The sequence below is a fragment of the Streptomyces sp. YIM 130001 genome, assembly GCF_003574445.1.
In the GTDB taxonomy this organism is placed as follows: domain Bacteria; phylum Actinomycetota; class Actinomycetes; order Streptomycetales; family Streptomycetaceae; genus Streptomyces.
This window is the reverse complement of record NZ_KZ984555.1, coordinates 112,922-209,994: the sequence shown is the minus strand read 5'-3', so window position 1 is coordinate 209,994 and position 97,073 is coordinate 112,922. Positions and strand designations below refer to the sequence as shown.

The window sequence follows — 97,073 nt, the reverse complement described above, 5'->3', positions numbered from 1 at the left end:
TCGCCACTCCGGCGCAGGGCACCCACGTACCGCCGAACACCGCGCAAGGTACCCAGGTGCCGCCTGGTTCCGCGCAGGCGCTCGCGCAGCAGCCCATCGCCACTCCGGCGCAGGGCACCCACGTGCCGCCGAACACTGCGCAGGCGTCGGTACAGCGGGAACCCGGCGAGCAGGACGGGGTCGGCCACGCGCAGCGGCAGGCCGAAGGCCCGCAGGTCTCCGCCGTGGGGCAGCCCCCGTCACGGTCGAACGAGCACGCCCAGGAACCGCGCCCGCAGCCGGCGCCTGCCCGCCTCCCGCACCAGCAGCCCCCGCCAGCCCAGACCCCGCCCCCGCATCCCGGCCCGGCGAGCGCCCCCCAGCAGTCCGGAACCCCCGCCCAGGGCACGCACCTCCCCTCCGCAGGCGCCGCCCCCCAGCCCGGCACGGCCGCGCCCCCGAGTGCCCCCCAGCCCGCCCCCGAACATCACCCCAATCACCCGGACCAGCCCGGTCACCCCCACAACCCCGGCCCACCGGCTGCCCCCTGGCAGCACTACGACCCGTGGCGCGTCCCGGCCGGAGCACCTCTGCTGCACCCGGTCGGCCCCGGCGGCGGTCTCAAGGAGCGGCGCGGCCGGCGCCGCGGACTGCTCGTACTCGGGGCCGTCGCCCTCGCGCTCGTCGCGGGCGGTATCGGCGGCGGTATGGGTGCGTACTGGGAGCGCAACGGCGGAGTCGGCGCGGTCGAACTCCCGCAGACCGACAAGGAGTCCAGGGACCGCGCCCCCGACAGCGTCGCCGGTATCGCCGCCAGCGCACTCCCCGGAGTCGTCACGCTGCATGTGAACGGCGGCGGCGCGCAGGGCACGGGCACCGGATTCGTGCTCGACAAACGCGGTCACATCCTGACCAACAACCACGTCGTCGAGCCGGCGGGTTCAGGAGGCGCGGTCACGGTGACGTTCAGCGGCGGCGAGACCGCCAAGGGCCGCGTGGTGGGCCGCGACTCCGGCTACGACCTGGCCGTAGTCAAGGTCACTGCGGTCTCCGGCCTCAAGCCACTGCCGCTCGGCAACTCGGAGAACGTCCAGGTGGGCGATCCCGTGGTGGCCATCGGCGCACCGTTCGACCTCTCCAACACGGTCACCTCCGGCATCATCAGCGCCAAGGAGCGCCCCATCACCGCGGGCGGCGAGGACGACGGCAGCGACATCAGCTACGTCAACGCGCTGCAGACCGACGCCCCGATCAACCCGGGCAACTCCGGCGGCCCGCTGGTCGACTCCGAGGCGCGCGTGATCGGCATCAACAGCGCCATCCGTTCCGCCGGGAGCGGCGCGGACCAGGAGGGCGGCGGGCAGTCGGGCTCGATAGGGCTCGGCTTCGCCATCCCGGTCAACCAGGCGAAGCGGGTCGCCGAGGAGCTCATCAACGACGGCCGGGCCACCCATCCGGTCATCGAGGTCACCCTCGACACCCGCTACAACGGCGACGGCGCCCGAGTGGCCGAGAAGGGCGCCAACGGCTCCCGCGCCGTCACCCGGAACGGCCCCGGAGACAAGGCGGGCATCGAACCGGGCGACGTGATCACCGAGGTCGACGGGCAGCGCGTGCACTCCGGCGAGGAGCTGATCGTCAAGATCCGGGCCCACGAGCCCGGCGACAAACTGAAACTCACCCTGGAACGATCCGGGAACGAACGCTCACTGGCCCTGGTCCTCGGTGCCTCCCACGGCGACTGAGGAGCCCGGGGGCCGGCCGGCTCGACGTACCGGCAGAACGCGCAAACCGCCCACGTCCGACCACCACCCACCCGCCGAACACCGTCCCGTGCCTCGAACCGCCCCAGGACAGTACCGGCCGTACAGCATCGGCGGGTACCGTGGACCCTGCCCGCGCCCGGCCCGCCCCGACGGACCAAGGAACCGACGGAACCGAAGGACCGGTCTGGCACGGGATCTCCTGCCCGGGCCGCGGACTTCGCTAGGAGCTGCAAGGTGTTCAATGACATAGGCGCACTTGAGCTGGTCACGCTCGTGGTCCTCGCCGTGCTCATCTTCGGTCCGGACAAGCTGCCCAAGGTCATTCAGGACATCACCGGCTTCATCCGTAAGATCCGTGAATTCTCGGACAGCGCCAAGCGGGACATCCGCGAGGAGCTCGGCCCCGAGTTCAAGGACTTCGAGTTCGAGGACCTGAATCCGAAGACGTTCGTCCGCAAGCACCTGGACTCCGACGAGCTCGGTCTCAAGGAGATCCGTAACGGCTTCGACCTCAAGAAGGAAATGAACGAGGTCGCGGACGCGGTGAACGGCACCGAGAGCGAATCCGCCGCAGCGCCGTCGCTCACCAAGGACACCCCCTCGGCCAAGGACACGAGCTCCGCGCCGTCCCTGTCGAAGGACTCCGCGCCCTCGCTCACCAAGGACAGCGGTACGGGCGCATCGAAGCAGCCCGCCGAGGACCGCCCGCCCTTCGACGCGGACGCCACCTGAGCCCACGCCCGCAGGTCCCGCGGCGCGCCTCTCACTCGTCCGAGCACCGTCTGACACGCCGACGCGTACCGCCCGTAGGGTGACGGCTGCCTCAGTGCAAAAACTGTCGAAGGCACCCCAATCGGCCGCGTAATCCGGGCAAATGCCGATCGGGTGCCGCCATGAGAGCCGTCTCGCCCGACCAGGGTGGCTATTCTCCTGAGTTGTTGTCCGGACTCAGGACGCCCGAGGGGGGCGGGCCACTCCGGACCGACTGCGAACGAGGAGGCGGCCGGACAGATGCAGACGAAGAGTCAGACAGGCGCGCGCACGGTCGACGGTTATCTCCTGGCGCCGTTCCCGTGGTACGGCCTCGACGAGGCGTTCACGGGTCCGCGCTGGCTGATGCAGGTCGGCGCGGGCGCGGACGGCACGGTCGAGCACGGTTCGGTCGGGCACGGCGACGAGCCGTCCGTACGCTCCGAGGCCACCCTGGACCGTGAGCGCTTCGCGGTCGTCGTGACCGTGGCCTCCAGCCCGCTCAGGGACAGCGCGGACGGTACGGGCATGCTCGAGGCCACTTCGGTGTCGTCGGCCGCCTGGCTGGCCGGCGTGGGGCTGCTCACCTTCACCTGGCCCGGCCAGCTGGACCACACGTTGCGCGACGACTGGCTGGACCAGCAGACCGAGGCGGCCTGGGTGCTCGCGGACGACCTGGACGGCGCGGACTGGACGAGCCTGTCGCTGCCGGTGAACGGAGTCCCGGTGCCGTTCCACTACCGCGAGTCGGAGTTCGGCTGGGTCCTGGCGGGCTCCACGCAGGAGGGCGTGCACCTGGGCGCGTACGGCCGGGGCCTGAGCGCCTACGGGCTCGGTTTCGCCGAGATCAAGGACATCGCCTCGTACGCCTGAGAACCGCTCGGCCCACGGCCGGGACGGCGCCCGGCCGCCCGACCACGGCCGTGCTGCCGCGTGAACGCCGATGGGGCGCTCTCCCGCAGGAGAGCGCCCCATCAGTGCGTGCGGGCCGGAACGGCGGCCCGGAGAGCTCAGAACTTGTTGCGCGGGGTGATCCCCAGAGCCATGCCCGACAGGCCGCGCTGCCGCCCGCCGAGCTTGCCGGCGATGGAACGCAGCGCCGCACCGGCCGGCGACTCGGGATCGGTCAGGACGACCGGCTTGCCCTCGTCGCTGCCTTCTCGCAGCCGCACGTCGATCGGGATCGCGCCGAGGACCGGCACCTGGGCGCCGGTCGTCTTGGTGAGCCCCTCGGCGACCCTCTCGCCGCCGCCGGTGCCGAACACGTCGACCATCTCGTCGCAGTGGGGGCAGGGGAGCCCCGACATGTTCTCGACCACGCCGACGATCTTCTGGTGGGTCTGCACCGCGATCGAGCCGGCCCGCTCGGCGACCTCCGCCGCGGCCTGCTGCGGGGTGGTGACGACCAGGATCTCCGCGTTCGGCACCAGCTGGGCGACCGAGATGGCGATGTCGCCGGTGCCGGGCGGCAGGTCGAGCAGGAGTACGTCCAGATCGCCCCAGTAGACGTCGGCGAGGAACTGCTGGAGTGCGCGGTGCAGCATCGGCCCGCGCCAGACCACCGGGGCGTTGCCCGGGGTGAACATGCCGATCGAGATGACCTTCACGCCGTTGGCCGAAGGCGGCATGATCATGTTCTCGACCTGGGTGGGGCGGCCCTCGGCGCCCAGCATCCGGGGCACCGAGTGGCCGTAGATGTCGGCGTCCACGACGCCGACCTTGAGGCCGTCGGCGGCCATCGCCGCCGCGAGGTTGACGGTCACCGAGGACTTGCCGACGCCGCCCTTGCCGGAGGCCACCGCGTAGACCCGGGTCAGCGAGCCGGGCTGGGCGAACGGCACCTCGCGCTCCGCGGTGCCGCCGCGCAGCGAGGTGGCGAGCTCGCGCCGCTGCTCGTCGCTCATCACGTCCAGGGTCACGTCGACGTGGGTGACGCCCTCGACCGCGGCGACGGCGTCGGTGACGTTCTGCGTGATCGTCTCGCGCATGGGGCAGCCGGAGACCGTCAGATAGACGGTGACGGCGACCGCTCCGTCCGTGCCGATCTCGACCGATTTGACCATGCCGAGCTCGGTGATCGGCCGGTGGATCTCGGGGTCGTTGACCGTCGCGAGCGCATCACGCACCGCGTCTTCGGTCGGCAGGGAAGTCTCGGTAGCCATACGGGAAATAGTACGGCCGAGTAGCACCGGCCGACCGGTCGCCTACGTCACGTACGACGGTCGCCTTCGTCACGTGCCACGACCGGCCCGAGACGGCCGCCCGGTGAGCGCGGAGGCGTCAGCCCCGCGGCCGGTCCCCGTCCTCCGTGGACGGGCCTGCGACCGGAAGGCGCGACTGATCCAACTCCCGTACGAGGTCCTGCAGTTCGGAGCGGATCCAGTCACGGGTCGCCACCTCGCCGAGACCCATCCGCAGGGCGGCGATCTCGCGGGTCAGGTACTCGGTGTCGGCCATCGACCGCTCGTTCTGGGTGCGGTCCTGCTCGAGGTTGACGCGGTCCCGGTCGTCCTGCCGGTTCTGCGCGAGCAGGATCAGCGGAGCCGCGTACGAGGCCTGCAGGGACAGGGCGAGGGTCAGGAAGATGAACGGGTACTCGTCGAAGCGCAGCGGCTTCGGCATCGCGATGTTCCACACCACCCACAGGATGATGAGGATCGTCATCCAGACGATGAAGCGCCCGGTGCCGAGGAAGCGGGCGATCTTCTCCGACATCCGGCCGAAGGCTTCCGGGTCGTACTCCGGCAGCAGCCTGCGGCGCGGTGCGCGCGGCTGGTCGAGCCGGATCCGGGAGCGGGGTTCGACGGCCGTCCTGGCGTCCCGCTCGCGCTCAGCCGCCACTGGTCACCTCCGGCGGGGAATGGAACTCCGTCTCGCGCCAGTCCTCGGGCAGCAGATGGTCGAGGACGTCGTCCACCGTCACCGCGCCGAGCAGCGACCCGCTGTCGTCCACGACGGGCGCCGCCACCATGTCGTACGTGGCGAAGAAGCTGGTCAGAGCGGTCAGCGGGGTGTTCGGGGCGAGGGTCTGCAGATCGCGGTCGAGCATCGCGCCCACCAGCGTGAACGGAGGATCGCGCAGCAGCCGCTGGAAGTGCACCGTGCCGAGGTACTTGCCGGTCGGCGTCTGGTCGGGCGGGCGGCACACGTAGACCTGCGCGGCGAGTGCGGGGGAGAGGTCGGGGTTGCGCACCCGGGCGAGCGCGTCCGCGACCGTGGCGTCCGGCTGGAGCACGATCGGCTCCGTGGTCATCAGACCGCCCGCGGTCCGCTCCTCGTACGCCATGAGCCGCCGTACGTCCGCAGCGTCGCTCGGCTGCATCAGGGTGAGCAGCCGTTCGACATCCTCCTCGGGCAGCTCGCCGAGCAGGTCCGCAGCGTCGTCCGGGTCCATCGCCTCCAGGACGTCGGCCGCCCGCTCCTCCTTGAGCTTGCCGAGGATCTCGATCTGATCGTCCTCGGGCAGCTCCTCGAGTACGTCCGCGAGCCGGTCGTCGTCGAGCGCCGCGGCGACCTCGGCGCGGCGCTTGGCGGAGAGGTGGTGCAGCACGTTGGCCAGGTCGGCGGGCCGCAGCTGCTCGAAGGTGGCGAGCAGATTCTCCGCCCCCTGTCCCTGCTCCTCGAGCGAGAACCCGGTCACCGCCGACCACTCGACGGTGAACGCCTCCGCCTTGCGCCGCAGCGCCCCGCCCTTGCCCTTGCGGACGAAGACCTTGTCGATCTCCCAGTCCCGGCGGGCCGGCAGCTGCTGCACGGCGATGTCCAGGACGGTCACGTCCTCGCCGGTCTCCACGAGTGTCACGCGGCGGTCGAGGAGTTCGCCGAGCACCAGGCGTTCGGTGGGGCGCTGCTCGAATCTGCGTACGTTCACCACGCCCGTGGAGATCACCTGGCCGGAGTCGATGCCGGTGACCCGGGTCATCGGCAGGAAGATCCGGCGGCGGGTGGACAGCTCGACGACCAGGCCGAGCAGCCGGGGCGGGCGGTTGCCGATCCGCAGGATGACGACCAGGTCGCGGACACGGCCGACCTGGTCGCCGTTGGGGTCGAAGACCGCGGTGCCCGCGAGGTGCGAGACGAAGATCCGGGAGACGCCTGCCGCCATGCCTCCTGCCTCCTTCCCGTCCGTGTGCCGGTTTGCCACGCTTTGTAGTCGAAGTCGAGGTTCAGGCTAGTACGGGGCATTGCGGCGCGCCCTGCCTCGGCCTCGGACGGGCTCTCTGCAAAGGACCGCAGATGATCCCGGTACGCTGCCGTACTGCCGTGGAGGTCCCTGATGAGAGGCGGCGCCGCAACGTGACTGCAATCGCTCCTGGCCGCACCCGTCGTACCGCGGGAGTCGCCGTGCTGTGTGCGAGTCTCGCGGTCGTGGGGCTCGCCGGCTGCAGCGACGGCGAGGAGGACCCCGACGCCGGGACCAACGGCGTCGGCAAGCTCTCCGCCGCCAGGATCCAGAGCAAGTCACGCAAGGCCGCCACGGCCGCCGACTCGGTCCGGCTGTCCGGTTCGGTGGTCAGCAAGGGCGCGACGTACAAGCTCGACATGCAGCTGACCGGTGACGGCGGCAGCGGCGAGGTGCGTTCCGCGAGCCGCACCTTCCAGCTGCTGAGGGTCGGCGAACAGCTCTATCTGAAGGCGGACGCGGACTTCTGGACCTCCGGCAAGGAGTCGGGCGGCAAGTCCGACGACGCAGCGGCCGGCAAGCTCGACGGCAAGTTCGTGAAGGTTCCCAAGGGCGATCAGTCGTACCGCCAACTGAGCGGCTTCACCGACAAGAAGCTGCTGCTCGACGGTCTCCTGACGCTGCACGGCAAGCTCGACAAGGGCGAGCGCGGCAAGACCGCCGGACGGCGCACCATCGAGCTCACCGGTGACAAGGGCGCGGGCGGCACCCTCGACGTCTCTCTCGACGGGCCTCCGTACCCGGTGATGCTCGAACGGGCAGGCGGCGCGGGCGTGCTCAAACTCGCCGACTGGGGCAAGGAATTCAAGGTCGAGCCGCCCTCCAAGGGCGAGACCGTCGACTACGGGCAGCAGTTGCCGTCCTCGTGACCGGGGGCGGCCGGCCCGTCCCCTGCCCTAGCGCTTCTTGGACTTCCCACGCCGGAACAGCAGCCGGGGAAGCGCCCCCGGTACCGGCTCACGGGTCGTCGCGGATGTCGGCAGCGGTGCGGCCGCGAGTGAACCGTCCGGCAGTCCGGTCAGCGCCTCGAGCGGCTCGAGACGCAGAACGCGGCACTCGCGGGCCCAGCGCTCGGTGAGCTGCTCACTGTCCGGGGCGTTGAGCCGCTTGCCCTTGAGTTCGGCGGCCGCGGTCTCCCACTCCTCGGTGCCGGGCGGCAGTTCCACCACGCGGGCGGTCCAGGCCAGCAGGCGGCCGCCCTTGTCCTTGCTGCGGACGGTGACCTCGGCGGTGGCGTCCGCCACGAGCCCCGGCAGCGGCTGCTCGCCCGGACCGTCGCCGACGAGCAGGGCGGCGCCTTCGTGCCATACGTGCCACAGCGCGCGGTCGGGACCGGTGCCACGGACCCAGACGAGACCCGACTTCTTCGTGGCCTCCTCGATCAGGGCCCGGTCGAGGAGCGGCTCAGCAGTCATGCGGGCAGCCTATGCGAGGGGGCTGACAGCGCGCCGGGGTGTGCTCCCTGGCACAGGCCGCCCTCTTCACAGCCAGCCGTTCCGCTTCAGCGTGCGGTGGATGGTCAGGCAGATGCCCGCGATCCCGACGAGGACCATCGGGTACCCGAACTCCCAGTGCAGCTCGGGCATGTGGTCGAAGTTCATGCCGTAGACCCCGCAGATCATCGTGGGGACGGCGATGATCGCGGCCCACGACGTGATCTTGCGCATGTCCTCGTTCTGCGCGACGGTCGCCTGGGCGAGGTTGGCCTGCAGGATCGAGTTGAGCAGCTCGTCGAAGCCGACGACCTGCTCCTGCACGCGCGCGACATGGTCGGCGACGTCACGGAAGTACTTCTGGATGTCCGGGTCGATCAGGCGCATCGGACGCTCGCTGAGCAGCTGCATCGGCCGCAGCAGCGGCGCGACCGCACGCTTGAACTCCAGTACCTCGCGCTTGAGTTGGTAGATCCGCCCGGCGTCGGTGCCGCGCGCGCTGCCCTTTCCGCGCGAACTGCCCTTGCCCGTACCGGAGAAGACCTCGATCTCGACCTCGTCGATGTCGTCCTGCACCGCGTCGGCGACCGCGATGTACCCGTCGACGACGTGGTCGGCGATGGAGTGCAGTACCGCGGACGGGCCCTTGGCCAGCAGCTCGGGATCGTCCTGCAGCCGGTGCCGCAGCGCCCGCAGGGACCCCTGCCCGCCGTGCCGCACGGTGATGAAGAAGTCCCGTCCGGTGAAGCACATGACCTCGCCGGTCTCGACGATCTCGCTGGTGGCCGTCAACTCGTCGTGGTCCACGTAGTGGATGGTCTTGAAGACGGTGAACAGCGTGTTGTCGTAGCGCTCCAGCTTCGGCCGCTGGTGGGCGTGCACCGCGTCCTCGACCGCCAGCGGGTGGAGTCCGAACTCCGAGGCCACGCCGGAGAATTCGGCTTCGGTCGGCTCGTGCAGACCGATCCAGGCGAAGCCGCCCTCGCGACGCACCCGCAGCATCGCCTCGTGCGGCGTCAGCGGCTGGTCGGTCCGGACGCGCCGGCCGTCCCGGTAGACGGCGCAGTCGACGACGGCGGTGACGGCCTCGGGGGGCCGTGTGGCGTCGTAGGGGGTGCCGCCCTTGCGCAGCGAAGGGCTGACGGCGGCACGCAGGTCGCGAATCATGGACATGGCAGGCTCCTTCTGCGGCGCGGCTGCCTGCGCGCGGGTGGCACAGCCCGGAATGAGGACGTACGGCGTGCTGTCACGTCCGCAAAGCGGGCGGCACCGCACCGGCGCGGTGGCGGCCTTCGCTACTGACACGGATCGAACTTCGGTTCGCTGCTCTTCCGTCGGTGCGGCATGCCTGGGGCCGGAGGCGTTTACCCGGCGGTGGGCCGGGTACGGAGTCATTCGGCCCGAGGGAGCGGTTACCTGGTGGCGGAAGAACAGGTAGTACTGCACGGTCGACTTCGGTCCATGTCAGCCCCACCTCCTCCGGCCGGTCCCCCGTGGGGGAGTGTCCGCGTCAGGGACGGACGGCTCGATGAGCCCTTGCCCGGGACGCTGCTGCGTCCTGCCCTGACCAGCGGCCAAGGGTAGCAGTCCGTCGCGGTGTCAAGGCCCCGCTTTGCGCGCTCCCGACGAGTTCTATGCTCGCCGCATGGCAGATGTTCTTGCGCTGGTCGAGGCCAGGTTGCGTACGGCACTCGGTGAACCGGACGCGCGGGCCGCGGTCACCTTCCTCGGCACCGACCGCATCGAGGTGCTCCGCTTCGCCGCCCCGGCCGCCGGCGGCCTCGTCCGCTACGCGACGCTCGGCATGGCCGCGCAGCCGATGGCCGACCCCACGGCCGTGCTCGCCGATCCGCTGCGCGGGCCGCGCGCCGAGCTGGTCCTTACGGTCCGTGCCGGTCTCGCCGACACCGACAAGGCACTGCGTCCGCTCGCCGTACTGGCCGCCTCGCCGCAGGTGGAGGGCGTCGTGATCGCCCCCGGTGCCTCCCTCGATGTGGGTGAACCGCTGTGGCCCGGCGCCCCGTTCACCTCGGTCCTCGTCGCCGAACCCGGCGGGCTCGTGGACGACCTGGAGCTCGACGAACCGATGGACCCGGTGCACTTCCTGCCCCTGCTGCCCATGACACCGAACGAGGCGGCCCACAAGCGGGTGCACGGCGCCGCCGAACTGCAGGAGCGCTGGCTCAGCCACGGCACGGACGTACGCGACCCCCTCCGCGCGAGCGTGCGGCTCGACTGAGTGCGGAGAGGGCCCGAAGTGCGAGGTGCGCGGGGTCAGTTGGCGAAGACCGTGATCCCGTCCTCGGTGCGGTGCATGGGCTCGTGCTCCTCGGCCTCCATGGTGAGTGCCGAACGCCGGGCCCATACGATGCCCGCACCGATCACGGCTGCGACCGCGGCGACCACGAACGGCATCTCGATGCTCGTCCACTCCTCGATCTTCGGCGCCAGGAACGGTGCGGCCGCCGCGGCGAACCAGCGCACGAAGTTGTAACCGGCACTGGCCACGGGCCGGGGCGCGTCCGAGACACCGAGGGCGAGTTCGGTGAACACGGTGTTGTTCACGCCGATGCAGGCGCCGGACACGATGGTCCCGACCACAGCCGCGGTGTGGTTTCCGTAGCCGAGTACGAGCAGGTCGGCCGCCAGCAGGACGAGCGAGCCGCCCAGCACCCGCAGGGACCCGAACCTGGCCTGCAGTCGCGGCGCCACCAGCACCGAGAAGACGGCGAGCAGCACACCCCAGGCGAAGAACACGGCCCCCGACTTGTACGGCGTCATGTTCAGCACGAACGGGGTGAAGGCCAGGATCGTGAAGAAGGCGTAGTTGTAGAAGAACGCCGAGGCCGCCGCGGAGGCGAGGCCGCCGTGCCCGAGCGCCTTGATCGGGTCGGCCAGCGACGTCTTGCGGGCCGGCTTGGGCTGTTCCTTCAGGAAGGCCGTGATCGCGACGAATCCGATCGCCATCAGTGCCGCGGTGCCGAAGAACGGGTAGCGCCAGCTGGCGTCACCGAGCAGCGCGCCGAGCAGCGGTCCGCAGGCCATGCCGAGGCCCAGCGCCGATTCGTAGAGCAGGATCGCGGCGGCGCTGCCGCCGACCGCGGAGCCGACGATGACGGCCAGTGAGGTCGATACGAAGAGGGCGTTGCCGAGTCCCCAGCCGGCCCGGAAGCCCACCAGTTCACCGACGGATCCGGAGGTTCCGGAGAGTGCGGCGAAGACCACGACGAGCGCGAGCCCGGCGAGCAGGGTCTTGCGTCCGCCGATCCGGCTGGAGACGAAGCCCGTCACCAGCATGGCCAGGGCCGTGATCAGGAAGTACGACGTGAAGAGCAGCGAGACCTGGCTGGCCGAGGCGTCGAGACCTTTCGCGATGGACGGCAGGATCGGGTCGACGAGGCCGATCCCCATGAAGGCCACCACCGAGGCGCCGGCCGTCGCCCAGACCGCCTTCGGCTGGCGCAGGACGCTGCTCGCGCCCTCGTCGAACGGATCTTCCCCGGCAGGGCTTTCCTTGCTGCTGCGCATGCCTGTTCCTTCCTGCTCCTTCGGTCGCTGCTGTGTACACACAATAAGTTAGCTTGGCTAATTAATGCAAACTACATCTAATTGCGCCCGGTGAGGCACGGTCATGCCCGGAAGCCCTTGTCCCGTACGGACGGTCGACGCCACGGCCGGGGCACCGGACGGGTGATCGTCCTTGACGGAGTGACCGGCGGGGAGGACCGTGGGGCGCTATGAGGGGCGAACCCAGTTGCCCGAAGTGTGGTGGCCGGGTCAGGGCTCCCGGCCTCTTTGCCGACACCTGGCAGTGCGACCTGCACGGGGCGGTGCATCCGCTGCAGCCCGTGGTTCCGCCGAGCGTCGAGGCGCTCGGCGTCGTCGTACACCGCTCTCATGTCCCTGTCTGGATGCCCTGGCCGCTCCCGGTCGGCTGGCTCTTCACCGGAGTGGCCTGCGCCGGCGACGACCGCAGCGGCGGACGCGCCACCGCGGTGGCCTGCTCGGGCCCGGGACCGCTCGGTGGTCCGGGTGAACTGATCCTGGTGGCCGAAGAGTTGGGCGTCGGCCTCGGTGCGCGATACGCGGGCATGGACGGCCCGGACCCCGGCCCGTACCTCGACATGAACAAGCCGCCGGGGGCCAAGCTCCTCGCGGCCGGCCGGCCCACTCCGCTCTGGCACGTCGCCGCGGCGCCCGAGGACCGGGCGGTCTTCGTCGGCGAGGCGCGAGGCCTGTGGCTGTGGGCGGTCCTCTGGCCGGAGCAGACCAGCCTGCTCATGTACGACGAGCTGGTCCTCACCGATCTGCGCGACGCCGGTGCCGAGGTGGATCTGCTGCCCTGCGGTGCGCTGTCCCCGCGGATCCTGCAGGTCTGAAGCGGGCGCCTGCCCGGTTCGGCGCGGCGCGGGGCCGTCCGCGCGGCCGTTACCCTTGAGCGTCCCCAGCCGGTGGCGCGCCCGTGCGCCCGGCTCCGTCCGCACCGATTCAGAACCTGGAGTCAGCGCCGTGCGCATCGACCTGCACACCCACTCCACGGCCTCCGACGGTACGGACACCCCCGCCGAGCTGGTCCGCAACGCCGCCGCCGCGGGACTCGACGTCGTCGCGCTGACCGACCACGACACCACCCGCGGTCACGCGGAGGCCGCCGCGGCCGCTCCCGAGGGCCTCACCCTCGTCACCGGCGCCGAACTCTCCTGCCGCCTGGGTGACACCGGCCTGCACATGCTGGCGTACCTCTTCGACCCCGAAGAGCCCGAACTCGCCCGTGAACGCGAACTGGTCCGCGACGACCGGGTGCCGCGCGCCCGCGCGATGACCGCCAAACTGCAGGAGCTCGGCGTACCCGTCACCTGGGACCAGGTCGCACGCATCGCGGGCGACGGATCGGTGGGCCGCCCGCACATCGCGGAGGCGCTCGTCGAGCTCGGCGTGGTCGGCTCGGTCTCCGACGCCTTCACCGCCGAGTGGCTCGCGGACGGCGGCCGGGCGTACGTGGACAAGCACGAGCTGGACCCGTTCGAGGCGATCCGCCTGGTCAAGGCCGCCGGGGGAGTCACGGTCTTTGCCCACCCGCTCGCCGTGAAGCGCGGTGACGTGGTGCCCGAGGACGCCATCGCCGAACTGGCCGCGGCCGGTCTCGACGGCATCGAGGCCGACCACATGGACCACACCCCCGAGACGCGCACCCGGCTGCACGGCCTCGCCGCCGACCTCGGCCTCCTCGCCACCGGCTCCAGCGACTACCACGGCAGCCGCAAGAGCTGCGTACTCGGCGAGTTCACCACCGACCCCGAGATCTACGGCGAGATCACCCGGCGGGCCACCGGCGCGTTCCCGGTGCCCGGAGCCGGGGGACCGGCACGCTGACCCTGCACTTCCCGTAGCAGGGCCCTCTTCCTCGTCCGTGCTCCCGGCCGCCTCCGGCCGCCGGTCGCCCTGCCGAGCGCCCGCGGGTCCGTCCGTCGCCGCCGGATCACGCGTGCGCCGTTCCGTTTCGTTCCACCACTCACTGCAAGGCCACAGCTGTGTTCGACTTCGCCGTCTTCGGATCCCTCTTCCTCACCCTTTTCGTGATCATGGACCCTCCCGGGATCACCCCGATCTTCCTCGGGCTGACCTCCGGGCGGCCCGCTAAGGTGCAGCGCAAGATGGCCTTCCAGGCGGTCTGCGTGGCGTTCGGCGTGATCGCCGTCTTCGGTGTCCTCGGCCACCAGATCCTCGACTATCTGCACGTCTCCGTACCGGCACTGATGATCGCGGGCGGACTCCTCCTGCTGCTCATCGCGCTCGATCTGCTCACCGGCAAGATGGAGGAGCCGAAGCAGACCAAGGACGTCAACGTCGCCCTCGTACCGCTCGGCATGCCGCTGCTCGCGGGGCCCGGCGCGATCGTCTCGGTGATCCTCGCGGTGCAGAACGCGGACAGCGCGGGCGACCAGATCTCCGTCTGGTGCGCGATCGTCGCGATGCACGTGGTCCTGTGGCTGGTGATGCGCTACTCGCTGCTGATCATCCGCGTGATCAAGGACGGTGGCGTGGTCCTGGTGACCCGGCTCGCGGGCATGATGCTCTCGGCGATCGCCGTACAGCAGATCATCAACGGCGTCACGCAGGTGATCCAGGGTGCCTGAAGCGCCGCCTCGCCGATCCGGGAACGCACAGCGCCCCCGTGCCTCTGTGCACGGGGGCGCTCCTCCTGCTGGTTACGACGTCCTGCGCTCCGAGAGCGCGGCCGTGAACCGGTGGTGCGGCGTTATGAAGCCGCGCATTCGGCCGGGCGGATGTAGATGCGCTGACCGGTAGCGGCGGCCTGCTGCACGATCCGATTGACGGAGGCGGCGTCCACGACGGTGCTGTCAACGGCGCTGCCGTTCACATCGTCAAGGCGCATGATCTCGAAGCGCATACGGCTTCTCCCTTCGTCCGGTGATCCTCCTGAGGAGAACTGGCTACTGCAGGGTGCAACGAGGTGCACTGAGCAAACATTCCCTACGCTAACGAAAACTTTCGCGCATCTAATTACTGATGCGTAAGGAGATGAGTACACGTGTGACCTGGGCCACCCCGAACCATGTTCGCCCAAAAGTGGCGTGACCGCAGAACTTCGGTGAATTCCGGCTGCCGCGGGCCACTCGGCCCGTCGCTCAGCCCGTCCGCTCCACGCCGTCCCAGAACTCGACGAGCGCCGCCGCGGTCGTTCCGGGACGGTCCGTGTTCGGCGAATGCTCGGCACCCGCGATCACGGTCCGGTGCGCCCGGAGGCGTACGGCCATCTCGTCGATGAGCGGAACCGGCCAGGTCTCGTCGCGCTCACCGGACAGGACGTGCTTGGGCAGCGGGACGCGCGCGAGGTCGTCGACCCGGTCCGGCTCGCCGGCCAGCTGGGCACCGGTCGCGATCAGCTGGGCCGGGCTGTTGCGCAGCCAGCGGGCCTGCAGATCGGGGGTGTCATGGTCGGTGTCGGTTTCATCGAGCGGCGGCTTCTCCAGCGCCTGGATCGCGTCCCACACCTCCCGCATGCTCATGGTCTGCAGCGCACCGCTCAGGAGGTCGACGCGCGACCGCTGCGACGGCGAGATCCGGGCCGGCCCCGACGACATCAGGGTCAGGGAGCGGAACGGCCGTGCGTCGAGCAGCACCGCCGCCCGCGCGATCTGGCCCCCGAGCGAGTGCCCGAGCAGGTGCACGGGCCCACCCACGGCCTCGGCCTGAGCGAGCACGTCACGAGCCAGCTCCTGCTGCGCGTACGCCGCCGGGTCGTCGGGGCCAGGCGTCTCGTACTGGCCCCGACCGTCGACCGCGATGCAGCGGTAGCCGGCCTCGGTGGCCGGCTCGAGCAGGGCCATGAAGTCCTCTTTGCTGCCGGTGTATCCGGGCAGCAGCAGAGCGGTTCCCCGCGTCTGCTCACCCTCCGGCCGCGCATCGAGTACGGCGAAGCTGCCCCGAGTCGTGTCCAACAGGGCACCACGGGCACAGGCTGGGGGCACGAACGAAGGCGGCCGACTCATGCCCCCGACCCTACCGACCGCCCGATCAAGCCAGTCCGGTCAGCCCGGCGACGGAGGCCGGCACAGAGGGCCGACAACGACCGGTGGCCCGTCCCCCGAGGGGAACGGGCCACCGTGGCACTGCACGACCGGTGAGCGGGCTCAGCCCTCGGACGCGGCCGTCGGCGCGGCCTGCGCCGGCTTCCGCGTACGCCTGCGGGCGGGCTTCGCCTCGGCGTCTCCCGCGGCCTCCGCCGCCGGGGCAGCGTCCGCGGCGGGCTTCGCGGACCGCGTCCGACGACGGCGCGGCTTGGCAGGCGCCTCTTCCGACGCGTCCGCGGCCGGGGCGGCCGTCTCGGCGATCGCGGCTGCGGGAGCAGCGTCCGCCGAGGCCCGAGTCCGGCGACGCCTGCGCGGAGCACGCTCCTCGCCGGCCGCGGACTCGTCCGAGGCCACCGGGGTCACCGGTGCGCCCTCGGCGACGGCTGCGGTGGACGCGGCGGCCTCGTCGACCGTCGTGCCTGCGCGCGTCCGACGCCGCTGACGCGGGGTACGGGTCCGCTTCGGGCGCTCCTCGGCGGGGGCCTCCGCGCCGCGGCGACCACCACGGCCGCCGGACTTGGAGCCACGGCCGCCGGTCTCGCCGAGGTCCTCGACCTGCTCGGCACGGAGCCCGGCACGGGTGCGCTCGGTGCGCGGCAGCACACCCTTCGTACCCTCCGGAATGCTCAGGTCCGTGTACAGGTGCGGGGACGTCGAGTAGGTCTCCGGCGGGTCGCTGAGGCCCAGGTCGAGCGCCTTGTTGATCAGCTGCCAGCGCGGGATGTCGTCCCAGTCGACCAGTGTGATCGCGATGCCCTTGGCGCCCGCGCGGCCGGTGCGGCCGATGCGGTGCAGATAGGTTTTCTCATCCTCGGGCGACTGGTAGTTGATCACGTGCGTGACGCCCTCGACATCGATGCCGCGCGCCGCGACGTCGGTGCACACGAGGACATCCACCTTGCCGTTGCGGAACGCGCGCAGGGCCTGCTCGCGCGCACCCTGGCCCAGGTCGCCGTGGACGGCGCCGGACGCGAAGCCGCGGCGCTCCAGCTGCTCGGCGATGTCGGCCGCCGTGCGCTTCGTACGGCAGAAGATCATCGCGAGCCCGCGGCCGTCGGCCTGCAGGATGCGGGCGACCATCTCCGGCTTGTCCATGTTGTGCGCGCGGTAGACGTGCTGCGCGGTGTTGGCCACTGTCGCGCCCTGGTCGTCCGGCGCGCTGGCACGGATGTGCGTGGGCTGCGACATGTAGCGGCGAGCGAGGCCGATCACCGCGCCCGGCATGGTCGCCGAGAACAGCATCGTCTGGCGCTTCACCGGAAGCATGTTGATGATCTTCTCGACGTCGGGCAGGAAGCCCAGGTCGAGCATCTCGTCGGCCTCGTCGAGCACGAGCCCGCGGATCTTGGAGAGGTCGAGCTTGCGCTGGCCGGCCAGGTCGAGCAGCCGTCCGGGGGTGCCGACGACGACGTCGACGCCCTTCTTCAGCGCCTCGACCTGCGGCTCGTAGGCACGGCCGCCATATATGGCCAGTACGCGCACATTGCGGACCTTGCCCGCGGTCTGCAGGTCGTTGGTCACCTGGGTGCACAGCTCGCGCGTGGGGACCACCACGAGGGCCTGCGGCGCCTCGGTGAGCTTCTCGGGCTGCGCCCGGCCCGCCTCGACGTCGGCGGGAACGGTGACGCGCTCGAGCAGCGGAAGCCCGAAGCCGAGCGTCTTGCCGGTGCCGGTCTTGGCCTGCCCGATGACGTCGGAGCCGGACAGGGCTACGGGGAGCGTCTGCTCCTGGATGGGAAAGGGGGACGTGATGCCGACGGCCTCGAGGGCTTCGGCAGTCTCGGGAAGAATCCCGAGCTCTCGGAACGTAGTCAGGGTGCTGCCTCTTCTGTGAGACGCGGAGCGAGGCGAACGCCGGGGGTCTTCACCATGCCTGTAAGCATCCGGCCGCTGGGGGCGATGCCGGGTGGCACGGGACCACTGCCGCCACTCGAGCACTCGTGCCGCTGAGGGCCCCTCCTGCGCACACACCATGGCGTACGGCCCGGAGGGCTGTCGGGTCGGAGCCGATCGGGCCACCGACCGGGCATCCTCATTCGGATGGCCCGTCACATACTTGGCGGGCGCAATATCACTGTACCCCGGAAACGCGCAGGCGTGTCTGCCGAATTCGTCACGTTGTCGTCGTCACAGTCCATGACCAGGGGCTTACGCGCCCACGGGGGCGGGCTATTGTGCGGTTCATGGAGACGTCTGACAACGCCCGAGCCAGCGAAGCCGACCGCCAGGCCGACGGGAGCAGCCCCGAGGCGCCCACCGGGATCGCCGCGCAGGACTGGGCGCAAGCCTCCGGCGACCCCCAGTACCGGGCCGCCGTGGTGGACCTGCTCGGCGCGCTCGCGTACGGCGAGCTCGCGGCCTTCGAGCGGCTCGCGGAGGACGCGAAGCTTGCTCCGACGCTCTCCGACAAGGCGGAGCTCGCGAAGATGGCGTCCGCCGAGTTCGCCCACTTCCAGCAGCTGAGCAACCGGCTCTCCTCGATCGGCGTGGAGCCGACCGACGCGATGGAGCCGTTCGTCAGCGCGCTCGACGGCTTCCACCGGCAGACCGCGCCGTCCGACTGGCTCGAAGGTCTGGTCAAGGCGTACGTCGGCGACTCGATCGCCAGCGACTTCTACCGTGAGGTAGCGGCCCGCCTCGACTCGGACACCAGGACGCTGGTGCTGACCGTCCTCGACGACACGGGTCACGCCGAGTTCGCCGTGGAGAAGGTGCGGGCCGCGATCGAGGCCGAGCCGCGCGTCGGCGGACGGCTCGCACTGTGGGCCCGCCGGCTGATGGGGGAGGCCCTCTCCCAGTCGCAGCGGGTGGTCGCCGACCGTGATGCCCTGTCGACGATGCTGGTGGGCGGTGTGGCCGACGGCTTCGACCTGGCCGAGGTCGGCCGGATGTTCTCCCGGATCACCGAGGCGCACACCAAGCGGATGGCAGCCTTGGGGCTCGCGGCCTGATCGTCGCCCTGCCGTACTCGGTGCCGCGTCGGCGACGGCCCGTCAGACCGTCGCCGAGCGATGCACCCGGCCCACCGGGCGGATGAGCAGGGACAGCAGGGCGAGGCTGAGAACCACGGCCCCGGCGAGCGTCGGGAACAGATGGCCGTCGCCGAGCGCGGAGTGCGTGATGAACGCTCCGAACAGGGCTCCCACGACACCGGTGCCGAGCACCAGGCGACGGGACGGCAGCCGGTGGGCCAGCCGCAGGGTCACGCCCCAGGCGAGGCCGAGACCGAGCAGAGCCGAGACCAGCGTTTCCAAGATCATCATGCCCTCCCGTGCGGTCACTGCCTTCGGTCCAAGCCGTCCTACCCTCGGCGAACCGGACGCAACCCTCACGGGCGACCCCGCACCGGCACGTGCGTGAGCCGCCGCGCGGGTGCCGGTACGACTGTGGCCCGGCGGTCGACGACCACCGGGCCACACCCGTACTTCACGCTTCTCGCGGATCCGGCGCAGAGCCGGGGACCGCACGCCTCACAGGGCGCTGAAGCCCACCTTGCGCGCGCTCTGCTCGCCGATCTCCACGTACGCGAGGCGGTCGGAAGGCACCAGGACCTTGCGGCCGTGGTCGTCCACGAGGGAGAGCAGCTGGGACTTCCCGCTGAGCGCCTCGGCCACCGCCTTCTCGACTTCCTCGGCGGTCTGCACGCTCTCCAGAACGATCTCGCGCGGCGCGTGCTGCACGCCGATCTTGACCTCCACGGCTTTGTCCCTCCGACGGTCAGTTTGTGCGCGGCCGTCCGCGCGGTACTCGGCACACATTAGCCCGGTGAGGGGACGGGGCACTTCGCGGCGCCGCACGCTCGCAGCGAACACGATCCGGGAACAAGGACGCCTCGCCCGTCCTGCCCGGCGTACGTCAGGACTCGTCGCCCGGCTGGTCCGTGCCGTGCAGCGGGAAGCCGGCGATGCCGCGCCACGCCAGTGAGCTCAGCAGCGCCACCGCCGTGTCGCGGTTCACCTTGCTCTCGCTGTGCAGCCAGTAGCGGGCCACGACCTGGGAGACGCCGCCGAGGCCGACGGCCAGGAGCATGGCCTCCTGCTGCGGAAGGCCGGTGTCCTCCGCGATCACGCCGGCGATCGCCTCGGCGCACTGCAGAGTGACCTTGTCGACGCGCTCGCGCACCGCGGGTTCGTTCGTCAGGTCCGATTCGAAGACGAGCCGGAACGCTCCGCCCTCGTCCTCGACGTAGGCGAAGTAGGCGTTCATCGTCGCCGCCACCCGCTGCTTGTTGTCCGTCGTCGACTCCAGGGCCGTACGGACGGCCTGGAGCAGCGACTCGCAGTGCTGGTCGAGCAGCGCCAAGTAGAGGTCGAGCTTGCCGGGGAAGTGCTGGTAGAGGACGGGCTTGCTGACGCCGGCCCGCTCCGCGATGTCGTCCATGGCCGCCGCGTGGTAGCCCTGCGCGACGAACACCTCCTGGGCAGCGCCGAGGAGCTGGTTGCGGCGCGCCCGGCGCGGCAGGCGCGTACCCCGGGGGCGCGCTGCCTCTGTCTGCTCGATGGCTGTCACGCCGCCTCCCACATCTGGCACAACTAGCTGGTTCGGAACAATCACGGCCTTCGAGCGGCCGTGCCGTGTCGCGGTGTGCGGCCGCCCGGCCATCGTACTTTTCGGTAACCGTCGTGTGCGCGTCGCGGACGGAGAATTTCACGCACCTGACGCCTCGCACGCACGCTGCAATGACGCGATACGAGGGCAAAGGGGACGCCGGGTCGCCGCAGGTCAGCGATAGTCGTCCTCGTCGAGCTCCACCACACGTGCCTGCTCGGCGGCGTCCGCGGGGTCCGCGGAGTCGGGGTCGTAACGGGGTACGTCTTCGTCCCGGTGCTGCTGCAGGTCGATGCGCTGCTCGGCGGCATCGGCCTCCGGGGTCTGCTCGTCGAAGTCGTCCCCGGTGTTCTCGTCGGCGAAGGTCTCCGGGTCGCTCGGGTCGACAGTCATGGGGGACCCCTTTCCGGGGGAGCGCTCTCGCTAACGAGCGTAGGCCCACTGTTTGCCGTCCCGCCTGCCGGAGGGTGCTTTTGCGCAGGTATCCGCCCTCCCACGCGTGGGAGGGCGGATACCTGTCGGGCGGCGCGATCGGCGGACGAGCGCAGCCCGTTGTGGTTGTGACGGCGAACACGTGATCCGTCGCGTGATGGTCTCGTAACATTGCCGCATGTCTTCGACCGAGCCGCCGGGTCCGATCGCCGCTGCGGCGACGCCCAAAACGCTTCCGGTCAGGGTCGCCGAGGGGGAGCGCATCCGCTCGGTCACGCTGCCGGGCCTCACTCTCTCGGTGCGCTCCCGGCCGCCGGCCCGAGCGGGCTTCGCCCCCGCCCTCTACGTGCACGGCCTCGGTGGTTCGTCGCAGAACTGGTCGGCCCTGATGCCGCTGCTGGCCGACGTCCTGGACGGCGAGGCGGTCGATCTGCCGGGCTTCGGGGACTCCCCGCCGCCGGACGACGGTGACTACTCGGTGACCGGCCACGCGCGCGCGGTGATCCGCTGTCTCGACGCGGGAGCCCGTGGCCCGGTGCATCTCTTCGGCAATTCCATGGGCGGCGCCGTCGTGACCCGGGTCGCCGCCATGCGGCCCGATCTGGTCCGCACCCTGACCCTCGTCTCGCCCGCGCTCCCCGAGATCCGGGTGCAGCGCACCGCGCTGCCCACGGCCCTGCTCGCCGTGCCCGGGGTGACCCAGCTCTTCGCCCGCATCACCCGCGACTGGACTCCCGAGCAGCGCACCCGCGGTGTCCTCGGCCTCTGCTACGGAGACCCGGGCAGGGTCACCGAGGAGGGCCTTGCGAACGCCGTGCACGAGATGGAGCGGCGGCTGCAACTGCCCTACTTCTGGGACGCGATGACCCGCTCCGCGCGCGGGATCGTGGACGCCTACACCCTGGGTGGCCAGCACGGTCTGTGGCGACAGGCCGAGCGTGTGCTCGCCCCCACCCTGCTGGTCTACGGAGGCCGCGACCAGCTCATCTCGTACCGTATGGCGCAGAAGGCGGCGCGGTCGTTCCGTGACTCCCGGCTTCTCACGCTGCCCGACGCCGGGCACGTGGCGATGATGGAGTATCCCGATACGGTGGCCACGGCATTCCGTGAACTTCTGGTGGACCAGGGGGAGTTGACCCCCGAAGGACACCAGGTGGCCGATCCGGGCACGGACACCGGCACAGAGAGCTGAGGCGGGCGGGGCGTGGGACGTCATGCGAGGCGCGGGGATCCGCGACCGGACGACACCGGTACCGGGCGTATCCCCGTCGTACCCCCGGCCGGCCGGGACGGCGCCCAGACGGGTCGCAGCAGGGGCACAGAGGCTCTGCGCGGCGCCGTGCATGTCCCGGGCCAGCGGCCGCTGCCGCGGGCTGCCCACCAGGCGCCTCCGGCCCCTCCGTCCGCCGACGGTGTCCGCGGCGGTCATCCCGAGCAGCGTGAACCGGGCGGCGGGTGGGGCTCCCTCGGCGGGCGCCCGGGACCGTACGCCGGACATCAGGCTCCGGGGGGCGGCGTCCCGCGCCCCGGCGGCCCCCGTCCTCCCGGTCATGGCGCGCCGGGCGGCCCTCCCTCCGGGCCCCGCCGTGATTACGTGGCCGCCTTCGACGATCTCTACGACGACCCGTACGGCGACGACGACGTCTTCGCCGCCGGTGCTCCACGCGCGCGTGATCCCTACGGCGCCGTCACCGAGTGGGACCCGGACCTCGACGATCGGACGGCACTGGCCGAGGAGCCGCCGCAGGCTCCCGAACCGCCGGCTCGAAGCAGCAGGGGCCGCACCTTCACCGGTATCGCCGCTGCCGCGGTGACCACCGTGCTCGCCGTCGTCGTGGCCGGCCAGGTGGCCGCCGACCGGCAGGACGAGTCCAAGCCGCAGGCCGCCGACAAGGACGACCTGCGCGAGGACCGGGACTCCGCGTCCCGTTCCGAGGAGCGCCCGCCGCCGGTCGAGCCCGACCGGCCCACGTACGACGACCTGATGGGCAAGAAGTACGCGCTGGCCGCCGATCTCAAGGGGTCGGGGAAGTTCGCCGCCGCGGGCGCGTTCGTCAAGGCGCCCGGCAAGGGCCAGAAATTCCGCTACCGCGTCGATGTCGAGAAGGGGATGGGGCTGGACGCCGGCCTGTTCGCCGACGCCGTCCAGAAGACCCTCAACGACAAGCGCAGTTGGGCGCACAACGGCGAGCGCACCTTCGAGCGCATCACGAGCGGCAAGCCCGACTTCGTGATCACACTGGCGAGTCCCGGCACCACCGCCACCTGGTGTGCCAAGTCCGGTCTCGACACCACCGAGGACAACGTGTCCTGCGACTCGGCCGCCACCGACCGCGTGATGATCAACGCCTACCGCTGGGCGCAGGGCGCGAAGACGTACGGCGACGAGATACACCCGTACCGGCAGATGCTGATCAACCACGAGGTGGGGCACCGGCTCGGCTTCAATCACGTGAACTGCAGCCAGGACGGCGCACTCGCTCCCGTGATGCAGCAGCAGACGAAGTTCCTCTCCAAGGGCGACATCAAGTGCAAGCGCAACGCCTGGGCGTATCCGCACAGTTGAGGCTCGGGCCCCGGCCGTGTTCGTCGGCGGGGGCGTGCGCCGGTGCATGCCCGGCGAGTTGCCCGGTTCCGGCGGCCGAAGGCGTGGCCGTCGCCTTACCCCGGGTAGTCGTATGAACGCTTAGTGCGAAGAAACGCTGTCCGTGCGGGAAAGTTACGGGCGTTCACCCCTTTTGGTGGCGCGATGGACAACCGTCCGTCGCGCCACCGGCATATCCGCATACGTTCGTCCCGCTGCGGGCCGCCCGACGGGTGGTGGCCCTTCAAGAGGAGATCGGGGACGTACTCGTGCGCATCGGACTACTCACGGAGAGTGGTTATCCGTATGTGACCGGTGAGGCCAGGCTCTGGTGCGACCGGCTCGTGCGCGGGCTTGAGGTGTACGGATTCGACATCTTCGCCCTCAGTCGCAGTGCCCATCAGGAGGACCAGGGCTGGGTCGAACTGCCCCCGCAGGTCCACCGCGTGCGCACCGCATCGCTGTGGACCGCGGAGGACGACCCGATCGATCTGAGCCGGCGCGGACGCAAGCGCTTCCGGTCCCACTTCGCGGACCTCGCGGCCTCGGTGTGCGGCGACGGTGAGGACCAGGCGGACCGTTTCAGCAGTGCGCTGCGGGGCCTTGCCGAACTCGCCCGCGACGAGGGGTCGCTGGCCGGCGCCCTGCGTTCCGAGTCCGCCGTACGCGATCTGGAGCGCGCCTGTCGTGCGCCCGGCGCCCGGCGGGCCGCCCACCACGCGCGCGTGCCCGACCTGTTGGCGGTCGCGGACCTGATGGAGCGTGCGCTGCGGCCGCTCTCCCTCGACTGGTACGAGGAGGTCGAGGGCGGACTCGGTGCGGTCGATCTCTGCCACGCGACCTCGGGCGGTTCCGCGGCCCTGCCCGGCCTGGTCGCCAAGCAGTTCCACGGCGTACCGCTCCTGGTGACCGAGTACGGCGTACAGCTGCGGGCGCACTACCTCGGCGCGTCCACCGAGGCGCTGAGTGCCCCGGCGCGCTCCCTCCTCGCGGCATTCCAGGGCCGGCTCGCGGCCGAGGTGTACCGGGAAGCGGAAGTGATCACCCCCGGCAACACCCATGTCCGGCGCTGGCAGGAGAAGTGCGGCGCCGACCGCGACAAGCTGCGCACGGTCTACCCGGGCATGGCGGACGGACGCTTCGCCGTGGTCGGGGAATTCGCCTCGGCAGGCGAAGAGCCGACCGCCGCATCGGGGACGCTCGTGTGGGTCGGGCGGATCGAGCCCGCCAAGGACCTCGTGGGGCTGCTGCACGCCTTCGCCGAGGTCCGCAAGGAGGAGCCCGGCACCCGGCTGCGTCTGGTCGGAACGCCGGCGGAGGGCGAAGAGGCCGCCGCGTATCTCGCGCAGTGCCGGGCGCTTGCGGCGCAGCTCTTCCCCGACGAGGCCCAGGGGGCACACGCCGTGGGGGACAACCCCGTCTCGTTCGAGGAGATCGGCAGCCCGGAGATCCCCGAGCTCGCCGACGCCTACGCCGCCGGTGACGTGGTCGTGCTCTCCAGCGTCGTGGAGGGCTTTCCGGTGGGACTCGTCGAGGCCATGCTCTGCGGAAGGGCCACTGTGTCCACCGATGTCGGGGCCGTCGTGGAGGCGATCGGCGGTACCGGGCTCGTCGTCCCGCCGCGCAATCCACGGGCGCTCGCCGATGCCTGCCTGTCCCTGCTGCGGGACCCCACGCGGCGGTGGCGCCTCGGTGCGGCCGCACGCGCGCGTGCTCTCGAACTCTTCACCGTCGAGCAGAACATCGCGGCGTTTCACAGCATTTACCTCGAGATCGTTTCGCGCTGTCCGGTGCATCGCGAGGTGTTCGACGAGGACGGCGAGCCGCTCCTGTTCGCCCATCCCGTCGAGACGCACGTGCCCGGGCGGCCGACGGCTGCGGGGGCGCGGCTGGGGCGTTGGCTCGCCGGTGGGGGCGCGGGGGTCGGCGGTGGACGGGGTGACGGGCCCAGTTGGGCGGACGTGGAGACGCCTCCTGGCGAACGGGCGGACCCGGACCTGGTTCGTACGGCGTCGGTCGCGCACGGGGCGTCGGCCGACGTTCCGGAGGCCGTCGCCGTGGGCTCCGGTGCGGCCGTCGGGGAGGCGGAGCGATGAGCGGGAGCGACAGCGGGCGTACGGACCCGAGCGGGCGCGCAGAGGCCGCGCCGGCCGTCGGTGCGGCGGATCCGGTGAATGCGACGGGCAGTGGGGGAACGGGAGTTGCTGTGGTGGGGGAAGACCGGCGGGACGGAGGCTTCGACGGTTCGGACGGCGGTGCGCTCGGGGACGGGCGTATCGGCGCGAGTACCGGGGTGAGCGGCTGGGAGGGGCGGGCCGAGGACGTCGTCGAGGCGCTCGCCGAAGTGGCGCACGCGGTGGGGCCGTCGGCGAGCCGGGAGGTGCGGGGCGGAGCTGCCGAGGTCGCGGCTGGGGAGCGGGCCGAGGTCGTGGGCCCCGCGCTCGGGCGGCGCGAGGGCAGCGGGGCGCACGCCGGCCCGAGCCCGAGTGACGGCGGTGAGACCGGAGCCGGTGGGGACGAAGCCGGTGGGGACGAAGCCGGAAGGGCCGGACCCGCCAAGGCCGAGGTTGACAAGGCCGATTCAGGAAGGGCCGTCCCCGCGCGGCGCGGCGGCGTGGACCCCGTGAAGTCCCTGATGCACCGGCACAGCGCACTGTGCGAGCGGGCCGTGGACCCTCTGGAGATCGCTGCCGGGCTCGAGGCACAGGGCATGACGGACCGAACGGCGGCGCGTTACCGCCACCGTGACGTGTTCTCCCTCGCCGAGGAGATGTACGCCCGCGTGCCGCGCGGTTCCGAGACGGAACAGGCGCGCACCGCCGCACCCGGCCCGATCCCGTCGGCGCCCACCGGCTGGCCTGCCCTGGCCCTGCTGCCCGGAGCGGTCTGCGCCCTGGGTGTCGTCGCGGTGGACGTCACCGACGGGCAGGCCCGGATCGCCGCCGTACTCACGGCCGCGCTGGCCGTTGCCGCCGCACTCCGCGCGGTACTCCGGTACGGCCCACTGCACGCCCCCGGCCGTACCGCACCCGCCACGCGCGCGTGGACCTGCTGGCTGCTCGGCTACGCCCTGCTCGGCGACGGACTGCTCGCCGGTGCGACAGCCGGTGGCCCGCACGGGCCCTGGCCGCTGCACACGGCGACCGTGCTCGGCCTCGCACTGGCCGTCGTGCCGGCCGCCGGATGTGCCCGCTTCTTCGCGGCGAGGGCCGCCCGCAGGCTCGCACTCAGCCGAGGCCTCGACGAGTTCGCGGCGGCGGTCAGACCCCTGCTCGCCGTCGGATTCGGTCTCTTCCTGTGCGTCCTTGCCGGTCTGCTGCTCGTCAGCGGCAGGTTGCTCGACCAGAGCGAAGGCCTGGTCCAGGGGGCGGCACTCGGCAGCGCTCTGCTCCTGGCGCGGCTGCTCACGGTGCACGGCTTCCCCGACAGCGCGAGCCGGGTGCTCGGCGCCGCCTGCGCGGCCGAAGCGATCGCCCTGGCCGCGGTGTTCGCCGGGCGCCTGCCGGGCTGCGGCGTACTCGCCCGCCCGGTAGACCTCCTGACCGAGTCCTGGGGCGCCGGTGCCGTACCCGTGCTCGCCTGCGGAACCGCGACAGTGGTCCTCTTCGCGCACGCACTGCGCAGACTCGGCCGTGCCTCCGCGCACGCAGGTGCGGAGGCCGGCCGATGACGCGCCCCACTGCCGCATCGGATGCCGAGCCCGGCCCGCAACGCCCGGACAGCGCACCGCCGTGCAGCACGGGTTCGCCGTGCAGCACCGGTCCCCGGAGAACGCCTCCGCGCGGCACACGCCCTCGTAGGGCCCTCACGTGCCGCACAAGCCCGCAGGGCGCGCCTGCGCGCGGCACACGCCCCAAGGGGACGCCTACGCGCGGGACGACGTCCCCGAGGCCTCCCACCCCCAAGGCCGGTCCCCGGACCGGCCCCTCTCCCGCGGGGCCGACACCGCGGGCATCGAACGACCCACGGAACAGCCCGAACAGCCCGAAACGGAGAAAGCCCATGACCGCCTCCACCTCCGCGCACTCCTCGTGCGCGACCGATCGTGGAGCCGCCCGATGAGGGTGCTGCTGCTCGGAGCCAACGGATACCTCGGCCGGTTCGTCGCGGACCGGCTCCTCGCCGACCCGGCCGTCCAGCTCACCGCGCTCGGCCGGGGCGACGACGCCGACGTACGGTTCGACCTCGCGGGCGGCAGCCCAGGGGCTCTGACCCGCTTCCTCGACGCCGTCCACCCAGGCGTCGTCATCAACTGCGCCGGAACCACCCGCGGCGGTGCGCGCGAACTGACCCGGCACAACACCGTCGCGGTCGCCACCGTCTGCGAGGCACTGCGGCGCAGCGGCTGCGGAGCGCGCCTGGTCCAGCTCGGCTGCAGCGCCGAGTACGGGCCGAGCCAGCCGGGCTCGTCCACGGCCGAGGACGCCGTGCCGCGGCCCGGGGGACCGTACGGCGTCAGCAAGTTGGCCGCGACCGAACTGGTCCTCGGCTCCGGCCTCGACGCGGTCGTCCTGCGGGTCTTCTCGCCCGCGGGACCCGGCACGCCCGCCGGCTCCCCGCTCGGCCGCCTCGCCGAGGCCATGCGCCGCGCCATGCAGTCGGGCGACGGCGAACTCAAGCTCAGCGGCCTCGGCGTGCAGCGCGACTTCATCGATGTACGCGATGTCGCCCGTGCCGTACACGCGGCTTCCCTGTCCGCGGCCCAGGGCGTCGTCAACATCGGCTCGGGACGCGCCGTCCGGCTGCGCGACGCGGCCGCAGTCCTCGCGCGCGTGGCCGGCTACGGAGGCGCTCTGCACGAGCTGGACGGCGGACCCGTACGCCCGTCGATCGGGCACCCGCGAACGGACGCGGATATCGCGGGTCCCGCGGTCCACCCCTATCCGGACGGCTGCGGGGGCTGGCAGCAGGCCGACGTCCGCACCGCGCGCGACCGGCTCGGCTGGCGCCCCCGGATCAACCTCGAAGAGTCACTCGCCGACATCTGGATGGAGGCGGCATGCCGCATCTGATCTCCACCGACACGCAGCACCTCGCGGCTGCCGCCGACCGGCTCGGTTTCGGCATCCCGGGCTTCGCGCACCCGCTGGTGGCCCCGGCCGAGTGGGCCGAACTGACCCGCCCGCAGACCCCGTTGCACTGGACCGTCCTCAACGTGGCGAACGGCCCGGGCAGCCGTCCCGACCCGCACTGCCTGGCCGCCGCGGGCCGCCTGCGCAACGGTGGCGTGCGGGTGCTCGGCAGCATCGACATGGCCTATGGGGCGCGCTCCTTCGGCGAGTTGGTCTCCGACGCGCATCGTTACCTGGACTGGTACAAGGCCGACGGCTTCTATCTGGACCGCTGTCCCACGGAGCGGACGGCACTGCCCGAGGTGCGGCGGGTCACCACGACCCTGCGGGCCCTGCTCGACGAGGCGCACGTGGTGCTCGGGCACGGCACGCATCCCTACCAGGGGTATGTCGAGGCGGCGGACCAGCTGGTGACGTTCACCGGACCCTGGAGCGACTATCGCTGGTCGCAGGCGGCCGAGTGGACCGGTGACCATCCGGCCGAGCGTTTCTGCCACTTCGTGCACAGCGTGCCCCGCGGACACCTCGACGAGGCCCTGCGTATCGCCCGCTGGCAAGGCGCTTCGACGATCTACTTCACCGACCGCACGGACCGCGACGGGCAGGCCGACCCCTGGGCGGCCATGCCCGGCTACTGGGACGAAATCGTCTCGCGTATCGGACCGGGTGTCTCGGAATGAAGGAGGGTGTGGCAGCGTTACGGATAGACGCCCCCGCCGTGGGGCTGTCCCCGTTCCACTACCGACCAACGGAGTCCCCGTGTCGCTGCCACCCCTGGTCGAGCCGGCCTCTGAGCTCACCGTAGACGAGGTCCGCAGGTACTCCCGCCACCTGATCATCCCCGATGTGGGCATGGACGGGCAGAAGCGGCTGAAGAACGCCCGAGTGCTCTGTGTGGGCGCCGGCGGACTCGGCTCGCCGGCCCTCATGTACATGGCCGCGGCTGGCGTAGGAACCCTCGGCATCGTGGAGTTCGACGAGGTCGACGAGTCGAACCTGCAGCGCCAGATCATCCACAGCCAGTCGGACATCGGCCGCTCCAAGGCGGAGTCCGCCAAGGACACCGTCAAGGGCATCAACCCGTACGTGGACGTCGTCCTGCACGAAGAGCGGCTCGAGGCCGACAACGTGATGGACATCTTCAGCCAGTACGACCTGATCGTCGACGGCACGGACAACTTCGCCACCCGGTACCTGGTCAACGACGCCTGTGTGCTGCTCAACAAGCCGTACGTATGGGGCTCGATCTATCGCTTCGACGGACAGGCGTCCGTCTTCTGGAGCGAGCACGGCCCCTGCTACCGCTGCCTGTACCCGGAGCCCCCGCCGCCGGGCATGGTGCCCTCCTGCGCCGAGGGCGGCGTCCTCGGTGTGCTGTGCGCCTCCGTCGGCTCCATCCAGGTCAACGAGGCCATCAAGCTGCTCGCGGGCATCGGCGACCCGCTGGTCGGCCGACTCATGATCTACGACGCCCTGGAGATGCAGTACCGCCAGGTCAAGGTCCGCAAGGACCCCGACTGCGCGGTCTGCGGCGAGAACCCGACCGTCACCGAACTGATCGACTACGAGGCCTTCTGCGGCGTCGTGTCCGACGAGGCCCAGGAGGCCGCGGCCGGCTCGACGATCACGCCGAAGCAGCTCAAGGAGTGGATCGACGACGGCGAGTCCATCGACATCATCGATGTCCGCGAGGTCAACGAGTACGAGATCGTCTCCATCCCGGGCGCCCGGCTGATCCCGAAGAACGAGTTCCTGATGGGCACCGCACTGCAGGACCTTCCGCAGGACAAGAAGATCGTCCTGCACTGCAAGACGGGTGTCCGCAGTGCGGAAGTACTCGCGGTCCTGAAGTCCGCGGGCTTCGCCGACGCCGTGCACGTCGGCGGCGGTGTCATCGGCTGGGTCAACCAGATCGAGCCCGACAAGCCGGTCTACTGATCCGGATCCTCCGACTCTTACGGATGTGAACGAAGGGGGCCGGTCCGCCTGGTGCGGACCGGCCCCCTTCGGCGTGCTCCGCCCACCGCTCGGGCGGGGCTGTACGGCTGCGGGGCCGGGTGGAGGGGCTACGAGCAGACCTTGCCGCTGTCGGGGACCTCGCCGGCCAGCAGATAGCCGTTCACGGCCGAGTCCACACAGGTGCTGCCGCTCGCGTACGCGCCGTGGCCCTCGCCCTTGTACGTGAGATGCACGCCGACGTCCTTGCCCAGCTTCTCGGCCATCCGCTCGGAACCCTCGAACGGTGTCGCCGGGTCCCCCGTCGTCCCCACCACCAGGATCGGATCGGCTCCGTCCGCCTGGACCGCCGGTGTCCTGCGCTCGCCGTCCACCGGCCACTGGTGGCACCAGCCCGCGGTGTCCCAGCCGAGGAACGTGCCGAAGACGGGGGAGATCTTCTCGAACTCCGGGAGCAGCTTGCGGGCCTGGGCGGGCGTCGGGCGCTGCTCCGCGTCCGCGCAGGAGATCGCGCGCTGGGAGTGGCTCTGGGTGCCGTAACGCCCGGCCGCGTCACGGTCGTTGTACTGGTCGGCCAGAGCGAGCAGCTCGCCGCCGTCGCCCTCGTCGGCGGACTTGAGAGCGGCCCGCAGGGCCGGCCAACTCTGCTTGCTGTACAGCGCCTGGACGATGCCGGTCTCGGCCAGTGACTCGTTCAGCTCGCGGTCGCCTGTCGCGGGCAGGGGCTTGCGGTCGATCCGCTTGAGGAGTGCCGCTATGTCGGCGCTGCCCTCGTCCGGCTTCTGTCCGCCCGCCTTCAGGAAGTTCTCCAGGGCGCGCTGGAAGCCCCGCGTCTGGTTCTTGGAGTGCCCGATGGCGTCGCCGGTGGGGTCGACGACGGCGTCGAGGACCATCCGGCCGACGTGCTTCGGGAACAAGTGTGCGTAGGTGCCGCCGAGTTCGGTGCCGTAGGAGAAGCCCAGGTAATGCAGTTTGTCGTCCCCGAGCACATGGCGCATCAGGTCCATGTCGCGGGCCGCGGCGCTGGTCGAGATGTGCGGCAGCACCTTGCCCGACCGTTGTTCGCAGCCCTTGCCGAAGCCGGCCGCGTCCGCGAAGTACGCCTTCTCCTCGGCCGCGTCGTCCGGGGTGAGGTCCACCGTGCTGTTCGCCTTCTCCAGCTCGGCGTCGTCGCGGCAGCGCACGCCCTTGCTTGCGGCCACCCCGCGCGGGTCGAAGCTCACCAGGTCGTAGGCCTCGCCCAGGGTGGCGAACGCGGCGGCCGACGGCGGCAGCGCGGAGACGCCGGAGCCGCCGGGGCCACCGAAGTTGAACAGCAGCGAACCCACGCGGTCGCCGGAGTCGCCGGTGGACTTCTTACGGACGAGGGCGATGCCGAGCGTCTCGCCGGACGGCTTGTCGTAGTCGAGGGGTGCCTTCATGGTGGCGCATTGCCAGTCCTCGCCGGGGGCGGCGGTGCCGTCGTCGGGGGGCTTGCACGCGGACCAGTCCAGCTGCTGTCCGGTGAGCGACGCCGGGAGCCTGGAACCGTCGGGCGCGGTCGGCTTCGTCGACCCCTTCGACGTTCCCTTCGCGTCGCCGGAGCCTGCATCGCCGCTGTCGCATCCGACGGCCAGCGAGCCGACCAGGGCCAGGGTCGCGACGAGCGCCACCGGGCGGCGGGCGGCGCGTACTGCCGCGCCGAGGCGGCGGAACGGAGCAGGACCTGGACGTGCCATCGATGACTTCCCCCCTTCGGAGGGAGGCCGCGGCTGTCGGGAAGCCGTACGACTCCCTCGCGCCCGAACGTCGTCCGGACATCCTAGGGCGGGTGTTCGTACGCCGGTCGGGCCGGTCACCGTGGCGGTTCTCGCGGTCGGCGTCAAGGGCGGTCCCCTAAAAGAGGGGCGCCTTTTTGGCGGCGGTATTCGGGGCCCCACGCGCGGGACCCCCATTGTTCAACGTTCAAGTCCGGGCGGAGGGTGCTCCGTTCGCCTCCGCCGAGCTGCCGCTCACGAGCAGACCTTGCCCGCCTGCGGCACCTTGCCGTCGAGCAGATAGCCGTCGACCGCGCCGCGCACACACTTGTCGCCACTGTCGTACGCGCCGTGGCCCTGGCCCTTGTAGGTCAGTTCCACGCCTACGCCCTTGCCGAGCGACTGGGCCATCTTCCGGGCGCCCTCGTACGGAGTCGCGGGGTCACCGGTGTTGCCGATGACCAGGATCGGGTCGGCGCCCGGGGCACTGACGTCCGGGTGGGCCCCGGCGCCGTCGACGGCCCAGCCGGTGCAGCTCACCATGCCCCACGCCAGATAGTCGCCGAACAAGGGCGACGCCTTGCGGAACTCCGGCAGTTTGGCCTTCACGTCGGCCACCGAGTAACGCGGCTTGTCGTCCGCACAGTTGATGGACACGTTGGCGGCCTGGATGTTGCTGTACGTGCCGTCCGGGTTGCGGCCGTTCATCGAATCGGACAGCGCCATCAGGATCCTGCCGTCACCCTCGTACGCGGCCTGCAGGCCCTCGGTCAGGTACTGCCAGAAGTCCTTCGAGTACAGCGACTGCGCGATGCCTCCGGTCGCCGCGTTCTGCGTCAGCTCACGCGCTCCGATGCCCGGCAGCGGCTTGGAGTCCAACTTCTCGAGCAGCGCGGCGATGCGCTCGCGGACCTCGTCCGGACTGTCGCCCACGGGACAGTCATCGGTCTTGGACGTGCAGTCCTCGGCGAAGTTGTCGAGCGCGCGCTGGAAGCCCTTCGCCTGTCCCAGGGAGCCCTGTTCGGCGTCCTGCGTCGGGTCGACGACCGCGTCGAACACCGCCCGCCCCACCTTCTTGGGGAACAGGTGGGCGTACACACCGCCCAGCTCCGTGCCGTACGAGACACCGAAGTAGTGCAGCTTGTCGTCGCCGAGGACCTGGCGCATCAGCTCCATGTCGCGCGCCGCGTCCGTCGTGCGTACATGCGGGAGCATCTTGCCGGACTTGTCCTCGCAGCCGCTGTTGAACGACTCGACGCCCTCCAGCATCGTCTTCTCCTCCGCCGCGTCGTCGGGCGTGGAGTCCTCCTGGTAGTACGCGTCGAGCTGGTGGTCGCTCTTGCAGGTGACCGGGGCACTGCGGCCCACTCCGCGCGGGTCGAAGCTGACCAGGTCGTACCGGGTGCGCAGCTTCTCGTACTCCTCGCCGAAGGCCGGCAGCGTGGTCACGCCGGAGCCGCCAGGACCGCCGAAGTTGAAGACCAGCGAGCCGATCCGCTTGTCCTTGTCGGCCGCCTCGGCGCGGATCAACTGCAGGTCGATGGTCTCGCCCTCGGACTTCTTCCAGTCGAGCGGCGCCTTCATGGTGGCGCACTGCCACTTGGTGCCGCCGGGCAGGGGAGAGGGCGACTCACCGCTGCCCTGCGCTGCGGAAGGCGCCGGACAGGCCTTCCATGCCAGCTTCTGCGACGGCAGATCCTCCGTGCTGCTGTCGTCGCCTCCACCCCCGCATCCGGCGAGCACGGACGCAGACAGGGCGGTCAGCGCGACGGCGGCACATCGGACACGGGCGCGAATCGAACGAGGCATCGACGGCATGCCCCCATCCTCCGCCGCCTCCCAGCGGCCCGCGCGGGCCGGGGTCCGTACAGGTGACCGCAACGGCCTCCACGCGCGCGTGGAGGCGCGGTTACAGCCAGCCCTTGCGCGTCAGATGGTTGAAGAACAGCCACCCCGGCAGCACCGGCAGCCACAGCGTGAGGAGCCGGAACAGCAGCACCGCGGGAGCCGCCACCTCCTTGGGCAGCCCCACGGCGACCAGACCGAACGTCAGCGTCGCCTCGACCGCGCCCACACCACCGGGCGTTGGAGCGGCCGAGCCCAGTGCGTTGCCCGCCAGGAACACCACGGCCACGCCCACCAGGGAGACCGACACGTCGTCGGCGGCGAACGCCCGGATCGACGCGTACAGACACATCACGAAAACGCTCGTCAGCAGCAGCATGCCGCCGATACCGGTGAGCAGTTTCTGCGGCCGCTGCAGCACGTCCAGCATGCGCGGCACCACACCCGCGAACAGCGACCGCACGCGCGTGACGAGGAACTTCCGCAGGAACGGGATCGCGGTCACCACGAGCACCAGCACGGCCACCGTCAACAGACCGGCGATGACCGTACGGGACGGCGTCAGGGACGGGGTCTTCTCGGTCCCCGTCAGATAACCGAACGTCAGCAGCAGGATGATGTGCGACCCGAGGCCGAACAGCTGCGAGGCACCCACACTGGCCACTGCGAGCCCGGAGCGGACTCCGGAGCGCTGCAGGAACCGGGTGTTCAGGGCCACACCACCGACCGCCGCGGGCGCCACGATCTTCACGAACGAGCCGGCCACCTGCGCCGCGACCGTCCGCAGGAACGGCACCCGCTCCGGTACGAACCCGAGCAGGCTCATCGACGCCGCGAAGTAGCTCAGCGCCGAGAACAGCACGGCCGCGGCCACCCAGCCCCACTGCGCCTCCGAGAACAGATTCCCGAAGTCGATGTTCGTGAGCTGGGTGAGCAGGAAGTACGCACCGAAGGCTCCGGCGATGAAACTGATCAGCGTGCGCGGCTTGATGCGCTCCAACTGGGTGGGCTCCACCGGCGCCTGCGGCCTGATCCGCAGCACCTCGTGCCGGATCTGGGTCAGCAGATCCTCCTCGCGGGCCCCGTCGAGCGCCTCGTCCACCGCGCGCTTCTCCGCCTGCTTCTGCGCCCGTGCGGCCTTGCGGTCGACCTCCTGGCCGTCCTCCTCGCTGTGGGCCGCCTTGTCCCGGCGGGAGGCCTCCAGGACCGCCTCGCGCTCGCGCTGTGCCCGTTCGCGGCCGAGGCGGCGCAGCGTCGCGCGCGTGGACCGGGACAGCGCGATCGGCTGCAGCAGCGGCAGACAGTCGGCGATCGCGTCCGGACCGAGCACCTCCACAGCCGCCGACACCGCGCGCTCCGCACCGGCCCGCAGGCCGAAGGTCGTCAGCAGCTGTGCGATGTCCATCCGAAGGATCAGGTCGCCGGCCGCGATCTCGCCGCCTCGCAGATCCGTGATGAAGACCTTGCCGGAACGATCCACCAGAATCGCGTCACCGGCCAGGCGCCGGTGCGCGAGACGCCGCGACTGCAGCGCCTCCACCTGCAGCCAGGTGTCCCGCATCAGGTCGTCGGTGATCGTCGCGTCCGGCAGCGAATCGAGGGAACGGCCGCCGATGTGCTCGTAGACCAGCATCACGGCGTCCGGGCCGAGCTCGGACGTCGCGATCAGCTTGGGGGCGTTGGCGCCCGCGGCGATGGCCGCGTAGCTGAGCAACGCCTCCTGCTCGAGCGCCTGGCGCAGCGACTGCAGACTGCGGCGGGTGGTGATGCTGCGCAGCGTCAGGCGGCGCCACACCCGGTAGAAGAACCCCTGTGCCTGCTGTTCGCGGTCGACGACGGTGACGTCGAGGGGCGGTCCGTCCTCCAGGGTGACGTGGTAGCGCCGGCCCCGGTCGGCCGCCTCGGCGGAGTCCGGCAGCTCCTCCGCGCGCTGCGCGCCCACCGGCCGGAAGCCGACGTGGCGCAGGCCGGCGAGCAGGGTCTGCCCGGTGGGGCGCACATTCGGCGAACCGACCGTGTACAGCGTTCCGTACGCCACGGACCAGCCGATGAGGACCGTGAGGATGATCGAGAACGGCGTCGTGTAGCCGGCCACCAGCATGGACAGCGCGTCGAGCAGCAGAACCGCCCACAGCACGACCCGCCAGCGTGGCCTGCGGGACATGCCGACAGCCGTCATATAGGCGATGACGGGCGCCAGATACCCGTGCACCGGGTCGGTGAGGGACCCGAAGTCGGTCGGTGACGGCTGGGTCAGCGCGTCCCGGATGGCCTCCGGTGCCGCCTTGGCGACCCAGAGGTCGGTGGCCAGCGTGACCCCGTGCGCCAGTACGGCGGCCAGCACGCCGTCCGCGATCCGGAGGCCGTCCCGTTTGATCAGTCGCTCGATGGCGAAGGCCACCGGCACGAGCAGCACCGCGATGCTCGACGCCAGACCCGCGAACTTGATCAGCAGATCCGGTGCTTGCCCGGTGCCCTTGTTGATGTCCTGCTCGAGCCCCGATGTCGTGCCGTGCGCGAACCCGGCGATGGCGAGCAGCAGCCCGATCGCGAGGATGCCGACGAGTAGCCGCATCAGGTCGGGCGGGCGGTGCACGCGCGCGGGGAGCAGTGGTTCGTTGCCCTCCACCGGATCGGCGGAGGCGGCCTCGTGTCCGTGCTGCGCGTCGTCCGGGGCAGGGTCGTCGTGGAGGCGGCCGGCGGCGTGCGGTCCGGCGTCACCGGATTCACCGGTTACGGCGGACTCGGCGGTGGCTCCGGATGCGCCGGTCTCCCCGGCGTCGGCCGACGGCTCCGATGCGTGCGGGCGCGACGGGGCGTCAGGGGTGCGCTCGTCCTTCGGGGGCTGCACTCCCTCTTCCTTCTCCGTCTCTTCTTGATCTCGTATCACCTGTCACCGCCCGCACGATGGTGGCACGAGCAACCCACAAGAGGGGGCATCAGGGTGCAATCAGCTGATGTGACGCGTCTCGCGACCGCACCCCTACGCGCGCGTGCCCCCATGGTCGCCGGCCACCTGTGATGTCGGTGGGGTGCGGCAGGATGGGCCGGATGAGCGAGCACAGTACGCCGGATCCGGCCGGCCTTCCCGAGTACGTCGAGCGTGTGCTCGAGGTCGCCGAGCTGATCCCGCCGGGCCGGGTCATGACCTACGGCGACGTCGCCGAGTGGCTCGCCTCCGAGGGTGGCCCGCAGGAGGGGCGCGGCATCGGTGGGCCACGTCAGGTCGGCCGTGCGATGGCCCTCTACGGAGGTGGGGTGCCCTGGTGGCGGGTGGTGCGCTCGGACGGCGTGCTGCTGCCGGGACACGAGCGCCGTGCACTGGAGCGCTACCGCACGGAGGGCACCGCCCTGCGGACCACGGGCGCCGGTGAGCACCGCCTCGACATGAGGCGGGCGCGATGGGACGGGACACCCGGAGGGCGCGCGGAGGCTCACACATGACAGCTTCCGGCATCGGACGCCCTCATGGGGGACCGGTGGCCCATACAGGCGACCCGGCCCTGTCGATGCTGTCGCAGGACGGCGGCCGGGAGCGGATGTCCGCGCCGTGCCGGCAGCGCGCGTGGACGGGGCTCCGTGCCGACTGCACGGAGCGCGAGTGATCCTGGACGGGCTGTCAAGGCCACGCGTGCTCCTGCCCACAGATGCCCCGGCTTCCCGCCCGCCGCACCTGCCGACGGGCGTACCGTCGCCTGCGGCGGTCACCACTGAGCCACCGCGGCCCGCGTGCGCGCGAGGCCACTGATCACCCAGCACACCCACCAGGACCGGCGAACCACGTGAGCTCCTCTTCTTCCACCAGGCGGCCGGCGCGCACCCCTGCGCGCCAGGGGGCCCCGGGCGGGTACCGGCTCGTGCACACGATGCCGGGCCGCGTGGCCCCTCCTCGTCTGGACGCAGGGCAGCGCGCGGTGGTTGACCACCCGGGAGGGCCCTTGCTGGTCCTTGCCGGCCCCGGCACCGGCAAGACCACCACCCTGGTGGAGGCGGTGGCCGCACGCGTCGCCAAGGGCACCGCCCCCGACCGCATCCTGGTCCTCACCTTCAGCCGCAAGGCAGCCGTCGAACTGCGGGACCGGATGGCGCTGCGGATCCCCGGCGGCTCGGCCCCCCAGGCCTCCACGTTCCACTCGTTCTGCTACGCCCTGGTCCGCGCGCACCAGGACGCCGAACTGTTCGTCGAACCACTGCGCCTGCTGTCCGGCCCCGAGCAGGACGTCGTCGTACGTGACCTCCTCGCCGGCGAACTCGACCTCGAACGCGACGGCCACGCGCGCGTGCGCTGGCCCGACGAACTCCGCGCCTGCCTGACCACCCGCGGCTTCGCCGACGAGGTGCGCGCGGTCCTCGCCCGTAGCCGTGAGCTCGGGCTCGGGCCGGGGGCGCTCGCCGAGTTCGCCCGCCGCACCGGCCGCCCGGACTGGAACGCCGCCGCCGGCTTTCTCGCCGAATACCTCGACGTACTCGACGCACAGGGCGTACTCGACTACGCGGAACTGGTGCACCGCGCCGTGCTCCTGGCGCGGCGCACGGAGGTGGCCGACCAGCTGGCCGCCCGCTACGACGCGGTCTTCGTCGACGAGTACCAGGACACCGACGCGGCCCAGGTGCGGCTGCTGCGGGCGCTGGCCGGGGGCGGCCGCACGCTCGTCGCGCTCGGCGACCCCGACCAGTCCATCTACGCCTTCCGTGGCGCCGACGTGAACGGCATCCTCGACTTCCCGGACGCCTTCCCGCGCGCGGACGGCACCCCGGCGCCGGTGACGGTGCTCACCACGTCACGACGGTCGGGGGCGGCGCTCCTGGAGACGACCCGCCGGCTGACCCGCCGGATGCCGTTGAACAGGCTTCCGTCGGAGAAGGTGCGCCGGCACCGCGAGCTCGGACCGGTACGCGACGGGGGCCGCGCCGAGGTGCTCACCCATCCGACGCCGGGCACGGAGCTGGACAGCATCGCGGACATCCTGCGCCGCGCACATCTCGAGGACGGTGTGCCGTGGTCGGAGATGGCCGTGCTGGTGCGTGCCGGCGGCCGGAGTATCCCTTCCGTGCGCCGGGCGCTGACCACGGCGGGCGTGCCCGTGGACGTCGACGGCAACGACCTGCCACTACGCCAGGAGCCCGCCGTGGCGCCGCTCCTGACCGCCCTGAGAGCCGCCGCCGAGGCTGCTGCCGTGCCGGAGGCCGACGGGTCGGAGACGGATGCCGTCGACACGGCCGGACCCGAGGACGGACCGGACGGCGTGCAGGCTCCGGACGCCGGGCCCGCCGTCACGCCCTGGCTGTCCACGGAGACCGCGATCAGCCTGCTGGGCTCGCCGCTCGCCGGCCTGGACGCCGCCGACCTGCGACGCCTGGGCCGCGCCCTGCGCGAGGAGCAGCGCGCCGCCGGCCACCGGGTCCCGGCGCCGTCCGACGAACTCCTGGCCGCGGCGCTCGCCGAGCCCGAACGCCTGGTCGCACACGACCCCGCGTACGCCCGAGGCGCCCAGCGGCTCGGCATCCTGCTGCGCACCGCACGCGAGACCCTGACTGCCGGCGGCACCGCAGAGGACGCGCTCTGGGAGCTGTGGAACGGCACCTCCTGGCCCACCCGTCTGGAACGCGCCGCCCATCGGGGCGGAGCCGCGGGGCGCAACGCCGACCGTGATCTCGACGCGGTCTGCGCGCTGTTCGCCACCGCCGCCCGCGCCGAGGAACGCACCGGTGGGCGGGGCACCCTGAACTTCATCGAGGAGGTCGAGGCCCAGGACATCGCCGCGGACACCCTCACCCGCCGTACCGTCCGCCCCGACGCGGTGCGGCTGATGACCGCACACCGTTCCAAGGGCCTCGAATGGCGCCTCGTCGTCGTTGCCGGCGTCCAGGAAGGCCTCTGGCCCGACCTGCGCCGCCGAGGCTCCCTCCTGGAGGCCGACCGCATCGGCCGCGACGGACTCGCCCCGCCGCTGACCCCCGGCGCCCTGCTCACGGAAGAACGGCGTCTCTTCTACGTGGCCGCCACGCGCGCGCGTGAACGGCTGATCGTGACCGCGGTCAAGGCAGCGGCCGAGGACGGCGACCAGCCGTCCCGGTTCCTCGCCGAACTCGGCGTGGAACCACGCGATGTCACCGCTCGCCCACGCCGGCCGCTGTCCGTCGCCGCGCTGGTCGCCGAACTGCGTGCCACGACCGTCGACCCACGGGTCTCCGAGCGACTGCGCGAGGCGGCCGCGGAGCGACTGGCACGGCTCGCTGCGCTCACCGACGAGGACGGCCGGCCCTTGGTGCCGTCCGCCCACCCGTACCGCTGGTGGGGCATGTACGAGCCGACGCACAGCGCCGTTCCGCTCAGGGACAGGGACCGGCCCGTCGCGCTCTCCGGCAGTGCACTCGACCAACTCGCCAACACCTGCGCCCTGCAGTGGTTCCTGGGCCGCGAGGTCAAGGCGGACGCCCCGGCGACTGCCGCGCAGGGCTTCGGCAACGTGGTGCACGTACTCGCCGACGAGGTCGCCTCCGGACACACACCTGCCGATCTCGACGTCCTGATGGCCCGCCTCGACTCGGTCTGGGACGCCCTCTCCTTCGACGCCCCCTGGAAGTCGGTTCAGGAGAAGGAACACGCGCGTGCGGCCCTCGAACGCTTCCTCCACTGGCACGTCATGGACCGTGCGGGCCGCACACCGGTCGGCAGCGAGCAGGACTTCGACGTCACTCTCGGGGCGGGGGAGTACGAGGTACGCATCCGTGGCTCCATGGACCGTGTCGAGACCGATGCCGAAGGGCGCGCCTACGTCGTCGACTTCAAGACCGGCAAGCAGAGCCCGAGTTCGGCCGAGGTCGCCCGGCATCCGCAGCTTGCGGTGTATCAACTCGCCGTCCGCGCGGGTGCGGTGGACGAGGAGTTCGGCGGCATGCGGCCGGTGCCGGGCGGTGCCGAACTCGTCCAACTGCGGCAGGGAGCCGCCGCGCGGGACGGCGGGGAAGGGCTGCCCAAGGTCCAGGCGCAGGGGCCGCTGAACGGGGCGGGCTCGGAGTCCGAGTCTTCGGCCTCGGATGACGGCGACGGCAACGGCACCGCCGGGAACGGGGAACCTCCGGCCGACTGGGTGGGGGAGCTGCTGGCCAACGCCGCGGGCAAGGTGCTCGACGAGCGGTTCGCTCCCACCGCGGGCCAGCACTGCACGCACTGCTCGTTCCGTTCCGCGTGCAGTGCACGGGCCGAGGGGCGGCATGTGGTCGAGTAGGGGCACGCGGGGACGATCTGCCGTCGGCACGTAAAGTCCTCGAGTCCTGATAAAGCTGGATCATCGGCCGAGTGCTTCGGTCGGCCTCCGGAACAGGAGCCGGATGCGGATGCGGATACGTCCGATCAAGATCCGGTACGCACGTTCACTTTCACGTTCACAGATTTGACGTTCACACGAGGAGAGACTCACATGGCAGCCAAGCGCAAGTTCGTGGTCGCGACGGTGGCCTGTGTGGCCGTTGTCGCCGGCCTCTCGGGCTGCTCGAGTGAGGACGACGCCTTCGACGGAATGAGCGCGGACGACATCGCGAAGAAGTCGTTCAAGACGTCGAAGGCCGCGGACAGCTTCAAGGTGACCGGCGAGGGCAAGCAGCAGGGCTCCACGGTCCGACTGTCGTTCGCCATCAACAAGGAGGGCGCCTGCGAGGGCAACATGAGCGCCGGCAAGCAGGGCAAGGCCGAACTGCTCGTCATCGACAAGGCGACCTACCTCAAGGGCGACGACGCCTACTGGAAGAGCACCATGAGCGCCAGCGGCGCCGCGGTCAACAAGAAGCTCGACGGCCGCTGGGTGAAGTCCCCGAGCGGCGGCAGCGGTTCCGGCGGCAGCGTGTGCGACCGTGACGACCTCTTCAAGGCGGCCGACGCGAAGGACATGGAGCGCGGTGACGACGCCGATGTCGACGGCCAGAAGGCGGCCACGCTCGTGAAGAAGGAGTCCGGCGGCAAGACCTCGACCTTCTACGTCGCCACCGAGGGCAAGCCGTACCTCCTGCAGGTGGAGACCAAGGGCAAGGAGCAGGGCACCACGACGTTCTCCGACTACAACAAGCCGGTCAAGGTCAAGGCGCCCGCCGCCGACCAGGTTGCCGACGTCAAGGAGATCGTCCCGGGCTCGTGACGTGAATGCCCACGCGCGCGTGGACCGTGATCCGCGCCACGGCCGGCATCGGACACGCGCGCGTGGGACACGTTCCGGGGACACCGCCGTCAACCGCGCGCACCCCGGGCGTCACCCGGGAGAGCGGACCGCGCGCAGGCGACACCGACGGCACACCCGCCTCGAACGCGACGACGGTCACCGGCGACCGGGATGTCCCGGTTGTCAGTGACCGCCGCTAGCCTCTCCAGGGTGTCCGCGCGCATCACCGACCCCGAGCAGCTCAAGGAGCTCCTCGGGATCCCGTTCACCCCGGAGCAGACGGCCTGCATCACGGCACCGCCCGCCCCGCAGGTCGTGGTGGCCGGAGCAGGTTCCGGCAAGACGACGGTGATGGCCGCCCGAGTGGTCTGGCTCGTCGGCACCGGCCAGGTCGCTCCCGAGCAGGTACTCGGCCTGACCTTCACCAACAAGGCCGCGGGTGAACTGGCCGAGCGCGTACGCACCGCGCTGATCAAGGCCGGCGTCACCGACCCCGAGATCATCGACCCGGACGACCCGCCCGGCGAGCCGGTGATCTCCACGTACCACGCCTTCGCCGGACGGCTCCTCGCCGATCACGGGCTGCGCCTCGGACTCGAGCCCACCGCGCGCCTGCTCGCCGACGCCACCCGCTTCCAGCTCGCCGCCCGCGTGCTGCGCGAAGCCCCCGGCCCCTACCCGGCCCTCACCCGGTCCTTCCCCGACCTCGTCAGCGACCTGCTGACCCTCGACGGCGAACTCGCCGAGCACCTGGCCGGGCCGAACCACCTGCGCGCCCACGACCAGCGGCTCCTGCACACCCTCGAAGGCACCCGGCTGACCAACCAGGACCTGCGAAAGGTGCCCGAGGCCGCCGCCGCCCGCCTCGAACTCACCGGCCTCGTCGCCCGCTATCGGAACGCCAAGCGTGCCGGCGATCTCCTCGACTTCGGTGACCAGATCGCCCTCTCCGCGGCCCTGGCGCGCGACCACGCCGAAGTCGGCGCGATCCTGCGCGACGAGTTCCGCGTCGTCCTGCTCGACGAGTACCAGGACACTTCCGTCGCCCAGCGCATCCTCCTCGCCGGACTCTTCGGCCGGGGCACCGGACATGCGGTGACCGCCGTCGGCGACCCCTGCCAGGCCATCTACGGCTGGCGAGGCGCCTCCGTCGCCAACCTGGACGACTTCCCGGACCATTTCGCGGGCGCCGACGGCCGCCCGGCCGCCCGCCACTCGCTCAGCGAGAACCGCCGCAGCGGCGGCCGCCTCCTCGACCTGGCCAACACCCTGGCCGAGCCCCTGCGCGCCATGCACGCGGGCGTCCAGGCCCTGCGCCCCGCCCCCGGCGCCGGACGGGACGGCACGGTCCGCTGCGCCCTGCTCCCCACCCACGCCGACGAAATGGCCTGGCTGGCCGACTCGATCGCTCACCTCGTACGCACCGGAAAGGCGCCAGGCGAGATCGCCGTCCTGTGCCGCACCGCCGGCGACTTCGCGCAGATCCAGGCAGCGCTCGTGGCACGCGACATCCCCGTCGAGGTCGTCGGGCTCTCCGGTCTGCTGCACCTGCCCGAGGTCGCCGACCTCGTCGCCGTCTGCGAGGTCCTGCAGGACCCGGGCGCCAACGCGTCGCTGGTGCGCCTGCTCACCGGCCCCCGCTGGCGCGTCGGCCCCCGCGACCTCGCCCTCCTGGGCCGTCGCGCCCGGCTGATCGTGCACCACGCGCGCGACGCGGACGACGACCCCGACCGCCGCCTCGCCGAAGCCGTCGAAGGAGTCGACCCCGCCGAGGTGATATCGCTCGCCGACGCCCTCGACACCTTCCTCGAGACGGACGGCCCGGACGACGGCCTGCCGTTCTCCACCGAGGCGCGCGTACGCTTCGCCCGCCTCGCCACCGAACTGCGCGATCTGCGCCGCTCCTTGGCCGATCCGCTGATGGACGTACTGCACCGCGTCCTGGCCACCACCGGACTCGACGTCGAACTCTCGGCATCCCCGCACGCCCTCGCGGCCCGCAGACGCGAAACTCTCTCCAACTTCCTCGACATAGCGGCCTCCTTCGCCGCCAACGACCCCGCCGCCTCCCTGCTCGCCTTCCTCGGCTACCTGCGCACCGCCGCCCAGTACGAGAAAGGCCTGGACAACGCGCTGCCCGGCGGCGAGAACACCGTCAAGGTCCTCACCGCCCACAAGTCCAAGGGCCTCGAATGGGACGTCGTGGCCGTGCCCGGCCTCGTCACCGGCACCTTCCCGAGCACCCAGGGACGCGAGAAATGGACCGCACAGGGCAAGGTCCTGCCGCACGCCCTGCGCGGTGACGCGGCCACCCTCCCCGACGTCGGCTCCTGGACCAGCAAAGGGCTCAAGGCCTTCCACGAGGACATGAAGGACCACCAGCGGACCGAGGAACTCCGCCTGGGCTACGTCACGTTCACCCGGCCCCGCTCGATGCTGCTCGGCTCCGGTCACTGGTGGGGCCCGACCCAGAAGAAGCCGCGCGGTCCGTCCGACTTCCTGCAGGCGCTGCACGACCACTGCGCGGCCGGCCACGGCGAGATCGAGGTCTGGGCCGACGCCCCCGCGGAGGACGCGGAGAACCCGGCCCTGCAGCAGTCGGCCGCCGACCTCGCCTGGCCGCTGCCCCTCGACGACACCGCCCTCGCCCGACGCCGTCGCGCCGCCGCCCTGGTCGAGGCGCACCTGGACGGTCTCACCGGGACCGAGAGCGGCCCCGGGACCTCCCGGGCCGTCGACCCGGCCGCGCCCACCGACCGCACGGCCCCGTCCGTCGCCGACCCGGCCTACCCCCCGGACTGGCCGCTGCCTGACGAGGATCCGTACGACGTCGATCCGTACGACGTCGATCCGTACGACGTCGACCCGTACGACAGGGATGCGTACCACCCGGGACCGTACGGCGAGGATCCCCATGACGAGGACCCGTACGACGACGAGTACGCCGCCCCCGCCACCCAGTACCGCGAGACGGTCGCCGGCCCGGCCGCGGCCGATCCTGCCGTTCCCCACGCGCGCGTGGCGCCCCCTGACCCGTACGACGCAACCGCCACGCGAAGCACCGCCCACGCGCGCGAGGCCGATGCCACGAATGCCCCCCGCCCGCGCGCGTGCGCCCTCGGCGCGGACCACACCGAACTCCCCGCCGCCGCACCGCTCACCCCCGAGGAGCGCCGCACCATCACCTCCTGGGACCGTGACCTGGAGGCGCTCGCCGCCGAACTGCACCGCGCCCGTGAGACCGTTCGCGACGTCCCCGTACCGTCCACGCTCACCGCCTCACAGGTCCTGCGCATGGCCGCCGACCCCGACGGCTTCGCCGCGGAACTGGCCCGCCCCATGCCCAAGCCCCCGCAGGCGGCCGCCCGCCGCGGCACCCGCTTCCACGCCTGGGTCGAATCCCGTTACGAGGCCCTCGAACTGCCCATGCTCGCCCCCGACGAACTGCCCGGCGCCGACGCCGACATCGCCGACGAGAACGACCTCGCCGAACTCAAGGAAGCCTTCGACCGCACCGAGTACGCCCGCCGCACTCCGCACCGCGTCGAAGCACCGTTCCAGCTCACCATCGCCGGTCGCGTCGTCCGCGGCCGTATCGACGCCGTCTACCGAAACGGCGACGGAGAGAACGCCACCTACGAGATCGTCGACTGGAAGACCAGCAGGGCCGCCCCGCCCTCCGCACGGCAACCGGACGGCGGTGATGTTCCGCACAATCGCAGCGTCCCGTTCGCCGATCCGCTGCAGCTCGCGATCTACCGGCTCGCCTGGGCCGAGCAGCACGGCCTGCCACCCGAAGCCGTCTCCGCCGCCTTCGTCCACATCCGCAGCGGCGAGACCGTACACCCCCCGAATCTCCCCGACCGCGCCGCACTGGAGCGCATCCTGCGCGGCGAAACCGGAGAACACCCACCTCCGGCAGCCGGTCCGCGCCCCACCACCATCACCCCGGACAACCCCTGACCGAACCGGCGCACACCGACCACGGACGGTGCCCGGGCCGTCACCGGCGGCCACCCACCGCGCCCCGCCGCTCCGCGACGTCCCGATAGGCTCGCTGACATGAGCGAGACCCCGGACAGCGCCGTCCGCACGTACATCGACACCCACCGCGCAGCATTCCTCGAAGACCTCAGCGAATGGCTGCGCATCCCCTCCGTGTCCGCCGACCCCGGCCACGCCCCCGATGTACGACGCAGCGCCGAATGGCTCGCCGGCAAGCTCAAGGAAACCGGCTTCCCCACCACCGAGATCTGGGAAACCGACGGAGCCCCCGCCGTATACGCCCACTGGCCCTCCGACGACGCAGCCGCACCGACCGTCCTCGTCTACGGCCATCACGACGTACAGCCCGCAGCAGTCGCCGACGGCTGGCACACCGACCCCTTCGCACCGGAGGTCCACGAAAACCGCCTCTACGCGCGCGGGGCAGCCGACGACAAGGGCCAGGTCTTCTTCCACACCCTGGGCCTGCGCGCCCACCTGGAAGCCACCGGCCGCACCAGCCCCGCCGTCCACCTCAAGCTCCTCATCGAGGGCGAGGAAGAGTCCGGCTCGCCCCACTTCCGCACCCTCGTAGAGAACCACGCACAGCGCCTGGCCGCCGATGCCGTCATCGTGTCCGACACCGGCATGTGGTCGGAGACGACCCCCACCGTCTGTACCGGAATGCGCGGACTCGTCGAGTGCGAGATCGAACTCCACGGGCCCGACCAGGACATCCACTCAGGCTCCTTCGGCGGCGCCGTACCCAACCCCGCCACCGCCGCAGCCCGCCTCGTCGCCGCCCTCCACGACGACCACGCGCGCGTGAGCGTCCCCGGCTTCTACGACGGAATCGTCCCGCTCACAGACGCCGAACGCGCCCTCCTCGCGGAACTGCCCTTCGACGAAGCCGAGTGGCTCCGTACCGCCAAGTCCCACGCCACCCACGGCGAGGACGGCTACAGCACACTCGAACGCATCTGGGCCCGCCCCACCGCCGAGGTCAACGGCATCGCGGGCGGCTACCAGGGAGCCGGTGGCAAGACCGTCGTCCCGTCCTCCGCCCTCGTCAAACTCTCCTTCCGCCTCGTGGCGGGCCAGGATCCATCGCACATCGAGCAGGCCATCCGCGACTGGATCCCCGGCCGCCTGCCCGACGGCATCCGCCACACGCTCACCTTCGGCGGCGCCACCCGGCCCTGCCTCACCCCGCTCGACCACCCCGCCCTCCAAGCCGTCACCCGGTCCATGAGCCGCGCCTTCGGCCAACCGGTCGGCCACACCCGCGAAGGCGGCTCAGGGCCCGCTGCCGACCTCCAGGACGTCCTCGACGCCCCCGTCCTGTTCCTCGGCATCTCCGTCCCCTCCGACGGCTGGCACGCACCCAACGAGAAGGTCGAGATCGACCTCCTCCTCAAGGGCGTGGAAACCACCGCCCTCCTCTGGGAAGACCTCGCCGCGAACTGGAGCATCGCCCACGCACCGAGCACACCGTCCTGACCACGCCGCGCCGCCGGCGGGCCGCTCACCTGCCGAGCGTCCCGCCCACCGGACCGCGAACCCGACGCGGGACCCACGCCGAGCACACTGTCGGAAGTAACCGTTTTAACCGGGGGAGTTGGAAGTTCCTGTGACCACCTGGACCGGACGCACCACTGACCTGACCGTCTCACTCACCGAACACAGCGGCATCGACCGCGCCGCACACCACCGTCTCGACGAGGCCTGGCTCGCCGCCGCGTGGAGCCACCCCACCACCCGCGTCTTCGTCGTATCCGGTGGTCAGGCACTGATCGACGACACCCCCGAAGGCACCACCGAACTCGTGACGACACCGGCCTTCGAAGCCCCCGTCACCGAGACCCACCGCTACTTCCTCGGCACCGACGACGACGGAGTGCGCTACTTCGCCCTCCAGAAGGACAGCCTGCCCGGCCGCATGGACCAGTCCGCGCGCCCCGCAGGCCTGCGCGAAGCCGGCCTCCTCCTGTCGCCGCGTGACGCCGGCCTGATGGTCCACGCCGTAGCCCTCGAGAACTGGCAGCGCCTGCACCGCTTCTGTTCCCGCTGCGGCGAACGCACCGTCATCGCGGCGGCCGGTCACATCCGCCGCTGCCCGGCCTGCGGCGCCGAGCACTACCCCCGAACCGACCCCGCAGTGATCATGCTCGTCACCGACGAACACGACCGTGCCCTCCTCGGCCGCCAGGTCCACTGGCCCGAAGGGCGCTTCTCGACCCTCGCGGGCTTCGTCGAACCGGGCGAAGCCATCGAGCAGTCCGTACGCCGCGAAGTCTTCGAAGAGGCCGGCGTCACCGTCGGGGAGGTCGAGTACATCGCCAGTCAGCCCTGGCCCTTCCCCTCCAGCCTGATGCTCGGCTTCATGGCCCGTGCCACCTCGCCGGATATCACCGTGGACGGCGAGGAGATCGAAGAAGCCCGCTGGTTCTCCCGGGACGAGCTCGCCGCCGCCTTCGAATCCGGCGAAGTCCTGCCCCCCTTCGGCATCTCCATCGCCGCTCGACTCATCGAACTCTGGTACGGCAAGCCCCTGCCGAGGAACGTAGCCTGAGCCCTCCCGGCCACCCGCCGGACACACACCGGTACAACCGGTTACACCAGGGGCATCGAGAGAGGGCACACCCCCATGGCCGACTACGCCGTCGAAACCGTCCGAACCGGTTACCGGCAATGGACCGCGCGCAACGACCGCGGCGCCGAAGTACACATCGCCGCAGCCGACGACGACAGCGCCCAACCCTCCTTCACCCCCGTCGAGCTGCTCCTCGCCGCCCTCGGCGGCTGCGGCGGACTCGTCACCGACCGCACCGCCCGAGCGGTGGAACACGACGACCTGCGCATCGTCGTCACCTCACAGTCCACCCCCGAGGACGACGGCCGCGTCGGCAAAGTCACCGTCACCTATGAACTCGACATCCCCGCCGACGCCAACGGCGGCCACGCCGCGGACGTCTTCGCCCGAGGCGTACGCCTCACCCACGAGAAGTACTGCACCGTCAGCCGCACCGTCGAGCACGGCGCGCGCGTGGAGGCCGTTCTGCCCGACGGCACCACCGGCTTCGCCGCCGGCTGACCCACCACCCACGGCCGCGCGCCTGCTGAGTGCCGCGCCGCCGCCCGGACACGCAAAACGCCCCCGCCGCAGCGGGGGCGTTCAACACCGGGAAGCACCGGGGCGTCAGACCCCGATCTTCTGCTTCACCTGGGCCAGTGAAGGGTTCGTCAGCGTGGAGCCGTCCTCGAACAGCACCGTCGGAACCGTCTGATTTCCGCCGTTCGCCTTCTCCACGAACGCCGCGGAATCCGGGTCGTGCTCGATGTTGATCTCCTTGTACGCGATGCCCTCGCGCTCCATCTGGCCCTTCAGCCGACGGCAGTAGCCGCACCACGTGGTGCTGTACATCGTCACAGTCCCCGGCATGTCTCTCGTGCTCCTTCGCAGCTCGGCAGCTCTCGCACCGATACGAACGCCCGGCACCGCCCGCCCATTCCCGAACGGACAACGACCCGTCCGGCATTAATACGACGGACACCGTATCCCTGTGGACAACGCGCTCGGCCGCCCCGCGAGACCTGGCAGCATGGCGGGGTGACAGCAGCAACGCACCCCACTGACTTCCCACAGGTCCCGGAGTCACCCGACGACGTCTTGACCGGGCTCGACCCGGAGCAGCGCGAAGTGGCCACCGCCCTGCACGGGCCGGTGTGCGTCCTGGCCGGAGCCGGCACAGGAAAGACCCGGGCCATCACCCACCGGATCGCCTACGGCGTACGCGCCGGCATCCTCCAGCCCACCACTGTGCTTGCCGTCACCTTCACCAACCGCGCCGCCGGCGAGATGCGCGGCCGCCTCCGCCAGCTCGGCGCCACCGGGGTGCAGGCCCGGACCTTCCACTCCGCGGCCCTGCGCCAGCTCCAGTACTTCTGGCCGAAGGCCGTCGGCGGCGAACTCCCACGCCTCGTCGAACGCAAGGTACAACTCGTCGCCGAGGCCGCAGCCCGCTGCCGCATCCGACTCGACCGAGGGGAACTCCGCGACGTCACCGGCGAGATCGAATGGTCCAAGGTCACCCAGACCGTCCCGGCCGACTATCTCGCCGCCGCTGCCAAATCCGGCCGCGACATCCCCCGCGACCCCGCCGAGACCTCTCAGATCTACGCCGTCTACGAACAACTCAAGCAGGACCGCTCGGTGATCGACTTCGAGGACGTCCTCCTCCTGACGGTCGGCGTCCTCCAGGACCGCTACGACATCGCAGAACAGGTCCGCTCCCAGTACCAGCACTTCGTCGTCGACGAGTACCAGGACGTCAGCCCCCTGCAGCAACGACTCCTCGAACTCTGGCTCGGCGATCGCGACAGCATCTGCGTCGTCGGTGACGCCAGCCAGACCATCTACTCCTTCACCGGCGCCACCCCCGACCACCTCCTCGACTTCCGCACCCGCCACCCCGGTGCCACCGTCGTCAAACTGGTCCGCGACTACCGCTCCACCCCCCAGATCGTCCACCTGGCCAACGGCCTCCTCGCCAAAGCCTCCGGCCGCGCCGCAGACCACCGCCTGGAACTGAACTCCCAACGCGAACCAGGCCCCGAACCTGCCTACGCCGAATACCCCGACGAACCCTCCGAAGCGGAAGGCACCGCCCGCCAGATCCGCAAGCTCATCGACGGCGGCACCCCCGCGAGCGAGATCGCCGTCCTGTTCCGGACCAACGGCCAGTCCGAGCTGTACGAACAAGCCCTCGCCGACACCGCGGTGCCCTACCAGCTCCGTGGCGCAGAGCGGTTCTTCGAGCGCACCGAGGTACGCGAAGCCGGCGCCGCACTCCGCGGCGCGGCCCGCTTCGGGAACAACGACGCCCTCCTCGACGACGCCGTGGACGTCCCCTCCCAGGTGCGCGCCGTCCTCTCCACCAAGGGCTGGACCAGCAATCCGCCCGCCGGCTCCGGCGCGGTGCGCGACCGCTGGGAATCACTCACCGCCCTCGTCCGCCTTGCAGAGGACTTCAGCCGCGCCAAGCCGGCCGCCACGCTCTCCGACCTCGTCGCCGAACTCGACGAACGCGCGGCCGCCCAGCACGCCCCCACCGTCCAGGGCGTCACTCTCGCCTCGCTGCACGCGGCCAAAGGCCTCGAGTGGGACGCCGTGTTCCTCGTCGGCCTCACCGAAGGCATGCTCCCCATCACCTACGCCAAGACCGACGAGCAGATCGAAGAGGAACGCCGCCTTCTCTACGTCGGAGTCACCCGCGCCAGGGAACACCTCGGTCTGTCCTGGGCCGTCGCGCGCTCCCCGGGAGGCCGCGCCTCACGCCGTCCCAGCCGGTTCCTCAGCGGCCTGCGTCCCGGCTCGGCCGCTGTCGGCGCACGTTCGACGGGCGGCACGGGCGGCATCGAGCGAAGCCCTGCGGCACCTCGCCGGCACCGCGGTCCCGTGTACTGCAGGGTCTGCGGTCGAGCTCTGACCGGCGCCGGCGAGGTGAAACTGATGCGCTGCGAGGACTGCCCCTCAGACATGGACGAAGCGCTCTACGAGCGGCTTCACGACTGGCGAGGTGTCCAGGCCAAGAGCCTCGGACAGCCCGCCTACTGCGTCTTCACCGACAAGACCCTCATCGCCATCGCCGAAGCCTCACCCGCCGATCCCGGCGACCTGGCCAGGATCCCCGGCGTCGGAGTGCGCAAGCTCAATCGCTTCGGAACCGACGTTCTTGCCATCTGCGCAGGTCAAGATCCTGATGGAGAAGGTGAGGATGACGTTCCGAGCGACTGATACAAACTCGTCGAAAAAATAGTTTGCGCACGCGCAAGGAAGACCCATAGGTTCTTAACCACGGAAACAGCGGCTTCTCCGAAGCCCTGGTTCCGTGCTGTACTTGAAGACCCAGGACTGGTTCATCCCAGTTCCCCGAGACGCCGAGAGGAGGCGAGTCCAGTGATCAGCATCACGAAGAGCACCATCAAAATGACCGACGTTGATCGCTCGGTCGTCGCCACGTGCATCCTCGGCAACTCGTACCAGGGAACCGGTCTGTCCGGCATTCGTGCCGTGCTTCCGGCGTCCCCGTCCTTCGCGGCCCTTGAGGTCCGTGAGGGCAATGAGCGACCGACGAAGGCACCGGAAGCAGTAGCAGCGGCACAGGCGCAGGCCTATGCCTTTGCGGCAGCCGGTGCCGGATTCCGGACGAAGCACCACATGTGGGCCTACCGCGGGCTCGAACCCTGGAGTGATCCAGCCTGATTCTCGATCAGGCCGGCGCCTTCAGGGCCGCGGAACCCCACCCGGGATCCGCGGCCCTTTTGTTTTCCCCGAACGACCGGGAGAGCGAAGTGAAGGGGCCTCGGGACAGCGACTGGTACCAAGCCGCCACCCGGCCGAACGGCCGGAACGACCAGACGAGGAAGACACAGATCGTGCAGACCGAAACGCACGCCCCGCCAGTACCGCCTTCAGAGACTCACTCCCCGCCCGGCCCACAGGAGAACACCTTGACTCCCCTCACCGCGCTCACTGCGCTCGACGACGCCATCGAGAACCTCGACGTACCCGTCCCCTGCCGCAGCTACGACCCGGAGGTCTTCTTCGCCGAGTCGCCGGCGGACGTCGAGTACGCCAAGTCCCTCTGCCGTACCTGCCCGCTGATCGAGGCCTGCCTCGCCGGCGCCAAGGAGCGGCGTGAGCCTTGGGGCGTCTGGGGCGGAGAGCTCTTCGTTCAGGGCGTTGTTGTGGCCCGCAAGCGTCCGCGTGGCCGTCCGCGGAAGAACCCGGTCGCAGCATGAACGCCTCAGGAACGATCAGCCGCCCCCTCACGCACGACCCGATGAAGCAGGCCCCGATGAAGCCGACCAGCAGTGAGCCGGTGGGCTCTGCGACCCCGGACACCACGAACTCCGGCGCCTACGCGCCGCGTCAGAACAGGACCCGTGAGATGCAACTTCAACCAGAAGCCTTGGCTCGTGCGCATATGCACGAGCGGCTGCGTGAGGCGGACAGCGAGCGACAGACCATGCGTCTGATCGCCGCCCGCCGCATGCAGCGGCGTGCCGAGCGTGCCTCGCGGCGTGCTCGCCGCGCGCTCGCCATGGCTGTCATGCAGTAGGGCACGACCCTTGAACAGGAGGCGCCTTGCGGTCGGTGACATGGAACTACATGTCACCGACCGGTCCGTCGGACGGAAGCCGACGGGGCTGCTCCCGGACGATTGCTGCGGGGACCGCTCCGAACGGAGCGGTCCCCGCGGTGCGTTGCCGCCACCTTGGCGTCAATCCGGTTATATCGTCACTAAATGGACAAGAAGTCTCCGCGCTCCGGAACGGCGCCGGACGCCGACACGGTCGTCTGCTCACGCTGCGGTATCTCGTCCGAGGAGCAACGGCCCACCTGGACCTGCTCCGTCGAGAACGGCACCCGGCACTACTTCTGCGACGCGTGCGCTCGGGCGAATATCCGGGCGATCGAGGGAAGACTCGACTCGAGCTGGTGGTAAGCCCTGCCGGACGCCCTGCAGCAGGGTTGGGCGGAAGTGCCGCGTGTTCGCCTCCGTAGGCGGATGGTTGGCGGGGTGTTGAGCGACGGCTCGCGGGTCTTCGGCGAGGCGCTCGCGGTGTTCCGCATATGAAATCGATCTGCTCGCATGCTGGACGGCTCCGGTGGTCGCGCCCTGGGTGACCTCGTGCATGTCCCGCCACGTGTGCGGGTGGGAGCGCAGAACGACCTGCCGGGGGCGAGTGGTCCTGGCGGATGCGAGGTGGTACCTGCACGGGCCGATCCGGTCGTGCAGCGTACGAAGAGGGCAGCTGCCGGGCGCGGTGCTCGTGGACCTCGATCGCTGCTGACGGGGTCGCCGGGGTCCGACGGGCCGGCGGATCGCCGGAACTCCGGCCGTTTCCGGGGTCTTCGCCGAGACATGCAGGCGCTGGAGTTCCACGACAGGGACATCGGCGTCGCCCACGACGATCAAGGCGGAGTCCTCGCAGCTAGGTTGGTAAGGGTGCTGCGCAGTAACGGCCCTTCGCGCAGCGATCCTCGACGGCGGAGTGGCCCGCCCTTGTCCAGGCGTACCCCGGCTCCCTGGCGGTGGTCGAACCGGCCCTCGCTGACGCTGACTTCTCCGGTGTGGCGGTGACGGCGCATGTCCTGGGCGACGCCCGTGAAGTGGTGGGAAACGGGGCGTTGACGGTGGACGCTCGCAACCGTGACCGGCTCGTGAGCGAGCAGGGCCACTCCACCCACGTCCAGGCCCACGGTGCGGTGAACGTTTCCTGCCCAGGCCGTTTCCTGCCCCGGCTCGGGGGTGACGGCCTGTCATAACCTCCTGGCTCTGGGGCGCGAGTCTCCGGGCCTGGCCGACTCTTCGTCGGGGGCTGGTCCGCCTACAGCCGCGATGAGTTCCGCGCTGTGGCGGCCGGGTTCGCTCGCTGAAGTCCCCCTCGGGTCGCAGATTCGACCGCGTGAAGGCTGAGCAGGCTTGGTGATTTCAACGCGTGCCATCGTCACCCCCGCGCCTCGCCTTACGTGCGGGAGTGACTACGCAGAAGCGTCGGCCTGGGTAGGGCAGTCGAATCCCGGCAGCCACTCCTCGAGTTCGTCCCGCATCCGTACCGTGGCACCCAACTGGCACAGGACGCCGATCGTGCTGAGCGTCACGCGGTGTATCAGCAGGTACGACGGCGGCAGATTCAATTGCTTGCCCAACTGGTGGGCGGGTGAGCGGGGATCGCCGATCCGCGCGGCCTGGCTGCGCATCCAGCCCCGGCTGAACGTGAACTCTTCCGCCTGCGCCGGCTCGATGATCGGCAGCAGGTACTCGAGTACCTCTCCCGGGTCGAGGTCGATGTCCTTCTTCACGAACCCCTCCTCGCAGAGAGCCTCGTACACCGCTTCCGCGTAGCCATCGATCGTCAGGCGCAACGAAGTACCGACGGTGTCCGGCAGTCCGCCCGGGAGCCGGTCGACGGTGCCGAAGTCGAGCACGCCCAACTGCCAGGTCTCCACGCCTTCCTCGTCCGTCGGGAGCAGCCGGAAATTGCCCGGGTGCGGGTCCGCATGCAGAAGCCCGGTTCTGGCGGGTCCGGAGAACAGGAAACGCGTCAGCAACTGACCAGCCCTGTCCCGCTGTTCGTCCGTTCCGTCGGAGATCACTTCGGCGAGTGGGATCCCGTCGATCCACTCGGTGACCAGGACTTGGTCGCACTGATGCACCACGGCGGGCACCACGACGTCCGGGTCTCCGGCGAACTCCTCGGCATGGGTCCGCTGGGCCTCGGCCTCGAGGTCGTAGTCCAGCTCCTCCGATACGCGGTCGCGCAGCTCGGTGATGAGGGGCTTCACATCCATGCCGGGGACGAGCGGCCCGAGCAGCCGGGCGAACCGGCTCAGCTGTGCCAGGTCCGACAGCAGTGCCTCGCCGGCGCCCGGATACTGGACCTTGACCGCGACCTCCCGCCCGTCGTGCCATACGGCCCGGTGGACCTGGCCGATCGACGCGGCCGCGGCCGGCTTGTCCTCGAACTCGTCGAACAACTCGCGCCAGTCCTCGCCGAGCTGCGCCGCCAGTACGCCGTGAACGGTGCTGCTGGGCATCGGGGGAGCTGCTTCCTGCAGCTTGGTGAGTGCGGCTCGGTAGGGTCCGGCGACGTCCTCGGGCAGTGCCGATTCGAAGACGGACAGTGCCTGCCCGAACTTCATCGCTCCGCCCTTCAGTTCGCCCAGGACCTTGAACAGCTGCTCCGCCGTGCGTTGTTGCAGCTCACGGCCGACGATTTCGGCCGGCTTGCCCCCGATCCGCTTGCCCAGGCCCCATGTGGCGCGGCCGGCGAAGCCGAGCGGCAGCGCGGCCAGCTTGGCGGTACGGGTGACCGCCTTCCGGGGAAGATCAGACATGCGCCCCTCCAAAACCCAGACTGCCACGCCCTGCCAGGCGCCTACTCGGCCATTGTCTCGTGCGGTGGTCCTGACGCCGAAGTGTCCTCCCTCTCGTTCGTCCGTGCGGCACCGCAGGTGCAGTCCGAATGCGGCGGGACGTGCCGCGGCCGCCAGTCGATGCCCGGCAGTGGAGCTTCCCAGCGCACCCCCGTGGAGCTGGGACACCCGCCGTCGAGCGTTGCCAGTACGTGGGCCGCCGCCGTGCCCGCGACGGCCGTGGCGAGACCGAGGTCGCAGGCCTGGACGGGAGTGCGTCGGCCCGAGCGCCACTGTGCCAGCATCCGCGGCCAGCCGCGGTCCTGGTCGGCGCGCCCCAGATCGAGGCAGCCCGCGCAGGCTGTCCCTCCTGGCAGGACGAGCGGACCGACCATGCCGGTTGCCTCGAGGACGCCCGCGTAGAGGTGAGGCGTCCCCGCGGCCATGAGCTCCGCGGCGGCTGCCGGATCCGGTGCGTAGGCCGTCAGCCCTTCCCTCGGGGCGAGGACGACAAGGGCGAAACCCGGCTGCGGCACGGGCGGTCCGTGCCGGGACGTGGGCCATTCACCGGGAGCGGGACCTGCTCGCGGACCGCCGGGCGCGCAGCGACGTACGAGGCGTCGGGCGGCGACATCGCGGCGCTCTCCGATGGACTCGGGCGGGAGCCCGCCGGGTGAGACGTCCGATGGTTCGACCTGGCCGCCGTCCATGACGTCGACGCTGCCGACCCCTGCGGCCGAGAGCGTGGCGGCGATCAGGGCTCCTACCCGGCCGGCGCCGCGCACCTGCACGCTCATCGTGCGGCGCGCTGCGGCGCGCCGCAGGCCACCGCCCGGGGAACGGTCGGCGAGCGACAGGGATGTCAGGTCGGGGCGCAGGCGCTGGAGTACGGCGGGCTGCTTGCGCAGGGCGTCCGCCGCGGGGCCGCCGCCGGTCGCGTCGTCCAGCAGGCCGGCTGCGGAAAGGCGGGTGAGGAGGCGGTCCAGGTGCTCTTCGGGGAGTCCGAGCCGCCTGCTCTCCTCTTGGAGCAGGGGGACTCCGCGGGTGCCGTCGAAGAGGTTCATCAGTGTCGCCGTGGCGGGGTCGACCGGGCCGATGGTGACGGCGTGCGCGGGGGTGATTCCGCACTGCACGGTCGTCAGGTCCCGCCAGGCACGGCGCAGCGTCGGATTGAGCAGCGGGTGCGCGACGCGGGCGGTCGGCGGGAGGCCGCCGGGGGCTGAGGAAGCGGAAGGGGCACGCTGCTGCTCTGCCCGTGTTCGCCGTACTCCTCGTGCTCGTGGGACTCCTCGTCCACCGGTTCCTCTCGCCTGGACCTCCCGTTCAGCGGGTTCATTGCGTTTTGGGTGATTTGCGCGAGGTGAAGTCTCGGTCGTAGTCGCGTATCCGTGCACAACTTCTCCCGTGCGTGTCGTGGGTGAGGACGGGGCGGCCCGGGTCCGGCCATGTGGTCGGGCGGGCTGAACTCAGCTTGCCCGGGGAGGCGTTGGGCCGTGCGAAGTTGTCCACAGGCGGTGGGTGATAGTCGTACGAGCGGAGGCGGGGTGCGTCGATCGGCAGAGAACCGTGCCGGGGTCGGGACTTCCCGGACCGCCAACAGGTAACGTCGGGGCGTGCCCGCCGACCCTCTGCACCGAGCTGCGAGCCCGCAGCGCCGCACGTCCAGCCAGCCGTCAAGCGGCTCGGCGACGAGTGCGGTCGAGGTGCGAAGAAGCGCACGGCGGCGGCGGACCGTGTCCGCCTACCGCGAGGGCGATCGCACGATCGTGCTGATCCCGGCCCGGATGTCCGAGGCCGAGGAACGCCGCTGGGTGAACGTGATGCTGGACAAGCTCGAGGCCCAGGAGAGCAAGCGACTGCTGGGGGACACCGAGCTCGCCGAGCGCGCCGAGCGCCTCTCGGGGCAGTACTTCGACGGGCGGGCGCAACCGACCTCGGTGCGCTGGGTGACCAACCAGAACACCCGATGGGGATCCTGCACCCCGTCCGAGGGAAGTATCAGGCTCTCGCACCGACTGCAGGGCATGCCGGAGTACGTCGTCGACTACGTGCTGCTGCACGAACTGGCACATCTGCTGGTGCCCGGGCACGGTCCGCGCTTCTGGAGTCTCCTCGAGGCCTATCCGCGTACGGAACGCGCGCGTGGCTATCTGGAAGGCGTGGTCGCCGCCGACCGCCTGCCCCACCAGCCGGCTGCTCGTGACGAGTGACCCGGCCGGCTCTGTGACGCCACCCTTGCCGGACCTGTAACGCCCAAGTCGCGGGGAACGGGGCGGCAAAGAGGGTCGAATCCGGGCAGCTCGGCCGTGGAAGCGGCGATTGTGTACCGGCTCCGTCCCGGCTTGGCTCGTTGTCGGCGTCAGCGGTTAGCCTGACGCGACGCAATCACTTTCCGGATGGGGGACGGTCGTTACGCATGGCCAGGGAATTCCAACGCGGCCACAAGGCCAAGATCAGTGACCTCACCGCGGGCACGGATCTGTACGTAGGCGTGCAGATCTCCGCCCCGGGGCTGACCTTCGACATCAGCTGCTTCGGTCTGGACGCTGCCGAGCGCCTGTCGGACGACCGTTATTTCGTGTTCTTCAACCAGCCGAAATCCCCTGAGGAGTCGATTCAGCTGCTGGGAGCGCAGGCGGGGGACACCGAGTCCTTCCGCATCACGCTCGACCGGATTCCGCAGCAGATCCAGAAGCTGTCGTTCACCGCGACCATCGACGGCGACGGCCAGATGTCGCAGATCGCCCCCGGCTACGTGCGCATCGTTGCCGGCGGCGAGGAGGTGGCCCGATACGCGTTCAACGGCTCGGAGTTCTCCACCGAACGCGCCGTGATGCTGGGCGACTTCTATCTGAAGGACGTCTGGCGGTTCGCCGCGGTCGGGCAAGGATTCGACGGCGGCCTCGACGCGCTGCTCAAGAACTTCGGGGGAGAGGTCGCGGAGGAGGAGCCCGCCGCGCAGCAACCGCAGGGTGCCGCCCCCGGATTCGCGCCGCCTCCTGGTGGCGCCGCCCCGGCGCCTGCGCCGGCCCCGGCCCCGGCTCCCGCTTTCGGCGCTCCCGGACCGGCCGCCCCGGCGCCCGCTCCCCAGCAGCCCGCACCGTCGCAGCCCGCACCTCAGCAGCCGCAGCCCGCGCAGAACTTCGCGCCACCGCAGGGCGGTAACCCGCCCGCTCCGGCGCCTGCCGCGCCGAACGTGCATGCGGCGCCCACCATCGCCGCCCCTCTGACTCCGCCGGGCGGCGCCGTGCCGCCTCCGCCCCCCGCGCCGCACGGACAGCCGCCGCAGCAGCAGTTCGGCCAGGTGCCCGGGCAGGCCCCGCCGCCTCCGGGGTACGGCCAGCAGCCCCAGCCCGGATACGGCCAGCCGCCCCCGCCGCCCGGATACGGGCAGCAGCCGGGCGGCCAGTTCCCCGGCCAGCCCGGTGCACCGGCGCCGTACGGCACACCGGGGGGTGCCGCGGGGACCGGCCCCGGTATCGCGGCCGCACTCGAGAAGTACCGTGAGGCGCCCACCGGCCAGCGCTGGACCCAGCAGAACAAGCAGCTGGTCCGCGTCGACCTCGGCGCCGACGGTCAGCCGGTGCTCGCCCGCCAGGGCAGCATGGTGCTCTACCAGGGCAAGGTCGACTTCAGCTACAAGGGCGCCGGTTTCGCGGGCCGCATCGTCGGCAACGCCACCGGCCAGGAGATGCAGCTGATGCGCTGCACCGGCCGCGGCCAGGTCTTCCTCGCCGACAACGAGTCGTATGTGCACCCCATCGAGCTTCAGGGCGACGCGGTCTGCGTCTCCGCGGAGAACGTCCTGGCGTTCGACGAGTCCCTGCAGCACGAGGTCCGCCGTATCGAAGGACACGGCATCCCGGGTGGCGCCCTGTTCACCATGCAGTTCCAGGGCACCGGCACCGTTGTGGTGAAGACCAAGGGCACGCCCGTGGTGCTCCCGGTGACGCCGACCACCTTCGCGGACGCCAATGCGGTGGTGGCCTGGTCGGCCGCCTCCCAGGTGATCATCTCCAGCCAGGTGAGGCTGCGCAGGCAGGCCTTCCCCGGCCACAGCGGCGAGACCGTGAACCTCCAGTTCCGCGGCGCGCCCGGCAACTTCATCGTCGTCCAGCCCTACGAGATCTAAGGGGAGCGAAGTCATGAATCAGCAGCTCGCGGGCTTCGCCCCGGCCCCCGTCACGGCCCGCATGGAGAACCACGGCCCCAGCATGGTCAAGATCGCCATGCAGAGCGGACAGGACCTCTACGCCCGCACCGGTTCGATGGCCGCGTACGAGGGATTCGTCCAGTACGAGCCGAATCCGCCGGCCGTCCGTCAGATCGCCGGCGCCTGGATCACCGGCGAGGGCACCCCGCTCATGAAGGCCAGCGGCGACGGTCTGCTCTACCTCGCCGACTACGGCGCGGACGTCGTGGTGATCAACCTCAACGGAGACGCACTGTCGGTCAACGGCACGAATCTGCTCGCCTTCGACGCATCCCTGCAGTGGGGCGTCGAGCGCGTCAAGGGGCTGGCCAAGTTCGCCGGCCAGGGCCTGTGGAACGTGCAGGTGGCCGGCCAGGGCTGGGTCGCGCTCACCTCGCGCGGCACCCCGATCGTCGTCGATTGCGGACGCGGCGACGACGAGACGTACGTCGACCCGGACGCCCTCGTCGCCTGGTCGCCGGGACTGAAGGTCAAGGGCAAGCGCAGCTTCAAGGCCACCTCGATGATCGGCCGCGGCAGTGGCGAGGCCTACCAGATGGCGTTCTCCGGGCAGGGCATCGTCGTCGTCCAGCCGAGCGAGGACAGCACAGACCGCCTCCGGGTACGGGGCTAGGGGGAGCGAAGACACATGCAGAGCCCGCTTTTTTCCTACACCGAGCAGCAGACCCAGGAGCGCTACGCGCCGCAGAATCCACAGCTGCTCCGCGTGGCCCTCGAGGGCCACGACGACGTCCTCGCCCGCAAGGGTTCGATGGTCGCCTACCAGGGACTCATCGAGTTCGACGGCGAGTACCGGACCCCCGGCCAACAGCGTGCCCGCGCCAACACCGGTGAGGGCCTCGACCTGATGCGCTGCTCCGGCCAGGGCACGGTCTATCTGGCGAACCTCGCGCAGTACGTGCACATCGTCGACGTGGACCAGCGCGGTCTCACCGTCGACAGTGCGTACGTCCTCGCGATGGACTCCGTACTGCACACCGAAGTCGTCGCCGTGGACAGCCAGTTCGGCATCTCCGGCTCCGGCAAGTACCAGCTGAACATCTCCGGCAGCGGCAAGGTCGCGCTGATGACCTCCGGCCAGCCGCTGATGATGCAGGTCACGCCGGAGAAGTACGTCAACGCGGACGCGGACGCGATCGTCGCCTGGTCCAACTCGCTGCGGGTCCAGATGCAGGCGCAGACCCACAGCTCAGGGATCCGGCGCCGGCGCGGGAACACCGGCGAGGGCTGGGAGCTCAGCTTCATGGGCGAGGGCTTCGCCCTGGTCCAGCCCAGCGAGGTGCTCCCGCCGCAGAACGTCGCCCTGCAGGGCATGGCCGCCCAGTACGGCATGGGGCAGCAGGGTGCGCGTGGCCAGAACCGGGGCAACGCCTGGGAGTGACCCGCGTGCCCCGATGACGTAACCGGGGCAGCGGAGAGAACCGAGAACGGTAAGGGGCGGTCGCCATGGCGACCGCCCCTTACCGATGTCCTGACCGTGCTCTCGACGCGTCAGACCCCGGCGCGAATCCGCGTCGCCTCCGTCAACCTCGCCACCGATGTGTCACCCAGATCGGGCACTTCGTCGTAGGCGAACCAACGCAGGTCCAGGGACTCGTCGCTGATGGCCTCGACGGAGCCGGGCGGTGCCAGAGCCGCGTACTGCACGTCCAGATGCCAGTGGCAGGGTGCGGGAATCGGGTGCCGGTCCAGACGCACCGGCCCGCCCGGCAGCAAGGTCAGCCCCTCGATGCCGGACTCCTCGCTCGCCTCACGCAGCGCCGCCTCCGCCAGAGTGGCGTCCTCCGGTTCGCAGTGGCCGCCCATCTGCAGCCACATCCGCAGCTTCTTGTGCAGGGTCAGCAATACCTGGCCGCGCTCCGGATCGAACACCAGGGCGCTCGCCGTGAGATGCCCGGCGGTGCAGGCCTTCCACATCCCGTCCGGGTGGGCTGCCAGATGGTCCAGATACAGGTGGCGCAGTTCGTCCTGGGAGTCGTACTCCTTCAGGACGGACTCCGCGTCGGCGCGCAGGCTCACGCGCCGTCCTCGTCGCTCTTGCCGCCCTCGCGCCCCGGATCGGTGGAGGAGCCGCCGGACGAGCCGGAGCCGTCCGCCTCTCCGGGCCCGTCCGCGGCGGACTCCTCGCTCTTGCGCAGATCCGGCTTGCCGCCCGCGGCCTCGCCCAGCATCTTGTCGATCTCGGAGAAGTCCAGCTGCTCGCGGTGCACGAAGCCGTCGGGGTCGTCGAGGTCCTCGGCCGTGGGCAGCATGTCCGGGTGCTCCCAGAGGCCGTCGCGGCCGTCCACGCCGCGCGCGTCCGTCAGCGACGCCCACAGTCGCGAGGCGTCCCGCAGTCGGCGCGGCCGCAGCTCGAGCCCGATCAGCGTGGCGAACGTCTGCTCCGCGGGACCGCCGGAGGCGCGCCGTCGGCGCAGGGTCTCGCGGAGCGCAGCGGCCGACGTCAGCCTGTCCTTCGCCGCTTCGTGCACCACCGCGTCCACCCAGCCCTCCACCAGGGCGAGGGCCGTCTCGAGACGGGCCAGGGCGGCCTTCTGCTGGGGGGTGTCCTCCGGCTGGAACATGCCCTGCTGCAGGGCGTCCTGCAGCTGCTCCGGGTTCGACGGATCGAGCTGGCCGACCACGTCCTCCAGCTTGCTGGTGTCGACCTTGATCCCGCGCGCGTACCCCTCGACCGCGCCGAACAGGTGCGAGCGCAGCCACGGCACGTGGGCGAAGAGCCGCTGATGGGCCGCCTCGCGCAGTGCCAGGTAGAGCCGGATCTCGTCCGGCTCCACGCCCAGGTCCTTGCCGAACGCGCCCATGTTCACCGGGAGCAGGGCCGCCTTCCCGGCCGGGCCGAGCGGCAGCCCGATGTCGGTGGAGCCGACGACCTCACCGGCGAGCACGCCGAGCGCCTGCCCGAGCTGCTGGCCGAACATGGCGCCGCCCATGGAACGCATCATGCCGAGCAGCGGGCCGGCCATGGCCTGCATCTCCTCCGGCAGTACGTCGCCCATGGCGGAGCCGACCCGCTCGGCGACCGGGTCGACGAGCTCCTTCCAGACCGGCAGGGTCGCCTCGACCCACTCCGCCCGCGACCAGGCCACCGCGCTGCCGGAGCCCGACGGGAGCGACGTCGCGCCGTCCAGCCACAGGTCGGCCAGGCGTACGGCCTCCTCGACGGAGGCGCGCTCGGCGGGGCCGACGCTGGCGTCCTTCGTACCGTCCTGGGTGCCCTGGGCCACCGTCTGGCGGGCGATCTGCTTGGCCATGTCCCAGTTCACCGGGCCGCCCTCGTAGGAGAGCATCTGGCCGAGCTGCTGGAAGGCGGCGCCCAGGTCGTTCGGATTCATCGAACCGAACATGGCGGCGAACGGGTTGTCACCGCCCTCACCGCCGCTGCCGCCCGGCAGCCCTCCGAAACCGAACGGGTTGTTCGGCGTGCCGCCGGCGCCCTGTCCGCCACCGGGGGTGTCCTTCTTCTTGCCCTCGTCGCCGTCGTCCGGCTCCTCCGGCGGAAGGCCGAATCCGAATGGGGTGTCACTCACGGGAATCCTCGGCTCGTAGGGCCGCCGACTGAATGCCGACGGCGACTGCCCGACTGTGCCACCCAGCGTAGACACCGTGGCCGCTTCGGGGCTCGGTGCTCCGCCGCCGCGCGGGCTGCGGCAGGATGGACGCCACCTGGTACGCACGCGTTGTTCACGTACGTACTGAAGACAACCGCTGGAGACGCCCGGTGAGTTCCCCAGATCCACAGGTTCGCGTAGCGCGAAACCACTCAACCCCTTCGACGCGGGGCCCCGTCGTCGCGGTCACCGGTGCCGGGTCGGGCGTAGGCGCCCGGCTGACGGAGCGCCTGGCCGCATCGGAGGAGATCAAAGAGGTCGTGGCCATCGACGAGCGCCGCGGCGACTGCGCCGGCGCACAGTGGCACATCCTCGACGTACGTGACCCGGCCATCGCCGAGAAACTGCGCGGTGTCGACGTCGTCGTCCACCTCGCCCTCGATCTCGACCTCGAATCCGATCAGGCAGCCCGCACGGCCTTCAACGTGCGGGGAACCCAGACCGTGCTGACCGCCGCCGCGGCCGCCGGCGTACGCCGAGTCGTCCTGTGCACCTCGGCCATGGTCTACGGCGCGCTCCCCGAGAACGAGCTGCCGCTGTCCGAGGACGCCGAACTGAAGGCGACCGCTGAGGCCACCGGCGTCGGCGACCTGCTGGAGATCGAGCGGCTCGCCCGCAGAGCCCCCCGTGCGCACCCCGGCCTGAACGTCACCGTGGTACGCCCCACCGTCCTGGTCGGTGACACCGACACCGCTCTGACCAGGTACTTCGAGTCGCCCAGGCTGCTCGTGGTGGCGGGCTCGCGGCCGGTCTGGCAGTTCTGCCACGTCGAGGACCTGTGCTCGGCACTCGAGTACGCGGCCCTGGAGAAGGTCGAGGGCGAGCTCGCCGTCGGCTGCGACGGCTGGCTGGAGCAGGAGGAGATCGAGGAGCTCAGCGGTATCCGGCGGATGGAACTGCCTTCGACGGTCGCCCTCGGCGCCGCGGCACGGCTGCACCGGATCGGCCTCACCCCGTCGCCCGCCGGTGACCTCGCGTACACGATGTACCCCTGGGTGGTCAGTGTCAGCAGGCTGCACGACGCGGGCTGGCGGCCGCAGTGGACCAACGAGGAGGTCCTCGCCGAGCTCCTGGACGAGGTCGACGGACGGCACACCGTGGCCGGCCGCAGGCTCGGCCGCAAGGACGCCACCGTCGCGGGTGCCGCCGGAGCGGCGGGCGCGACCGTGGCACTGCTCGGCGCCGCCGCAGTGGTGCGGCGGGCCCGCCGGCGCCGCGGCATCTGACCGCTCCGCCCGGCGACCGGCGCCGGAACCCACGCGCGCGTGGCACCCCTTTGCGACAGCGAAAACGGGTCCCACGCGCGCGTGCACCCCCCTCTCCCGGTGCGTGATCCGCGACGTACGCAATCAGCGGTCTCCAGAGACCCATCCACAGAGCCCGCGGTCGACGCGATCAGCGGCCTTGGAGGAGTCTCCGACAGGCACCGTCGTACCCCGGCGGTTCGAGCTGTTCCACGATGTCGGCGCGGTGCGGCACGATGGGGCCATGTCAGCACGGTACGAACACCCAGGCGAGCAGGCGGCAGCGGACCCGATCAGGCTGCTCGCGATCCGCGACACCCCGCTCTCCCTGGACGAGGTGCACTCCGCTGTGCAGGACTCCGCGGCCGGCGGCACGGCCCTGTTCGTGGGCACCGTCCGCAACCACGACGGCGGTGCCGACGTGGACGCGCTCGGCTACTCCAGTCACCCCTCCGCCGAGGCCGAGCTGCGCCGCGTCGCCGAGAAAGTGGTCGCCGAGTATCCGGTCCGTGCGCTCGCGGCGGTCCACCGGGTGGGTGACCTGGAGGTCGGCGACAAAGCGGTGATCGTCGCCGTGTCCTGCCCGCACCGGGCGGAGGCTTTCGCGGCCTGCCGCAAGCTGATCGACGACCTCAAGCACGAGGTGCCGATCTGGAAGCACCAGCGCTTCTCGGACGGTACCGAGGAGTGGGTCGGCGCCTGCTGACTCCCGGCGGCGTGACTCGAGTTGCGTAACCGACCCCCTGCGGTGAGCGTTGACAATGAGATTGGTTAATCTGCTGATCAGTCAGTTGCGCTCGCACATGGGGTCGGGAGGTCGGCGTGGCAGCACTCGCTTGGTTGCTGATTCCGCTTGTCGCTGCGATCGGGGCGGGCGTGTGGGGTACTTGGGCGGCTCGTAACCGCCGTACGGAAGACATCGCGGAGCTCGCCGGATACGCCAAGTTCCGCGCCGCGATGGAGACCGAAACCCATTCGGACGCGGCCTGACCGGCGGGCCGGGGCCCGCGGACCACCGGCAGGACTCCGCTTCCCGGACGGACCGGCCCGGGCGGTGGACTGACAGTCTTGTCCCGTACTGTCGTTCCATGCCACGCCGCACCGCGACCATGCTCGCTTCCACGTTGCTGCTGATCGCGCTGATCTGCGCGGGCGTGCTGATCAAAGTCCCGTACTCGGAGATGTCCCCGGGCCCGACGGTGAACACCCTCGGCGACCACGGCGGTGAACCGGTGCTGCAGATCTCCGGCCGCAAGACGTACGAGACGTCGGGTCACCTGAACATGACCACCGTCCGGGTCACCAGCGCCGAGTTCAACATGAACGTCGTGCAGGCGATGGCCGGCTGGCTGGGCCACGACAACATCGTGGTGCCCCACGAGACCCTGTATCCGGACGGCAAGACCGAGGAGCAGTCGACCCAGGAGAACGCCGAGGAATTCAGCCAGTCCCAGGAGAGCGCCAAGGTGGCGGCCCTCAAGGAACTGGACATCCCGGTGAAGACCAGGGTCGTGGTGGCGAGCGTCGTCAAGGACAGCCCGTCCCAGGGCAGGCTGCACGCAGGCGACGTCATCAAGTCCGTGGACGGTAAGGCGATCAAGCAGCCGCAGGACGTGGTGAAGGCCGTCACCGGCCACAAGCCGGGCCAGCGCGTCGAGTTCACCGTGATCCCCGCCAAGGAGGCGGCCGCCGCCGAGAAGGCGGGCAAGGAGCCCACCGGCAGCGAGAAGGTCTCCGTCACCACACAGGCGGCCGAGGACGACGGGCGGGCGTTCGTCGGCATCCAGGCCGGGACCGACCACACGTTCCCGTTCGACATCGACATCAAGCTCGCCGATGTCGGCGGGCCGAGCGCCGGCCTCATGTTCGCCCTCGGCATTGTCGACAAACTGACACCCGAGGATCTGACCGGCGGGAAGTTCGTGGCCGGCACCGGCACCATCGACGAGGCCGGCAAGGTCGGTCCCATCGGCGGCATCTCGATGAAGACCGTCGGAGCGCGCGCGAAGGGCGCCAAGTACTTCCTCACGCCCGAGGACAACTGCGCGACCGCAGCCAAGGACGTGCCCGACGGCCTCACGCTGGTCAAGGTGAAGACCATCGACGACGCCCGCGACTCCCTGGACGACATCGCTGCGGGCCGCACCGGCGACCTGCCCGGGTGCTCCACGAGCTGACGGCTCGCCAGGCCCTGCGCCACCGCACAGGGCCCCGCGGGCGGGCCCTACTCGGCGAACGTCGCCGCCAGCGCCTCCGCGAGCCCCGGCACCAGGCCGGCGCCCGTCAGGACCTCCGTCGAGGCGTCCTTCTCACGCAGCCGCAGCGCGGACTCGCGCCTGCCGTCCCGCAGCACCGCCACGGTCATACGGACCTCCTGACGGTCCGGATGCTCGGCGACCCAGCGGTTCAGACCGCTCTCGTCGAGGCCTTCGGGCACCGAGCTCTCGGCGCTCGGCGGCAGCATCAGACGCTCCACGGTGAGGGCGCAGCCGGCCACCGCGTCCGGCCAGGCGATGGTGCCGAGGAATTCGTCGAGAGGGGTGCCGGCGGGCAGTTCCTCCTGCTCGATGGGGGTCAGATTGCCCTCGGCCTCCTCGCCGGTGAGGCCGATTCGGTCGGCGAGGGAGGGCTCCTGGCCGCGCAGCGAAGCGGTGTCGACCAGGGCGAAGAGAAGTGCGGGCCGGTCCCAGCCGAGACCGGCGACGTACTCGTCGATCTCGAGGACCGCACGAGTGAGCGGACTTGCGGTCATCGGGGACCCGGAAGGAGTGTGATTGGGCATGCCCGACATCCTGCCTGGTTCGTACCCGGTATCGGGAACTGAGTAAAGCTTCAGTAAGTTGCATAGGTGGGCTCTACGATCGCGGAGCCTGCTCCCACAACAGCGAACTTCGAGGTGCGCACCTTGGCTTTCCAGATGCCGGACCGCGGCGGAGGCCCGACGGGGCCACGGATCAGAGTCGGCCGACCGTCCCGGCGGGCCCGGACCCTGCTCATGACCTTGGGCGTCCTGGCCGTACTGGCCATGGCGTTCGTCATGTTTGCGGGGTTCTGGACCGATTGGCTCTGGTATCGCTCGGTCGATTACTCGTCAGTCTTCACCACCACCCTGTGGACCAAGATCGGTCTCTTCTTCGTCTTCGGCCTGCTGATGGCTGCAGCCGTGGGGGTGAACATCTGGTTGGCCCACCGGCTCAGGCCCCCGCTGAGCGCCATGTCGATGGAGCAACAGAGCCTCGACCGCTACCGCATGGGCATCGCGCCGTACAAGAAGTGGATCCTGATCGGGATCACCGCTCTTGTCGGCCTCATCGCGGGAGCGTCCGCGTCGGGCCAGTGGCGCACCTGGCTCATGTGGATCAACGGCGTGCCGTTCAACCAGAAGGACCCCGAGTTCGGACTCGACGTCTCCTTCTACGCCTTCGACCTGCCCTGGTACCGCTTCCTGCTCGGCTTCGGCTTCGCCGCCGCCGTGCTGTCGCTGATCGCCGCCGCGGTGACGCACTACCTGTACGGCGGACTGCGGGTCACCAGCCCGGGAGCGCGGGCCACCGGCGCGGCCACCGGCCATCTGTCGGTGCTGCTCGGCGTCTTCGTGACGCTGAAGGCGGTGGCGTACTGGCTCGACCGGTACGGCCTGGCGGTGAAGTCCAGCGACTTCAAGGCCACCGGCAACTGGACGGGCCTGCGCTACGTCGACGCCAACGCGTATCTGCCGGCGAAGACGATCCTGTTCTGCATCGCGGCGATCTGTGCGGTGCTGTTCTTCGCGACGCTGTGGCGCCGCACCTGGCAGCTGCCGGTCATCGGCTTCGGCCTGATGGTGCTCTCCGCGATCCTGATCGGCGGCCTCTACCCGGCCATCGTCCAGAAGTTCCAGGTCGAGCCCAACGAGCAGGCCAAGGAAGCTCCGTACATCAAGGAGAACATCCAGGCCACCCGCGACGCCTACGGCATCGACAGCGCGGACGTGAAGGACTACTCCGGCCGGGGCAAGACCGCGCCGGAGGGCTCCGCCAAGGAGGCCCAGCGCAAGCAGGCCGACGCCCAGGCGAGCTACCGCATGATCGACCCGAACGTGGTGGGTCCGACCTTCGACCAGCTCCAGCGAGAGCGTAAGTACTACCAGTTCCCGAGCACCCTCGACGTCGACCGCTACAAGGACGCCAAGGGCAAGGAGCAGGACACGGTCATCGGTCTGCGCGAGCTCGACCTCGACGGCATCCCGAAGCGCAACTGGATCAACGACCACTTCACGTACACCCACGGCTTCGGCGCGATCACCGCCAAGGGCACCGGCACGGACCCCAAGGCCGACCCGGCCGGCGCCCCGGAGTTCACCGAGTCGGGCCTGCCCACCAAGGGCCAGTTCGACAAGCAGAAGTACGAGCAGCGGATCTACTACGGCGAGAAGACCAGCCAGTACTCCATCGTGGGCGGCCCGCAGAAGGAACTCGACTACGAGTCCGACGGCGAGCAGAACACGAGCTACAAGGGCGACAGCGGCGTCAATCTCTCCAACCCGATCAACCGGGCGGCGTACGCGGTCTCGTTCAGCGAGCCGCAGATCATGTACTCCGGAGCGATCGGTGAGGGTTCGCGGATCCTGTACAACCGCACCCCGAAGGAGCGCGTCGAGGCGGTGGCCCCCTGGCTCACCATCGACGGCGACGCCTACCCGGCCGTGGTCGACGGCAGGATCCAGTGGATCGTCGACGCCTACACCACGTCGAACGGCTATCCGTACGCCTCGCGCACGACGCTCGGTGACACCACTGCCGACTCGCTGACCGCGGCGAACAACCAGCGTGCGGTGGTGGCTCAGGAGAACCAGGTCAACTACATCCGCAACTCGGTGAAGGCGACGGTCGACGCCTACGACGGCAAGGTCAAGCTCTACCAGTGGGACGAGAAGGACCCGGTCCTCAAGACCTGGATGAAGGCGTTCCCGGACACCGTCGAGAAGAAGAGCGAGATCTCCGCCGAGCTGCGTGAGCACATGCGCTACCCGCAGGACCTGTTCAAGGTCCAGCGAGAGCTCATGACCCGCTACCACGTGCAGAACCCGGCGCAGTTCTACAGCGGTTCCGACGTCTGGCAGGTCCCGGACGACCCGACCAACAAGGACAAGAACTCGGTTCCGCCGTACTACTTGAGCCTCAAGATGCCGGGGCAGGACCAGCAGAAGTTCTCGCTGACGACGACCTTCACACCCAACGGGCGACCCAACCTCGGGGCGTTCATGTCGGTCGACGCGGATGCCACCAGCGATGACTACGGCACGATAAGAGTGCTGAACGTGAAGTCCGACGTACCAGGCCCACAACAGGTGCAGAGTGAGTTGAACGGCGATCCCGAAGTCGCCGAGTTCGTCCGGAACCTGAGAGGTACGGACTCGGACATCGTCTACGGAAACCTGCTCACCGTCCCGTTCAACGACGGCTTCCTGTACGTCGAGCCGGTCTACGTCAAGGGTGGCAGCGCCAACTACCCGCTCCTGAAGAAGGTCGGCGTCTCGTACAACCGTGAGGTCGTGTTCAAGAACTCGCTGGCCGAGGGCTTCGACGCGGTCTTCGGACAGCAGGCCGAGGACGGGACGGATCCGCCACCGACGGATCCGGGCGATACGCCACCGTCGGCCGATCCCACGGTGAAGGAAGCCCTCAAGGACGCCCAGGACGCGATGGAAGCCGGTGAGAAGGCCCTGCAGAAGCAGGACTGGAAGGCTTACGGCGACGCCCAGAAGGACCTCCAGGAAGCCCTGCAGCGCGCGGCCGACGCCGAGGCGGCGAGCGGCGACGAGAAGGGCGGCGCCGACAAGGAGGGCGGCGCGAAGGGCGACGGCGAAGACGGCGGCAAGGCCGACGAAGAAGGTGGTGGCGGCTCGGCCTGAGCTGTGCGGTCCCGGCCGAAAGCGCTGGTCGGGACCGCCCCCGCACCGTGGTACGGTTGCAACACAACGGCGCGGGGTGGAGCAGCTCGGTAGCTCGCTGGGCTCATAACCCAGAGGTCGCAGGTTCAAATCCTGTCCCCGCTACTGAAGGCGAAGGCCCGGATCCCTTTGAGGATCCGGGCCTTCGTCATGCGCTGTGGGGGATCTTTTTCGCGCAGGCGTACGTGCGCCGTCCGTGCCCCCTGAGTGCGCCATCAGCGCGCCACCGTAGGGGAGTTGGGAGTTCCGTGTTTGACTTATCTCTCTGTGGGCATGTCGACAAAACGCTGAAGTGACCTCCCTGGCTGCGCTATACCAGGTGTACCCGGGTGACGGGTGGTGCGACGATGGACGTTATGGGGGACAGGGCAACTCTGTTGGAGACAGGGCGACTTACACAGCCGACCGTCCGGGAAGAACCCGGTGCGGCGGTCGAGGAGGCACGTCACCGTGCCGCCGCCGAGGCGGGCGAGACCGCCGCCATGAGCAGGTTCGGCGCGCTGCTGCTGCGCCGCGGTGACCTGGACGGCGCGGAGCCCCATCTGCGCGCCGCCACCGCGGACGGCGACCGTGCCGCCGCGAACAACCTCGGTGTCCTGCTCCACCAGCGTGGATACGCCGACGAGGCCGCCGGTTGGTGGCGGATCGCCGCTGTCGCGGGTTCCTCCGCGGCCGCACACGCGCTCGGACGGCACCACCGTGAGCGGGGTGACGAGCCCGCCGCCGAGTACTGGCTGCGCCAGTCCGCCGAGCAGGGCCACACGCTCGGTGCGTACGCCCTCGCCGACCTTCTCGAGCACCGTGGTGACGTAGGGGCCGAGCGGTGGATGCGTACTGCTGCCGAGCGCGGCCACCGGGAGGCGGCGTACCGGCTGGCCCGGGCGCTGCAGCGCACCGCTGCCGCCGACGCGGGCCAGGACCCGGACGTGACGGGTCTGCACGGCCGGGCCGCGGTGCGGCGTGCGGTCGCGCCGTCCGGCCGGATCCCGGCCGAGGCGATCGTCCTGGGTGCCGAACTCCTGGACTCCGCACGCCTGGTGGTCGGCGGTGACGGTACCGCCACGGAGGCCGCCGACGGCACGGGGTCCGACACCCAGGAGGTTGCGCCGAGTGCGGGCACGACTCCCGACGCGGCGCCCGACGGGGCACGACGGCTCACGCCGGCCGAGGAGATCGAGCAGTGGTACCGGCAGGCGGCCGCGCGCGGGCACCGCAGGGCGGCGCTGCACCTCGGCGTCATCCTCGAACAGCGCGGTGAGCTGAAGGAGGCGGGGCGCTGGTACCTGTCGGCCGCCAAGGACGGCGAGTCGCGTGCCGCCTGCGCGCTGGGATTCCTGCTGCGTGACGCCGGTGACGAGAAGAACGCCTCGCTGTGGTGGCACCGTGCGGCCAAGGACGGCGACGGGAACGCGGCCAACGCGCTCGGTGCCCTGCACGCCGAGCGCGGCGAGACCCAGACCGCCGAGCGCTGGTACCGGGCCGCGATGGACGCGGGCGATGTGAACGGTGCGTACAACCTCGGCCTGCTCTGCGCCGAGGGGGCTCGCACCGTCCAGGCCGAGCAGTGGTACCGCCGTGCCGCCTACGCGGGTCACCGGGAGGCGGCCAATGCGCTCGCCGTCCTGCTCCTGCAGGTCGGCGACACCGCGGGGGCGCAGCCCTGGTTCTCCAAGGCGGCAGAGTCGGGCAGCGTCGACGCCGCGTTCAATCTGGGCATTCTGCACGCGGGCCGCGGCGAGGAGGAGGTCGCGCTCGGTTGGTACGAGCGGGCCGCCGCGGCCGGGCACACCGAGGCCGCCCTGCAGGTAGGCATCGCGCGGCTGCGCGAGGGCGACCGCAGGGGTGCGGAGCGGCATCTGCGGGGTGCGGCGGGCGGCGGCAGTGCGGAGGCGGCGTACCGTCTCGGTGCCCTGCTCGACCGGCGTGACCACCGCGACGTGGTGCTCGGCGAGGCCGTGACCGGGCGCACCGAGTGCGAGGAGTGGTACGAGCGCGCGGCCGATCTCGGCCACCGCAAGGCCCAGGTGCGGGTCGGAATGCTCGCCTCCGCGCGCGGTGATGTCGTCGAGGCGGCTCGCTGGTACCGAGAGGCGGCCGAGGCGGGCAGCCGGAACGGCGCGTTCAACCTCGGTCTGCTGCTGGCTCGCGAGGGCAGCGAGCCGGAGGCGCTGCTGTGGTGGACGCGGGCCGCCGACGCGGGCCACGGGCGGGCCGCGCTGCGTCTCGCGCTGCTTCACGCACGGCGCGGGGAGCTTGCCGAGGGGCGCCGCTGGTGCGACCGGGCAGTCCAGCTCGGGCCGGCGGAGGTGGCCGAGCGTGCGGGGCGCCTCCGGGAGGCGCTGCAGCAGGAGCTCACGGCCTGAGAGGCGCTGCCTCTCGGGCCGGACGGGCCGGCTGCGGGCCCTCGGGGAACGGATTTGCGCTGGTCGTCGCCTCTGACGTACGGTTGCAACACAACGGCGCGGGGTGGAGCAGCTCGGTAGCTCGCTGGGCTCATAACCCAGAGGTCGCAGGTTCAAATCCTGTCCCCGCTACTGAAGACGAAGGCCCGGATCCCATGGGATCCGGGCCTTCGTCATGTTCTGTTCTGTGCGGGCTCAGTCCCCGTGTCCGGCTCTGCGCGGGCTCACTCGCGGTGGCCCACCGCCTCCGCGTACAGCGAGCGGTCCACGGCCTTCGACTCGGGCACCTTGTCGCCCTCCGCCACCCCGGCATCGGCGTACGCCTGCTGCAGGCGGTCCGTGGTGCCCTTGCGGATCTCCCAGTCCATCCGCAGCGACGGTGTCGACTTCAGGATCGACTCATCGACTTTCAGCAGCTTCGCCAGTTCCGTGACGAACGCGGCGTCAGCCTTGTAGTCCCCGCGGAAGTACGTGTTCACGGTCCGGACGTAAGCGCGCAGGAAGGCGACGCCGGCGTCGACGTCCTTGGACAGGAGGTTCGGACCGAACAGAAGGCCGCCGAGCGGTTCACCGAGCGGCTGGCCGCCGAGGAAGGCGTACTTCGGATCGCCGTCGACCTTGCGCCAGACCGGGTCGAGGAGCCAGGCCGAGTCCACGCCGCCGTTCTGCAGCGCGGTGAGTACATCGGCCGAGCCGAGCTGCTGGAACTGCACCTTGTCGATTCCGCCGCCGTGCTTGCGGAGCGATTTGCCCATCGGGTACGCGATCACCGAGCCCTTGCCGATCATGGTGCCGACCTTCCGGTCCGCCATCGGCACGTGATCGGCCTTCTGGCCCTTCTTCAGGCGCACCCACAGGCCGCTGCGGGAGTCGGGGGCGGGGGAGTAATTGGCGGCCACCCACTTGATGTCGAAGCCGCCGTCGATGCCGTTCATCACGGCTGCCTCGGGGGCCGCCCACTGGGCGTCGATGTCGCCCTTGGCCAGCAGCGGCAGGGCGTCCGGGGTGGGCAGCACCTTGAGGTCGACATCGAGTCCCTCCTTCGCGAACTCGCCCTTCTCGGCGGCCATTTGCAAGGGGGCGACGTACTCGGCGCTGAGCGTTCCGGTGGCGAGGGTGATCTTCTTCTTCGCCTTCAAGGGCTTCGGGGCCGGTGCGCCCTTCTCGCAGCGGGCGGGCTTGCGGTTCTCGGCCAGGTCGGTGTGGTCGGTCCAGCTGCCGGGGCCGCAGCCCTTGACGGCCTTGACGGTGCGGGGTTTCGCGGATCCGGCGGACGGTTCGTCGTCCTCCGCGGCGCAGCCCGCGGAGACGAGCAGGGCGCCGGCGGTCAGCAGGGCGACCGCGACGGCGGGGCGCCGCCTGTGCGAGGTCGCGGCGGTGGTGCGGTGCGGGTTCGTTCCGGTGCGCATGGGGCGTGATCCTCACGTACGGGAAGCGGCGGTGGCGGGGTCAGGACTGGCTGCGCCCTCGGTCGCGCGGCGCCCATGGAGTGAGCAACCGGCCCCCGAGACGGACCAGTTCGGAGAAGAGGACACCGAGCAGGGCGACGCAGACGATGCCGACGAACATCACGTCGTTCTGGAAGAGCGCCCGCGCGTCGAAGATCAGATGTCCGAGCCCGTCGGCTGCGGCGATCGACTCGGACGCGACGATCACCAGGACCGCCACTCCTGCCGCGATCCGCGCGCCCACCAGGACCGCGGGCAGCGAGGCGGGCAGCAGGACGTGCCGGAACATCTGCCACGGGGAGGCGCCGAAGACCGTGCCCGCGTCCCGGTGGCCCGCGGGCACGGCGAGCACGGCCGCCATCGTCGAGATCCACACGAAGAAGAAGACGGTGGTCGCGACCAGCGCGATCTGCGGGCCTTCACCGAGCCCGAACATGTTGAGGAAGATCGGCAGGAGGGCCAGCTTCGGCACGACGTACAGGGCGTCGAGGAGGGGTTCGAGGGCGGCCCGTACCAGGGACAGCGAGCCCATCAGGAGGCCGAGGGCGTAGCCGGAGACGGTGCCGATGGCGTAGCCGCCGAGTACGCGCTTGAGGGTGGCCCACACGTCCGGCCACAGCTCGCCGTCGGCCGCGCGCTGCCAGCCGTCCTCGACGATGGTCTGCGGGGCCGGGTAGATGCGGTCGTCGATCCAGCCCTGGACGGCGGCCAGTTGCCAGACGAGGAGCAGGACGACGGGCACGGCCACGGCCAGGGAGACCTCCAGGGCGCGGCGCCTGCGGTGGGTGCGCTGCGGGCTCAGCTCCTGCGGTCCCGGCTCCCTGACCAGTACGTCGTCCTCGGGAATCTTGGTGAGTGTGGTCATGCCGGCACCGCCTCGGTGCGGACCTCGCTGCGCAGCAGGTCCCACAACTCGCGCTTGAGGCGGGCGAATTCGGGAGTGTCGCGGACGTCGCCGGAGCGCGGCCGGCCGAACGGCGGCCGGCGTTCGGCGATGATCCGCCCCGGACGGGCCGACATCACCAGGACGCGGTCGCCGAGGACGATCGCCTCCTCGAGGCTGTGGGTGATGAAGAGGGTGGTGGTGCGGGTGGTCTGGGTGAGCTCGAGGAGCTCGTCCTGCAGGATGGTGCGGAGTTGGGCGTCCAGTGCGGCGAACGGCTCGTCCATCAGCAGGATCTCGGGCTCCACGGCCAGGGCGCGGGCGATGGCCACGCGTTGGCGCATGCCGCCGGACAGGGCGGCCGGGTAGGCGTCGGCGAAGTCGTCGAGGCCGAGGCGGACGAGCCAGTCGTGGGCCTTGGCGTCGGCGTCCTTGCGGGGTACGCGCTGGATGTCGAGGCCGAAGCGGACGTTGGCCAGTACGGTCTTCCAGTCGTAGATGCCGTAGTCCTGGAAGATCATCGCTGCCGGGCGGTCGGTCTCCGCGCGGATCTCGAGGCGTCCGGCGCTGGGGCGGAGCAATCCGGCCGCGATGCGCAGCAGCGTGGACTTGCCGCAGCCGGACGGGCCGACGACGCAGGCGAATTCGCCGCGGCCGACGTCCAGGTCCAGCGGGCCGAGCGCGGACACCTGGCCGGGGCCGCGGCCGAAGGTGCGGCCGAGTCCGGTGGCCCGGAGTGTGGGTGGGGTCGGGTGCGGGTCTCCCACGGATCCTCCCTGCTGGTCGCCGGACGGCGCCGTCGGCGGGGTGTCCGGGGTGCGACGCCGTGCGGAGGGCGGGTCCGGTGGTGGAGACGGTTGTCATCTGAACAGTCGTCAGGAGGGTGACGATATGACGGCCCGTCAGATCGCGGAAGGGGTCGGGAGGTGGCTGGAACGACGGCGTCGCCGAGTGGCACGCGGGCGCGGTATCCGCCCGATACGTTCACCCGCGCTCCACCTGGCGGTCGGCGCGGTGTCGGTCTCGGGGACCCGGCCGTGCACACGGGCATGTTGTGGTCCCAGTGGCCGAAGTCGTCGGTGGGAGGCGGTCGTCGCCGCCTCCGCCCGGCCACAGTTCCCCTAGCTGCAGAGGTTGGAAGATGCGCGTCGTTCTCGTAGGAGACATCGGATGGCGGGACCTCTATCACCTGGGGGACGAGGCGATGACCGAGGCGGCCATCGAGGCGCTGCGGGCCCGCGACGTCGTGGACGTCACGCTCATCGGCGGCCATCCGGAGAGTGCGGCGGCGCGATACGGCGTCCCGTCGACCGGCCGCATCGGGTTCCGCGGTACGCCCGACCGCCGCCACAACATCGCCCGGCACGCGGCGGTGACGGACGCGGCGCGGCGCGGGACGCACCTGCTCGCCGACGGCGACCCGGCGATCGGCGTGATCGAGGCCGTGCGGGCCGCCGACGCGGTGCTCGTCGCCGGCGGCGGCAATCTCAACTCCTTCTTCCCGCAGCACATCTTCGAGCGGGCCGCGCTCGCCGGGGTGGCATCGGCGCTCGGCAAGCCGTACGCGTTCACCAGCCAGACCGTCGGACCGCTGATCCGCGCGCAGGACGCGCCCCATCTGGAGGCGCTGCTCGGCTCGGCCGTCGGATTCGGCGCGCGTGAGCGCTCCACGTACGAACTGGTCGGCACGCTCGGCGCCGCCAAGGAGCGGGTCGCGCCCGGCATGGACGACGCGTTCGGCCTGCGGCCACGCGCGGCGGACCTGGCGTCGGTCGCCCGGCTCCAGGAACGGCGCTACGTCGTGGCGAGCTTCGCCGAGAAGGCGTCCACGCCCGCGATCGGACAGGACGCGTACTGCCGGCTGATCGCGCGGACCCTGGTGCAACTCGCGGACCTGTACGAGGCGGACGTCCTGCTGGTGCCGCACGCGGGGACGTTCGAACCGGACCGGAGCATCCGCGACCAGCTCTCGAACGAGCGGATCGCCGTGTACGCAGGGGACGACCGCGTGCGCGCCGTCCCCATGCTCACGGCCCGGGAGGTCGCCGCACTGACCGGCGGCGCGGCGCTGGTGATCGGGACGCGCTACCACCCGGCGATCATCGCCGCGCGGGAGGCGACCCCGGCGCTCTCGATCGCGCCGACGCAGTACTCCGCGGTACGGATGCGTGGCGCGGCCGAGAACGTGGGGATGCAGGACTACGTTCTCGGCCTGGCGAGCTGGCGCTCGGGAGACGTGCTCCGCGCCGCGCGTGAGCTGCTCGACGCCGACGACGCGGTACGGGCCCACCTGCGCTCCGTACGGGACCGGCGCATCACCGACCACGAGGCCTGGTGGGACACCCTCGTCCGCGCCCTCGGCAGCGGCGCTCCGATCGCCGCCGACGACCGTCTGGAGCCGGTGAGCGCGTTCGCGTCGCCGGGAGCCTGGGTCACGGCGGCCGGTGACCTGCTCGACGCCACCGAGCGCTACGACAGCGAACGTATGACGCAGAAATGGCGCATCGACGACCTGGAGCAGGAAGTGCGCGAGCTGACCGGCGAGCTGGCCAGGAGCAGGAGGAGCCGAGGAGTCAGGGGCGGCCTGCGGCGCTGGAAGCGGCGGCTCGCCCGCCTGGTCCCGGCGTCCGTCCGCACCCGGCTCCGCCGCCCCGCGCGGTCCTGAACGCCTCCTGCCCGGGCGTGCGTTCGTCCGGCCCGGGTCCGAACCGCCTTACGGGGCCGCGCAGTCGGGGCACAGACCCCGGTAGGTGACCTCGACCTCGGACACCGCGAAGCCGAAGCGCTCGGAAGGGGGCAGGTCGGCCAGCGGGTCACCCGTCGCGTGCACGTCCCGGATCGCGCCGCAGCGTGCGCAGACCAGATGCTGATGGGGCCGGTGGGCGTTCGGGTCGTACCGCTTGGCGCGGCGGTCCGTGCTCACCTCGAGGACCTCGCCGAGGGTGACCATCTCGCCGAGCGTGTTGTAGACCGTCGCCCGGGAGATCTCCGGGAGCTTCGACGCGGCGCGGGCGTGCACCTCGTCCGCGGTCAGGTGCACATGGTCGCCGTCGAGGACCTCGGCCACGACGCGTCGTTGTGCGGTCATCCGCCAGCCGCGTCCGCGCAGTCGTTCGAGGAGGTCACTCATGGGGCCAGCCTAACAATCGGGATTTCGGGTGCGGGCGGCCTCAGCCCGCCACCGGGGTGGCACGTCGCCCGGTGCGGGTCCAGCAGCGGATGATGTCGCGGACCGAGACGACGCCCACCGGTTCGCGGTCGTCGAGCACGATCAGGTGGCGGAAGCCGCCGTGCGCCATCGCCTCGGCAGCCTCGTCGAGCGTCCAGGCCGGGGCGGCGAAGACGACGTCGGTGGTGGTGTGGGTGCCGGCCGTCTCGATGTCCGGGTCCTGGCCCGCGCCGAGCGAGACCAGGATGTCGCGCTCGGTGAGGATGCCGGTGCCGCTGTCGTCGAGGTCGAGCACCACCGCGGCGCCGACGCGGCGGGCGGACATCAGACAGGCCGCCTGGCGCAGCGTGTGGTCGGGGCCGATGGTGAGGACCGTCGTGCTCATGGCGTCGTGGACGAGCATGGGCTGAAGCCACCTCCTGGGGAATCCCTCCGACCGGGCTGCCGGGATTCCGGCGTACCGGCACCAAGAGAAGAAATTCACAAGTTCACAAGTGGGGGAGTCTTCAGAGTGGCAGCCGGGTGGCGGGACAACAAGGGGGTGTACGGCGGGAGTTGGGCTCGTCCGGCCGGTCCGTGTCGGGCCGGACGGCGCTGCCGGGCACGTGGGCGGATGCGTCGCCGTACGGAACCGGCGGTCGCCGGCGCCGGTTTACGCGCGTCACTACCGCCGGAACGCGGGCATCAGTACCGCTGGTTCAGGTAGCCGAGCAGCTCGTCGTGGAGCAGGCCGTTGGACGCGGCCGCGTTGCCGCTGTGCGGGCCCGGGGTGCCGTCCAGGCCGGTGAAGCTGCCGCCGGCCTCCGTCACGATGATCGCGTTGGCCGCCATGTCCCAGAGCGAGAGCTCCGGTTCGGCGCAGATGTCCACCGAACCCTCGGCCACCATCATGTACGGCCAGAAGTCGCCGTAACCGCGGGTGCGCCAGCAGGCACGGGTCAGGTCGAGGAAGCCGTCGAGCCGGCTCTGCGCCTCCCAGCCGGCGAGCGAGGAGTACGCGAACGAGGCGTCCGGGATCTGCGAGACCTCGGACACCCGGAGCCGGGTCGCCGAGGTCAGGGAGCGGCCCGTGTAGGCGCCCGCACCCTTCGCGGCCCACCAGCGGCGGCCGAGCGCCGGCGCCGAGACCACGCCGACCACTGGCTGGAAGCCGCCCTCGACCGCCTCCATCAGCGAGATCAGGGTGGCCCACACGGGCACGCCCCGTACGTAGTTCTTGGTGCCGTCGATCGGGTCGATCACCCAGCGGCGCGGGCCCGTGCCCTCGATGCCGTACTCCTCGCCGAGGATCGCGTCCCGGGGCCTGGCCCGCTTCAACTGGCCGCGGATCAGCTCCTCGGCGCCCTTGTCGGCCTCGCTCACGGGCGTCATGTCCGGCTTGGTCTCCACCTTGAGGTCGAGGGCCTTGAACCGGTCCATGGTCGCGCGGTCGGCTGCGTCGGCCAGTACGTGGGCGAGGCGCAGATCATCGTGGTAGTCGGCCATGGCCGAACAGTATCGACCGAGATCCCTGCCGACCACAGGGCCCTGTCGACAGGGCCCCGCCATCCGTACGGCACAAGCTCGGCCCGTGCGGCGACCCTTGACAGTCCGCTCTGTCGCGTCAACGCTCCGTGAGGGGTGCCGCGCCGTCCCGCACGGCACCGACCCGGGGCTTGTCGTGGAGGCGCCATGCCTGCTGCACGGGAGACGTTGCTGGACGCGGCCGCCACGGTGGTGGGCCGCAGGCCCTGGGCCGCCGTGCGGATGGTCGAGGTCGCGGCGATCGCCGGGGTGTCCCGGCAGACCCTGTACAACGAGTTCGGCGGCAAGGACGGCCTCGCCCGCGCGCTGGTCCGCCGCGAGACCGACCGCTATCTCGCCGGCGTCGACCGGGCACTCGCCGAGGGCGGCATAGCGGGTGCCGCGGAGTGGACGGTCGCCGCCGCGCGGCAGAACGCCGTGGTCCGCGCTCTGCTCACCGGCTGCTGGGGGGACCGGCTTCCCTCGGTGCCGCTGGCCGCGGTGCGGTCCACCGCCGTGGTGCCCGCGCAACGTCGGGTCGACGGGCCGCTGCCCGCCCCGGGTGAGCTGGTCGGGATGGTCAGGGACCGGGCCGTCGTCGCGCTCGGTATGCGCGGCGCGGCGACACCGGACAGTCCGCGCGAGTGCGAGGTGGCCGTACGGCTCGCGGTCTCCTGCGTGGTGGCGCCGCTGTCCGTACCCGACGGAGGCGTGGCGCGTCTGGTGACCCGGGCGGTGGGGCATCCGGTGTGACGGCGGCCCGGAGGACGACGGCCCGTGTGACGGCGAGGGGAGGGTGCGGATGTACGGGAACGGACCAGCGGCTCAGTGCGCGCTGCCCGACAGCTGCAGGCCGATCACGCCCACGATGACCAAGGTGATCGAGACCAGCTTCAGGGTGGACACCACGTCCCCCATGAAGATCATCCCGTAGATCGCGGTACCGGCGGCGCCGATGCCCGTCCACACCGCATAGGCGGGGCCCACGTCGAGGCGGCGCAGCGCGAGGGTGAGAAGCCCGAAGCTGCCGAGGGCGAAGACGCAGAAGGAGACGGTGGGCCAGAGCCGGGTGAATCCGTGCGACAGCTTCAGACAGACCGCGAAACCGGTCTCGAGGATTCCGGCGACGATGACCAGCAGCCACGCCATGGTGTGTGGGTCCTCCCGCGACTCAGTGACCGCTTCGACTCTGTGACCGGTTCGCACCTGTTGTGCGGTGCTCGGTGCGATTATGCCTTTACCTTCCGGTGCGGGCTGCAAACACGTGCGAGGTCAGCCCGGTACGGAAGACGGCCTGGGAAGGCCCGGGGTTGAGACGGGACCCGGGCGCCGTCAGTCGCCCTCGCGCCGCTCCCGCGTGGCGAGCAGACGCCGCAGCGAATAGAGCCGGGCCGGATCGGCGTGCCCCTGTGCCACCCAGTCATCCAGTGCGCAGTCCGGTTCGTCGTGGCTGCAGGCCCGCGGGCAGCCCTCGGTGCCCGGCTGCAGATCGGGGAAGGCGAGGATGACCCGGGTCGGGTCGACGTGGTGCAGGCCGAAGGACCGTACGCCCGGGGTGTCGATGACCCAGCCCTCGGTGTCCGAGAGCGGCAGGGCCAGGGCGGATGTGGTGGTGTGCCGGCCGCGGCCCGTGACCGCGTTGACATGGCCGGTGATACGCCGGCGGTCCTCCGGGACCAGCGCGTTGACCAGCGTGGTCTTGCCCACGCCGGAGTGTCCGACGAACACGGTGACATGACCGTCGAGCACCTCGCGGACGCGGTCCGCGCCGTTGCCGTCGGCCAGTTCGTCTCGGCTGGTCACCACGTACGGGAAGTCAAGTGCCCCGTACGACTCGAGGAGTCTGTCCGCGGGCGCCAGGTCGGACTTGGTGAGGACGAGAACGGGCTGCAGACCCGCGTCGTACGCCGCGACCAGGCAGCGGTCGATCAGCCGGGGGCGAGGCTCGGGGTCGGCGAGGGCGGTGACGATGGCCAGCTGGTCCGCGTTGGCGACGACCACGCGCTCGTACGGATCGTCGTCGTCCGCCGTGCGGCGCAGTACCGAGCTGCGCTTCTCGATGCGGACGATACGGGCCAACGTGTCCTTGCGGCCCGACAGGTCGCCGACGAGCGCGACCCGGTCGCCGACCACCGCGGCCTTGCGGCCCAGCTCGCGGGCCTTCATGGCCATCACGACACGATCCTCGACGAGGCAGGTGAGCCGGCCGCGGTCGACGGTCAGGACCATGCCCTCGCTGGCGTCCTCGTGCTTCGGCCGGATGTGGGTGCGGGGCCGGTTGCCCTTGCGGTTGGGGCGGACCCGGATGTCGTCCTCGTCGGGGTTCTTGCCGTAGCGGCGCATGACGTCAGATCCCCTCAGACCCGGGCGCCGCCGAGCATGGACGTCCACAGGTCGGGGAAGTCGGGGAGGGTCTTCGCGGTCGTCGCGACGTTCTCGATCGTCACACCCTCCACGGCGAGGCCGATGATCGCGCCGGCCGTGGCCATGCGGTGGTCGTCGTAGGTGTGGAAGACGCCGCCGTGCAGCGCACGGGGGCGGATGTGCAGCCCGTCCGCGGTCTCGGTGACGTCTCCGCCGAGCTCGTTGATCTCCTTGGTGAGCGCGGCCAGGCGGTCCGTCTCGTGCAGCCGCAGGTGGGCGACGCCGCGCAGGGTGGACGGGGAGTCCGCGAGTGCGGCGACCGCCGCGAGACCCGGGGTGAGTTCGCCGACCTCGCTGAGGTCCGCGTCGATGCCGTGGATACGGCCGGAGCCGGTGAACTCAAGGCCCCGTTCGGTCAGTTCGCAGGCGCCGCCCATCTGTGTGAACAGGTCACGCAGCGCGTCACCGGGCTGCGTGGTGCGGGCCGGCCAGTCGGGGATCACCACGCGGCCGCCGGTGACGAGCGCGGCGGCCAGGAACGGCTGGGCGTTCGACAGGTCGGGCTCGATCACCAGGTCGCGGCCGAGCAGGGCGCCGGGGGCGACCCGCCAGACGTCCGGTTCGCCGCCGGTCTCCGGCTCGTCGACCTGGGCGCCGACCGCGCGCAGCATGTCGACGGTCATCCGGATGTGCGCCATGGAGGGCAGGTGGCTGCCGGTGTGCCGTACCTCGACGCCCTGGTTGAAGCGCGCACCGGACAGCAGCAGCGCGGACACGAACTGCGAGGACGACGAGGCGTCGATGTCGACCCGGCCGCCGTCCAGCGCACCGCCGCCGTGCACGGTCATCGGCAGCGCGCCGCGACTGTCGTCGTCGATCCGGGCGCCGAGGGCGCGCAGCGCGTCGATGACGCCGTGCAGGGGCCGCTCGTACGACCGGGGGTCGCCGTCGAAGCGCACCGGGCCGTCGGCCAGCGTGGCGAGCGGAGGCAGGAAGCGCATCACCGTGCCCGCATTGCCCACGTCGACGGTCGCGGGTCCGAGGAGCCCCGCGGGGATCACCCGCCAGGCCTCGCCGGTGCCGTCGGGACCGACGCCCTCCTCGATGCCGACGCCGAGCGCACGCAGGGCCTCGGCCATCAAGAGGGTGTCGCGGGAGCGGAGCGGGCGGCGCAGCCAGCCCGGGTCGGCGGCGAGGGAGGCGAGGACCAGGGCACGGTTGGTGACCGATTTCGAACCGGGCACGTGGACGGTCGCGTCGACGGCGTCGCTCGCGTGCGGGGCCGGCCAGAGGGAAGCGTGCGCGGGGTTCTCGGTCATGGCCTTTACCTTAATCGCTCGCCGCCACGCGGGATCTGCCAGGATTCCGTGGCGCAGCGCGCCTCGGCGCCCGCCGGCCGCACGTCCGAAGGACCGGCGGTCGCCCGCCGGTCACAGGCCGAGCAGCCAGCGCCCGCCGCCGATCAGCGCACAGATCGAGACGGCGTGGAAGAAGAAGAACCACATCGCCGCCGGTACGTGTGTGAGCCGCGAGAGCTGGTCCGCGTCCGAGTCGGACGCACCGCCGCGCCGCCGCTTCGACTGCAGCTCGAAGGCCGGCCGGACACCCCCGAGCAGCAGGAACCACACCACGGCGTACGCGAACCCGGCCTGCACCTCGGGGTCGGCGAGCCAGGAGACGAGCAGGAAGGCGCCGCCGGTGATGACGACGGTCAGGGCGCCGTACGCGTTGCGGATCATCACCAGGAGGGCGATCAGCAGGGCGGTGGCGAGCCAGAGCAGCGCGGTGATGTGGTTCGCGGCGAGCAGCCAGGCGCCGCCCAGGCCGAGCAGCGGGGGAGCGGTGTATCCGCCCGCGGCGGTGAGGATCATGCCGATGCCGGTCGGCTTGCCGCGGCTCACCGTCAGACCGCTGGTGTCGGAGTGCAGCCGGATGCCGTCCAGCTTGCGGCCGGTGACGAGGGCGATCAGCCCGTGCCCGCCCTCGTGCGCGATGGTGATCGCGTTACGCGTCAACCTCCATATCGCGTGCGGGAGTACGGCGGCGAGCGCGACGGCCGCGGTGGCGTACACCAGCCACTGGTCCGGGTCCGGCTGGGCGCCGAAGACGCGGTCCCAGAGGCCGGACATCGAGGTGGCTGCGGTGAGGTACATGGTGCGGGAGGCTCCTCCCTCGGGTACGGGGTCTGGCAGTGTGGCACGTATGTGCGGACGACGTCCGAGACTAGGACGCTCACCTGGCGTCGACCGTTCCTGACCGCGCGGAGGCGGCTCCGGCAGCCCGGTCCGCGGAGCGATCCGGACACTTCTGTACCGAACTGTGCCGAACTGTGCCGAACTCCCGCCGGCCTGACGCCACCTGCGGTCACCCGGGCGGTCCGCCGGGCTCGGGCGCGTGCTGACGACGGTGCCGGAATCCGGAGGGGCGGTGTCGGCGCGGCAGCGGACGTACGCCGGCCGTCGAGCGTGGCGACGATGTGCCGTGCTGAATCCTCGCCGTCGGCCGCCGCAGTGGCGGGCGCGGCGGCGGCTCGACGGGACGGCGCCGACCGGCCGGTACCGGGTGCGCGGCCGAACTCCTGCCCCATTGTGCCCCGCATGTATACGAATAACCGGGCGGGGGCCCGCGAGGCGACCCGGCTGACACCGGGAGTCGCCCTGGGTGCTCGCGGCGCCGCGCCCGCGCCGGGTGCCCGGTCCTCCCGCCTTGAAGTCCGGGCTTCGTCCGGGGGGTGCCGGCGAGCCGAGTCGGAGCAGAACGGCGGTCGAGGCGGCCGCTCCATCACTTGACAATTCGCGATGCCTCGGATTGCATCATTGCATACGTATGTATCGAATCTTCGGAGGTGCTTGACGATGCCGTCAATCGTGGTCACTGAGGCCGAGCTGGAACGCCGCACGATTCGACGTGGTGACTTCGTCTCCTGCAACCAGGCGTTCATCGACTGCCGTACGCCTGGTTCGGACCGCAAGGAGAACTACGCGATGATCGGCCCGGGGGTGACCCAGAGCGCCAGTCAGGTGGTGAACCTGCGCGAGCCGCACGGGTACAACATCGGGGCCGCTGCCATGCCCCACGGCATCACGAACAACCTGCATCTGCACTACACCGCCGAGGTGTTCCTGTGCTTCCGCGGCGAGTACCGGCTGCGGTGGGGCGCCGACGGCTCCGAGGGCGAACTCACCCTGCGTGAGGGGGACATCGCCTCCATCCCCACCTGGATCTACCGCGGCTTCACCAACGCCGGCCCGGACGACGGCTGGCTCTTCACGGTCCTCGGCCACGACGACACCGGCGGGATCATCTGGGGTCCGAGGGGCACGGCCTGTACCTCACGGCCGACAACCGGATCATCGACACCGTGGCGGGTGGCGAGCTGACCGAGGGCGTGCAGCTGACCCGGCCCATGGCCGAGGAGGACATCGCGGACCTCGACACGTACACGGTGGAGCAGATGCGCCGCCGCGTCGTGACCCAGGCCGACCTGGAATGGTCGGACCGGGCGTTCCTGGGCGGCGCGCTGCCCGGCGGCCGGGCCGAACTCGCCCTGGTCGTCGGCTACGGCATGACCGAGGACCGCCGTCAGGAACCGCGTGTCCACCGCCCGCACGGTCACAACATCGCCTGGCTCCGGGCCGAGCAGGGCGAGGGGGTCCTCTCGCACCGGCACCGGCACACCCAGGTGCTGATGGCCAAGGACGGGGAATGGGAGGTCACGCTCAACCAGGCCGACCAGCGGCAGACGGTTCGCCTCGGTGAGCGCGACATGCTCTCCGTACCCGCCGGAGCGTGGCGTTCCATGCGCAACGTCGCAGACACCACCGCCACCATGATCGTGGTCAACAGCGGCGACGGCCGGGTCCGTATGGAGTGGGACGAGGAGGTCGTCAAGGCCTCGGCGGACGCCGGGGTGGGCGTGGACCACGACGGCTACCTCGCCCCCCTGCATCTGCTGCCCAGCCGCCCCGGACGATGATCGCCGATCTGCCGGTGGTCCTGGTGCCCGGGATGCTCTGCGACGCCGGCCTGTGGGCCGGGGTCGAAGAGCTGCTGCCCGGACCGGTGCACCACGCCGAGATCACCGAACCGTCCGTCGAAGCCATGGCGGACCAGGTGCTGGCCACCGTGCCCGGCCCTTTCGTGCTGGTCGGGCTCAGCCTCGGGGCCATCGTGGGCTTCGAGGTGGCCCGGCGCGCGCCGGAACGCCTTGCGGGCCTGTGCGCCATGTCGACCAACGCGTACGCACCGCGTCCCGAACAGCTGGCGGGCTGGGGGCAGATGGCCCGTGCCACCCGCTCCGGCGGCTTCGCCTCGGTGGTCGCCGACCAGATCCTGCCCACGATGTCCGCCACCCCCGAGCCCGCCCCCGAACTGCGGCGGAAGATCGAGGAGATGGCCCACCGGGTGGGCCAGGAGACGTTCCTCGCCCAGCTCGCCGCACAGGCCACGCGCCGCGACGCCCTCGATGCGCTCGCCACCCTCGACTGTCCCGTCGTCGCTGTGGCGGGCACCCACGACGCGTTGTGCCCGCCCGCCTTCCACCAGGCCATCGCCGGCCGGGCCCGGCACGGCACGCTGCGCACGCTGTCCGGAGCGGGCCATCTGCTCCCGCTGGAGTGCCCCGCCCGTACGGGCTCCGTCGTGACCCGGTGGCTGGAGGAACACGTCGCCGCCACCGTCATCCGCTGACCCCCTTCGATCCACCAGGAGTCGTTCCATGCGAAAGTTCCTCAAGCGCGCCACGGGTGCGGAGCAGGCCCGCCAGGACCGGGGCCAGGTCGCCGAACGTGTCGCGTCGATCATCGAAGACATCCGTGACCGCGGTGACGCCGCGGTCCGTGCGTACTCCGAGAAGTTCGACACGTGGTCGCCCGAGTCCTTCCGGCTCTCGCCCGAGCGGATCAGCGAGATCGTGGCCGGGGTGCCGCGGCAGGTGATCGAGGACATCGAGTTCGTACAGGAGCAGGTGCGCACCTTCGCACGCCATCAGCGCGAGTCGATGCGCGACATCGAGGTGGAGACACTGCCCGGCGTGCGGCTCGGCCACCGCCACGTCCCGGTCTCCGCGGCCGGAGCCTACGTTCCGGGCGGCCGCTACCCGCTGACCGCCTCCGCCCACATGACCATCGTCACCGCCAAGGTCGCGGGGGTGCCCCGGGTCGTGGCGTGCACGCCCCCGATCCGCGGTGAGATTCCCGCCGCGACGGTCGCCGCCATGCACCTGGCGGGCGCGGACGAGATCTACCTCCTGGGCGGTGTCCAGGCGGTCGCCGCGATGGCGGTCGGCAGCGAGACGATGGGCCGCGTCGATCTGCTGGCCGGGCCCGGCAACGCCTACGTCGCCGAGGCCAAGCGCCAGCTCTTCGGCGAGGTCGGCATCGACCTGTTCGCCGGCCCGACCGAGATCCTGGTCGTCGCGGACGAGAGCGCCGACCCGTTCGTCGTCGCCGTCGACCTGCTCTCGCAGGCCGAGCACGGTCCCGACTCGCCCGCGGTACTCGTGACGACGTCCGCCGAACTCGGCGGGTCGGTGATGGAGCACATCGAGCGGATCCTCCCCGACATGCCGACCAAGGACTTCGCGGAGCCCGCCTGGCGCGACCACGGCGAGTTGGTGGTGGTCGACACCCTCGCCGAGGCCTTCGAGGTCGCCGACTCCTACGCCAGCGAACACGTCGAGGTACTCACCGAGAATCCGCGCCAGGCCCTGGACAGCATGCGCGACTACGGCGCCCTCTTCCTCGGCGAGGGAACCTGCGTCTCCTACGGCGACAAGGTGATCGGCACCAACCATGTGCTGCCCACCCGCGGCGCGGCCCGCTACACGGGCGGCCTGTGGGTCGGCAAGTACCTCAAGACCGTCACCTACCAGGAGGTGACGGACCCGGCGGCCAGCGCGCACCTCGGCGAGGTCTGCGGCCGGGCGGCACGGGTCGAGCTGTTCGAGGGGCACGCGCGCTCCGGTGATGTACGGGCCGCCAAGTTCGGGGACGCCGAACTGGCCTGGTCCGACCACGAGTTGTCCAAGGCCGACTCGTGACCGGCGTGTTCGCGGGACGTACCGCGCTGATCACGGGCGGCGGCAACGGGCTGGGCCGGGCCATGTGCCGGGCCCTGTCCGCAGCGGGCGCCCGCGTGGTCGCCGTCGGCCGCAGCCGCAATACCGTCACGGAAACCGTCGCCGGCCTCCCGGGGCCCGGCCGCGCCGCGGTGTGCGACGTCGCCGACCCCGCGTCGGTCGCCGCGCTCGCCGGGGAACTGGCGGACGAAGAGATCTCCGTGCTGGTCAACAACGCCGGAGTGGCGGGCCCGGTCAAGCCGTTGGCGGAGATCGAGCCGACGGAGTGGGACGACGTCTTCGCCGCCAACGTGCGCGGCGTCTACCTGATGTGTCGTGCCTTCGTCCCCGCCATGACCGACCGAGGCAGCGGCGACGTGGTGAACGTGGCGTCCGTCTCCGGGAAGCGGCCGCTCGCCCGGCGGACCCCCTACTGCGCGTCCAAGGCGGCCGTACTGGGGCTGACCACGTCGCTCGCCGCCGAGGCCGGCCCGCTCGGCGTGCAGGTCAACTCCCTGTCCCCGGGACCGGTGGCCGGCCCCCGCATGGAGCGCAACTTCCGTCTCGAGGCGGAGCGCACGGGCACCACACCGGACGCGGCGGAACGGGCGTTCGTCTCCCGGGCGCTGCTGGGCCGCATGGTCAGCGAGGAGGAGGTCGGCGCCGCGCTCGTGGCCATGCTCCAGATGCCCGGCCTGTGCGCGGCGGACATCGACCTGTCGGCCGGGATGGTGGCCCGATGACGGCGAACCCGGCCGAAGCGCTCACCCTCAAGGGGCGGTTGCGGGCCGGCGAGCGGGTGCTCGGCGCCCTGGTCCGGTTGCCTGCGGGCCCCCTCGTGGAGATGGCCGCCGTCGCGGGGCTCGACTTCGTCGTCGTGGACTGCGAACACGGGCCCGCGGACCTGACGGAGCTGCAGCGGCACATCCAGGAGGGCGAACTGCACGGCGTCCCGGTACTCGTCCGGGTCGGCGAGGTCGAGCCCGCGCTGATCCTGCGCGTACTCGACCTGGGTGCCGAGGGCGTCGTGGTGCCTCATGTGGACACTCCCGAGGAGGCCGCGCGCGCCGTGGCGTGGGCGCACTACCCGCCACTCGGAGAACGCGGCTTCGCCACCTACGGCAGAGCGGGTCGCTTCGGTTCCACGGCGGCGTCCGAGCACCTCGCCCGGACCGCCGCCAGGACCTTGGTCGTCCCCATGCTCGAGACGCCTCGCGCGTGCGCCGCGGCGGGCGCGATCCTCGCGGTGGACGGAGTGGACTCGGTGTTCGTCGGGCCTGCCGACCTGGCGGTCGCCACCGGTCTGACGGGCGACGCGGCCAAGGCCGCCGTACGTGCGGCCACCGCCGAGGTGGAGGCCGCCGCGGCCCGGGCCGGGCGGCCGGTCACGACCATCGTCGGATCCGCAGCTCAGGCCCGGCAGGCGCCGCCCGGGGCGGTCGTCTACAACCTGACCCACGTCCTGATGGGCACACTGCGTGAGTTGGCGGCCCCCGGCGGAGACTGACGCGCTCCTCGCGTGCGGGCGGGGCCGGTGCCGTCCTCGGAGGACCGAGGGCACCGGCCCCGCCCGCATGTGCGACGCGAAGCTGACGGAACGGGCCGCACGCGCACACCGCGAAGCGGGCCGCACGCGCAGCACCCAGGGAACGGGTCGCGGGAACGAGCGGCTGTATGCGTATGTACCCGCCCATCCGTTTCCGCTGGCGCAGATAGGCAGTCCCGCATTCAGGCGTATGCTTTCGTTCGGATTCCGGCAGGGCGGGGCGCCTCGCCCGACGGCCGGAGTGCGGCGTACGAGAAGGGAACACATGGCGATCACGAGCCACGACGTGGCGAGACTGGCGGGGGTGTCGCAGCCCACCGTCTCCCGCGCGCTGCGCAACGACCGCCGCGTCTCCGCCGCCACCCGGGAGAAGGTACTCAAGGCGGCCGCCGCGCTGAACTACATCCCGAGTGAGGCGGGCCGCACTCTGTCGACCCGGGCGACGCAGCGCGTGGGCGTGATCGTCACCGACCTGGCCAACCCGTTCTACCCGCACCTGGTCGCTCCGCTCCACGACGAGCTGCACCTGCTCGGCTACCGCATGATGCTCATCACCGAGCGTTCCGACGACGCCGTCAGCAGCGAGCAGCTGCTGGACCAGTCGCTGGACGGCGTGGTGCTGACCACGGCCACCACCGAGTCGCGGCTGCCGGACGAACTCGACCGCCGGCGGCTCCCTTATGTGTTCCTCAACCGGGACAGCGGACGGCAGGGGGACTACGCCTCCGTCGTGGACAACAAGGGCGGAGGCCGCCAGGTCGCCGAGTTTCTGCTGGGGCTGGGCCACCGCCGCATCGCGGGCATCTTCGGCGCCGAGAACACGACCACGGGTCGTGAGCGCGAGATGGGTTTCCGCCTGGCACTCGCCGAGGGCGGGGTCGGCCTGCCCGATGAGTTCGTGCGCCACGGTCCGTTCGCCTACGAGACGGGGTATCTGTCGCTCCCGGAGCTGCTCGCGGCCGATCCCGCTCCCACCGCGGTCTTCTGCGGCAACGACGTCGTCGCGATGGGCGTGCTGAACGCGGCGCTCGCCGCAGGGGTGCGCATTCCCGACGAGCTCACGGTCGTCGGGTTCGACGACATCCCCATGGCCGGGTGGGAGATGTTCCGGCTCACCACGGTCCGGCACGATCTGGGCGAACTGTCACGGCAGGCGGCCCGGCTGCTCGCCCGCCGGATCATCGGCGAGGCCGACCCGGCGGGCGAACGCCTCATCCTGCCGACCGAACTGCTCGCCAGGAACACCCACGCGGCAGTGGCGGCCTGACACGGGGCGGTCGGTCCTCGAACGCGCCCCGGGCGAGCGCCACCACTGGCCCTGCCCGCCCGGGTTCCTCAACTACTCGATTCCGTCGCGTACTTGAGCGATTCGGCGACCTGCCGGTGCGCGCTCTCACCCCTTGACCGAGCCCGCGGTGAGACCGGCCACCAGCCAGCGCTGCGCCAGCAGGATCAGCGCGACGACCGGCAGGGCGAGCGACACACTCGCCGCGGAGATCACCGGCCAGTCGGCGATGTTCTCCGTCGAGAACTGGGCGATGAACACCGGCAGGGTCACCGCGTTCGACTGCGTGAGGATGACCGGGATCAAGTAGTCCTGGTACGCCAGCAGAAAGGTGAACACCCCCGCCGCCGCGAGTCCCGGCCGCACCAGGGGAAGAATGACGCGTCGGAACGCCTGGAACCGGCTGCATCCGTCGATCATGGCCGACTCCTCCAGAGCGTCCGGCAGCGAGACGAAGAAGTTGCGCAGCAGCCAGATGGTGAAGGGCTGGTTCACCGCCACCAGCACGGCGACCAGCGTGAACTTGGTGTCGTACAGGCCCAGTTCACGGCTGATGTAGTAGAAGGGCAGGACGACGGCCATCCGCGGCAGAGCCCGGAAGAGCAGCGCGACGACGAGCAGGACCAGCGCCCCGCGTTTGGTGTACCGGGCGAGTGCGTAGGCGGCCGGCAGGCTGATCACCAGGGACACGACCACGGTGGCCACGGCCACCAGCACGGTGTTCATGAAGAACGTGGCGAAGTCGTGCTGGTACCAGAGCACGCGGTACGCCTCGAGCGTCGCGGAGAAGTCCCACACCGGCGGCAGACTGAACGCGTCGATGGGCCGTTTGACGGACGCCAGGCCGACCCAGAGGAACGGGGCCAGGGCGAAGAGTGCCGCCAGGGCGAGGAACCCGTACGCAACGGCCTTCGTCCGCAAGCCGGTTCTCCGCCTGCCCTTCGGCCGAGCGGGAGGAAGCCGCGGAATACGCGAACCGTGCCCCGGCTCGGCATCCGCCGCGGCAGGGACGGTGGAGATCACGGAGACGGGCTCGTCGGAGGGGTTCATCTTCACTGCCATCCTTCACTCACCTCGGAACTGCCGGCGGGTGCGGCGCAGGAAGGGGATCATCAGCAGGGCGATCACCAGCACGGTGACCACGCTGATCGCACTACCCATGCCCAAGCGCCCCTGCTCGAAAGCGATTTTGTAGTTGAGGAACATCAGGCTGGTGGTTTCTCCCGCCGGGTTCCCCTGGGTGATCACCGCGATGTTGTCGAAGATCCGGAAGGCGTCCATGACGCTCATCATGGCCACGAAGCCGAACAGTCCCGTGAGGCCCGGAATCACCACGTGCCGCACCCGCTGCACCCAGCTCGCCCCGTCCACCAGCGCCGCCTCCAGCGGCTCCTTCGGCATCGCCTGCAGTACGGCGAGGAAGATCAGTGCGCCGAACGCCGCGTCCTGCCAGGTGTTCTGGACGAGGAGCATGATGCGCGCGGGCCACACCTCGGAGAACCAGCCGACGTCCAGACCCAGGCCGGACAAGAGGTACGAGTACAGGCCGACCCCGAGGTCCTCCCGCAGCATCCAGCCGAAGATCAGGGCGCCGACGACCGGCGGCACGATGAGCGGAACCAGCAGCATCCCGAGGAAGAAGGAACGCGCTCGCACGACATGGTTGAGCGCCAGCGCGAGGGCGAAACCCACGGTGATCTTGAGTACCGTCGTGCCGACCGTGTAGATGAGGGTGAAGGTGACGGACTTCCAGAATTCGGGACTGTCCAGCAACTCCGCATAGTTCCCCAGCCCGTTGAACACGAATGCGGAGCCGTAGTCGATTTCGTTCAAGCTCATGTAGACCGTGAAGAGCAACGGAACCAGCATGAGGACGCCCATGAGCACGAGGGCCGGAGCGGTATAGGCGAGAAACTCTCGGCGTTTCACTTCAGATACCCCTTCGAGCGCAGCGTCGCGTCGAGTTCTCGCGCGGCGGATGCGAGCGCGGCGGCTGACTCGGCGCGCCCCGTCAGAGCCTTGGCCAGATAGGGATTGACCACGGATTTGGTCAGTGGCTCCATGTACGGGACCTTGGGCAGCGGCTGGGCACCGCGCTTGGTCGTCTTCTCGGCCGCCGGCCAGTAGGGCTGCCGGCCCTTCGTGTCGTGCACGAGCGAGTCCCTGGGCGGGATCGCCACGGGGGCCGCCTTCTGCATGACCTTGGGTGCCGTAGTCGTCGAGGCCATCAGCCTGAAGAGCAGCTCCGGGTCGACGGTCGAGTTGCGCGGGATGACGAAGCCGTCCTGAGAGACACCGCTCGCGGGCGGCCCCCCGGGAACGGCCGCCGGCGCGGGGGCGAAGCCCACCTTGTCCGCCACCCGGGACTGGTTCGCGTCCAGAATCGGGCCGGCGCGGCTGGCCCAGATGGTGGTCATACCGACCAGGCCCTGCTGCATCAGCGCCATCACGTCGCCGTTGGCGTGGGTGAGCGTGGACGGCGGCGCGTAGCGCAGCATCTGCCGCATCTGGTGCAGCGACTTCACGCCTGCGGCGGAGTCGAAGGCGGGGGCGCCGTGCCGGTCGAACCACTTTCCGCCGTTGGCCGTGAGCGAGGAGTGGAAGCCGTCACCCAGAGCGTCGTCCGCGCCCCACGCCATGGCCATCGGGTACTTGACGGCGTCGGCGGCGCGGAGCGCTTTCGCTGCGGCCATCATGTCGGCGTACGTCTTCGGGGCGTCGAGGCCGAGCTTGTCGAACAGGTCCTTGCGGTACATCAGGATCTGCGTGTTCGTCTGGTTCGGTACCCCGTAGACATGGCCGCGGTAGGAAAAGCCGTCCCAGGCACTGCTGTTGAGGTCGGCCAGCCCGTACCGGCTGGCGTACTTCTTGATGTAGCCGTCCAGGGGGACGAGCCAGCCCTTGCTCGCGTACTTCACCAGCGGCGCGTTGTAGGCCTGGATCACCTCGTACGAGGATTCCTTCGCGGAGAGGGTCGGCCTTCTGCAGCTGTCCGCCGAAGTCGACGGGCAGGCGCTTCACGGACAGGTTCGACACTCCGCCGCATCCCTCGACCATGGCGTCGGCGAACGGATCCAGCGCGGGGGCACTGTAGGAGAGGACGTCCACGGTGGTCGGTCTGTCGGGTGAAGGAGCATCGCAAGCCGCCTTCGCGGGGGCGGCGACCTCGATCAGTCCGGAGGGCTTTCCACAGGCGGCCGTCGCGACGGCGAGCGTCGTCACCATCGTCCAGATCGCCGCGCGGCGCACGGCGGCACGGCGCCGTCTTGGGCCAGGACAAGTCATTACTCGCTCCCTTGCTCATGTGCCGGCCGGGCGACGGTTGATCGAGATGCCGAGGCGGGGAGCGACCTCCGTCGCGGTGGCACCGTGCCAGGCACCTGACTGTGGCGGCGGGGGGCCGATTGCCCGCCCAAGGTCACGCCACCTTCATGCACATACGTATGCCTGTCAATGGGTCTGCCAGGCGAAACTTGGCATGCGCAAGACATCTCCTCCCGTTCATTGCGCACACCGTCCCTTCGTCTTAGGGTGCCAACTCTATGCATACGTATGTGCATACCGCGAGCGCCGGAGCCATCTGGAGTGAGACGTATGACCGGGACACAGCGCGCCGCGCACCGACGGGTGCACGAGGCGATCGACCGCGACGAGGCCGCCTGCCTGGAGCGGGTGCGCGAGTATCTGCGCATCCCCGGATTCTCCGCCACCGGGGAGGGCATCGAACGATCCGCGCGGGTGACCCTCGAGCACCTTCGGCGGATCGGCGTCGCCGATGCCCGCCTGGTGTCGACTCCGCGGCACCCCATCGTCTTCGGCACGCTGAAGTCCAAGCGTCCCGACGCCAAGACGCTCATCGTCTACGGCCTCTACGACCTGACGCCGACCATCGCCGAGGAGTGGGATGTCGACCCGCTCGGCGCCGAGATCGTCGATGCGGCACGGGTCGGACTGGACGCCTCGCTGGGACAGGTACTGGTCAGCCGCGGGGCGCACAATCACCGCGGCCCCGGTCTGAGCGTCCTGATGGCCGTCGAGCGCATGCTTCAGGTGGAGGGCGACGTGCCGTGCCATCTGGTATTCGTGATCGAGGGCGAGGAGGAGATCGGCAGCCCGTCCCTCCCGGCGTTCATCGAATCCCACCGGGACGAACTGGCCGGTGCCGCCGGTGCCTGGCTGCCCTGCATGTACGAGGCGGGCGGTTCGATGATCACCCACCGGGGTTTCAAGGGCACCCTGTGGCTGGAACTGAACTGCACCGGTGGGTCCTGGGGCGGCTCGCGCACCGGACGGCACCTGTGGGCCGGGCACTCGGCGTGGATGGACGCCCCTCTCATCCAGGTCGTCAGGGCACTTGGCTCCATGATCGACGAGGACAACCGGCTCGCGGTCGACGGCATCTACGAACTCGAGCTCGACCTCAACGAAGAGGACTTCGAGGACGCACGCGGACTCATCGAGCAGGTGCGCCTCGACCCCGAGGCGGAGGCCGGCATGCTGCGCACGCTGGACGTCGCGAAGCTGCGCGGCGGACGCTCGCTCGCCGATCACCTGGAACAGTTCATGTTCGGCGTCAACGCCAACATCCAGGGCACCTACGGCGGCTACGACGGTCCGGACTACTACACGATGCTGCCGGGCCGCGCGGGTGCCAAACTGGACGTCAGGTTCCCCAAGGGCACCGATCATCTCGAGCTGCTCGGCCTCGTCCGCGCCCACCTGGACCGTCGCGGCTTCGAGCATGTCGAGCTCGTCAACACCCGGGGATACCGGGCCGCGCGTACCCCACGGACCGACCCCATGCTCACCAGCGCGGCGGAGGCCGCCGCCGAGTACGGGGTGAAGAACGAGGTGTGGCCGATGTACAACGGCGCGTGCCCGGCCACGCACTTTCAGGCCCTCGGCGACCTCCCCTTCAGCTTCGCCGGACTGGGCGAGGGCGAACGCCCCCACGCACCGAACGAATTCATCCGGCTCGACGCCGTGAAGCGTCTGATGCATTTCACCGTGAGCTATCTCCATGCCTGGGCGGACGCGTGATCCTGCCCTCCCGTACGCCCACCGACAGCAAGGACGCCATCGTGAACGACGAGAACACCTCACCTGAGCCCTCCACGGCAGGCCCGTCCGGGGCATCGCCGACCCCCGGCGATCCGGATGCCCGGGTGCGCCCCTACAGCCCCGCCCGCACCATGCCGACGGGCTTCGAGATCTCCCTGAAGGAGAAGGGGGGCACCGACCGCCAGCTGCTGAACCCGCCGACCGAGCGACGCCAGAGCATGCGCGGGTTCGAGGACAAATACGTCGACATCATCGACTACATCGTCCGGATCACGCATGAGATCTGGGAAGAGAAGAACATCGGCTACATCTACGACACCTACCGGCACAATTCCCGGGTGATCGACGATTCCGGGCTGCAGTACGGCCGCGACAAGATCGTCGCGGACACCGTCCACACCATCAACGCC

Annotated in this window: 83 protein-coding genes, 2 tRNA genes and 1 pseudogene (1 of these 86 cut by a window edge); 51 read left to right on the top strand and 35 right to left on the bottom strand. The window is 70.8% G+C overall.

Going from position 1 to position 97,073, the window contains the following annotated elements:
• The first annotated feature begins 56 nt into the window (after positions 1–56).
• The 3 genes from DSC45_RS16485 (at position 57) to DSC45_RS16475 (ending at position 3,368) form a co-directional block, all read left to right on the top strand.
• Positions 57–1,724 (top strand): S1C family serine protease, encoded by a 1,668-nt coding sequence (locus DSC45_RS16485; RefSeq protein WP_119291863.1) that lies wholly within the window; start codon positions 57–59, stop codon positions 1,722–1,724.
• A 255-nt stretch (positions 1,725–1,979) separates the two neighbouring features.
• Positions 1,980–2,477, top strand: a complete 498-nt coding sequence (locus DSC45_RS16480; protein ID WP_119291556.1) for a sec-independent translocase — start codon at positions 1,980–1,982, stop codon at positions 2,475–2,477.
• A gap of 279 nt (positions 2,478–2,756) precedes the next feature.
• The gene (locus DSC45_RS16475; protein WP_240434667.1) at positions 2,757–3,368 is read left to right on the top strand and encodes a hypothetical protein; all 612 of its coding nucleotides are present in this window, start codon (positions 2,757–2,759) and stop codon (positions 3,366–3,368) included.
• 137 nt (positions 3,369–3,505) lie between these two features.
• Here the strand turns inward: DSC45_RS16475 and DSC45_RS16470 are convergent, their stop codons facing one another.
• The 3 genes from DSC45_RS16470 to DSC45_RS16460 all read right to left on the bottom strand — a co-directional run bounded on the left by DSC45_RS16470 (position 3,506) and on the right by DSC45_RS16460 (position 6,600).
• Entirely contained in the window at positions 3,506–4,639 is a 1,134-nt protein-coding gene (locus DSC45_RS16470; RefSeq protein WP_119291859.1) for an Mrp/NBP35 family ATP-binding protein, read from the bottom strand.
• Between the two features lie 136 nt (positions 4,640–4,775).
• Positions 4,776–5,336 (bottom strand): DUF1003 domain-containing protein, encoded by a 561-nt coding sequence (locus tag DSC45_RS16465; RefSeq protein ID WP_119291555.1) that lies wholly within the window; start codon positions 5,334–5,336, stop codon positions 4,776–4,778.
• Positions 5,326–6,600 (bottom strand): magnesium transporter MgtE N-terminal domain-containing protein, encoded by a 1,275-nt coding sequence (locus DSC45_RS16460; RefSeq protein ID WP_119291553.1) that lies wholly within the window; start codon positions 6,598–6,600, stop codon positions 5,326–5,328. The genes DSC45_RS16465 and DSC45_RS16460 overlap by 11 nt, the downstream gene beginning before the upstream one ends.
• A gap of 191 nt (positions 6,601–6,791) precedes the next feature.
• Between DSC45_RS16460 and DSC45_RS16455 the strand changes: the two genes are divergently transcribed.
• A complete protein-coding gene (locus DSC45_RS16455; RefSeq protein ID WP_119291857.1) occupies positions 6,792–7,547 on the top strand; it encodes a hypothetical protein in 756 nt (251 codons plus the stop codon).
• A gap of 27 nt (positions 7,548–7,574) precedes the next feature.
• Here the strand turns inward: DSC45_RS16455 and DSC45_RS16450 are convergent, their stop codons facing one another.
• Together DSC45_RS16450 and DSC45_RS16445 are read right to left on the bottom strand one after the other, a co-directional pair.
• Positions 7,575–8,093, bottom strand: coding sequence for a hypothetical protein (locus tag DSC45_RS16450; RefSeq protein ID WP_119291552.1), 519 nt, complete (start codon positions 8,091–8,093; stop codon positions 7,575–7,577).
• Between the two features lie 66 nt (positions 8,094–8,159).
• Entirely contained in the window at positions 8,160–9,284 is a 1,125-nt protein-coding gene (locus DSC45_RS16445) for a magnesium and cobalt transport protein CorA (RefSeq protein WP_119291550.1), read from the bottom strand.
• 472 nt (positions 9,285–9,756) lie between these two features.
• Between DSC45_RS16445 and DSC45_RS16440 the strand changes: the two genes are divergently transcribed.
• Complete coding sequence (locus tag DSC45_RS16440) at positions 9,757–10,350, top strand: suppressor of fused domain protein (RefSeq protein WP_119291548.1); 594 nt, start codon at positions 9,757–9,759, stop codon at positions 10,348–10,350.
• A gap of 35 nt (positions 10,351–10,385) precedes the next feature.
• On the opposite strand, the gene DSC45_RS16435 is transcribed toward DSC45_RS16440, so the two are convergent.
• Positions 10,386–11,639, bottom strand: coding sequence for an MFS transporter (locus DSC45_RS16435; RefSeq protein WP_119291546.1), 1,254 nt, complete (start codon positions 11,637–11,639; stop codon positions 10,386–10,388).
• 209 nt (positions 11,640–11,848) lie between these two features.
• On the opposite strand from DSC45_RS16435, the gene DSC45_RS16430 reads away from it, so the two are divergent.
• The 3 genes from DSC45_RS16430 (at position 11,849) to DSC45_RS16420 (ending at position 14,248) form a co-directional block, all read left to right on the top strand.
• Positions 11,849–12,490 carry a DUF6758 family protein gene (locus tag DSC45_RS16430; RefSeq protein WP_119291544.1) on the top strand — a complete coding sequence of 214 codons (642 nt, stop codon included), beginning with the start codon at positions 11,849–11,851 and terminating at the stop codon, positions 12,488–12,490.
• A gap of 130 nt (positions 12,491–12,620) precedes the next feature.
• A complete protein-coding gene (locus tag DSC45_RS16425; RefSeq protein WP_119291542.1) occupies positions 12,621–13,484 on the top strand; it encodes a PHP domain-containing protein in 864 nt (287 codons plus the stop codon).
• 158 nt (positions 13,485–13,642) lie between these two features.
• Complete coding sequence (locus tag DSC45_RS16420; RefSeq protein WP_119291540.1) at positions 13,643–14,248, top strand: MarC family protein; 606 nt, start codon at positions 13,643–13,645, stop codon at positions 14,246–14,248.
• 122 nt (positions 14,249–14,370) lie between these two features.
• Here DSC45_RS16420 and DSC45_RS35745 read toward each other — a convergent pair whose 3' ends face one another.
• The 3 genes from DSC45_RS35745 to DSC45_RS16410 all read right to left on the bottom strand — a co-directional run bounded on the left by DSC45_RS35745 (position 14,371) and on the right by DSC45_RS16410 (position 17,680).
• Entirely contained in the window at positions 14,371–14,523 is a 153-nt protein-coding gene (locus DSC45_RS35745) for a hypothetical protein (RefSeq protein WP_162929244.1), read from the bottom strand.
• Positions 14,524–14,761: 238 nt separating this feature from the next.
• Positions 14,762–15,625 carry an alpha/beta fold hydrolase gene (locus tag DSC45_RS16415; RefSeq protein ID WP_119291538.1) on the bottom strand — a complete coding sequence of 288 codons (864 nt, stop codon included), beginning with the start codon at positions 15,623–15,625 and terminating at the stop codon, positions 14,762–14,764.
• Positions 15,626–15,766: 141 nt separating this feature from the next.
• Positions 15,767–17,680 (bottom strand): DEAD/DEAH box helicase, encoded by a 1,914-nt coding sequence (locus tag DSC45_RS16410; RefSeq protein WP_240434684.1) that lies wholly within the window; start codon positions 17,678–17,680, stop codon positions 15,767–15,769.
• Positions 17,681–17,889: 209 nt separating this feature from the next.
• Between DSC45_RS16410 and DSC45_RS16405 the strand changes: the two genes are divergently transcribed.
• Entirely contained in the window at positions 17,890–18,657 is a 768-nt protein-coding gene (locus DSC45_RS16405) for a ferritin-like fold-containing protein (protein WP_119291536.1), read from the top strand.
• A gap of 42 nt (positions 18,658–18,699) precedes the next feature.
• Here DSC45_RS16405 and DSC45_RS16400 read toward each other — a convergent pair whose 3' ends face one another.
• From DSC45_RS16400 to DSC45_RS16385, 4 genes are all read right to left on the bottom strand, one after another.
• Positions 18,700–18,966, bottom strand: a complete 267-nt coding sequence (locus tag DSC45_RS16400) for a hypothetical protein (protein ID WP_119291855.1) — start codon at positions 18,964–18,966, stop codon at positions 18,700–18,702.
• Positions 18,967–19,176: 210 nt separating this feature from the next.
• Positions 19,177–19,404, bottom strand: a complete 228-nt coding sequence (locus tag DSC45_RS16395) for a DUF3107 domain-containing protein (RefSeq protein WP_205571346.1) — start codon at positions 19,402–19,404, stop codon at positions 19,177–19,179.
• A gap of 157 nt (positions 19,405–19,561) precedes the next feature.
• A complete protein-coding gene (locus DSC45_RS16390; RefSeq protein WP_119291532.1) occupies positions 19,562–20,215 on the bottom strand; it encodes a TetR/AcrR family transcriptional regulator in 654 nt (217 codons plus the stop codon).
• Positions 20,216–20,428: 213 nt separating this feature from the next.
• Positions 20,429–20,647, bottom strand: coding sequence for a hypothetical protein (locus tag DSC45_RS16385; protein WP_119291530.1), 219 nt, complete (start codon positions 20,645–20,647; stop codon positions 20,429–20,431).
• A gap of 217 nt (positions 20,648–20,864) precedes the next feature.
• Here DSC45_RS16385 and DSC45_RS16380 point away from each other — a divergent pair, with 217 nt between their 5' ends.
• The 7 genes from DSC45_RS16380 to moeZ all read left to right on the top strand — a co-directional run bounded on the left by DSC45_RS16380 (position 20,865) and on the right by moeZ (position 30,280).
• Positions 20,865–21,878, top strand: a complete 1,014-nt coding sequence (locus tag DSC45_RS16380) for an alpha/beta fold hydrolase (RefSeq protein WP_119291528.1) — start codon at positions 20,865–20,867, stop codon at positions 21,876–21,878.
• Between the two features lie 12 nt (positions 21,879–21,890).
• Entirely contained in the window at positions 21,891–23,252 is a 1,362-nt protein-coding gene (locus tag DSC45_RS16375) for a DUF3152 domain-containing protein (RefSeq protein WP_119291526.1), read from the top strand.
• Positions 23,253–23,539: 287 nt separating this feature from the next.
• A complete protein-coding gene (locus DSC45_RS16370; protein WP_119291853.1) occupies positions 23,540–25,366 on the top strand; it encodes a DUF3492 domain-containing protein in 1,827 nt (608 codons plus the stop codon).
• A gap of 113 nt (positions 25,367–25,479) precedes the next feature.
• Positions 25,480–26,940: a hypothetical protein gene (locus DSC45_RS16365; protein WP_240434666.1), complete on the top strand. Its 1,461-nt coding sequence runs from the start codon at positions 25,480–25,482 to the stop codon at positions 26,938–26,940.
• A 388-nt stretch (positions 26,941–27,328) separates the two neighbouring features.
• On the top strand, positions 27,329–28,282 hold the full coding sequence (locus DSC45_RS16360; protein ID WP_119291524.1) for an NAD-dependent epimerase/dehydratase family protein: 954 nt from the start codon (positions 27,329–27,331) through the stop codon (positions 28,280–28,282).
• Positions 28,270–29,022, top strand: coding sequence for a spherulation-specific family 4 protein (locus tag DSC45_RS16355; RefSeq protein ID WP_119291522.1), 753 nt, complete (start codon positions 28,270–28,272; stop codon positions 29,020–29,022). Before DSC45_RS16360 ends, DSC45_RS16355 begins: the two co-directional genes overlap by 13 nt.
• 79 nt (positions 29,023–29,101) lie before the next feature.
• Complete coding sequence (moeZ, locus tag DSC45_RS16350) at positions 29,102–30,280, top strand: adenylyltransferase/sulfurtransferase MoeZ (RefSeq protein ID WP_119291520.1); 1,179 nt, start codon at positions 29,102–29,104, stop codon at positions 30,278–30,280.
• Between the two features lie 128 nt (positions 30,281–30,408).
• Here moeZ and DSC45_RS16345 read toward each other — a convergent pair whose 3' ends face one another.
• From DSC45_RS16345 to DSC45_RS16335, 3 genes are all read right to left on the bottom strand, one after another.
• Positions 30,409–32,016 (bottom strand): alpha/beta hydrolase, encoded by a 1,608-nt coding sequence (locus DSC45_RS16345; RefSeq protein WP_119291518.1) that lies wholly within the window; start codon positions 32,014–32,016, stop codon positions 30,409–30,411.
• A 273-nt stretch (positions 32,017–32,289) separates the two neighbouring features.
• The gene (locus DSC45_RS16340) at positions 32,290–33,843 is read right to left on the bottom strand and encodes an alpha/beta hydrolase (RefSeq protein WP_119291849.1); all 1,554 of its coding nucleotides are present in this window, start codon (positions 33,841–33,843) and stop codon (positions 32,290–32,292) included.
• 100 nt (positions 33,844–33,943) lie between these two features.
• A complete protein-coding gene (locus DSC45_RS16335; RefSeq protein WP_119291516.1) occupies positions 33,944–36,769 on the bottom strand; it encodes a lysylphosphatidylglycerol synthase domain-containing protein in 2,826 nt (941 codons plus the stop codon).
• 152 nt (positions 36,770–36,921) lie between these two features.
• Here DSC45_RS16335 and DSC45_RS16330 point away from each other — a divergent pair, with 152 nt between their 5' ends.
• From DSC45_RS16330 to DSC45_RS16295, 7 genes are all read left to right on the top strand, one after another.
• A complete protein-coding gene (locus tag DSC45_RS16330; protein ID WP_276145461.1) occupies positions 36,922–37,323 on the top strand; it encodes an MGMT family protein in 402 nt (133 codons plus the stop codon).
• A gap of 338 nt (positions 37,324–37,661) precedes the next feature.
• Entirely contained in the window at positions 37,662–41,111 is a 3,450-nt protein-coding gene (locus DSC45_RS16325) for an ATP-dependent helicase (protein WP_119291511.1), read from the top strand.
• A 192-nt stretch (positions 41,112–41,303) separates the two neighbouring features.
• Positions 41,304–42,014: a hypothetical protein gene (locus DSC45_RS16320; protein WP_119291508.1), complete on the top strand. Its 711-nt coding sequence runs from the start codon at positions 41,304–41,306 to the stop codon at positions 42,012–42,014.
• A 231-nt stretch (positions 42,015–42,245) separates the two neighbouring features.
• Positions 42,246–45,998 carry a UvrD-helicase domain-containing protein gene (locus tag DSC45_RS16310; RefSeq protein WP_162929242.1) on the top strand — a complete coding sequence of 1,251 codons (3,753 nt, stop codon included), beginning with the start codon at positions 42,246–42,248 and terminating at the stop codon, positions 45,996–45,998.
• 99 nt (positions 45,999–46,097) lie between these two features.
• Entirely contained in the window at positions 46,098–47,519 is a 1,422-nt protein-coding gene (locus DSC45_RS16305; protein ID WP_119291503.1) for a dipeptidase, read from the top strand.
• Positions 47,520–47,649: 130 nt separating this feature from the next.
• Entirely contained in the window at positions 47,650–48,591 is a 942-nt protein-coding gene (nudC, locus tag DSC45_RS16300; protein WP_119291502.1) for an NAD(+) diphosphatase, read from the top strand.
• Positions 48,592–48,666: 75 nt separating this feature from the next.
• Positions 48,667–49,113 (top strand): OsmC family protein, encoded by a 447-nt coding sequence (locus DSC45_RS16295; RefSeq protein WP_119291500.1) that lies wholly within the window; start codon positions 48,667–48,669, stop codon positions 49,111–49,113.
• Between the two features lie 105 nt (positions 49,114–49,218).
• Here DSC45_RS16295 and DSC45_RS16290 read toward each other — a convergent pair whose 3' ends face one another.
• A complete protein-coding gene (locus tag DSC45_RS16290; protein ID WP_119291847.1) occupies positions 49,219–49,461 on the bottom strand; it encodes a mycoredoxin in 243 nt (80 codons plus the stop codon).
• Between the two features lie 99 nt (positions 49,462–49,560).
• Here DSC45_RS16290 and DSC45_RS16285 point away from each other — a divergent pair, with 99 nt between their 5' ends.
• The 5 genes from DSC45_RS16285 to DSC45_RS16265 all read left to right on the top strand — a co-directional run bounded on the left by DSC45_RS16285 (position 49,561) and on the right by DSC45_RS16265 (position 53,530).
• On the top strand, positions 49,561–51,816 hold the full coding sequence (locus tag DSC45_RS16285; RefSeq protein ID WP_205571357.1) for an ATP-dependent DNA helicase UvrD2: 2,256 nt from the start codon (positions 49,561–49,563) through the stop codon (positions 51,814–51,816).
• A 162-nt stretch (positions 51,817–51,978) separates the two neighbouring features.
• Positions 51,979–52,284, top strand: coding sequence for a hypothetical protein (locus tag DSC45_RS16280; protein WP_119291499.1), 306 nt, complete (start codon positions 51,979–51,981; stop codon positions 52,282–52,284).
• 173 nt (positions 52,285–52,457) lie between these two features.
• Entirely contained in the window at positions 52,458–52,823 is a 366-nt protein-coding gene (locus tag DSC45_RS16275) for a WhiB family transcriptional regulator (RefSeq protein ID WP_119291844.1), read from the top strand.
• Positions 52,820–53,143 (top strand): hypothetical protein, encoded by a 324-nt coding sequence (locus DSC45_RS16270; RefSeq protein WP_119291497.1) that lies wholly within the window; start codon positions 52,820–52,822, stop codon positions 53,141–53,143. Before DSC45_RS16275 ends, DSC45_RS16270 begins: the two co-directional genes overlap by 4 nt.
• 186 nt (positions 53,144–53,329) lie before the next feature.
• Positions 53,330–53,530 carry a hypothetical protein gene (locus DSC45_RS16265; protein ID WP_119291495.1) on the top strand — a complete coding sequence of 67 codons (201 nt, stop codon included), beginning with the start codon at positions 53,330–53,332 and terminating at the stop codon, positions 53,528–53,530.
• A gap of 1,040 nt (positions 53,531–54,570) precedes the next feature.
• On the opposite strand, the gene DSC45_RS16260 is transcribed toward DSC45_RS16265, so the two are convergent.
• Both DSC45_RS16260 and DSC45_RS16255 read right to left on the bottom strand, forming a co-directional pair.
• Complete coding sequence (locus DSC45_RS16260) at positions 54,571–55,926, bottom strand: ABC1 kinase family protein (RefSeq protein ID WP_119291493.1); 1,356 nt, start codon at positions 55,924–55,926, stop codon at positions 54,571–54,573.
• A gap of 41 nt (positions 55,927–55,967) precedes the next feature.
• Positions 55,968–57,077 (bottom strand): ThiF family adenylyltransferase, encoded by a 1,110-nt coding sequence (locus tag DSC45_RS16255; RefSeq protein WP_240434664.1) that lies wholly within the window; start codon positions 57,075–57,077, stop codon positions 55,968–55,970.
• Between the two features lie 480 nt (positions 57,078–57,557).
• On the opposite strand from DSC45_RS16255, the gene DSC45_RS16250 reads away from it, so the two are divergent.
• The 4 genes from DSC45_RS16250 to DSC45_RS16235 all read left to right on the top strand — a co-directional run bounded on the left by DSC45_RS16250 (position 57,558) and on the right by DSC45_RS16235 (position 61,538).
• A complete protein-coding gene (locus DSC45_RS16250) occupies positions 57,558–58,154 on the top strand; it encodes a M48 metallopeptidase family protein (protein WP_119291491.1) in 597 nt (198 codons plus the stop codon).
• 206 nt (positions 58,155–58,360) lie between these two features.
• Positions 58,361–60,076: a TerD family protein gene (locus tag DSC45_RS16245; RefSeq protein WP_119291489.1), complete on the top strand. Its 1,716-nt coding sequence runs from the start codon at positions 58,361–58,363 to the stop codon at positions 60,074–60,076.
• A gap of 13 nt (positions 60,077–60,089) precedes the next feature.
• Complete coding sequence (locus DSC45_RS16240; RefSeq protein WP_119291488.1) at positions 60,090–60,770, top strand: AIM24 family protein; 681 nt, start codon at positions 60,090–60,092, stop codon at positions 60,768–60,770.
• A 15-nt stretch (positions 60,771–60,785) separates the two neighbouring features.
• On the top strand, positions 60,786–61,538 hold the full coding sequence (locus tag DSC45_RS16235; RefSeq protein ID WP_119291487.1) for an AIM24 family protein: 753 nt from the start codon (positions 60,786–60,788) through the stop codon (positions 61,536–61,538).
• Positions 61,539–61,648: 110 nt separating this feature from the next.
• On the opposite strand, the gene DSC45_RS16230 is transcribed toward DSC45_RS16235, so the two are convergent.
• Entirely contained in the window at positions 61,649–62,176 is a 528-nt protein-coding gene (locus DSC45_RS16230) for an NUDIX hydrolase (protein WP_119291486.1), read from the bottom strand.
• On the bottom strand, positions 62,173–63,687 hold the full coding sequence (locus tag DSC45_RS16225; RefSeq protein ID WP_119291484.1) for a zinc-dependent metalloprotease: 1,515 nt from the start codon (positions 63,685–63,687) through the stop codon (positions 62,173–62,175). Before DSC45_RS16225 ends, DSC45_RS16230 begins: the two co-directional genes overlap by 4 nt.
• A gap of 191 nt (positions 63,688–63,878) precedes the next feature.
• Between DSC45_RS16225 and DSC45_RS16220 the strand changes: the two genes are divergently transcribed.
• The 4 genes from DSC45_RS16220 to DSC45_RS16210 all read left to right on the top strand — a co-directional run bounded on the left by DSC45_RS16220 (position 63,879) and on the right by DSC45_RS16210 (position 67,189).
• Positions 63,879–64,994 carry an SDR family oxidoreductase gene (locus DSC45_RS16220; protein ID WP_119291483.1) on the top strand — a complete coding sequence of 372 codons (1,116 nt, stop codon included), beginning with the start codon at positions 63,879–63,881 and terminating at the stop codon, positions 64,992–64,994.
• Positions 64,995–65,256: 262 nt separating this feature from the next.
• On the top strand, positions 65,257–65,718 hold the full coding sequence (locus DSC45_RS16215; RefSeq protein WP_119291840.1) for a molybdenum cofactor biosynthesis protein MoaE: 462 nt from the start codon (positions 65,257–65,259) through the stop codon (positions 65,716–65,718).
• Between the two features lie 116 nt (positions 65,719–65,834).
• Positions 65,835–66,002, top strand: a complete 168-nt coding sequence (locus DSC45_RS35740) for a hypothetical protein (RefSeq protein ID WP_162929241.1) — start codon at positions 65,835–65,837, stop codon at positions 66,000–66,002.
• Positions 66,003–66,100: 98 nt separating this feature from the next.
• Entirely contained in the window at positions 66,101–67,189 is a 1,089-nt protein-coding gene (locus tag DSC45_RS16210) for a YlbL family protein (RefSeq protein WP_119291481.1), read from the top strand.
• Positions 67,190–67,236: 47 nt separating this feature from the next.
• Here the strand turns inward: DSC45_RS16210 and DSC45_RS16205 are convergent, their stop codons facing one another.
• Positions 67,237–67,794: a PPA1309 family protein gene (locus DSC45_RS16205; protein WP_119291478.1), complete on the bottom strand. Its 558-nt coding sequence runs from the start codon at positions 67,792–67,794 to the stop codon at positions 67,237–67,239.
• A 135-nt stretch (positions 67,795–67,929) separates the two neighbouring features.
• Between DSC45_RS16205 and DSC45_RS16200 the strand changes: the two genes are divergently transcribed.
• From DSC45_RS16200 to DSC45_RS16185, 4 genes are all read left to right on the top strand, one after another.
• On the top strand, positions 67,930–70,905 hold the full coding sequence (locus DSC45_RS16200; protein WP_119291477.1) for a UPF0182 family membrane protein: 2,976 nt from the start codon (positions 67,930–67,932) through the stop codon (positions 70,903–70,905).
• A 70-nt stretch (positions 70,906–70,975) separates the two neighbouring features.
• A tRNA-Met gene (locus DSC45_RS16195) sits at positions 70,976–71,049 on the top strand.
• A 242-nt stretch (positions 71,050–71,291) separates the two neighbouring features.
• Positions 71,292–73,307 carry a tetratricopeptide repeat protein gene (locus tag DSC45_RS16190; RefSeq protein WP_119291475.1) on the top strand — a complete coding sequence of 672 codons (2,016 nt, stop codon included), beginning with the start codon at positions 71,292–71,294 and terminating at the stop codon, positions 73,305–73,307.
• A 97-nt stretch (positions 73,308–73,404) separates the two neighbouring features.
• A tRNA-Met gene (locus DSC45_RS16185) sits at positions 73,405–73,478 on the top strand.
• A 92-nt stretch (positions 73,479–73,570) separates the two neighbouring features.
• On the opposite strand, the gene DSC45_RS16180 is transcribed toward DSC45_RS16185, so the two are convergent.
• Genes DSC45_RS16180 through DSC45_RS16170 form a run of 3 tightly spaced genes read right to left on the bottom strand, consistent with a single transcriptional unit; the run spans position 73,571 to position 76,444 of the window.
• Positions 73,571–74,755 (bottom strand): ABC transporter substrate-binding protein, encoded by a 1,185-nt coding sequence (locus DSC45_RS16180; RefSeq protein WP_119291473.1) that lies wholly within the window; start codon positions 74,753–74,755, stop codon positions 73,571–73,573.
• Between the two features lie 40 nt (positions 74,756–74,795).
• Positions 74,796–75,659, bottom strand: a complete 864-nt coding sequence (locus DSC45_RS16175) for an ABC transporter permease (RefSeq protein ID WP_119291471.1) — start codon at positions 75,657–75,659, stop codon at positions 74,796–74,798.
• Positions 75,656–76,444 (bottom strand): ABC transporter ATP-binding protein, encoded by a 789-nt coding sequence (locus tag DSC45_RS16170; protein WP_119291470.1) that lies wholly within the window; start codon positions 76,442–76,444, stop codon positions 75,656–75,658. The genes DSC45_RS16175 and DSC45_RS16170 overlap by 4 nt, the downstream gene beginning before the upstream one ends.
• 374 nt (positions 76,445–76,818) lie before the next feature.
• Here DSC45_RS16170 and DSC45_RS16165 point away from each other — a divergent pair, with 374 nt between their 5' ends.
• The gene (locus DSC45_RS16165; protein WP_119291468.1) at positions 76,819–78,342 is read left to right on the top strand and encodes a polysaccharide pyruvyl transferase family protein; all 1,524 of its coding nucleotides are present in this window, start codon (positions 76,819–76,821) and stop codon (positions 78,340–78,342) included.
• A 48-nt stretch (positions 78,343–78,390) separates the two neighbouring features.
• On the opposite strand, the gene DSC45_RS16160 is transcribed toward DSC45_RS16165, so the two are convergent.
• From DSC45_RS16160 to hisN, 3 genes are all read right to left on the bottom strand, one after another.
• A complete protein-coding gene (locus tag DSC45_RS16160) occupies positions 78,391–78,807 on the bottom strand; it encodes a Fur family transcriptional regulator (protein ID WP_119291466.1) in 417 nt (138 codons plus the stop codon).
• 40 nt (positions 78,808–78,847) lie between these two features.
• Positions 78,848–79,249: a CBS domain-containing protein gene (locus DSC45_RS16155; protein ID WP_119291465.1), complete on the bottom strand. Its 402-nt coding sequence runs from the start codon at positions 79,247–79,249 to the stop codon at positions 78,848–78,850.
• A gap of 281 nt (positions 79,250–79,530) precedes the next feature.
• On the bottom strand, positions 79,531–80,331 hold the full coding sequence (gene hisN / locus DSC45_RS16150) for a histidinol-phosphatase (RefSeq protein WP_119291463.1): 801 nt from the start codon (positions 80,329–80,331) through the stop codon (positions 79,531–79,533).
• Between the two features lie 186 nt (positions 80,332–80,517).
• Here hisN and DSC45_RS16145 point away from each other — a divergent pair, with 186 nt between their 5' ends.
• Positions 80,518–81,102 (top strand): TetR/AcrR family transcriptional regulator, encoded by a 585-nt coding sequence (locus tag DSC45_RS16145; protein WP_119291461.1) that lies wholly within the window; start codon positions 80,518–80,520, stop codon positions 81,100–81,102.
• Positions 81,103–81,174: 72 nt separating this feature from the next.
• Here the strand turns inward: DSC45_RS16145 and DSC45_RS16140 are convergent, their stop codons facing one another.
• The 4 genes from DSC45_RS16140 to DSC45_RS16125 form a co-directional block, all read right to left on the bottom strand.
• Complete coding sequence (locus DSC45_RS16140; RefSeq protein ID WP_119291459.1) at positions 81,175–81,498, bottom strand: DMT family transporter; 324 nt, start codon at positions 81,496–81,498, stop codon at positions 81,175–81,177.
• Positions 81,499–81,681: 183 nt separating this feature from the next.
• Positions 81,682–82,692 carry a ribosome small subunit-dependent GTPase A gene (rsgA, locus tag DSC45_RS16135; RefSeq protein ID WP_119291457.1) on the bottom strand — a complete coding sequence of 337 codons (1,011 nt, stop codon included), beginning with the start codon at positions 82,690–82,692 and terminating at the stop codon, positions 81,682–81,684.
• A 14-nt stretch (positions 82,693–82,706) separates the two neighbouring features.
• On the bottom strand, positions 82,707–84,032 hold the full coding sequence (gene aroA, locus DSC45_RS16130) for a 3-phosphoshikimate 1-carboxyvinyltransferase (RefSeq protein WP_119291455.1): 1,326 nt from the start codon (positions 84,030–84,032) through the stop codon (positions 82,707–82,709).
• A gap of 111 nt (positions 84,033–84,143) precedes the next feature.
• Positions 84,144–84,866: a M50 family metallopeptidase gene (locus DSC45_RS16125; RefSeq protein WP_119291453.1), complete on the bottom strand. Its 723-nt coding sequence runs from the start codon at positions 84,864–84,866 to the stop codon at positions 84,144–84,146.
• A gap of 702 nt (positions 84,867–85,568) precedes the next feature.
• On the opposite strand from DSC45_RS16125, the gene DSC45_RS36115 reads away from it, so the two are divergent.
• The 7 genes from DSC45_RS36115 (at position 85,569) to DSC45_RS16095 (ending at position 91,584) form a co-directional block, all read left to right on the top strand.
• On the top strand, positions 85,569–86,093 hold the full coding sequence (locus DSC45_RS36115) for a cupin domain-containing protein (RefSeq protein WP_205571345.1): 525 nt from the start codon (positions 85,569–85,571) through the stop codon (positions 86,091–86,093).
• Complete coding sequence (locus DSC45_RS36110; RefSeq protein ID WP_205571344.1) at positions 86,075–86,689, top strand: cupin domain-containing protein; 615 nt, start codon at positions 86,075–86,077, stop codon at positions 86,687–86,689. The genes DSC45_RS36115 and DSC45_RS36110 overlap by 19 nt, the downstream gene beginning before the upstream one ends.
• Positions 86,686–87,402: an alpha/beta fold hydrolase gene (locus DSC45_RS16115; RefSeq protein WP_240434663.1), complete on the top strand. Its 717-nt coding sequence runs from the start codon at positions 86,686–86,688 to the stop codon at positions 87,400–87,402. The genes DSC45_RS36110 and DSC45_RS16115 overlap by 4 nt, the downstream gene beginning before the upstream one ends.
• A gap of 28 nt (positions 87,403–87,430) precedes the next feature.
• Positions 87,431–88,753: a histidinol dehydrogenase gene (gene hisD, locus DSC45_RS16110; protein ID WP_119291451.1), complete on the top strand. Its 1,323-nt coding sequence runs from the start codon at positions 87,431–87,433 to the stop codon at positions 88,751–88,753.
• A complete protein-coding gene (locus DSC45_RS16105) occupies positions 88,750–89,514 on the top strand; it encodes an SDR family NAD(P)-dependent oxidoreductase (protein ID WP_240434662.1) in 765 nt (254 codons plus the stop codon). The genes hisD and DSC45_RS16105 overlap by 4 nt, the downstream gene beginning before the upstream one ends.
• Positions 89,511–90,278, top strand: coding sequence for an HpcH/HpaI aldolase family protein (locus DSC45_RS16100; protein WP_119291449.1), 768 nt, complete (start codon positions 89,511–89,513; stop codon positions 90,276–90,278). Before DSC45_RS16105 ends, DSC45_RS16100 begins: the two co-directional genes overlap by 4 nt.
• Positions 90,279–90,582: 304 nt before the next feature.
• Positions 90,583–91,584, top strand: coding sequence for a LacI family DNA-binding transcriptional regulator (locus DSC45_RS16095; protein WP_119291447.1), 1,002 nt, complete (start codon positions 90,583–90,585; stop codon positions 91,582–91,584).
• A 126-nt stretch (positions 91,585–91,710) separates the two neighbouring features.
• Here DSC45_RS16095 and DSC45_RS16090 read toward each other — a convergent pair whose 3' ends face one another.
• The 3 genes and pseudogenes from DSC45_RS16090 to DSC45_RS16080 form a co-directional block, all read right to left on the bottom strand.
• Complete coding sequence (locus tag DSC45_RS16090) at positions 91,711–92,664, bottom strand: carbohydrate ABC transporter permease (protein WP_119291446.1); 954 nt, start codon at positions 92,662–92,664, stop codon at positions 91,711–91,713.
• A gap of 3 nt (positions 92,665–92,667) precedes the next feature.
• A complete protein-coding gene (locus tag DSC45_RS16085; RefSeq protein WP_162929240.1) occupies positions 92,668–93,531 on the bottom strand; it encodes a carbohydrate ABC transporter permease in 864 nt (287 codons plus the stop codon).
• Positions 93,528–94,550: pseudogene (locus DSC45_RS16080) on the bottom strand (extracellular solute-binding protein); the annotation flags it as partial. The gene DSC45_RS16085 and the pseudogene DSC45_RS16080, both read right to left, overlap by 4 nt.
• Positions 94,551–95,196: 646 nt before the next feature.
• On the opposite strand from DSC45_RS16080, the gene DSC45_RS16075 reads away from it, so the two are divergent.
• Positions 95,197–96,642 (top strand): M20/M25/M40 family metallo-hydrolase, encoded by a 1,446-nt coding sequence (locus tag DSC45_RS16075; RefSeq protein ID WP_162929239.1) that lies wholly within the window; start codon positions 95,197–95,199, stop codon positions 96,640–96,642.
• Positions 96,639–97,073, top strand: partial view of a nuclear transport factor 2 family protein gene (locus DSC45_RS16070; protein WP_119291439.1) — the 5' portion only. It continues 813 nt past the right edge of the window; the window shows 435 of its 1,248 coding nt (coding positions 1–435); it begins with the start codon at positions 96,639–96,641; its stop codon lies off the right edge, out of view. The genes DSC45_RS16075 and DSC45_RS16070 overlap by 4 nt, the downstream gene beginning before the upstream one ends.

Coding starts and splice junctions, on each gene's coding strand:
- DSC45_RS16475 (WP_240434667.1), top strand. CDS start 2,757: ATGCAGACGAAGAGTCAGACAGGCGCGCGCACGGTCGACGGTTATCTC.
- DSC45_RS16460 (WP_119291553.1), bottom strand. CDS start 6,600: ATGGCGGCAGGCGTCTCCCGGATCTTCGTCTCGCACCTCGCGGGCACC.
- DSC45_RS16450 (WP_119291552.1), bottom strand. CDS start 8,093: ATGACTGCTGAGCCGCTCCTCGACCGGGCCCTGATCGAGGAGGCCACG.
- DSC45_RS16445 (WP_119291550.1), bottom strand. CDS start 9,284: ATGTCCATGATTCGCGACCTGCGTGCCGCCGTCAGCCCTTCGCTGCGC.
- DSC45_RS16440 (WP_119291548.1), top strand. CDS start 9,757: ATGGCAGATGTTCTTGCGCTGGTCGAGGCCAGGTTGCGTACGGCACTC.
- DSC45_RS16435 (WP_119291546.1), bottom strand. CDS start 11,639: ATGCGCAGCAGCAAGGAAAGCCCTGCCGGGGAAGATCCGTTCGACGAG.
- DSC45_RS16430 (WP_119291544.1), top strand. CDS start 11,849: ATGAGGGGCGAACCCAGTTGCCCGAAGTGTGGTGGCCGGGTCAGGGCT.
- DSC45_RS35745 (WP_162929244.1), bottom strand. CDS start 14,523: ATGCGCTTCGAGATCATGCGCCTTGACGATGTGAACGGCAGCGCCGTT.
- DSC45_RS16415 (WP_119291538.1), bottom strand. CDS start 15,625: ATGAGTCGGCCGCCTTCGTTCGTGCCCCCAGCCTGTGCCCGTGGTGCC.
- DSC45_RS16410 (WP_240434684.1), bottom strand. CDS start 17,680: ATGGTGTGTGCGCAGGAGGGGCCCTCAGCGGCACGAGTGCTCGAGTGG.
- DSC45_RS16405 (WP_119291536.1), top strand. CDS start 17,890: ATGGAGACGTCTGACAACGCCCGAGCCAGCGAAGCCGACCGCCAGGCC.
- DSC45_RS16400 (WP_119291855.1), bottom strand. CDS start 18,966: ATGATCTTGGAAACGCTGGTCTCGGCTCTGCTCGGTCTCGGCCTCGCC.
- DSC45_RS16385 (WP_119291530.1), bottom strand. CDS start 20,647: ATGACTGTCGACCCGAGCGACCCGGAGACCTTCGCCGACGAGAACACC.
- DSC45_RS16380 (WP_119291528.1), top strand. CDS start 20,865: ATGTCTTCGACCGAGCCGCCGGGTCCGATCGCCGCTGCGGCGACGCCC.
- DSC45_RS16360 (WP_119291524.1), top strand. CDS start 27,329: ATGAGGGTGCTGCTGCTCGGAGCCAACGGATACCTCGGCCGGTTCGTC.
- DSC45_RS16355 (WP_119291522.1), top strand. CDS start 28,270: ATGCCGCATCTGATCTCCACCGACACGCAGCACCTCGCGGCTGCCGCC.
- DSC45_RS16345 (WP_119291518.1), bottom strand. CDS start 32,016: ATGGCACGTCCAGGTCCTGCTCCGTTCCGCCGCCTCGGCGCGGCAGTA.
- DSC45_RS16340 (WP_119291849.1), bottom strand. CDS start 33,843: ATGCCTCGTTCGATTCGCGCCCGTGTCCGATGTGCCGCCGTCGCGCTG.
- DSC45_RS16330 (WP_276145461.1), top strand. CDS start 36,922: ATGGGCCGGATGAGCGAGCACAGTACGCCGGATCCGGCCGGCCTTCCC.
- DSC45_RS16320 (WP_119291508.1), top strand. CDS start 41,304: ATGGCAGCCAAGCGCAAGTTCGTGGTCGCGACGGTGGCCTGTGTGGCC.
- DSC45_RS16305 (WP_119291503.1), top strand. CDS start 46,098: ATGAGCGAGACCCCGGACAGCGCCGTCCGCACGTACATCGACACCCAC.
- DSC45_RS16295 (WP_119291500.1), top strand. CDS start 48,667: ATGGCCGACTACGCCGTCGAAACCGTCCGAACCGGTTACCGGCAATGG.
- DSC45_RS16290 (WP_119291847.1), bottom strand. CDS start 49,461: ATGCCGGGGACTGTGACGATGTACAGCACCACGTGGTGCGGCTACTGC.
- DSC45_RS16270 (WP_119291497.1), top strand. CDS start 52,820: ATGAACGCCTCAGGAACGATCAGCCGCCCCCTCACGCACGACCCGATG.
- DSC45_RS16265 (WP_119291495.1), top strand. CDS start 53,330: ATGGACAAGAAGTCTCCGCGCTCCGGAACGGCGCCGGACGCCGACACG.
- DSC45_RS16260 (WP_119291493.1), bottom strand. CDS start 55,926: ATGTCTGATCTTCCCCGGAAGGCGGTCACCCGTACCGCCAAGCTGGCC.
- DSC45_RS16245 (WP_119291489.1), top strand. CDS start 58,361: ATGGCCAGGGAATTCCAACGCGGCCACAAGGCCAAGATCAGTGACCTC.
- DSC45_RS16240 (WP_119291488.1), top strand. CDS start 60,090: ATGAATCAGCAGCTCGCGGGCTTCGCCCCGGCCCCCGTCACGGCCCGC.
- DSC45_RS16235 (WP_119291487.1), top strand. CDS start 60,786: ATGCAGAGCCCGCTTTTTTCCTACACCGAGCAGCAGACCCAGGAGCGC.
- DSC45_RS16215 (WP_119291840.1), top strand. CDS start 65,257: ATGTCAGCACGGTACGAACACCCAGGCGAGCAGGCGGCAGCGGACCCG.
- DSC45_RS16210 (WP_119291481.1), top strand. CDS start 66,101: ATGCCACGCCGCACCGCGACCATGCTCGCTTCCACGTTGCTGCTGATC.
- DSC45_RS16205 (WP_119291478.1), bottom strand. CDS start 67,794: ATGCCCAATCACACTCCTTCCGGGTCCCCGATGACCGCAAGTCCGCTC.
- DSC45_RS16200 (WP_119291477.1), top strand. CDS start 67,930: ATGCCGGACCGCGGCGGAGGCCCGACGGGGCCACGGATCAGAGTCGGC.
- DSC45_RS16190 (WP_119291475.1), top strand. CDS start 71,292: ATGGACGTTATGGGGGACAGGGCAACTCTGTTGGAGACAGGGCGACTT.
- DSC45_RS16180 (WP_119291473.1), bottom strand. CDS start 74,755: ATGCGCACCGGAACGAACCCGCACCGCACCACCGCCGCGACCTCGCAC.
- DSC45_RS16175 (WP_119291471.1), bottom strand. CDS start 75,659: ATGACCACACTCACCAAGATTCCCGAGGACGACGTACTGGTCAGGGAG.
- DSC45_RS16165 (WP_119291468.1), top strand. CDS start 76,819: ATGCGCGTCGTTCTCGTAGGAGACATCGGATGGCGGGACCTCTATCAC.
- DSC45_RS16160 (WP_119291466.1), bottom strand. CDS start 78,807: ATGAGTGACCTCCTCGAACGACTGCGCGGACGCGGCTGGCGGATGACC.
- DSC45_RS16155 (WP_119291465.1), bottom strand. CDS start 79,249: ATGCTCGTCCACGACGCCATGAGCACGACGGTCCTCACCATCGGCCCC.
- hisN (WP_119291463.1), bottom strand. CDS start 80,331: ATGGCCGACTACCACGATGATCTGCGCCTCGCCCACGTACTGGCCGAC.
- DSC45_RS16145 (WP_119291461.1), top strand. CDS start 80,518: ATGCCTGCTGCACGGGAGACGTTGCTGGACGCGGCCGCCACGGTGGTG.
- DSC45_RS16140 (WP_119291459.1), bottom strand. CDS start 81,498: ATGGCGTGGCTGCTGGTCATCGTCGCCGGAATCCTCGAGACCGGTTTC.
- rsgA (WP_119291457.1), bottom strand. CDS start 82,692: ATGCGCCGCTACGGCAAGAACCCCGACGAGGACGACATCCGGGTCCGC.
- aroA (WP_119291455.1), bottom strand. CDS start 84,032: ATGACCGAGAACCCCGCGCACGCTTCCCTCTGGCCGGCCCCGCACGCG.
- DSC45_RS16125 (WP_119291453.1), bottom strand. CDS start 84,866: ATGTACCTCACCGCAGCCACCTCGATGTCCGGCCTCTGGGACCGCGTC.
- DSC45_RS36115 (WP_205571345.1), top strand. CDS start 85,569: ATGCCGTCAATCGTGGTCACTGAGGCCGAGCTGGAACGCCGCACGATT.
- DSC45_RS16115 (WP_240434663.1), top strand. CDS start 86,686: ATGATCGCCGATCTGCCGGTGGTCCTGGTGCCCGGGATGCTCTGCGAC.
- hisD (WP_119291451.1), top strand. CDS start 87,431: ATGCGAAAGTTCCTCAAGCGCGCCACGGGTGCGGAGCAGGCCCGCCAG.
- DSC45_RS16100 (WP_119291449.1), top strand. CDS start 89,511: ATGACGGCGAACCCGGCCGAAGCGCTCACCCTCAAGGGGCGGTTGCGG.
- DSC45_RS16095 (WP_119291447.1), top strand. CDS start 90,583: ATGGCGATCACGAGCCACGACGTGGCGAGACTGGCGGGGGTGTCGCAG.
- DSC45_RS16090 (WP_119291446.1), bottom strand. CDS start 92,664: ATGGCAGTGAAGATGAACCCCTCCGACGAGCCCGTCTCCGTGATCTCC.
- DSC45_RS16075 (WP_162929239.1), top strand. CDS start 95,197: ATGACCGGGACACAGCGCGCCGCGCACCGACGGGTGCACGAGGCGATC.